The sequence below is a fragment of the Metapseudomonas otitidis genome, from assembly GCF_900111835.1.
GTDB lineage: Bacteria > Pseudomonadota > Gammaproteobacteria > Pseudomonadales > Pseudomonadaceae > Metapseudomonas > Metapseudomonas otitidis.
In genome coordinates this window covers 56,178-169,768 of the sequence record NZ_FOJP01000014.1, presented here as the reverse complement: position 1 = coordinate 169,768, position 113,591 = coordinate 56,178, and the positions used below count along the sequence as shown (strand labels likewise).

Sequence of the window (113,591 nt, the reverse complement as noted above, 5' to 3'; positions counted from 1 at the left end):
CAGATCGGCAGCGTGTAGGTCACCAGGAAGCGGGTCTGGTTCTCGTCGCGGAAGGCGGCGCCGGTGGGGAAGTCGTTGCGGTAGAAGGACTGCCGCACACGGAAGCCGACGTTGCGCAGCGGCCCCTCCTGGATCACGTAGCCGGCCTCCCACTGCAGCTCGCGCTCCTTGCGGTCATCGGCGCGCAGGGCCGCCAGCTCGATGTGGTCCCCGCGCACGTAGCGCAACCGCGCGGTCAGGCCCGGCACGCCGGACGCCGCGAAATCGTAGTCCCAGATCGCCTGCCACATGCGCTCCCGGGCGTTGAGGTAGTCCGAGCTCATGGTCATCTCGCTGATGCCCATCAGCTCGGTGCCGGAGAGGTAGGGCGTGGCGGTGTCGCCGGACTGGTGCGCATAGCCCAGGGTCCAGCGGTGCCCGCCCAGGCCGTAGGCGAACTGCAGGGAGAGGTGGCGGTTGTCCACCTTGCCGGCTTCGGCGCGGCCGTTGTCGTCGCTGAAGAAGGCGCGCACGTCGGTACTCAGGTTGCCGGGGCCCACGGGCAGCTTGTGCAGCAGGCCGAGGTAGGCCTGGTCGTAGAGGTCGGGGGCTTCCAGGTAATGAGCCTTGAGCGTGAGTGCCGGGCTGACGGCGTAGTCGGCCCCCAGCAGGTTCACGTGGGACGTGGTGGCGCGCCCGTTGAAGCGCCCGTTGGGCGAGGCGATGGACATGGCCTCGTAGTTGGTGGAGTTGCGCTTGGCGATGCGGTCCAGGTAGCCGGCATGCAGGGTCAGGCCCTCCACCTGGCCGGAGGTCAGGTATGCCCCGCGAAAGGTCTGCGGCAGCAGGCGCGAGGGGCTGGAGAGCGCCGAGGGCAGGGCCAGGTTGAGGTCACCGGCCTGCAGCAGGCTCTTGTCGACCTTCACCTTGCCGGTCAGCCCCAGGCGTGCGTACTCGTCGGCGGCGCGGCCGCTGCTGGGGGACACCGGCAGCAGCTCGGTGCCGCTGCGCGAGGGCGAGGAGTCGAGCTTGACCCCCAGCAGCCCGGTGGCATCCAGGCCGAAGCCCACCGGGCCAGGGGTGAAGCCGGACTGGAACTTGAGGATGAAGCCCTGGGCCCACTCGCGGGCTTCGGACTTGGCGCCATCGTCCTGGTAGTCACGGTCCAGGTAGTAGTTGCGCAGGGTCAGGCTGGCGTGGCTGTCGTCGACGAAGCCGTCCGCCAGGGCGGTTCCGGTGGCCAGGCTGAGCAGCAGCGGCGAAAGGTGGCAAAGCGGGTGCGGGCGCTGGGCGCGACCAGGGCGTGCAGGCATGTGCGGAGTCCTTTTGTTGTTCTTGTGGGCATGCGACGGCACAGGGCCGATCGCGACCGCAGGATGGAAGTGCCGACCCGGCTTATCAATTGGGAGTGGCCGTTAATCGAACATTAAAAACATTAACTTGTTTGCCTGATTCGTGGTGGCAGGACGCCAAGTCCTTGTCACAGAAGGAAGATCCGTTGCCAGTGGCAGGCGGAGGCTGGGGGCTGTTTTTTTAGTTTTGTTTGTTAATCTTCTGAAGCCGGACGACGGCCTGTCGTCCCTTCACAAGAACAATAAAAGCGAGGCCTTCCATGCACGCCACTACCGGCCGCTCGCGGCTGACCATCCTGCTGTGCTTCATCGTCGCCCTGATCGAGGGGCTTGACCTGCAATCCGCCGGCATCGCCGCTGCCGGCATCCGCGCCGCCTTCAACCTGGACCCGAAAATGATGGGCTGGATGTTCAGCGCCAGCATCATCGGCCTGCTGCCCGGGGCCTTCCTCGGTGGCTGCATCGCCGACCGCATCGGCCGCAAGAAGGTGCTGGTGGCGGCGGTGGTGCTGTTCGGCATCTTCTCCCTGTGGACCGCCTACGCCGGCAGCCTGACCGGACTCCTGGCGGCGCGCTTCCTGACCGGGCTGGGCCTGGGCGCGGCGCTGCCGAACCTGATCGCGCTGTGCGCCGAAGCCGTAGAGGAGCGCCAGCGCAGCACCGCCATCAGCATCATGTACTGCGGCGTGCCCCTGGGCGGGGCGGTTGCGGCCCTGGTGGGCATGCTGGCCGGCGAAGCCTGGCAGTGGGTGTTCATCGTCGGGGGCGTCGCGCCCCTGGTCATCGCCCCGCTGATGCTGCTGATGCTGCCCGAGTCCGCCGCCTTCCATCAGCAGCGCGACCAGGGCGGCGCGGTGCGTCCGTCCACCGTCGAAGCGCTCTGCGGCGACGGTCGCACGCGCATCACCCTGTCCCTCTGGGTCAGCTACTTCTTCACCCTCACGGTGATGTACATGCTGCTCAACTGGCTGCCTTCGCTGCTGCTGGAGCTTGGCTTCAGCAAGCCCCAGGCGGGCATGGTGCAGATGGTCTTCAACGTCGGCGGGGCCCTGGGCTCGTTGATGGGCGGCGTGCTGCTGGACCGCTTCCGCCGCACGCCGGTGGTGCTGTCCATCTACACCGGCCTGTTGCTGGCCCTGGCCGGCATCGGCTTCTCCGGCAGCGTCGCGAGCATGGCGGCGGCAGGCTTCGCCGCGGGTGTCTTCGTGATGGCTGCGCAGCTGGTGCTCTACGCCCTGGCGCCGGCCTACTACCCGACCCAGGTCCGGGCCACCGGGGTCGGGGCGGCGGTGGCCGTCGGCCGGCTGGGCTCGGTCAGCGGGCCCCTGGCCGCCGGGCAGATCCTCGCCGCCGGCGCCGGCACGGCCGGCGTACTGATGGCCGCAGCGCCCGGCCTGCTGGTGGCGGCGCTGGTGGTGGTGGCCCTTGGCAGCCGTGCCGGAAGGCCGCTGGCTTCGGCCTGAAGTCGTGTGTTCTGGGCTGGTTTGGTTACGCAGGCTAATCAGTAGCCGGGTGCCGACCCGCTCTGGTTCGCTGATCGCACAGTGCGAATTAATCGTTAATTGACATAACTAAATGGCCGGCATACCTTGAGGCCATTCCAAAACAAGAGCAGGTACGCGACATGAGCAACTACGAGAACCGCTGGCAGACCGTGAAAGTCGACGTGGAGGAGGGCATCGGCTGGGTGACCCTCAACCGCCCCGAGAAGCGCAACGCGATGAGCCCGACGCTGAACCGCGAGATGGTCGACGTGCTCGAAACCCTGGAGCAGGACCCGGACGTGGGCGTGCTGGTGCTGACCGGCGCGGGCGAGTCCTGGACGGCCGGCATGGACCTGAAGGAATACTTCCGCGAAGTGGACGCCGGCCCCGAGATCCTCCAGGAGAAGATCCGCCGCGAAGCCTCGCAATGGCAGTGGAAGCTGCTGCGCATGTACGCCAAGCCCACCATCGCCATGGTCAACGGCTGGTGCTTCGGCGGTGGCTTCAGCCCGCTGGTGGCCTGCGACCTGGCCATCTGCGCCGACGAGGCGACCTTCGGCCTGTCGGAGATCAACTGGGGCATCCCCCCGGGCAACCTGGTGAGCAAGGCCATGGCCGACACCGTGGGCCACCGCCAGTCGCTGTACTACATCATGACCGGCAAGACCTTCGATGGCCGCAAGGCCGCCGAGATGGGCCTGGTGAACGAGAGCGTGCCGCTGGCCCAGCTGCGCGAGACCACCATCGAGCTGGCACGCAACCTGCTGGACAAGAACCCGGTGGTGATGCGTGCCGCGAAGAATGGCTTCAAGCGTTGCCGCGAGCTGACCTGGGAGCAGAACGAGGACTACCTCTACGCCAAGCTCGACCAGTCCCGCCTGCTGGACAAGGAAGGCGGCCGCGAGCAGGGCATGAAGCAGTTCCTCGACGACAAGAGCATCAAGCCCGGCCTGCAAGCCTACAAGCGCTGACAGCGCGCGCTCCGGGGGCGTTCGCCTGGTTCGCCAGGCACCGTCCCCGCAGAACAATCACAACAGGAGCAGATCATGTTCGACGTGCCTTTGCTGATCGCCGGCCGTACCCGTCCTGCCGCCACCGGCGCGGTGTTCGAGCGCCACAGCCCCTTCACCGGTGAAGTCGTCAGCCGCGTGGCCGCCGCCACCCTGGAAGACGCCGATGCCGCCGTGGCCGCCGCCCAGGCCGCCTTCCCGGCCTGGGCCGCCCTCGGTCCCGCCGAGCGCCGGGCGCGCCTGCTGGAGGCGGCCCGCCTGCTGGAGGCCAGCCGCGAGCGCTTCATGGCGATGGCCGTGGAAACCGGCGCCACCGCCGACTGGTACGGCTTCAACGTGAAGCTGGCCGCCAACATGCTGCGCGATGCCGCCGGCATGACCACCCAGATCAAGGGCGAAGTGATCCCTTCCGATGTACCCGGCAGCTTCGCCATGGCCCTGCGTCAGCCCTGCGGCGTGGTGCTGGGCATCGCGCCCTGGAATGCACCGATCATCCTCGCCACCCGTGCCCTGGCCATGCCCCTGGCCTGTGGCAACACCGTGGTGCTCAAGGCCTCGGAGAACAGCCCAGCGGTGCACGCGCTGATCGGCGAGGTGCTGCAGCAGGCAGGCCTGGGCGATGGCGTGGTCAACGTCATCAGCAATACCCCGGCAGACGCTGCCGCCATCGTCGAGCGGCTGGTGGCCAACCCGGCGGTGCGCCGCGTCAACTTCACCGGCTCCACCCATGTCGGCCGCATCATCGGCCAGCTCGCCGCGCGCCACCTGAAACCGGCGGTGCTGGAGCTGGGCGGCAAGGCGCCGCTGCTGGTGCTGGACGACGCGGACCTGGACCAGGCCGTGGCCGCCTCGGCCTTCGGGGCCTACTTCAACCAGGGGCAGATCTGCATGTCCACCGAGCGGCTGGTGGTAGACGCGCGCATTGCCGACGACTTCGCCGCGCGCCTGGCGAGCAAGGTCGGCACCCTCAAGGCCGGCTTGCCCGGCGAGGCGGTACTCGGCTCGCTGATCGACGCCCAGGCGGGCGCACGCATCATGGCCCTGGTGCAGGACGCCCTCGACAAGGGCGCGGTCCTGCTGGCCGGTGGTGAATGCAGCGGCAGCGTGATGCAGCCGGTGCTGCTGGACCGGGTCACCCCGGCCATGCGCCTGTACCGCGAGGAATCCTTCGGCCCGGTGGCGGTGATCCTGCGCGGGCAGGGTGACGAGGAGCTGCTGCGCCTGGCCAATGACTCGGAGTTCGGCCTGTCGGCGGCGATCTTCAGCCGCGATGTGTCCCGTGCCCTGGCGCTGGCCCAGCGCGTGGAGTCGGGCATCTGCCACATCAACGGCCCGACCGTGCATGACGAGGCGCCCATGCCCTTCGGCGGGGTGAAGTCCAGCGGCTACGGCAGCTTCGGTTCCAGCGCGAGCATCGAGCAGTTCACCCAGTTGCGCTGGGTGACGGTGCAGAACGGCCCGCGCCACTACCCCATCTGAGCGGCACGAACTGAATACGCCGGGCCCTGCCCGGTATCGCACCGCGCCCGCCGTCCGGGCGCGGTCGGAGGTGATAACAGTGAACAATGAATCCTCCGTCCAGCCCGCCGCCCGCTACCGGCCGGTGTCCCTGGGCATGCCCGACGTGCGCATCGAGGCGCGCGCCGGCAACCTCTACCTCAACCCCCGTGAAGTACTGCAGCCGCTTCCCGGGCGCCTGCTGGACCGCCTGCTGCACTGGGCCGAAGTGCGTGGCGAGCAGACCTTCGTGGCCCGCCGCGACGCCCAGGGCGCCTGGCAGGCCATCAGCTACCGCGACATGCTCGGGCGCATCCGCCGCATCGCCGCGCACCTGCTGGACTACGGGCTGAGCCCGGCGCGGCCGCTGGTGATCCTCTCCGGCAACGACCTGGAGCACCTGCAGCTGGCCTTGGCGGCCTATTACATCGGCGTGCCGTACTGCCCGGTGTCGCCGGCCTATTCGCTGGTGGCCCGTGATTTCGCCAAGCTGCAGCACATCGTCGACCTGCTGCAGCCCGGCCTGGTGATGGCGGCGGACGGCGACGCCTTCGCCCGCGCCATCGAGGCGGTAGTACCGACCGAGGTGCCCCTGCTGCTGGTGCAGGGCGACGTGGCGGGGCGCCCGCAGCAGCGCTTCGATGCGTTGCTGGCCCCCCGCGACCCGGCGGCTGCCGACGCCGCCTTCGCCCGCACCGGGCCCGACACCATCGCCAAGTTCCTCTTCACCAGCGGCTCCACCAAGCTGCCCAAGGCCGTGGTCACCACCCAGCGCATGCTCTGCGCCAACCAGCAGATGCTGCAGCAGACCTTCCCGGTGTTCGGCGAGGCACCGCCGGTGCTGGTGGACTGGCTGCCGTGGAACCACACCTTCGGCGGCAGCCACAACGTCGGCATCGTCCTCTACAACGGCGGCAGCCTGTACCTGGACGACGGCCGCCCGACGCCCCAGCTGTTCGGCGAGACCCTGCGCAACCTGCGGGAAATCTCCCCCACCGCCTACCTCACCGTGCCCAAGGGCTGGGAAGAGCTGGTGGAGGCCCTGGAGCGGGACGCCGAGCTGCGCGAACGCTTCTTCGCCCGCATCACGCTGTTCTTCTTCGCTGGCGCCGGCCTCAGCCAGCCGGTGTGGAACCGCCTGGACCGCATCGCCGAGCAGCACTGCGGCGAGCGCATCCGCATGATGGCCGGCCTGGGCATGACCGAGACCGCCCCGTCCTGCACCTTCACCACCGGGCCGCTGTCCCTGGCCGGCTACGTCGGCCTGCCGGCGCCGGGCTGCGAAGTGAAGCTGGCGCCGGTGGACGGCAAGCTGGAGGCACGCTTCCGTGGCCCCCACGTGATGCCCGGCTACTGGCGCCAGGACGAACTGAACCAAGAGGCCTTCGACGAGGAAGGCTTCTACCGCTCCGGCGATGCCCTGCGCTTCGCCGACGCCGAGCGACCGGAGTGGGGGCTGATGTTCGATGGCCGCATCGCCGAGGACTTCAAGCTCAGTACCGGCGTTTTCGTCAGCGTCGGGCCGCTACGCACCCGCGTCATCCTACAGGGCGCGCCCTACGTGCAGGACGTGGTGGTCACCGGGCCGGACCGCCAGCGCATCGGCCTGCTGGTGTTCCCCAACCTGCCGGCCTGCCGCGAACTGGCCGGGCTCGGGCCCGAGGCCAGCGTCGAGGCGGTGCTGGCCGCGCCCGCGCTGAAAACCTGGCTGGCCGGCTTGCTGGCCACCCTCAACCGCGAGGCCACCGGCCTGGCGTCGCACATCGCCTGGGCCTGCCCGATGGTGGAGCCGCCGAGCCTGGATGCCGGGGAGATCACCGACAAGGGCTCGCTCAACCAGCGGGCCGTGCTCGGCCGCCGCGCCGAGCTGATCGACCGGCTCTACGACGATCCCGCGCGCCACTGCGTGCTGGCGGAGGCGGGCGCATGAAAGGCCAGTTCGAGCTGTTCCGCGAAGTGGCGCTGCTGGCCGGCGCCCGCACGCCCTGGGTCGACTACTGCGGCCCGCTGGCCCAGGTTTCGCCCATCGACCTCGGCATCCACGTCGCCCGTGCCGTGTTGGCGCGGGCCGGCGTGGCGGGCGGGCAGGTGGACAGCGTGCTGGCCGGCAGCATGGCCCAGGCCAGCTTCGACGCCTACATGCTGCCCCGGCACATCGGGCTCTATGCCGGCGTGCCGTTGGAGGTGCCGGCCTTGGCGGTGCAGCGGATCTGCGGGACCGGCCTGGAGCTGCTGCGCCAGGCCGGCAACCAGCTGGAGCGCGACAGCGCACGCCTGGCGCTGTGCGTGGCCACCGAGTCCATGTCGCGCAACCCGATTGCCAGCTACGAGCACCGGGGCGGCTTCCGCCTCGGCGCACCGGTGGGCTTCAGGGATTTCCTCTGGGAAGCGCTGCTGGACCCGGCCATCGGCCAGACCATGATCGACACCGCGCAGAACCTCGCCCAACGCTACGGCCTGCGCCGCGAAGAGGTGGACGCCTTCGCCCTCGGCAGCTTCCGCAAGGCCCTGGCGGCCCAGGCAAGCGGCTGGTTCGACGCCGAGATAGCCCCCGTCGAGCGTGCCCGTTTCGAGCTGCCGGGCTATCAACCCCGTGCTCTGGACCTGCCGCGCAAGGTCACCCGGCTCAGTCACGACAGCCACCCCCGCGAGACCAGCCTGGACGCCCTCGCGGCCCTTTCTCCGGTCAGCCCCGGATCGGTACAGACCGCCGGCAACAGCTGTGCCCTGGTGGACGGTGCCGCCGCCATGCTGGTGGGCGACGCCCGGGGTGCCAAGGCGCCATTGGCGTTGCTGCGGGCCAGCGCCGTGGTCGGGGTGCCGCCGGAGATCATGGGCATCGGCCCGGCGCCGGCCATCCGCCTGCTGCTGGAGGGGGCCGGCCTGACGCTGGACGCCATCGACAGCCTGGAGATCAATGAAGCCCAGGGCGCCCAGGTGCTGGCCGTGCAGCGCGAGCTGGAGCTGGACCCGGAGCGCCTCAACCGCCACGGCGGCGCCATCGCCCTGGGGCACCCCCTGGCCGCCACCGGCCTGCGCCTGGCCCACAGCGTCGCCCGCCAACTGGCCGTGCGCGGTACCCGCTACGGCATCGCCGCCGCCTGCATCGGCGGCGGACAGGGCATGGCCCTGCTGCTGGAAAACCCCGCCCCTCGCTGAAGGATTCGCCCATGACGCACTACCGTGCCCCGCTGGATGACATGCAATTCGTCATCGAACACTGGCTGGACGCCGAACAGGACTGGGCACGGCTGCCGGCCTTCGCCGAGCTGGACCATGCCCTGGCCGCCCAGGTGCTGGAGCAGGCCGCGCGCTTCGCCGAGGACCGCCTGGCACCGCTGAACACCCCCGGCGATCGTCAGGGATGCCGGCTGGAGAACGGCCGGGTGCTCACCCCGGACGGCTTCGCCGACGCCTACCGCGCCTTCGTCGAGGGCGGCTGGCCATCGCTCGCCTGCGACCCGGAATGGGGCGGGCAGGGCCTGCCGCAGCTGCTCAATGTCGGCCTGCTGGAGATGCTCTACGCCACCAACCATGCCTGGGCGATGTACCCGGGCATCGCCCACGGCGCCTACGAAGTGCTGCGGCGCTTCGCCAGCGCGGAACTCCAGGCTGCCTGGCTGCCGGCCCTGGTGAGCGGCCGTTGCGTGCCCACCATGTGCCTCACCGAGCCCCAGGCCGGCAGCGACGTGGGGCTGCTGCATTGCCGTGCCGAACCGGCGGAGGCGGGCAGCTACCGCCTGCATGGCAGCAAGCTGTTCATTTCCGGGGGCGATCACGACCTGGGCGACGCCATCCTCCACCTGGTGCTGGCGCGCCTGCCCGATGCGCCCGCCGGCACCCGTGGCATCTCGCTGTTCCTGGTGCCCCGGGAGCTGGACGGGCAGGCCAATGGCGTGTGCTGCGATGGCCTCGAACACAAGCTCGGCATCCGTGGCAGCGCCACCTGCAGCCTGCGTTTCGACGGTGCCAAGGGGTGGTTGCTGGGCGAGCCGAACCAGGGGCTGGCGGCGATGTTCGTGATGATGAATGGCGCGCGGCTGCACGTGGGCTTGCAGGGGCTCGGGCATGCCGAGTTCGCCCGCCAGCAGGCCGGCGCCTATGCCGCCGAACGCCGGCAGATGCGCGCGGTGCCGCGCCCGCCCGGAGCCAGCGGCGAGGCCGATCCCATTGCCGCACACCCGGCCATGCAGCGCATCCTCCGGACCCTGGAGGCGCACAGCCAGGGCATGCGCATGCTGGGCTACTGGGCGGCACACCTGCTGGACATCGCCGAGCAGGCGCCGGAGGCCTCCCGCCGAGCGGAGGCCCACGCCCTGGCATCCCTGCTGACGCCGGTGGTCAAGGCCTGGTTCACCGAGCAGGGCTTCCAGCTCGCCAGCCAGGCGCTGCAGGTGTTCGGCGGCTACGGCTACTGCACCGAATACCCCATCGAGCAGACCCTGCGGGACAGTCGCATCGCGCTGATCTACGAGGGCACCAACGAGATCCAGGCCAACGACCTGCTGCTGCGCAAGCTGCTGCCGGACGATGCGCCAGGCCTGGCCGCGCTGGTGACCTGTATCGACGCAGAGTGCCAGCGGGCCGAAGGCACCGCCCTGCACGATGAAGGGATGGCGGTGGCACAGCTGATGGCCGACTGGCAGGCCGCGCTGGCCACGTTGCGCGAGGTCCAGGCGAGCGAGCCGCAACGCCCCTACGAGGCCGCCACCGACCTGCTGCAGGTGACCGCCTTGCTGCTGCTGGGCCATGCCTGGCTGCGTGCCGCACGGGTCAGCCGCGAGCGCAGCCTCGGGACAGCGCGGGAAGCCACCGCGCGCTTCTTCTTCCGCCGCCTGTTCCCCGAGGCGCACTACCGGTTGCGCCTGGCCCTCGCTTGACCGCGCGCCCTGGCCTTCGGGCTGGGGCTTCGCTTCAGGCGGGCGATCATCGGCAACGTGTGCATGCCCCGGCGAGCAATGGCTCGCCTGCTGCGCGTTGAGAAAGTTCCTACCGTTCATCTCCTATTTTCTACCGATTGTCGGGTCTTTCGCCATCAAGGTGCTACCAGTTGGCAGAGGGCTTCCTACACTTTTTTTCAATCAGAACGCGGACTTGGCACCTGCTTTCCGATGCCTTGGAAAAGCGTCAAACAACCGTATGACGAGGGCCAGGAGGGATTGCTCGATTCTTGAAGTGAACTAAAACTCCAAAATGACAATTCGTACAGTTCGGCGCGTAAATCGACGTCGGACATTAACCGGTTGGCTAGGAGAAGAATCGTGGCGATCGACAAGCAAGACGAGGAGCAGGAGGAGGGTGGTGTTTCCCGGCGGCTGTTCCTGGGCATGGCGGGGGTGACCCTGGCAGCCTCGGTGCTGCCCAACGCGGCACAGGCCGCCAGCACCCCAGCGCCTGGCGCGAAGGCGGCAGCGCTGGGCAAGCGTGCCGGTAGCCCGAACGTGCTGTTCATCTTCACCGACCAGGAGCGCTTCTCCCGCACGCTGCATGAAGACCTGGCCCTCAGCGGCCATCAGCGCCTGATGGACAGCGGCACCACCTTCCACAACCACTACAGCTCGGCGGTGATGTGCACCAGCTCGCGCGCGGTGCTGATGACCGGCCTGCAGACCGCCGACAACGGCATGTTCGAGAACGTCGACATGCCCTACGTGAAGTCGCTCTCCACCGACATCCCGACCATCGGCCACATGCTGCGCAAGCACGGCTACTACACGGCCTACAAAGGCAAGTGGCACCTCAATTCCGCCTTCGACCCGGAGACCCCGGAGCGCCTGTTCACCCCCGAGATGGATGCCTACGGCTTCTCCGACTACGCCTGGCCCGGCGACGTGCTCACTCACACCCTGGGCGGCTACCAGAACGACCACATGATCGCCGGCAGCGCCATCTCCTGGCTGCGTGGCACCGGCAAGGCGCTGGCCGACGAGGGCAAGCCCTGGTCGCTGTTCGTCAGCCTGGTGAACCCCCACGACATCATGTACTTCAACACCGACCACGGCGCCGAGCAGGTGCAGGACAACGGCAAGCTGTTGATGCCGGCGGCCCGCGCCCCGAAGCACCCGGCATACGAGAAGCGCTGGTCCCTGCCGCTGGCCGCCACCCGCTACCAGAGCCTGACCGAGGCCGGCCGGCCCAAGGCCCATGGCGAGTTCGACCGCGCCTGGGGCTACACCCTGGGCCACATCCCCAACGAGGACGCCCGCTGGCGGCGCTTCAACGACTTCTACTACAACTCCCTGGTGTCGGTGGACAGCCAGCTCAACCGCCTGCTCGACGAGCTGGACCAGTTGGGCCTGGACCAGAACACCCTCGTCATCTTCACCTCCGACCACGGCGAAATGGGCGGCGCCCACGGCCTGCGTGGAAAGGGCCCGTTCGCCTACGAGGAGTCCGTCCACGTCCCGATGATCGTCCGCCACCCGGATGTGCGGGGCGGGCAGCGCTGCCTGTCGCTGACCAGCCACCTCGACCTGGTGCCTTCGGTGCTCTCACTGTGTGGGGTCGAGGCGGGCAAGGTGGCCGACGTCGCCGGTCGCGACCTGCCGGGGCGCGACATTTCCCGCGCGCTGAACAACGTCCAGGCGAGCGGGCTGCACACCGTGCGCGAACAGATCCTCTTCACCTACAGCGGCATCGCCACCAACGACAGCGAGCTGATCCGCATCGTCTCCGAGGGGCGCACACGGGGCGTGCCGCCCAACGTGGCGATGCAGGAGGCCGGCTACCGCCCCGACATGAAGAAGCGCGGCAGCCTGCGCACGGTGTTCGACGGGCGCCACAAGTTCACCCGCTACTTCGCGCCGGTGGAGCGCAACACGCCCACCACCCTGGAGGCCTTGCGGCGCTGGAACGAGCTGGAGCTGTTCGACCTCGCGGCCGACCCGCTGGAGAAGACCAACCTCGCCGCCTCGGCGGACAGCGCACTGCTGATGTCGCTCAACGCCAAGCTCAACACCGTGATGGCGGCCGAATTCGGCGCCGACGACGGCCGCGAGATGCCCGATTTCAAGGGCATCGACTGGGCCATCTCCAGCATCGACCTCTGACCGCCAGGAGCCTGCAGATGGACGCACGCCATGTTTTCGCCCTCGCCACCCTGCTGCTGGGTGGCGCGATCACCAGCGTTCCCACCCAGGCGGCCGACCGCGCCGATCCCGATGCCTGGGCGGTGAAGATCAACCCCTATCTCTGGGCCACCCGCATGCACGGCAGCACCCGGATCCGCGACCTGCCCGAGGCCCAGGTGGACATGAGCTTCTACGACATCCTCAACACCCTGGATGCCGGCTTCATGGGGGCCATGGAGTTCCAGAAGGGGCGCTGGGGCATCCTCGTCGACAGCCTGTACATGAAGACCTCCGACTCGGTAGGCGTCGCCTCACCCGGCGGGCGCGCCAGGGTGGATGCCGACATGACCACCAGCCAGCTGATGCTCTCTAGTGCGCTGGCCTACAGATGGCTAGACTCGCCAGTCGTTTCGGACGGCTTCGTCGGCATTCGCTACAACCGCATCAAGGCGTCCCTCGACCTGGATGCCTCGGTCTTCGGTGCCACGGCCGAGCTGGACCACACCCAGAGCGTCGACTGGGTCGAGCCCTTCATCGGTCTGCGCGGGCGCGTTCCGCTCACCCGCGAGGTGGCGGTGGTGGCCAGTGGCGATGTCGGCGGGTTCGGGCTCGGGTCGGACCTCACCACCCAGGCATCGCTGGGGCTGTCCTGGATGCTGAGCGACCAGTTCGAGGCGGAAATGGGGTTCCGCTACATGAAGGTCGACTACGACAAGGGCGATTTCGTCTACGACATGGAGAACGAGGGCCCCTACCTCGGGATGTCCTATCACTTCTAGGAGGCTTTGATGCATCAGGTGGCACGTGCCTGATCACCGCACCAAGGTGGGCGCCGAGCGCCGCCAGCGTACCCGTCGCAAGTTGGTCATCACGGCGTTCCGCCTGCTGGCGGAGCGGGGCATCGACGAGCCGATCATCGACCTGGTGATCCGCCAGGCGGAGCTGTCGAGAGGCACTTTCTACAACCACTTCCGCTCGGAGCGGGAGCTGTTCCTGGCGGTGGCGGCAGAGGTGAGCGTGGAGATCATCGGCTCGGTCGACCCGATCGTGCTCCGCCACGACAACCCGGCTGTGCGCGTGGCCTGTGGCGTGACCTTGTGCGTGAAGCTGGCGCGGCGCTACCCGGTCATTGCCGCGTTCCTCGCCAAGGGTGGTGCCCAGGCGGTGTTCGCCGGTGGCAGTGCCATGGCGGTGATCGGGCGCGAAGTGCTCAGCGGTCGCGAGCAGGGGTTGTTCACGGTGCAGGAGACGTCGCTGGCGATCGACCTGGTGCTCGGTCCGGTGCTCTGCACCTTTGGCACGTTGCTGCAGCGGGAGATCGACGAGGCCTACATCCGGGCGCTGGCCAGAAGCATTCTCCTGGCGCTGGGGTTGGAGCCGCAGCTGGCCGAACAGGCCAGTGGGATCGACTTCGGTGAGCCCGAGCCCGCAGCGGATTCGATTTTCCGGGAGCTGTAGCCGGTTCCCGGCTGTTCTTGACGCAGGTTTCAACGATTTGGGGCCCGGCCATGGCAAGGGTGCCGGCATCCGTACGCCCCGAGAACGATGATTTCACCCCTGGAGGAACACCCGCATGAACCCGATCCGCACGCTGCTCCCCGTTGTCCTCGCCGTGGGTGTCGCCCTCGGTGGCTGCACCAGCAAGACCGTGAGCCAGGACCAGTATTCCGGCTTCCTCTCCAGCTACGAAGGCCTTGAACCGACCCGCTCCGCCTCCGGTGTGCCGGTGATGCGCTGGGTGGACCCCGGCTTCGACCTGTCCCGCTACGACAGCCTGGTGCTGCAACCGCTGGGCTTCTACCCGCAACCCAAGCCCGATGCCCGCATCGACCAGGCCACCCTGGATGCCGTGCTGGCCCGTGCCAACCAGCAGATGGCCGCCGTCCTGGGGCAGCGCCTGCGCCTGGTCCGCCCCGAGCAGGCTGGCCCGCGCACTCTGGTGTTCCGTGGCGCCATCACCGGCGTCGCCGCCGCGAACCAGGGCCTGCGACCCTACGAGGTGCTGCCGATCGCCCTGGTGCTGGGCGGCGCCATGGCCGCCACCGGCGAGCGCGACCAGAACACCGAGCTTTACCTGGAAGGTGAGCTGGTGGAGAACACCACCGGCAAGTCGGTGCTGCGGGTGGTGCGCAAGGGCTTCGGCAAGACCCTGAGCAACGACCGGCAGAAGGTCACCGCCGCCGATCTGGCCCCGGTGGTCGACCAGCTCACCCGCGACGCCCTGCAGTTCCAGACGGCCAAGGCCGCGCCGTAAGGCTGTATGCCTGCCGGTTTCCCAGCGGGGCCGGCAGGCTGCTCGATACCTCAATCCGCGACGCCGGCCGCTGCCTCCAGGCGCGCCAGCAGCCAGTCGCAGAAGCTGCGGGTGAGGGCATCGCCCTCGCTGTCGCGGTGCACCAGCCAGCTCCAGTTCGGGCCGCGGACCTCACGCGCCGACAGCGCCACCAGCAGGCCCTGTTCGCGCACCCGGGCCGACAGCAGCCGGCTCACCAGGGCAATGCCCAGGCCCTGGCTGGCCGCGTCCAGCAGCAGGCCAGGGTCGGAGAAGTTCAGGCCCTGGCTCTGTTGCCCCACATCCTCACCGCCTTGTACCTGCCAGTGACTCCAATCCATTTCCCGTTCGCCGTGCAGGGTGGTGCGTGCTGCACTGGGCGTGGCCAGCAGCTCCGGGTGGCAGGCCGGCTGCAAGCGGTCTTCCAGCAGTACGCGGAAGCTGCACTCGGCCTGGGCGCTGAGGTCGTCGCGCACGGCGATGTCGATGGTCTGGGTGGCCATGTTCGGGGTTTCGTCGGTGGTCAGCAGCCAGAGGTCCACCTCGGGGTGGTGCCGGTGGAAGTCCGCCAGGTTCGGTACCAGCCAATGGCGGGCGAAGGCCGGCGTGGTGTTCACCACCAGCTGGTTGGGCTTGCGGTACTGGTCCAGTCGGCGGATGCCCACGGCCAGTTGCTGAAGCATCGACTGGGTGGTGCTGAGCAGGTCCAGGCCGGCGTCGGTGAGGGCCACGCTGCGCCCGTTGCGGAAGAACAGCGGCTGCTCCAGGTAGCTTTCCAGGCTGCGGATCTGCTGGCTGATGGCCGACTGGGTCAGGTGCAACTCATCCGCCGCCTTGTGGAAGCTGCCCAGCCGTGCGGCGGCTTCGAAACCCCGCAGGGCGTTCAGGGGAGGCCAGTGCTTGAGCATGATTGATAAGCCTGTCTAATCAGAAATACGGAAAAAGCATCGTTTGTTGGCCCGAATCATCGGGCCTAGCATGCAGCCCATCACCGCGGCCACGGTTTTCAGTGATAACAAATCTTTAACTGAAGGCACTTTGTATGCAAATCGACGATGCACGTGACGGCTGGTTCATGCCGGCGGAATGGGCGCCCCACGCCGCCACCTGGATGGCGTTTCCCCACAACCAGGCGCTCTGGGAGCACGGCTGGGGCGTGACCCTGGCGGACGTCCAGGGCGACTTCGCCCGGGTGGCCAACGCCATTGCCCGCTTCGAACCGGTGAAGCTGGTGGTGGACCCGTCCGCCGTGGAGCGGGCGCGGGCCTTGTGCGGGCCGAATGTGGAGCTGGTGGTGATGGCCATCGACGACAGCTGGTGCCGCGATTCCGGCCCGAGCTTCGTGCTGCACCCGCGCCTGGGCGCCGCCGGCGTCAGCTGGCGCTTCAATGCCTGGGGCGGCAAGTCGGCCCACGGCCTGGACGCCACCCTGGGGGCGCGCATCCTGGCGGACCTGGGCCTGTACTGCCTCCATGCGCCGCTGGTGAACGAAGGCGGTGCGATCCATGTGGACGGGCAGGGCACGCTGATCACCACCGAGTCGGTGCTGCTCAACGCCAACCGCAACCCCGGCGTGAGCAAGGCCGAGATGGAGGCGCTGTTCGCCCGCCTGCTGGGGGTGCGCAAGACCATCTGGCTGCCGGGCGACCCGGACCACGTCACCGGCGACATGACCGACGGCCACGTGGACGGCGTCTGTGCCTTCGCCAGGCCCGGCGCGCTGCTGGTGGACGCCACCCGCGACAGCGGCTCGGTGTACGCCGACGTGGTGCGGGAGAACCGCCGTGCACTGGAGCTGGCCACCGATGCCCGGGGCCGTCGTTTCGAGATGCTGGAGCTTTTCGAGGCCACCGACGCGGTGGACACCGAGGCCGAGGTGTTCTGCGCCTCCTACACCAACTTCTACATCGCCAACGGCGCCATCATCATGCCGGCCTACGGCATTGCTGCGGACGACGAAGCGGCTGCCACGCTGCGCCTGGCGTTCCCCGGCCGCGAAGTGGTGCCGGTGCGCATCAACCACCTGGCCCATGGCGGCGGCGGGGTGCACTGCATCACCCAGCAGCAGCCGGCCTGGCCGCTGGAGGGTTGAGCCGATGAGCCTTCTCACCGTCGCCACCACCCAGTTCGCCTGCAGCTGGGACCTGGCGCGCAACCTGGACCGGGCCGAAGCGCTGGTGCGCGAAGCGGCCGCCCAGGGTGCCCGGCTGATCCTGCTGCAGGAGCTGTTCGCCACCCCGTACTTCTGCATCGAGCAGGACCACCGCCACCTGGCCCTGGCCCAGGAATACGGACGCAGCCCGATCCTCGCGCGCTTCGCCGATCTTGCCCGGGAGCTGGGCGTGGTGCTGCCGCTGAGCTGGTTCGAGCGGGCCGGCAACGCCTACTTCAACGCCCTCAGCGTGGCCGATGCCGACGGCCGCCTGCTGGGCGTCTACCGCAAGACCCATATCCCCAACGCCATCGGCTACCAGGAGAAGGAGTACTTCAGCCCCGGCGACACCGGCTTCCGCGTCTGGGATACCGCCCATGGGCGCATCGGCACCGGCATCTGCTGGGACCAGTGGTTCCCCGAGACCGCGCGCTGCCTGGCGCTGATGGGCGCCGAGGTGCTGCTGTTCCCCACGGCCATCGGCTCCGAGCCGGAGGCGGCCGGGCTGGACTCCCGCGACCACTGGCAGCTGACCCAGCGTGGCCACGCGGCCGCCAACATCCTCCCGGTGATCGCCGCCAACCGCGTCGGCGAGGAAGTGGCCGGCAGCGACGCCGACCTGCGCATGCGGTTCTACGGCTCGTCCTTCATCACCGACCACAAGGGCCGCCTGCTGGCCGAGGCGGACCGTGAATCCGAAGGCGTGTGGGTGCAGGCGCTGGACCTCCCGGCCATGGCCGAGGAGCGCCTCACCTGGGGCGTCTACCGCGACCGCCGGCCGGAGATGTACCGTCCGCTGCTGGGCCTGGACGGGCGTCACACCCACTGCCACTGGCACCCCACGGAGGCCGGCCGATGAACATGGGCAGATCCCTGCTGGTCCTGGCCATCGGGCTCGGCCTGGGCAGCGCGCACGCCGAGGAGAAGCTGCTGCGCCTCTACAACTGGGCGGACTACTTCGCCCCCGACACCCTGGAGGCCTTCACCCGCGAGACCGGCATCCGCGTCATCTACGACGTGATGGACAGCAGCGAGACGCTGGAAGCCAAGATGATGTCCGGCCACAGCGGCTACGACCTGATCTTCCCCGGCGACACCGTGGCCGAGCGGCTGATGCGTGCCGGTGCGCTGCAGCCGCTGGACCCGGCCAGGCTGGAGCACCTGGACGAGATCGAGCCCGGCCTGAAGACGTTGCAGACCCGCTACCCATACTCGCGCCACGCCACCGTGCCCTACACCTGGGGCACCATCGGCCTCACCTACAACCAGGCGCAGATCGACGCGCGCCTGCCCGGTGCACCGGTCAACAGCCTGGACATGCTGTTCAAGCCCGAGCTGGCCGCGCGCTTCGCCGATTGCGGCATCTCCCTCATCGACTCCCCCGACGAGGTGCTGGCGGTGGTGCTCAACTACCTGGGGCATGACCCGCGCAGCGCCCGGCCGGAGGACCTGGCCGAGGCCGTGGCGCTGCTCAAGGGCATCAAGCCCTACATCCGCAAGTTCCAGTCGCAGCCGGTCACCCAGCTGGTCAACGGTGACATCTGCCTGTCCCTCGGCTACAGCGGCGACATGACCCAGGCCCAGCGCAGCGCCGACGAAGCCGGCAAGGCCGTGCGCTTCCAGTACCGGGTGCCCCGCGAAGGCACCACGGTGTGGATGGACACCATGGCCATTCCCGCCGACGCCGTGCACCCGGAGTACGCCTACGCGCTGATCAACTTCCTCATGCGTCCCGAGCGCATGGCGGCCATCAGCAACGCCACCGGCTACCCGACCTCCAGCGCGGCGGCGCGGCCCCTGGTGGCCGAGGACATGCGCAACAACCCGGACATCTACGTCGACGCGGCCACCTACGAGCGGCTGATTCCCGGCAAGGACATCCCCCAGCGGGACATGCGCGCGCGGATGCGTGCCTGGACCACCTTCAAGACCGCCCGGTCCCAGTGACCGCCTGTTGAACGGAGCACGTGCAATGACGACACGACGCGATTTCATGAAACACATGATGGTGGCCAGCGGGCTCGGTGCCGCGGCCACCCTGGGCCTGGGGTTCGGTGCGGCGCGGGTGCCGGCGGCGCTGGCCGCCAGCTGGTACATGCCCGGCGAGCACCACCGCCAGGAGCGGGTGATCATCGCCTACGCCGCATCCTCCGCCATCTGGGAGGACTGGGCCGGCGCGGTGAACGCCACCCTGGGCAAGCTGGCCCGCACCATTGCCAAGTACCAGCCGGTCACCGTGTTGCACCGCCCCGGCGGCCTGGGGCTGGTGGACTTCAACTTCAACGGCTGGGGGCGCAAGCAGGCGGCCGGCAACGACACCCGCGTCGCCGACCTCCTCAGCGAGGAGATGGAAGCCAACTACCTGCGCAGCGCGCTGGTGGGCGAGGGCGGCGGTATCGAAGTGGACGGCGCCGGCACGGCGATCCTCACCGAGAGCTGCTGGATCAACGGCAACCGCAACCCGGGGCTGGGCAAGGCACAGATCGAGGCGGAGCTGAAGGCCAACCTCGGGCTGCGCAAGATCATCTGGCTGCCCGGCATCAAGGACAAGGACATCACCGACGCCCACGTGGACTTCTACGCGCGCTTCGTGGAGCCGGGCGTGGTCATCGCCAACCTGGACAACGACCCCAAGTCCTACGACTACGCGGTGACCCGCCGCCACCTGGAGATCCTCAAGGCGGCCACCGACGCCGATGGCCGTCGCCTGGTGGTGCACACGCTGCCGCCGCCGCTGAAGGTGCGCAGCAATGTGTACACCCAGGGCAACCCGGACTTCGCCCCCGGCTACATCAACTTCCTGCTGCTCAACGGCGCGGTGATCGCCCCGCAGTTCGGCGATGCGGCGGCGGACGCCTACTGCAAGTCGCTGCTGACCCGGCTCTACCCGGGGCGGGTGGTGGAGCAGTTGAACATCGACCCGATCGCTGCCGGGGGCGGCGGCATCCACTGCGTGACCAAGCACCTGCCGCAGGTCTGAGGGCAGGTGCAACCCGGCGTGATGGCCGGGTGCTACCCACAGAAACGGTGGATGACTCTGTGGATAAGCGGTTGACCGACGACCTCGGCGCCCGGCGGGCGGGGCCTGTGCCGGGCTGGTGGTTTTCTGAACGGTGGATGTGCACAACGTTGCGGGGCGGGGAGCCCGTGCGCGCCGGGTTGCACCGGCGCGCACGGTGTTTCAGCGCCTGCGCCGCCGTGGGCGCAGGCGGCGCCAGCCGATCACCACGCCGCTGAGGCAGATCGCCAGGCCGCCGAGGCTGACGCCGATCACCAGCGCCTCGCGCAGCAGGGGCCGCTCCAGCAGCGGGGGCCAATCCCAGCTGTGCAGCAGGTTGAACAGCCAGCGGCCGGCCCGGCGGTTGCCGTCCAGCACGTCCAGCACCGCGCCGGTGTGCGGGTCCAGGTGGACCCAGCTGTGGCCGTCGTCCTCGAACCGGAGCCGCAGCATCGGCAGGCGGCGGGGCTGGCCGCCGTACATGCTGGCGTCGCCCCGGGCGTAGTAGTACGCGTCGTAGTGCTGCAGCCATTCGGCGTGGGCCACCGGGATCGGCGCAGCCGCTTCCAGGGTCGCCTGGGGCAGCCGCTCCAGCGCTGGGCCGGTGCCATCCAGCGGCAGCACGCGGCTGTTGCCCTGGGCATCCAGCGCGCTGAGGTAGGCATGCCCGCCGAGCATCCGCCATTCCAGCTCCACCGGCGCGAGGCCCGATTGCTCCAGGCGTTGCACGGCGTCCGCCAGGTCGCCTTGCAGTGCCGCCGCGCTGAGTGGGGCGCCCTGGAAGGCTGCCGGCGTCAAGGTCGAGCGGCCTTCGGTAAGGTGCCAGGGGCGCATGGACATCAGCCCGCTGAAGATCCACAGCACCAGCAGGGTGCCGAACAGCAGCCCGCTGATGTGGTGCCAGCGGCCGAACCCCGAGGGGTAGGGCGAGCGCGAGCCGCTGCGGTAGGGCTTGGAGAAGCGCCAGCGCAGCAGCCCGACCACCATGCCCAGCAGGGCCATCAGCGTGGCGGCGAGGGCGAGGTAGATGACGATGTTCGACCAGGCGCCATCCAGCCATCCACCGCGCAGCGGATACAGCCAGTGCAGCCAGGCCCCGAGCAGGTTCCAGGCGCGCTCGTGGGCGCTGGCGTCGCGCACCACTTCACCGGTGCGCGAGGACAGGTAAAGCTGGGTGCCGGCGGCATCGCGCAGCTGCACGCGGTGCAGGGGCCGGTCCGCGTCGAGGGCGCGGCTGTGGCTCCAGAGGTCTTCCTCGACCAGGCCGAGGTGGTCCGCCTCGGCGCCGCCGAAATGCCGGGCGATGCCCAGCGCTTCGGCGGAACCGACCCCGTCCAGCACCTGGCCGCTGCGGGCGTCCACCGCGCGGTTGCCGCTGGCGTAGCCGAGCAGGTAGCGCGGCTGGCCCGCCACCTGGGCCAGGCGCAGGCTGCGCGGCGGCTCGCCGCCGGCCGCCTGCAGGGCCTGGGCCGGCGACACGCAGCCGGTACAGGCCAGCGGCGCCTGGTGCTGCAGGCGCTCGGCTTGGGTCAGCTTGGGGTAGCCGACGTAGAGCATGACGATGCCGGAGACGAACCACAGCGCCATGAACAGGCACAGCGCGATGCCCAGCCAGCGGTGCCAGAGGTAGAGGTGGCGTTTCATCACGGCCGCCTCAGAAACGCAGGTCCAGCGCTACTTCGAGGCTGCGCGGCTCACCCAGGTAGTACTGCGCGTTGCTCTGGTGGATGAAGCGTGCGTAGACCTCGTCGGTCAGGTTGCGCAGCCGCGCGCTGACCTTGGTGTTGGCGTCCAGCTGGTGCTCCACGAAGGCGCCGTAGAGCGTGTAGGAGGGCACCCACTGGGTGTTGGCGTTGTTGGCGTACACCGCCGACACGTAGCGCGCGTCCACGCCGGTGCGCCAGCCCTGCACCGGCTCCCAGGTGAGCCAGAGGTTGGCCAGGCGGTCGGGGATGTTCACCGGGGTCTTGCCCTTGCGCGAGACGTTGACGCCGCCGACGGTCTCGTTGAAGTCGTCGAAGCGGGCGTCCACCCAGGCGACGTTGCCTTCCAGGGTCCACTGCGGGGTGAAGCGGTAGGAGGCCGCCAGTTCCACGCCGTCGGAGGTCTGCTGGCCGGCCTGGACGGTGCCGTTGGGGTTGTTGACGTCGCTGATGGGGAAGTCCTTGCGGACGATCCGGTAGGCGGCGACGGTGGCGCTGCCACGGCCTTCGTCGAAGTCCAGCTTGCTGCCCACTTCCAGCTGCTTGCCGGTGCTCAGGTCGTAGTCGCGCACCTGGGTGAAGGAGGCGCCGGTGAGGGTGCCGCCCGGCGGCTCGGCCGAGGTGCTGTATTGCACATAGAGGTTGGCGTCGGAGGTGAACTGCCAGACCAGCCCGGCACGCCCGGTGATGGCGTCCCAGCGGCGCTCGAAGGAGGACGGCGCGTTGGCGCTGACGGCACCGTGGTTGGTGGCGTCCAGCTCGATGTGGTCGTAGCGCAGGGCGGTGATCAGCGAGAGGCTGTCGGTCAGCTGCTGGCGGTTTTCGGCGAAGCCGGAAGTGGTGCGTACCTCGTTGCTGCGGGCCTTGACCAGCCCGCTGGCCATGCCGGGGATGTCGTCGAAGCTGCCGGGGTCGGGGTTGCCCGGGGTGACGATGTCGACGGTGCCGCTGCTGGAACGCGGGTAGACGCTCTGCTGGTTGACGCTGTAGTCGAGGCCGAAGGCCCAGTCGCTGACGCGATCGAACAGCTCGCCCTTGTGCAGCAGCTCCAGGCGGTTGCCGTTGAGCTCCTGGTCGTGACGCTGCAGGTAGGCGCTGCTGCGGGCGATGTTGCCGGCGGCGTTGTACTTGTAGACCTCGAGGTTGCGGTAATCGCGCTGGCCTTCGTAGTGGTAGAAGGTGTTGCGCAGGCTGGTGGCGTCATCCACCTGGTAGTCGGTGATGGAGCGCAGCCAGCGGGTACGTTGCTCGTAGCGGCCGTCGTCGACGTTGTAGTTGCTGAAGCGGTCGTGGCGGTCGATCTTCAGCTCGCCGGTGCGGTTGGCGTTGAGCGTCGGTGCGCCCCAGTAGGGGCTGTCTTCCTTCTCTTCCAGGTACTCCACCGCCAGGGTGTGGGAGAGGCGGTCGGTGAGGTCGCTGAGCAGGGAGAAGGCGACGTTGCTGGCGCCGCGCTCCTGGCGGTCGATGTAGCCGTTGCTGTCGTTGCGGCTGAAGTCCAGGCGCGCGTAATGACGCGGGCCGGGGCCGTCGTTGAGGGCACGGTTGATGCCGATGGAGGTTTCCCGGTCATCGAAGCGGGCGTAGCGGATGCGCGCTTCGCCGCTGTCCTCGCGGCTGGCCAGGCGGGTGATGTAGTTGAGGCTGCCGCCCACCGAGCCGCTGCCGTGGAGGAAGGAGGAAGGGCCGCCGACCAGCTCGACGCGGTCGTAGATCCAGGCGTCCACCGGGCGGTTGGCGGCGCTGTACTGCAGGCTGATGCCGTTGAACAGCTGGTTGACCTGGGCGCCGTTGAAGCCGCGGTAGGCGACGTAGCCACCCCAGCCGGGTGGGGCGGAGGCGTTGACGCCGGGCAGGGCGTTGGCCACGTCGAGGAAGTTGCGCGCGCCGATGCGGTCGATCTTCTCGCGGTCGGCCACGGCCACCGAGGCGGGGTTCTCCCGCAGGCTCAGGCCCAGGCGCGAGGTGCCGGGGGACTGGCTGTCCAGGTCCAGGCCGGGTTGCTTCTCACGGTCGGCGTTGACGGTGCTGGTGGGCAGTTCGAGGGCGTCGTGCTTGTTTTCAGTGGCGTAGGCGAGGTTGCAGGCGCAGATCGCCAGCGCCAGGCAGGTGTACTTCGGAGTCATGGAGGCTCTTTCCTTGCAAGCGTGCAGCAGCGAGCCGGCGCGTCAGGCGCCGGGGCGGTTCAGGCGGGCAGGAAAGGGGCGGGGGAGGCGCGGGGGTTGAGCGAGGGCCAGCGTTCGCGGGGCGGCGGCTGGGGGTGCTGGTTGGCGTCGAGGGGCACCACGCGCGGGGCGATGCCCAGGTCGAGCTGCCAGGCGTCGCTGTTCAGCGCAACGGCGGCAGCGTAGGAGGAGCACAGCGGGCAGGTGAACTGCATCTGTGCGTGGTCGCTGCCGTTGTCGCCGAGGCTGTCGGACGCATCGTGGCCGAGGCTGCAGTAGCCGCCATCGAGACCGCTGAGCTCCAGGCCGGTCATCTGGCCGTGGTGCAACCCGCAGGCGAACAGGCTGAAAAGGACGCTCGCGTAGAGCAGCCAGGCGGTCAGTGTCCGGGTCGAGGGGGCGGGTTTCATGGGCGGCGACTTTATCAGTCGGCGGTACTGGCGCGATACGGACGTGTCCGAAATTTCCTTGCCAAATGAAGGAGTTGGGCCTCTGGCGCGGCCTTGGAAACGGGGCTGCGACCATTGGGCGCAGCCCCGTGGCACGCGCGGCTACTGCCCGCCGCTGCTGCCGCCACTGGCGCCGCCGCTGGAGCCCCCGGTGGCACCGCCGCTCGCGCCCCCTGTGGAGGAGCCGCCCGTGGAGCCACCGGAGCCGGTGCCCGTCCCGGAGCCCATGCCCGAGCCGCCGTTACCCATGCCGTCGCTGCCCATGCCGCCCGACCCGCTGCCGCCCGGGGTGGTTGGGCTGCCCGAGGTGCCGGTGCCGTTCGACGAGCCATTGCTGCCAGGGCCGGTGTTGTTGCCCGGCAACGCGCCCGGCGAACTGGGCGAGGCGGGGGAATCGGGGCTGGTGACGCCGGGTTGGGTGGGGCCGGTGCTGCCGTCGTTGGCAGCGAGCGCCGGCAAGGCACTGGCACCGAGCATGGCGCCGAGCAGCAGGGTGTAGAGGGGGCGTTTCATATTCATGGTCGTCTCCTGGGTTGCGTTGACTGACACAGGGTTCGGCCTGTGCCGGCCCCGCAAGGTTCGGGTCAGGGGGACCAGTGGTCGCCCAGCGCGGCGCAGGCGAAACGCAGCCTTGAACGAGGCCCCGCGTGGCGCATAAGGTGTCCGTCTCGATGGAACCGGCTCCCGACGGAGCCCCGCACAGGGATAGCCCATGAGCACTGCACCGGACCGCGTCCCGGACACCGAACGCTCCCAGGCAGTCGTCCGCCTGGTGATGGCGGTGGCCGCCAGCCTCTACATCAGCTTCATGTTGTTCACCGGCCTGGCGACGCCGGCGCAGACGGTGCCCATCCTCATCTACTTCGGCTGCTTCTTCTTCGCCAGCCTGGTGCTGCTGGCGTGCATCGTGCGCTGGCCCGGGCATTACCCGGCGCGGCGGCTGTTCAGCATGCTGCATGACTATTCGGCGCTGACCTTCGGCCTGGTGGTGGGCGGTCCGCCCCTGCTGCCGGTGTATGGCGTGCTGCTGTGGGTCACGGTGGGCAACGGCCTGCGCTATGGCTCGCGCTACCTGACCATCGCCACCGGCCTGGCGCTGTGCTGCCTGGCCATCGTCACCCTGACGTCATCGTACTGGCGGGAGCAGCCCTACCTGGTGCTCACCCTGGTGGTGACCACCCTGATCGTGCCGGCCTACGTCAACGTGCTGCTGGCCCAGGCCAAGCGCGCCAGCGAGGCGGAGCGTGCCGCCAACCTGGCCAAGTCGCGCTTCCTCGCCCAGGCCAGCCATGACCTGCGCCAGCCGATCCACTCCATCAGCCTGTTCACCGCCTGCCTGCGCGATGCCGAGCTGGGCCAGGACGAGCGCCGCCTGGTGGACAGCATCGACAAGTCGCTGCACAGCGTGGCCCAGCTGTTCCGTTCGATCCTCGACATGTACAGCCTGGACGGCGGCAAGGTGGCGCCGCGCCTGCAGCCGGTGTCGGTGTCCGAGCTGCTGGGCGAGCTGGTGGAGCAGAACGCCCAGGCGGCGCGCTGGGCCGGGGTGGACATCCGCTTGCGGGTGCCGGGCGACGTGCATGTCTCCTGCGACCCGAACCTGCTGGCGACCATGGTGCAGAACCTCATCTCCAACGCCCTCAAGTACGCGCCGGGCAAGCCCATGCTGGTGGCCTGCCGGCGGCGCAACGGCGGCTGGTCCATCGAGGTGCACGACCGGGGCAAGGGCATCGCCCCGCAGCATCTGGAGAACGTCTTCGACGAGTTCTACCGGGTGCGCCAGGCCCGTGACCACGACATCGAGGGCGTCGGCCTGGGGCTTGCCATCGTGCGTCGGCTCAGTGGCCTGATGGGCCTGGAGATCCGCATCGCCTCACGGCTCGGGCGCGGCACCAGCGTGGCCATCGAGGGCTTGCAGGCGGTCCAGGCGCCGCAGCGCCAGCCGTCGACCGTGAGCAGCCTGCCGCTGCGCCTGCTGGACGGGCTGCGGGTGCTGCTGCTGGAGGACGACCGCAACGTCCTGCATGCCACCGCCAGCCTGCTGGAGCGCTGGGGCTGCCGGGTGGAGGCCAGCGCGGCCCTGCCGAAGGCACCGGAGGCGTGCGACCTGGTGATCACCGACTTCGACCTGGGCACCGAGGCCTCCGGTGCGGACTGCATCGCCCGCCTGCGGGACCAGGCCGGCTGGCCGGTGCCGGCGGTGGTGATCACCGGGCACGACGTGCGCCGCGTGCAGGATGCGCTGGACGACCCCGACGTGCCGGTGCTGTCCAAGCCGGTGCACCCGGCGGAGCTGCGTTCGGTGCTGATGGCACTGAAGGTGGGGCTGGCGCGGGAGCACGCCGAGGCCTGAGCGGCCTCAGAGCCCCGTCTTGGCGGCCCAGGCCGCAGCAGCGGCGCGGCTGCTGACCCCCAGCACGCGCAACAGCGAGGAGACGTGGATGCGCACGGTGAAGGGCGAGATGTCCAGCTCCCGGGCGATCTCCTTGTTGGACAGGCCATTGGCGATCAGCCGCAGCACGTCCTGCTGGCGCGGGGTGAGCTGGGTGTAGAGCGGGTCGACGTCGAGCCCGCCGTCGAGGCCGGCCTGGCTGTGGTCGTAGCGCACCACGAACTCGCCGGCGAGGATCGCCGCCAGGGCCGCGCCCATCTCGTCCGGCGCCACGGCCTTGCCGATGAAGCCATCGGCCCCGGCGGCCATGACCTCGTCGACGGTCTTCTGGTTGTCCACCATCGACACCACCGCCAGGGAACTGCGCTTGAAGGCCTGGCGCAGCTCGCCGATGGCCGCCATGGACTGGCCGGGGAACAGCAGGTCGAGGATGAACAGGGCAGGGGGCGGGCCTTGGTGTGCCAGGGCCAGCACCTCGTCCATGGTGCCGGCTTCTTCGATCACGGCGTGGGGCAGGACGCGCTGCACGATGCGGCGCAGGCCCTCGCGGAATACGGGGTGGTCATCGGCGACGATGACCCGTTGCTGGGGTGTTTCTGCGGGCATCCGTACGTTCTTGTTCTGGCGGAATGAGGCGTCCAGATGTCATGGGACAGGGCTCCGGGCGCGGCTCAGGGTAGAGCCAAACGCACCTTGGCGCCAACCGCCTGACGCGCCGACCTGATCATCGGCGATGCTGGCGCCTGGCCCTCACGGGAGGGTCGAACGCCCAGGTGGCGGGGCCTGCGGAGGTTTTGTGCGGGCCGTCATCGCCGCGTGATCACGCGGCCGTTATGCTGCGCGACCGATCACCGCAGGACGCCCCGGATGAGCGAGCCGACCCTCACCCCCTATCGCATCAGCGAACAGGACTACCTGCGCAGCAGCCGCCTCGGCGGACGCCTGCGTACCCGCCACCGCAACCTGTTGCTGGCGGGGCTGTTCGTGCTGGTCGCCATGGCCTTGTACTCGCTGAAGATCGGGGACAAGGCGACGGCCTATCCCCTGGTGGGCGGTATCGGTGGCGGGGTGCTGGCCGCCCTGGTGATACGCCTGGTGGTGCGACCGGTCCTGGTTTGCCGGCAGTACCGCCGCTATGCGCTGATGCAGCAGGAGCAGAAGGTCGGCTTCGCGCCCGAGGGCCTGCACTTCCAGTCGGCCGTTGGCCAGGCGGTCGTCAATTGGGGCAACTTCCATGGCTGGCGGGAGAACGACGAGTTCCTGGTGCTGTTCATCGCACCCCGGGTCTTCTACGTGTTGCCCAAGCGGATCGCCGAGGCCGGCTTTCCCCTGGAGGCGCTGCGCACCACCCTGGCGCGGGAAGTCGGCCCGTCCTACTGAGATGTGTTCGGAATGGGGCCTGTGCACGGCCTCGTCCTGCCACTTCAATTAGAGTGGCGGCCCCTCGATGCCACCACGGAAGGTCCATGAGCACGCCACGCATTCGCCTCTTCGCGAGCAACGTCCATTTCGTCGACACCGACTTCGAACGCCTGCAACCCCTGGCTCCCGTCAACAGCACGCTGGGCAAGCTCATCCTCGCCGTGATCCTGGGCATGCTCGGCCTGTTCGTGCTGGGTTTCTGGAGCGATCAGGAGTGGCTGGTGGCCCTGGGGCTGCTGGGTGCCGTGGTGGTGCCGCTCGTCATGCTGGGAGTGAGCAGCTGGCTGCACCCACCGGCGCGCGAGGAGGCCTATTTCGACGCCGAGGGCCTGTTGCTGAAGCTGGTGCCGGCACGCGAGTCGGAGCCGGGGCGGGAGGTGCACATCCCCTTCGCGGCCCTGCAGGACCTGGTGATGGAGTCCAAGGTCAACCGCGAGGGCAGCCGCATCCACCAGTGGCGGCAGTACCGCATCCGCACCCATCAGGAGGGGGAGCGCCCCCACGTGCTGATCAACACCTTCCGCCCGCTGCACCTGGTGCTCCAGGACCTGGAGCGGATCAGCCAATTGCCCGGTGCGGCCGAGTTGCCGATACGCCTCGAACTGCCCCGGGAGCAGCACGATGCGCTGATGCAGGCGGAGCGCTGAGGGTCAGCCGGCGGCGTCGGCCTGCCGCTCGGCGCGTTCGCTGACGAAGGCCTGGAACGCCTGCAGCGGCAGCGGGCGGCTGAACAGGTAGCCCTGGTATTGCAGGCAACCGCTGTCGGCGAGGAAACGCTGCTGCGCCTGGGTCTCCACGCCCTCGGCGATCACGCTCATGCCCATGCTCTGGCCCAGGGCGATGACGGTGCGCACGATGGTTTCGCTGCTGCTGTCGGTGAGCACGTCGCAGACGAAGGAACGGTCGATCTTCAGCTTGTCCAGGGGCAGGCGCTTGAGGTGGCTGAGGGACGAGAAGCCGGTGCCGAAGTCGTCGAGGGAGAAGCGCACGCCGTGTTCCACCAGGGCGGCCATCTTCCGCGACAGGTCCTCCATGTCCTGCACGATCAGGGTCTCGGTCAGCTCCAGTTCCAGGTTGCGCGCCTCGATGCCCGACCGCTGGATCAGCCCCAGCACGTCGTTGACGAAGGTGGCCTGGCGGAACTGGTTCTGGCTGATGTTCACCGCCAGGTGCAGCTCGCGGAACAGCGGGATGGCCTTCCACGCGGCCAGCTGGGCGCAGGTCTCGTGCAGCACCCACTGGCCGATGGGGATGATCAGCCCGGTCTTCTCGGCGTGGTCGATGAACTCGGCGGGCGCCAGCAGGCCGCGCTGGGGGTGTTGCCAGCGGATCAGCACTTCGGCGCCGAGCACGCGCCCCTGGATGTCCAGCTGCGGCTGGTAGTGCAGCACGAACTGCTGCTCCCGCAGGGCCGTGCGCAGGTCGCGGTCCAGCTCGGAGCGCTCGGCGGCATCGGTCTGCAGGATGTGCAGCAGCAGGAACAGCATCACCGCCGCGGCGATGCTCTGCACCCAGGAGCCGATCACCCGCAGCTCGTCCGGCAGGCCGTAGCCGAGGCCAGGGCTCCAGGAGGTGGAGGCCATGACGGTGAACAGCGCCAGGCAGAACAGCGAGACGCCGTAGCGCAGCCACATCGGCTCGTCGCGGAAGGCCATCAACGCGGCCACCGACACCGGCAGCAAATAGAGGTGGGATGCCCGAGGTGCTGCCGGGCTGGGCTCGTCCAGCAGCAGGGTGGAGATGCTGATGACCACCACCAGCACGGCGAACAGCAGGAGGTTGGCGCTGCGCGCGCGGTTGCGCAGGGTCAGGGCCAGTACGCCGATGCCGCAGAGCACCAGCAGCAGGTCCATCGCCACGATCAGCCAGGCATCCCGCGCGGCGAACACGGCGCCCCAGAGCACCCCGATCACCAGCATCACCAGGCTGGCCAGCATGCGCATGCGTCGCTCGCGGCGCTGGCCGATCAAGGCCAGGTCGTGGGCGAGCCACAGCTGCTTCAGGCGTTTGAAAAAGGGCTGGGAGGCGGGCATCAGGGGCTGAATACCTGGAGGGTCGGTATTCATTCTTGAGGAGGTTTGGCGGTTTGCAACCTGGCGACCAGCGAAACGGCAGCCGGTGTCGTGGATGGATAAGGGAAACAGGAGGTTCCGGCGTGCCGGTGCCAGGTGGCGGGCACGAAAAAATGGCCCGCCAGGGCGGGCCCGAGGTCCAGCGAGGAGGGGGCGTCAGAGCAGCGAGAGCGGGTAGCTCACGATCAGGCGGTTCTCGTCGAAGCTGTTGGTGTTGCCCCAGTCGCGGCGCTGGCTGGAGTTGCGCCATTTGACCGAGAGGCTCTTGAAGGTGCCCGACTGGATGACGTACGCCAGCTCGCTCTCGCGGCCCCATTCCTTGCCATCGGTCACGCCACCGACATGGGCGTCGCTGCCGTGGATGTAGCGGTTCATCAGGGTCAGGCCGGGCGCGCCGAGGGCGGCGAAGTTGAAGTCGTGGCGCAGCTGCCAGGAGCGCTCCTTGGCGTTGTCGTAGCTGGAGTTGTAGCTGTCGTTGGCCAGGGTGCCGCCGCTGGTGCCGTTGACGCGCATCCAGGCGTCGTCGCCGCTGACCTTCTGCAGGCCCAGGTAGAAGGTGCTGCTGCCGTACTTGGCGGAGAGCAGGGCGGACCAGGTGCGGTTGTCGAGGTCGCCGGCCCGGGCGGAGCCGTCTTCCCGGCCGGTGAAGTAACCGAGGTTGGCGCCCAGGGTCCAGTCGCCCAGGGGCTGGCTGTGCACCACCTGCAGGTAGTTCTGGCGGTAGATGTCCTGCAGCTCGGCGTACCAGAGCCCGACCAGGGTGCGGTTCTCGTTGAAGCTGTATTCGCCGCCGGCGAAGTTGAAGCGGTCGGAGGTGAAGGCCGCCTTACCCATCAGGGACAGGTCTTCCATGCTGGCGTCGTTGCGCGGGCTGTTGCCGCGGAACTGGCCGCCGTAGAGGGTCAGGCCGGCGATCTCCCTGGAGGTCACCTGGGCGCCCCGGAAGGTCTGCGGCAGCGAGCGGCCATCGTCGGAACGCAGGATCGGCAGCACCGGCATCCACTCGCCCACCTTCAGCTCGGTGTCGGAGACCTTCATCTTGCCGGCCACCGCCAGGCGGCCGAAGTCGTCGGCCGGGCGGCCGTCGTCGTGCACCGGCAGCAACTGGGTGCCGCGGGTGCCCTTGCCGCCGTCGAGCTTGAGGGCGTAGAGCCCGAGCACGTCGACCCCGAAGCCGACGGTGCCCTGGGTGAAGCCGGACTTGGCGTCGAGGATGAAGCTCTGGGTCCATTCCTCGGCCTGGTCCTGGGTGCTGGTGCCGACGAAGTTGCGGTTCATGTAGAAGTTGCGCAGGTTCAGCGTGGCGCTGCTGCCGTCGATGAATCCGGGGCTTTCGGCAGCCTGGGCGGCCTGGCTGGCGAGGGCGATGGCGCTGGCCAGGAGGGTGGTGTGCAGGGCGTGGCGATGAGTGAGGGGCATGGTGGCCTCTGTCTTGTTGTTGTCGGGGCGCAGGAGGCCCTTCGCGGCGTTGGCGAATGGGCGGTGGGCGTGGAGCGGGTGATCAGGCCGGGCGCGGGCTGTGCGGTGCCGGGCAGGCGGCAGCGGGCTGGCGATCAGGGACGCGAAGGCGTGGGAGGAAGCAGGTGGGGTGCATCGGGATGACCTTTCTTGTCGTTATTGGGGTCGCCGGCGTCAGGGCGCCGGGCCTGGGCCGATAGTGGTTGCAGGCTGGGCGCTGTTCAATTCGTCCAAGGCGCTTGTGTTCGATCAGCGAACGAAAACTAACTGGTTCGTACATTTGTGCGCGAAACGACGGATGCGTTCCAGGTTTCGGCCTGGGGGCTGTGTCTTCTAGAATCGCCGCACCCTCATCCAGGACCCACGCCATGGCCGGTAGCCAGATCGAACGCGCCTTCAGCCTCCTCGAACGCCTGACCTCCGACCCCCAGGGGTTGGCGCTGCAGGCCCTCTCCGATGAGCTGCAGATCCCCAAGAGCGCGACCCACCGCATGCTGGCCGAGCTGATCCGCCTCGGCTACGTGCGGCAGAACCCCGACAACAGCCGTTACCAGCTGTCCACGCGGCTGGTGGCCATGGCCTTCCGCCACCTGGCCAGCAGCGGTGCGGACATCGTCCAGCCGATCCTCGACCGCCTGGCCCAGGAGAGCGCCGAACTGGTGCGCCTGGGCGTGACCGAGGGGGGGCGGCTGACCTGGATCGCCAAGTCCCAGGGGGCTCGCTCCGGCCTGCGCTACGACCCGGACATGGGCCGGGACGCGCCGTTGTTCTACACCGCCTCGGGGCACGCCTGGCTGGCGGCCCTGAGCGATGCCGAGGCACTGGCCCTGGTGGAGCGCCAGGGCATCGCCGACCCGGCCGGCTTCGGCCCCAACGCGCCGCACTCGAACATCGAGCTGCTGGAGCGCCTGCGCCGCGCCCGTGAGCGCGGCTACGCCTGGGTGGTGGAAAGCTCCGCCGTGGGCATGTCGGCGATGGCCGCCGTGGTGCGTCACCCGGCCACTGGCCAGGTCATCGGTGTGCTCAGCGTGGCCGGCCCCAGCGCCCGCCTGCCGGAGGCGCGCATGCACGAACTGGCCCCGTGCCTGCTGGCTGCGGCCGCTGAACTGGGCGACGCGAGCCAGGCCTCCGAACTCTTCCCGTGATCCGCTGGGCCTCGCCACGGGCCGTGAAGATCGCCTATTGCGTAAAAATGGAACTCTGTTCTAAATAACGCGAAGCCGATTTCAGAACCCCCTTGCTGTGAGGTCCCCGTGTCCGTCCCGTCCTTCGCCAACCGGCTGCCTGGCCGGTTTTTTCATGCCTTCCCGATGATGCCGACTAGGCAGGAGGCCCGCCGTGGCTGACCGTGCGCTGTCGCTCGCCGCCTTGACGGTGCTGGAGCTGGCACCCCCGGACATGGTCGAGGTGGCCGCCCGCACCGGCTACAGCCATGTGGGCTTGCGGCTGATCCCGGCGACGCCGGAGGAGCACCACTTCCCCGTGGTGGCCGATGCCGATCTGCGTCGGCGCACCCGCCAGCGCCTGGGCGATACCGGGGTGCAGGTGCTGGACATCGAGATCCTGCGGCTGAAGCCGGAGACCTGTGTGGCGGACTTCGCCGCCGTGCTGGAAGCCGGGGCCGAGTTCGGCGCCAGCGAGGTGCTGGTGGCCGGCAACGACCCGGATGAAACCCGGCTGGCCGACCGCTTCGCCGAACTGTGCGAGCGTGCGGCGCCCCTGGGGCTGCACGTCAGCCTGGAATTCATGCCCTGGACCGACGCCCGCGACCTCGGCCAGGCGGCCCGGGTCGTCGAACGCGCGGGCCAGCCCAACGGCGCGGTGCTGGTGGATGCCTTCCACTTCGACCGCTCGGCCTCGCGCCTGGCGGACCTGCGGGCCCTGCCACCGCAGCGCCTGCGCTACGCCCAGTTGTGCGACGTGGCCGGGCCGCGCCCGGACGACATGCAGGAAATCCTCCGCCAGGCCCGCAACGAGCGGCGCTTCCCGGGGGAGGGGGACTGCGACCTGGCGGGGTTGCTGCGGGCGTTGCCGGCAGGCATCCCCCTGAGCCTGGAGATCCCCACCCGGCAGTTGCTGGAGCAGGGCGTGAGCGCCGAGGCGCGGGCGCGCCAGGCGCGCGAGCGAACCCTGGCGCTGTTGGCCGGTCTCTGATCCATCGGCCTTTGCGCCGGTTCTCGAGGTGTCATGAGCGATCCGATTTCAACCGCTGTCAGCCAGCCCTTGCGCGGTGTGGCGCTGGTCCTGCTGGCGACCTTCCTGTTCGCCGGGCACGACGCACTGTCCAAGCACCTGGGGGGCCTGTACCCGGTGGTGATGGTGGTGTGGGCGCGCTACCTGGTGCACAGCCTGCTGATGGCCGGGCTGTTCCTGCCCCGCGCCGGCCTGCGCGGGCTGCGCACCCAACGACCGGTGCTGCAGGTGCTGCGGGCGCTGAGCCTGCTGAGCACCAGCCTGCTGTTCACCACCGGCCTGCAGTTCGTGCCGCTGGCCGAGGCCACGGCGGTGAACTTCCTGGCGCCGATCCTGGTGACGGCGCTCTCGGCACCGCTGCTGAAGGAGCGGGTCAGTGCCGGCCAGTGGCTGGCGGTGGCGATGGGCTTCGTCGGCGTGGTGGTGATCGTGCACCCGGGCGGGGCGCTGTTCACCCCGGCGATCCTCTTCCCGCTGGGCTCGGCCCTGGGCTTCTGCGCCTATCAGCTGCTGACGCGCATCCTCTCGGCCCACGACAGCCCCACCACCAGCAACTTCCTCGCGGGGGTGTGCAACACCCTGGTGATGAGTCTGCTGGTGCCGTTCTTCTGGCAGTTGCCGAGCCTGTTCGACGGCTTGCTGCTGGTGGCCCTGGGCACCCTGGGCATGGCGGCGCACCTGTTCCTGACCCAGGCCTTCCGCCATGCGCCGGCAGCCTTGCTGGCGCCCTTCGGCTACTGCCAGATCGTCTTCGCCGGGCTGCTGGGCTACCTGCTGTACGCCCACGCGCCGGACCTGACCACCCTGGTGGGCATCGGCATCGTCTGCCTCAGTGGACTGGGGGCGGCCTGGCTGCAACGCAGCCGTGGCTGAAGGTGGGGAGTGGAGCGTGCACAGCCTCGGGAAGGCCTGTGCGTGATGGGGAAGCGGGGGCCGAAGCCCCCGCCGGTCAGTGTCCCGGGTCCTCCTCGTCCCGTTGCCTGCGCGGGCCGCGCAGGTGGTCGAAATAGAAGAGTACGAGGCCGAAGGCGACGATGATCGCCGAGACGGCCAGTCCGAGTTGAGCGTTCTGCATCATGGATTCCGTTTCCAATGGGTGCGGTGGGCTCAGGGCTGGTGGCGAGGGTGCGCCATTCGCCTGAGAAAGGCCAGCATGAGGCCGCTCAGGAGCAGCATCCCGAGCAGCAGGAGCGGGTAGGCGACCCACCAGGGCGCACCGGCGGTCATCATGCTGAATTCCGACATACCGCCGATGCTGGCCACCAGGTTGAGCGGCAGGAACACCACGTTGATCAGTGTCAGCTTGCGCAGCATGTCGTTGATGCCGTGGTTGGCCAGGCTGCCCCGTGCGTCCATCAGCGCGGCGAACACCGTGGAGTAGATCCGCGCCTGCTTGTAGCACTGCTCGTTCTCGATGATCAGGTCGTCCAGGGTCGCCAGGGCGGCCGCATCCAGCTGGTACTCGGCGGCGTGGTTGCGCAGGCGCACCAGCACGGTGGCGTTGCTCTGGATGGCGTTGAGGTAGTGGATGAGGCTTTCGCTGAGGTTGACCATCTGCATCAGGTGGCTGTTGTCCAGCGAGCGGTTGAAGCGGGCCTGCAGCTCGCGGGCCACCAGCTTGATGACCCGCAGGTGGCCGAGGTAGTGGTGGACGCTGCTGAACAGCATGTCCAGCAGCACGTCGCGTGGGGTGGCGAGGGCGCCGCGCTGGCCGACCCCCTGCAGCAGCGAATCGCCGGCGGCGATCACCAGCAGCCGCGTCGGCTCCAGCAGCATGCCGAAGGCGCTCACTTCGAAGACCATGCCGTCCTGCCCGGTGCAGCGCTCCGGGCGCTTCCAGATCAGGAACAGCCGCTCGCCGTGGAATTCGATGCGTGATACCTCGTCGGGATCCAGGGCCGAGTCCAGCGCGTGCTGGTCCAGCTGCCAGGTGCGGCACAGGTGCTCGCGTTCGCCGGCATCGGGGTCGACGCACAGCAGCACGCTGGCGTCCGCTTCGGAGGTGCGCTGCAGGCGGCCGTCGCCCAGGCGGTAGGCGTCGAGCATGGGCTCACCAGGCCTGGCCGCGACGGCGGAGATCGAGGCGGCGGATGAACTCCTCCAGCACCAGGGCGTAGAGGTCGTCCTGCAGGTAGGCGTCCTCGATGCCCGCATCCAGGTTGGGGTTGTCGTTCACCTCGATCACCACCACGCGGTCGCCGGCCTGCTTCAGGTCCACCCCGTAGAGGCCATCGCCGATCAGCCCGGCGGCCTGCAGGGCCAGGTCCACCACGGCGCGTGGCGCCTCGTGCACCGGCAGGGTGCGGCACTCGCCGTTGATGTCGGCGCCCTTGGCCTTGTGGTTGTAGATCTGCCAGTGGCCCTTGGACATGAAGTACTGGCAGGCATACAGCGGCTTGCGGTTGAGGACGCCGATGCGCCAGTCGTACTCGGTGTAGCAGTACTCCTGGGCGAGCAGCAGCACCGAGTGCTCGAACAGCTCGCCGGCCGCGCGGCGCAGCTCGGCGGCGGAGGTCACCTTGATCACCCCGCGGGAGAAGCAGCCGTCGGGGATCTTCAGCACCAGGGGGAAGCCCAGGCGCTCGCCGACCTGCTCGATCTCGCCGAGCCGTTCGCGGTAGAGGATCTCGGTGGCGGGCATGCCCAGCCCGTGGCTGGTCAGCAGGTCGGCCAGGTAGACCTTGTTGGTGCAGCGCAGGATGGAGCTGGGGTCGTCCATCACCACCAGCCCTTCGCTCTCGGCCTTGCGGGCGAAGCGGTAGGTGTGGCTGTCGACGCTGGTGGTCTCGCGGATCAGCAGGGCGTCGTACTCGGCGAGCCGTGCATAGTCCTTGCGGCCGATCAGGTCCACGGCGATGCCCAGGCGCTCGCCCACCTCGACGAAGCGCTGCAGGGCCCGTGGGTTGGACGGCGGCAGCGCTTCGCCCGGGTCATGCAGGATGGCCAGGTCGTAGCGGGCCTGGCGCGGTGCGCGGGGCTGGCGCCAGACCTTACGGCTGAAGCGGTCCAGGGCGTCGGCGAAGAGGTCCTGCTGGTCGTCCCGCAGGCGGTGCAGGGCACCCGGTCGCACACCGGTCACCTGCCAGCGCTCGCCCTTGCGGAAGTCCACCAGCAGGATCGGGCAGGGGAAGGCCTCGAACAGCTGGCGGGCAATGTCCTGGAGACTTTCAAGTTCGGTATGGCCGAAATAAAGACTCAAGGTGAACCCTTCGGTATTGCCGCAGGGTTGTTGTTCGAGTGCATCGTCCAGTGAAGTTTCAAGTTCATCCAGCGCCAGCCCGTAGATGGACTTGCGGGTCAGTTCATTGATGGTCTTCACCGACGGGATGACTTTATGTCCGCGTGCCTCGGCCAACAGCGAACAGTAATAACCGTGGCCCAGGTACTTGTAGTTGCGACACAGGTTGATGACCTGCGCACGCGGCCTGGAAGGCCCGCCGGGCGACTGTTCCAGGTAGTCGCGAGCACTGATCAGGTAATCCGTGGGGAAGTAGGCCGACCAGTCTTCGGTCCGCTCGACAATGATCAGGGGGTGGTTGGAAAGTTCTTCCGTTTGAATCGGCGTCAATTTGAAAGTTGCTGCCGTTCGTGTTCTGTCCAATACTTCCTGCCACCGGTTCTGCACCGCATTCATGGGATTTATCGATCCGTTCGGGAACACAGGCTTTCTATTAAGCACGCGCTTTTGGAAATGTCCCGGACCGTTACGCACTCTTTACGGAGTTCCCATGAAACTTGATTTTCGCGTTGCTCGGGCGGCCGACCTGCCCGAACTGGTGGCCCTGGAAAACCGCACTTTCAGCCACGACCGGCTCAGCCCCCGCAGCCTGGCCTGGATGGTCAACCGCGCCCATGCCGCCTTCACCGTGGCGGAGCATGAGGGGGCGGTGGTGGGCTATGCCCTGGTGCTGTTCCACCGGGGCACCTCCCTGGCCCGGTTGTATTCCCTGGCCATTGCCGGGCACCTGCAGGGCCGGGGCATCGGCCGGCAGCTGCTGGAGCAGGCCGAACGCTGCGCCCACGCGCACGACTGTGCCTACCTGCGGCTGGAGGTGCGGGTCGACAACCCGGCGGCCATCGCCCTCTACGAGCGTGCCGGCTATCGGCGCTTCGCGGTGATCGACGACTACTACGAGGACCACGCCGGCGCGCTGCGCTACGAGAAGCGCATCCGCCAGCCGCGCCAGGCCGGCACCCGCCGCGTGCCCTATTACCCGCAAAGCACCGACTTCACCTGCGGCCCGGCCTGCCTGCTGATGGCCATGGCGGCGCTGTACCCGCAGCGGGCCATGGAGCGCCGCGAGGAAGTGCAGCTGTGGCGCGAGGCGACCACGGTGTTCATGACCGCCGGCCACGGTGGCTGCAGCCCCCAGGGCCTGGCCCTGGCGGCCTGGCGACGGGGCTTTCGGGTGCGCCTGCAGGTGAGCCGGCGCGGGCCGCTGTTCCTCGAAGGCGTGCGCAGCGAGGACAAGCGCGCGGTGATGCGCCTGGTGCACGAGGTGTTTCTCGATGCCCTGGCCGGTACCGACGTTGAGCAGGTGGAGGCGCCCTGGGCGGAGCTGGACGGCGGCCTGCAGGCCGGCGGTGTGTTGCTGGTGTTGATCAGCAGCTACCGGCTGACCCGTTCCAAGTCACCGCACTGGGTGGTGGTCACCGGGTGCGACGAGGATTTCGTCTACCTCCACGACCCCGACGTCGACCACAGCCGGCAGCCCCTGGATTGCCAGCACCTGCCGGTGAGCCGGGAGGCGTTTGCCCGCATGAGCGCCTTCGGCCGCCACAAGCTGCGGGCTTCGGTGACGCTGTTCCGCCGCGAGGGCTCAGTCGCCGCAGAAGCGCAGCCGGGTGACGCGGTAGTCGATCATGCTGCTGTGGGCCTGCATGGTCTGCAGCCACTGCTCGGCCACGTCGCGACGGGTGAAGGCGCCCATGGAGGCGACCCGCTTCCAGGTGCGCTCCTCCCGCAGGCGTGACTCCAGGACGAAGACCGCCTCCAGGCCGTGGTCCTGGTACCAGGGCAGCGCCGCTTCGCGGTCATCGGGCCGCTGCTGCAGCTGCCGGACCTGGGCTTCGAGGGCTTCCAGCCGGCGTTGCGCCTCCACCAGGGCGGCCTGGGCCTGGTCGCGCTCCTGGCGGAGGAACTCGGTGAGGCAGCTGCTGGCGTGGTCGTCCCGCGCCTGGCGCTCGCGCTGTTCAGCCTGGCGCTGGCGCCAGGCACGCTGGCGTTCGGCGTTGCTCTGGGCCTGGCCGTTGCAGGGGCGCCCGCGCTTGCGCGGCGGAGGGGCGGTTGGGCTCATGGGGATGTCCGGGTGGCCTTGAAGGCTGATTCAGGAGGCTGATTATCGTTACGTAACAGAAACCTGCAAGCCCTTGAGAACAAGGCCTATAGAAGCATTGGCGTTATTTGGCGTTACGTAACGAAATAAAAGCGCCACCCGCCCGGGCGGGTGGCGGAGTGGGCTCACTGCCAGCCGTAGCGGCGGGCGAACCACCCTTTCATGGCCTGTACCACGGCGGCATAACCCAGCAGCAGCGCCAGCAGGAAGGGGAAGTACGACAGCGGCAGGGGCTGCAGCTTGAAGTGCGCCGCCAGGGGCGAGAACGGCAGCAGCAAGCCGATGCTGGCGATCACCAGGGTCATCAGCAGCAGCGGCCAGCCGGCACGGCTATGCAGGAAAGGCAGGCGACGTGTGCGGATCAGGTGCACCACCAGGGTCTGCGACAGCAGCCCTTCGACGAACCAGCCGGTCTGGAACAGGGTCTGGTGCGCCGGTGTGCTGGCGGCGAAGACGAACCACATCAGGGCGTAGGTGAGGATGTCGAAGATGGAGCTGAGCGGCCCGAAGAACACCATGAAGCGACCGATCTCGTCGGCCCGCCACTGCTGCGGCCTGGCCAGTTGCTCGTCGTCGACGTTGTCGAAGGGAATGGCGGTCTGCGACAGGTCGTAGAGCAGGTTCTGCACCAGCAGGTGCAGGGGCAGCATCGGCAGGAAGGGCAGGAAGGCGCTGGCCACCAGTACGCTGAACACGTTCCCGAAGTTCGAGCTGGCGGTCATCTTGATGTACTTGAGCATGTTGGAGAAGGTGCGCCGGCCTTCGCGAACCCCGGCTTCCAGCACCATCAGGCTCTTCTCCAGGAGGATGATGTCGGCCGCCTCCTTGGCGATGTCCACGGCGGTGTCCACCGAGATGCCGATGTCCGCCGCGCGCAGGGCCGGCGCGTCGTTGATGCCGTCACCGAGGAAGCCCACCACGTGCCCGCGCTCGCGCAGCAGGCGCACCACCCGGGCCTTCTGCGCGGGCGTCAGGCGGGCGAACAGCGAGCAGGCGGCGGCCCGTTCGCCCAGCTCGCGGTCATCCAGGGCGTCCACCTCGCTGCCCAGCAGCAGGCCCTCCACCGGCAGCCCCACTTCACGCAGCACGCGCTGGCTCACGCGCTCGTTGTCGCCGGTCAGCACCTTCACCGACACGCCATGCTCGCGCAGCGCCTGCAGGGCTTCGCGGCTGGTCTCCTTGGGGGGATCGAGGAAGGCGATGTAGCCGGTGAGCAGCAGGTCCTGCTCGTCCTCCACGCGGTAGTCGCGGCGCTCCCCGGGGAACTGCCGCACCGCCACCGCCACCACCCGAAGCCCCTCGTCGTTGAGGCGGGCGGCGTGCTCGCGGATGTCGGCACGCAGGGCGTCGTGCAAGGGGAATTCCTCGCCGTCCAGGCGCACCCGGTCGCACACCGCCAGCACCTCGTCCAGCGCGCCCTTGCACACCAGCCGGTGGCCGTCGCCGTGTTCTGCCACCACCACCGACATGCGCCGCCGCTCGAAATCGAAGGGCAGTTCGTCGACCTTGCTGAACGCCTCGGCCAGCTGCGCCCGGCGCAGGGCATCGCCGTGCTCCAGCACCGCCACGTCCAGCAGGTTGCGCAGGCCGGTCTGGTGGTAGCTGTTCAGCCAGGCGTCGTCCAGCACCGCGTCGCAGGGGCGGCCCCGCACATCGGTGTGGCGTTCGAGCACGATGCGGTCCTGGGTGAGGGTGCCGGTCTTGTCGGTGCACAGCACGTCCATGGCCCCAAAGTTCTGGATGGCGTCGAGGCGCTTGACGATCACCTTCTTGCGCGAGAGCGCCAGGGCGCCCTTGGCCAGGGTCGAGGTGACGATCATCGGCAGCATTTCGGGCGTCAGGCCCACGGCGATGGAGAGGGCGAACAGCGAGGCCTGCAGCCAGTCGCCCTTGGTGAAACCATTGACCAGCAGCACCACCGGGGCCATCACCAGCATGAAGCGGATCAGCAGCCAGCTGACCTTGTTGACCCCCTGCTGGAAGGCGCTGGGCTCGCGGTCGGGCTCCAGCACATGGGCGGCGAGGTTGCCGAAGTAGGTGTTCGGCCCGGTGCCCAGCACCAGCGCGCGGGCGCTGCCGCTGACCACGTTGGTGCCCATGAAGCACAGGGTTTCGCGCTCCAGGGGCGTGCCCGGGGTCGGGCCCTGGGGCGTGGCGAACTTCTCCACCGGCAGCGCTTCGCCGGTGATGGCGGACTGGTTGAGGAAGAGGTTGCGCGCCTCCAGCACCCGCAGGTCCGCCGGGATCATGTCGCCGGCCGCCAGCAGCACCACGTCGCCCGGCACCAGGTCGCGGAACGGCACTTCCACTGCACCGCGCCGGTCGGGTGACGGCGCACCGGGGCGCAGCACGCTGGCGGTGTTGTCCACCAGCGCCCGCAGGCTTTCCGCCGCGCGGTTGGAGCGGGTCTCCTGGACGAAACGGAGCAGCGTCGAGACCAGCACCATGCAGCCGATCACCAGCGCCGCCTGGAGGTCTTCGGTGACCCAGGAGAGCACCGCCAGGGCGGTCAGCAGCAGGTTGAACGGGTTGCAGTAGCAGAGCCAGAGGTGGTGCAGGGGCGACAGCGGCTTCTCCTGTTCCACCAGGTTGGTGCCGACCCGTTCGCGCACCCGCTGCACCTGGGCCGGGTCGAGGCCGCCGGGCTGGCTGTCCAGTTGCCGGAACAGCTGCTCGGGCGGGCAACTGGCGAACGCCTCCAGTTGCTGGACGAATGCCGGCGGCAGGGTGGCGGCGGTGCGCCGGCCGCGCAGCGCGTCGAGCAGGGCGCGGCGGCGGAAATGGCGGCCGAGGCCGTGGTCGAACAGGGCCAGCAGGCGCCGGCCCAGGGCGGACATCAACATGGTGGTTTCCTCGTCACTCGTGGAGCGATGGCTGTTCGAGGGGCCGGGCGAGCGGCCCGGTGCCGATGGGTTATGCGTCCGCCGCCAGGTCGTGAAGCCGCCAGCGCACCGAGCTGACGCCTTTCTCCAGGCTCACCCGGCTGACCAGGCGCTCCAGCTGGGTGGTGGTGCCGGGCTTGCCGAGCAGTTCGGCGCGCACCTCCAGGCGCCCGGGCGTGGCCTGGTCCTGGCTGTGCAGTGATTGCAGGCGCAGGCTGCCGCCCTCCAGGTCATGCAGCATCAGGCTGCGCACCTGGATCTCGTCCTCGGCGCGGCAGACGATGTCGACGCTGTAGCGCTGCTCGACCTCGCTGCCGGGCAGGGTGTCCAGATGGTTCAGGCGCTGAGCGATGTCACGCAGCAGGATGTTGGCGCAGAGCACCGCCAGGGTGCCGAGGGCGGCTTCCAGCAGCAGGCCCATGCTGCACAGCACGCCGATGGCGGCGGTGCACCAGAGCGTTGCGGCCGTGTTCAGGCCGCGCACGTTGAGGCCGTCGCGCATGATCACGCCGCCCCCCAGGAAGCCGATGCCGGAGACCACGTAGGCGGCGATGCGCGAGGCATCGCCCGCCATGCCCGGTACGCCCTGGCTCATCAGCACGAACAGGCAGGCTCCGGTGCTCACCAGGGCATTGGTGCGCAGGCCGGTGAGGCGCTGGCGCAGTTGACGCTCGGCGCCGATCAGGGCGCCGAGTACGAGTGCCGCGGCGACCCGCAGCAGGAAGACTTTCCAATCCATGTTCCACCTCGTGTCCGGCCAGGGGCCGGGGTGTGTGCCGGGTGACCGGCGCTGAAGGGGCGTGGATTGCACAGGCAGGCGTCGCCGTCGCGCAGGCAGCGCGTCGGTGAACGTCAAGGAAGGGGCGTCGGGCCACCGTCCGCTGAAGGCAGCGAGACGACGGCGGAGGGAACCGCTGGACGTGCTCGCTGTTCAGCCCTGTCGCAATCGACCGGGGCAACTGTCCAAGGGGTTCTCCTGTTTAGGGTGGGAAGGCGGGCGGAATCTACGCCCGGCCCACAAGGGGGTCAATCGCCTCCTGCGTTTCATTCAGTCAGCGTTCAGGCGTCGGTCCTGTAGGCCTCTGCGAAACGTTGTCGCAGGACATCCCAAAGAACTACAGACGCGTAGGAATGGCCATCTATAGTCTGGGGAAAATAATCAGGGTGCCCTTTGGAGGCCGTCATGGGTGTCTTCAGTCGCTTCACTGCCAACGGCTCGTCCCGCGCGGCTGCGCGCCACCTGAGCTGTTCGTCTGCCGAATTGTCCCGGGAGCTGGCCGCGCTGTCGCTGCGGCCCACTTTCATCACCGGGTATGTATCCCCGCACCTGGACATCGACCGGGTGGCCCGCCAGGTCAGCGAGCGCTTCCCCGGCGTGGCGCTGAGCCTTAGCAGCAGCGCCGGCGAGTTGTGCGAAGGCGGCGGGCGGCTCTATTGCGATGCTTCCGGGCAGTGGGACCGGGTGGTGCTGGCCCTGTTCGATGGCTCGGTGATCGCCTCGGCCGAGGTGGTCAGCGTGCCGCTGGAAAGCCAGGACATCCGCCAGGGGGATACCCGCATGGCGCTGCGCGAGCGCATCGCGCGGCTCACCCAGTCACTGAAGAACCTGCGGGTGACCACGCCCATCGAGGCCCACGACACCCTGGCCTACGTGCTGTTCGATGGCCTGTCGGCCTCGGAATCCTTCTTCATGGAGGCGCTCTACGAATGCGGGCGCTTCCCCTGCCTGTTCGTGGGCGGCTCGGCCGGGGGCAAGGGGGATTTCCGCCAGACCTTCCTCCACGACGGTCGCCAGCGCTACGAGAACCACGCCCTGGTGGTGTTCCTCAAGAGCGCGCCGGGCATCCGCTTCGGGGTGTTCAAGAGCCAGAACTTCGAGCCCACCAGCGTCAGCTTCAGCGTGCTGACCGCGTCCCTGGAGGAACGCAGCATCCGCCAGGTGGTGGACGCCAAGGGGCGCATCGTCAGCATGGTCACGGCACTGTGCGAGGCACTGGGCTGCCGCCCGGATGAACTGGAGCGGCGCCTGGCGGAATACTCCTTCGCCATTCGCGTCGGCGAACAGCTGTTCGTGCGCTCCATCGCCCAGATCGACCTGCAGCGCGAGGTGGTGCACCTGTTCTGCGACGTGGCGCCGGGGGAAGAGCTGGTGATGGTCAAGCGCACCTCGCTGGTGGAGGCGACCCGCCGCGACTTCGCCCAGTTCCTCCGTGGCAAGGGCGGCACGCCGCTGCTCGGGCTGCTCAACGACTGCATCCTCCGGCGCCTGAACAACGGTGACGAGCTGGGCCGCATGAGCGGGGTGTTCGGCGAGGTGCCGGTGGTGGGGTTCTCCACCTTCGGCGAGATCCTCGGGCTCAACCTCAACCAGACCCTGACGGCGGTGTTCTTCTTCCAGGTGGCGCCCGGCGAGGCCTTCACCGACGAGTACATGGACCGCTTCCCCATCCACTACGGCGAGTTCAAGGCCTTCTTCCTGCGCCGCCAGGTGAAGAAGCTGGCCGGGCTCAGCCAGGTGGTGGTCAGCCAGATCGAGGCGTTCAAGCGCCACGACTACAGCAGCAGCGTCGACAGCGAGGGCCTGGACGAGCACATCCGCCCGGTGTTCCAGGGCCTGGCCGACCTGGGCCGCGTGCTGCAGGCCGCGGAGAGCAGCCAGCGGGAGATCGGTGAACAGCTGCGCCTGCATGCCGACGACCTGCACCAGAGCATGGACGTGCTGACCGAGAACATCGCCCGCCAGGGCGAAGTCACCGGCCAGGCCGAGCAGACCGTGCGCAGCCTCACCGAGCAGGGCTCCACGGTGGTGCGCAGCGCCGACGAACTGGCGCGCTCCAGCCTGCGCATCCAGTCCATCGTCCAGGTCATCCAGCAGATCGCCGGGCAGACCAACCTGCTGGCGCTCAACGCCGCCATCGAAGCGGCACGGGCCGGGGAAATGGGACGCGGGTTCGCGGTGGTGGCGGACGAGGTGCGCAACCTGGCGCAGATCACCCACAAGAACGCCGCCGAGATCGGCACCGACGTCGACCAGCTGTCCCAGGCCATCACCGTGGTGGCCGGGCACATCCAGCAGCAGGCGGACGAAGTGGCATCACTGGGCGGGATGATCGGCACGCTGCGCGAGTCGGCGCTGCTGACCGAGGAAACCTCCAGCCGCACGCGGGAGCTGGCGGACACCCTGAGCGGGTTGACGGGGCGGGTGAACGGCTAGGGAAGCGGCGCCCATGGACAGGCGCCGCGAAGGGCATTACCGGGTTACTTGCTCATCCACTCGATGACGGCCTTGTAGTCCTCGGCCGAGCAGTCCATGCACAGGCCGCGCGGCGGCATGGCGTTGAAGCCTTCGGTGACGTGCTTGACCAGGGTGTCGTTGCCCTGGGCCAGGCGCGGGGCCCAGGCGGCGTGGTCGCCTTTCTTCGGCGCCTGGGGCAGCTGGCCGTTGTGGCACATGCCGCAGGCGCGGTTGAACACGGCTTCCGGGTCCTGGGCGGCTTGGGCGGTCTGGATGGCGCCCAGGGACAGCAGGCCGAAAGCGAGCAGGATGGCTTTCATCGGGGATTCCTCATCGTGGGTGTTGTTATCGGATCACGGTGGCGTCTGCCGGGCGCTATCTTGCCGGGCCCGACAGCCTGAAAAAAAGACCCTCCCGTGCGGGAGGGTCGTCATCGACGGTGTCGATTCGAGGGGGGCCCCGAACCCAACCGTGGAAGCCCTGCCAAGGACAACTCCAGGTTCGGGGCCCCGCCATCCTAGTGGGGGCGTGAAAACCCCCTCAACTGCGACGGCCTGCCGCAGCCGGGTACCCGGCAGGCGCCGTTACACGCCGGACAGGTGCCTGCGGCAGGCTGTCGCAGGTTCAATCGTGGATCCTCAGCCAGCGGCGGAAGCTGCCGATGCCGCCACGGCCCAGGGGCGACCAGGCGAAGTCGAAGCGTGCCGGCGGCAGCACCTGGATATCGGCGTCGCTGCCGACGGCGTTGCCTTCCTTCCATTCCACGGTGGTCATGGGGAAGGCGCTGCACGCCAGGAGGATGCCCTGGGCCTCGCTGGGGTCGCTGTTGATCCAGCGTGCCGCTGCTGCAGAGAGCAGGCTCTCCACATGGGCGGCCTTCACCTGGGGGGCGTACCCGGACTGCAGCAGCCAGCGGCAGAAGCTGATGTGGAAGGTCCAGTCCTGCGCTGGCTGGTGGCGGTAGGCCCAGACCATGAAGGCGCGAAACAGCCCCACGCCCTCCGGCGGATCGAGCTTGAGCAGCACCGGGCAGAGGTCGAACAGCATGTGCCAGTACGGCAGCAGCCGCGTGTCCAGCGCAATGAACGACCGCGCATTGCTGGGGTAGTCGGGAAAGGGTTGCTCGCCACCCGCGCGGCGGGTGGAGAGGGTGGACCTGAGTTTGGGTGAACGCATCGCTCACGCTCCTTGTCATCGCGGGCCTCTTGGCCCGTCTAACCCTGGGTTCGGCCGGTGTTGCAGGCCGGCCGGTGACGGACGATCAGGCGATGGCCGGCGGCGCCCGGGAGCGGGAGGAGGGGAAGTGCAGGGCGGCAAGCGCCGCCAGGGGCTGGCCCGAGCACACCGGTGTACCGGGGTGGGCGCAGGGCAGCGGCTGCCAGAGCGGGCCGGTGGCCGCCGGGGAGTTGAGCAGCAGCGAGCAGTAGCCGCAGGCGTCCAGCACCGTCAGCGCGGGGGCTTCGGGCGCCTTGGGTTGCAACGGAAGGGGCGCCGGCCCCGGGCTGGCCTGGACGCCGCCGGCGTGGCAGGCCAGCGCCTGCAGCCAGCTCCAGTCCTGCACGGGGGCCTGCAGGCGGGCCACCAGCGGCCCCAGCACGATGAGTGCCAGGGCCAGCAGCCCGAGGTGCGCGCCCAGCCGGCGCAGGCGCGCGTTCATCGACGCTCACCTGGGCAGGACGAAGGGACCGGGCGCATGGGCATCCGCCTCAGAAGTCCAGGGTCAGGCCGGCATAGAGCGCGCGGCCGTCGCCGGGGGCGTGCAGGTCCTGCTGCACACCGGCGGTGGAGTCGTACCAGACGTACTCGTAGTAGCGGTTGTCGACGTTCTTCAGCTGCATGTCCACGCTCACGGACTCCGTCAGGCGGTAGGTGGCGCCCAGGTTGAGCAGCACGAAGCCGCCGTACTCACCGGTGCTGTTGGTGCGCTCCAGGTAGTAGTCGCTCTGGCCGTTGAGCCAGGCGCTCAGCTGCAGGCGCTCGGTGGCCTGGTACTCGGCGCCCAGGGCGTAGAGGTGATGGGGTACGTGGTCCATTTCCCGGCCCTTGCTGGCGGGAAGGTTCGGGTTGGGCTCGAGGATCTCGGAGAACTGCCGCGAGTAGGACAGCCACACGCGGGTGCGCTCGTCCGGGGTCAGGTTCAGCTGCAGGTCATAGCCCCGGCGCAGGGTTTCGCCGACGTTCTCCGAATCGCCGACGGCGTCGTTGAGCTTGCGCTGCACCTCGTCGGTGGCGTGCTGCTCCCAGTAGGCGATGCGGCCGTCGAGCCACTGCACCGGGCTGAACTTCAGGCCCGTCTCCCAGCCTTCGTTGATGGACGGTTTGAGGTCGTCGCTCTGGCTGGCCAGGCGGTAGGCGCCGGAGCCGACGCCGACCTGGAAGGTGCGGCCCCAGTTGGCGTACAGGCTGGCCTCGCGCCAGGGGCTGTAGACGATGCTGAACTTGGGCTGGCGGATGCTGCCGTAGTCGTTCACCTCGGCACGCTCGCCGGTCAGGCCGTTCTTGTAGTCGCCGTAGAGGCGGTCGACGCGGTAGGCCGGGACCAGGCGCAAGGACTCCACCGGCTCGATCACCGTCTGCACGTAGGCGCCATAGATGTTCAGGTCGAAGCGCTGGTCGCGGGTCTGGGCCAGGCGGGTGCGCTGGCTGGTGCGGTAGCGCAGGCTCTCGTTCTCCTGCCGTTGCACCTCGGCGCCGCCCTCCAGGGCGAAGTCGTGCAGGCCGCTGACCACGGGGCGCCAGGTGAGGCTGCTGAGGGCGCCGTACTGGGTTTCGTCGGCCACCCGTTCCTGCTGGCTCACGGTGCGCCAGTAGCGGGTCCAGCGCTGGTCCTTGAAGGTGTTGACGTAGCTCTTGGCGGACCAGGCCAGGTCATCGGCCAGGTCGGCGTCCAGGTGCAGGCTGAGCTGGTTCATCTCGCGGTTGCCCTGGTCCGTGGCATTGCTGGCGTAGGACTGGCGCGGGTCGTCATGGGCATCCGCGTGGCTCAGGTAGCCCGCTTCCAGGGCGTCGGCGCTGTAGTGGCGAGCGATCAGGCCGGCACGCCAGCCGGCGTCGGCGGTGTAGAACCACTTGCCGGCGAAGCTCTGGCGCTCGGTGTCGGCATGGTCGCGGTAGCCGCCGCTCTTCTGGTAGGCGACGAAGTAGTTCTGCGACCAGTTGCCCGACTCGATGCCCTTGACCGCCTGCAGCTCCTGGGTGTCGAAGCTGCCGGTGCGCAGGCGCAGGTGGCCGTCGTTGCCGCCGATGCGGGTGTGGATGCCGGCGTTGCCGGCGATGTTGTGCAGGCCGTAGCGCGGGTCGTTGGTGCCCCGCACCACCTCGATGTCCTCGATGTCGAGGGGGTAGACCATGTCGATGAACGGCATGTTGCCGTCGTTGGTGTTGCTGGGGATGCCGTCGATCAGCAGCTTCACGGCGTTGACTTCGCCTTCGCCGTTGAAGCCCCGGAACGACAGCTTGCCGGAGGTGGTGCCCTGGTTGAACTGGGTGAGCATCACCCCCGGGGCGCGGTTGAACAGCTCCCAGCTGTACTGCACGGGTTGCTGCTGCAGCACATCACTGCCGATCACATCCACCGAACTGAGGATGTCGCGGCTGGACAGCGGGCCGCTCTCCTGGCCGGACACCTCCACGGTGCCGAGGGTCAGGGTGCTGTCGGCGTGGGCCGACAGGCAGAGCGCGGCCAGGGACAGGCCGGAACAGGAAACGAAACCCCGAAGGGTGCATGGGCGGAACGTCGACGACATGGGTTCGATCAGCCTTGCAAAGGGCGCACTGAGCGCCGGTCTTCAATGTCGGAGCGCGGGCATCCCAGCCCTGGGCCGCCTCATCGGGCGGGCGGCAGGGCTCCGGTTGGAATTGGGATGGTTCAGCCGGCAGCGGCGTCGGCACGGTCCAGGGGACGCAGCAGCCGGACCACCCGGTCCAGCAGCCACACGGCCACCAGCGAGGCCCCCACCAGCGGGAAGGCCACGGCCAGTACCAGCATCACGCCGATGGCCGCCTTCCAGCGCGGCAGGTCATGGCGCAGCGGCGGCACACCGAGGCGGCCGGCCGGGCGACGCTTCCACCAGAGCACCAGGCCGCTGACCGAGCTGAACAGGATCAGCAGGCACACGGCCGCCATCAGCAGCTGGTTGGGCAGGCCGAACAGCTTGCCTTCGTGGAGCATCACCCCGGTCTCGACGGTGCGCGCCACCGGGCCATAGTCGGCCCAGCGCACGTCCGCCAGCACCTTGCCGCTGTACTGGTCCAGGTGCAGGGTGGCGTCGTTGCGCGGGTCGTCGGCGAACACCGAGACGCTGAACACGCCCTCGGCGCCCTTGGGGAAGCTGATGCTGTAGCCCGGCGTCACCTGGCGTTCGCGGGCGGTGTCCACCACCTGCTGCAGGGGGATGCGCGACGCACTGGCCGGCGCCTGCTCGCCACCGTGGGCGTGGTGCGCGGCATGCGGGTCGGAGGCGGGCAGGGGCGTGGTCTCCACCGCCCAGGGCACGGTCTGGCGATGGACCTCGTTGAGGCTGGCTGCCGCCTGGCCGGACTTCGGCACGTCGTCCCACATGGCTGCCGGGAAGTGGTTCCAGGCGCCGGCGAACTGGGCACCCCAGAAGCCGGTCCAGGTCATCCCGGTCATCAGCATGAACAGCAGCAACAGCGAGCCCCAGAACCCGGTCACGCCGTGCAGGTCCCGCCACAGCAGGCGTCCGCGTGCCGACAGGCGCGGCCACAGCACACCGGCACCGCCGCTGCCCCGTGGCCACCAGAGGTAGAGCCCGGAGACCACCAGCACGATGCCCCAGCCAGCGGCCAGCTCGATCAGGCGATCACCCAGCGGGCCGATCAGCAGGTCGCCGTGCAGCTTGCGCGCGGCGGCCTGGAGGTTCCACAGCGCATCCTGGGTGCCCAGTATCCGGCCGCTGTACGGGTCGATGAAGAGGTTCAGCTCGCGGCCCTGCTCGGTGATCACGAACTGCCCGCTCCAGCCTTCCGCCACCGGCGGCAGGTACTTGCTGACCACCGCTTCTGGATGGGCGGCCTGCGCCCGCTGCAGCAGGGTATCGGCGCTGAGCGGCTGGCCGGCTGCCGGTACGCACAGCAGGTCGGCGTACATCGCCTGGTCCAGTTGCGGCTTGAACAGGTAGATCAGCCCGGTGACGGACAGCAGGATCATGAACGGGATGACGAACAGGCCGGCATAGAAATGCCAGCGCCAGGCCAGGGTGTAGAACGCCGGGCGGGCAGCGGTCGCCGACTGGGCCGGCGCAGGGGTACGGGTGGTCATCTTCGGGCCTCCAGGCCACGACTTGCCGGACAGGCCGGCACAAACGGTTCGCAGGGTCAGGCAACGGCCAGTGAGGCCGATGGGTCAGGCGAACAGCGGGGAGGCGCGGGGGTTGGCGAGCACCCAGGCTCGCCGAGGAGGATGGCGGTGGACCGGCTCGGGCACCGGCCAGTGGCGGCTGGGCCCCAGCAGGGCGAGCAGGCCGAAGAACGCCGCGAGGAGGAGGGCACCGAAGCTGGAGCTCAGTGCACAACCCGAACCGGAGACCAGGTTGCCGCCGACCACGCCCATGTCGCCGAGGCTCTTGCTGCTGCCGCTGGCATCGTCCAGGGAGCAGAACTGCCCGTCGAGGCCGCTCAGGGTGAGGCCGGCCATCTGCCCGTGACCCACCGCGCAGGCGAGCGCGCCGAACAGGATGCTGAAATACAGCATCCAGGCGATCAGCGAGCGGTGTCGGCGGGCCATGTTCATCAGCGGGCTTCGGGCTGGTTGGGTCGGGCTGGGGGGCAATGCTAGCAGAGTGTCGCCGTTGTGAAACAGCGAGCCCTGCATGAAAGCGAATCGGTCAAAAAGCCCCGTACACAGGCCGCCAAGCCGTGCACGGGGAAGCTTCCACACTAGTTGGCCGGGCGAATGACCACGCCCGAGCCCAGGTCCGCGCCGGTGATGGAGTCACGGCTCGGGTCCGAGGCGGTGCGCTCGCGCATCTGCTCCAGCGTGGCCCGCTGGCTGTCGGGCAGGTTCACGCTCGGCAGGCCATCGCCACCGTCCACGGCCGGCTCCGGCGCCTCGACGAAGGTCCATTCGTCTCCGCGGTTCCACGGCCCCCGGCAGTCGCCTTCGCCCTGGGACAGGTTGAAGTACACGCTGGTGAAGGCTGGCATGCCCGGCAGCTTGCCCTGGGGGAAGTTCGGCTGGATCGAATGCAGCGCCTTCTCGAAGGACTTCTGGTGGGCCAGCTCGCGGGTCATGAGAAAGCCAAGGGCTTCCTTGATGCCGGGATCGTCGGTGACGTTGATCAGCCGCTCGTAGATGATCTTGGCCCGCGCCTCGGCCGCGATGTTGGAGCGGAAGTCGGCCGTCGGCTCGCCGATGGAGTCGATGTAGGCCGCCGACCAGGGCACACCGGCCGAGTTGGTCAGCGCCGGCCCGCCGCCATACAGCAGGCTGGTGACGTGGGAGTCGTTGCCGGCGCCGGTCAGGGAGCGGTACAGGTCGGCTTCTGCCTCGATGCCTTCGGCCAGGTCGCCCTTGGCGCCCTTGTTGAGCATTCCAACGATGGAACCGATCACCTCCAGGTGGCTCAGCTCCTCGGTGGCGATGTCCAGCAGCAGGTCCTTGCGGCCGGCGTCGTCCTCGTTCAGGGCCTGGGTGAAGTAGCGCATGGCCGCGGCGAGTTCGCCCTGGGGACCGCCGAACTGTTCCAGCAGCAGATTCGCCAGTCCGGGATTGGGGGCCGAAACCCGAACGGTGTATTGCAACCGCTTGTTGTGAACGAACATGAAAGTTCTCCTCGAGTTGATCGTGACCTGATAGCGCGACGGGCCATGGGCCACTCACTAGGGAAGAACCGGATGTTGCCGGGGATGTTCAACGAAAGTTTCGAACGGTCGACTTGGAAAGTTGCATTTGCGGACGGAACGCCGCCCTCATTTTTCAAGGGCGGCGACGCCGACACGTTGCATCACGCGCGGTTCAGGTGGAACGACTGCGGGCGCATGGGAAGCAGGGGTTTCTTCTGCGGCGCGATATTCAGCACGGTGATACCGACCTCTTCCAGCCAGGCCGCCATGGCCGCGCTGGACCTTGAAGGACGGGGCGCTCCAGGAAATTCGAGATCCTGGATGGCAAATGCCAGCGCCTTCAGGGTGGGCGTGGAGCGGGACTTCATCAGCAGCGTACGGCGCTCGCCGTGCATCAGGTAGGTGACCAGCCAGTTCATGGCAACTCCTTCTGTCAATGATCCGAAGCGGAACTTAGCAAGACGCAGCGGTATTTCAATACTGGCCAGCTGATGCGTAGGGAAGTTGCGCGAAGCAGCAATTCGAAGACTGGGAAAGTTGTCTGTTGAAAGTCTGGTTAGTTGGGCTTGGTTATAGCCGTCTGGCTTCGTTTTTGTTGTACGGAAGTTCTCGTTTCATTGGCTGTGTATAACGCGTTGCACCATTCGGCCTTTCACCTGAACTTGTTCTGCCGTGTTCACACGAAACCAGAACAGATTCCGGAGAGCAGGCCATGCACAACCAAACGGAAACCCCCAGCAACGACACCCACCGGCCGGAGGACGAGACCGCCACCTGGCCCATCCAGCAGGACCCGGAACCCGAGGCCCTGCCGGACGATCCCGACATCCAGGGCGACGACGCCTCCACCACCCCGCAATGAGCCGATGCCCCGCTGCGGCGGGGCACTGCACAGGAGCACCGAGATGATCGAGCGCCACACGCTAACGCCCCACACCGTCCCCGTCCCCGGGCATGTCATGGCACCCGGCCTGGAGGCCAAGCGATGAAGCGCGGACTGCCGGGCTGCTGCGGCCATTCCAGCGGGGCGGAGCAGCCCTTGGTGAAGACCCTCAGCTTCGCCGTGCTGCACTTCAGCATCGCCTTCTGCGTGGCCTACGCCTTGACCGGGAGCGCGCTGCAGGGCGGGCTGATCGCCCTGATCGAACCCGCCTGCAACACCGTGGCGTTCTACTTCCACGAGCGCTTCTGGCGCTGGCGGGGCGCCCGCTCCGACCGGGAACAGGGCTACGGCCACGGCAACCTGGCTGGCGTCATCAAGTCACCCCAGGCCATGGAGCGCCGCGAGCCTTGAGCCGAGGGGCTCAACCCTCGGGGTGTTCGCCAGGCCCTGCCAGGCTGGCCCAGGCCTTCCTGCTGTGCAGACCCGTGATCACGCACAGTTCGGGCAGCAGCAGGTAGGCATAGGCCAGGGGTGGGCAGTCCAGCGCCAGGCCCGCCAGCAGCACCGGCAGGCCGACCAGCCACAGGGCAGCGGCCTCCAGCCGGCCGACCTCGGCGAAGCGCCCGGCCGCCTGGTACTGGGCGCGCTGGAGGTTGCCCAGCACCCGCAGCGGCAGGGACAGCGCGAGCAGCAGCAGGCCGGCCGTCCACCAGGGGCCCGATTGCCCGTAGAGCTGGCCGAGGGCCTGCGTTGCCAGCAGCAGGCCCACCGATGCCACGGCAGCGACGGGCAGCGCCCGCCGCTGCACTTCATCGCGAATCGCCACCGGGTCACCCGCAGCCAGGCGCAGGGCGAGAAAGCGCAGCAGGGCGTTGAGCGGCGACAGCACCAGCATCCCCAGGGTGAGCACGGTGGAGAACCCATCCAGTCGCCCGGCGGACTCCGGCCAGGGGCGGTCCATGGCCACCAGCGTCACCGCCGCCAGGCCGAAGGCCTGGATCGCCAGCACCCGCTGGCTTTCCCAGCCGCTGTGCAGCAGCGCCTGCCGGCACCAGGCCCACCGAGGGCGCCACGGTTGGCCCGGGGAGGCGCGGGCCAGGTGGCGCAACAGCCAGGCGCAGGTGCCGAGGTTCAGCAACAGGCCGGCGATGAAGCAGCCCGAGAGGCCCGCACCCAACCCCAGGACCAGCGCCAGGTCCAGCACCAGCCGTGCCAGCAGCTCGACGCCCTTGATGCGCAGCGCCTGGCGGCCCTCGCCACGGGCGTGGAGCAACAGGCCGGCGCAGCCGTTGAGCAGGCGCAGGGGCGTGGCGAGGAAGAACCAGGGCAGCGCCGCCATCACCTCGGGCAACTGCGCCGCCTTGCTGTGCAGCAGCATCGGCAACAACCCCAGGCCGGCCAGGGCGCCGAGCAGGCCCAGGGGCACCCCCAGCGCTCCTGCCAGCACCAGGGCCGGACGCAGTCCTTCCCCGTGCCGGCCCGCGCGCTGGGCCTGGCTGGCCATCACCGACAGCGCGGTGCCCAGGGCCATGGTGACCACCAGTTCCAGCAGTGCCAGGCGGGTGAGCAGTGCATACAGGCCGGCCTGGCCGTCGTCGCCGGCCCGGGCCAGCACCGCCAGGTCGATCTGCGGCCCCAGCTGGCCGGCGGCAAAGGCCAGCAGCAGGGCCAGGTAGCCGTGCCAGAACCGGCTGATCAACGGGGCAGGTCGGTCCATCCGGGGAACCCGTCGGAGAGGTCGCCGGTGGCGCTGGTGAAGTAGCCGAAGGCGGCAGCGGGTGCGGGCAGGGGCTCCTCCAGCTCGAAGCGCTCGACCTGGCGGCCGGCCTCCAGGCTGCTGGCCTTCCAGCCGCATACCAGGTCGGGCAGGGCGGCGCTGCCGAGCACGATGCCGCGCTGGCGGGAGCGGTCACCGGTGGCCCAGCGGGCGGCGGAGGCGGCCATCAGGCTGTAGCGCAACTCATCGTCCACGGCATCGCGGAATGCCGACTGCTGCAGCCACACGTCCACCCACAGGTACCAGGCCCAGTTGAACGAGCAGCCCTGTTCCACCGCCCAGGCCATGAACGGGCGGAAGATCGCCAGGCCATCGGGGCCGGAGAGCGCCAGCAGGCCGGGGCAGATGTCGAACAGGCTGTGCCAGTAGACCCGCAAGCTGGTGTCGATGCGCACGAAGGCGCGGGAGTCGCGGGGGTAGTCGCCCTGGCGGGCCGGTTGGTAGAGGGCCGCCAGCAACTGGCTGTCGGTGCGCGGCTGGTCAGCCATGGCGGCGCACCTCCGGTCGGGCGAACAGCGTGCGCAGGCAGGCCAGGTCGCTGTCGATCTCGCGCTGCACGAAGGCGTCGTCACGCTCGTAGGTGAGGGTGGCGCCGGGGCTGTCGAAGCGCTCGCGCCAGGTTTCGATGAAGGCCAGGGTTTCGTCCGACAGCGGGCGGTCGTGGGTGTCCAGCACCAGGTGCGGCTGGAGGATCGACAGGTTGTAGCCGGCGACGTGGAAGTGCCGGGAGGCGTCGATCACCGGCAGCCAGGCCTCCAGGGGCACGCCGCAGTTGAGGTGGGCGCACACCGCGTTGGAGATGTCGAACAGCACCCCCGCACCGGTCTCCCGGCACAGCCGCTCGAAGAAGGCCGGCGCGTCGTGGCCGCCTTCGAGGATGGACGGGTAGTTCTCCAGCAGCAGCTGGCAGCCCAGGCGCTGCTGCCAGGCGTCCACGGCGTCGCGCACGCGGGCGTAGTCGGCCTGGTAGTCGATCTCGGCCAGGTGGTAGAGCTGGCGCCCCTCGTGGCTGAAGCGGGCGACATGATCGGAGACGTACAGCGGCTTGACCCGGTCGATCAGCGTGCGTAGGCGCTGGGCCATGTCGTCCAGGCTGGCGGCGTCGGCCTCGATGAACCGCGAGAACATGATGTGGAACCCCATCGGCGCGTCGAAGGCCCCGGCCAGGGTGTCCGCGTCGAGGGTGAGGAAGTTGTCGATCAGCAGTTCCACATAATCGATCCGCCCTTCGGCCAGCAGGCGATGGACCAGGGGCGTGGTTTCCCCGAGGGTGAAGTTGAATCCCAGGCGCATGGTTCCTCCTTGTCGGGAACCCACGCCGGCGCCAGGCGCCGGCGTGGGTGGGGCTCAGTTCACCCCGAGCGGGGCGCAGCAGGCACCACAGCAGGCACCGGCACGACCGGCGACGGTGAGGGTTTTCTTGCTGGCGATCTTGATGTTCATGGGGTTTCTCCTTGTGGATCAGCAATGAAAGGAACGTCGTTCGACGGCAACGCCGTCAGGGTTGTGAGGTGGAACGGTGGGCGGTTTCTCGGTGCGCAGCCTCCTGGGTGTGGGTGGGTTGGAACCGGTAGCCCGCCGGCCAGGGGTCGGCGTAGCGGGGGTCATGGGGCAGGCTCAGGTCGGTGAGGCTGCCGAGGAAGGCTTCGAGGTCGTCCAGCTCGGCCTCGCTGAGGTCGATGCGGGCGATCAGCCCGCTCTTGTGCGGGTTGCGCCGGCCATCGCCCTTCAGCGGCCCCTCGGGGATGTCGCGGCCGCCGGCCGAGTAGATGCGCAGCACCTCGCGCAGGGTGGCGGCGCTGCCGTCGTGGAAGTAGGGCGCGGTCAGTGCCACGTTGCGCAGGCTGGGGGCGCGGAAGGCGCCCATGTCCTGGGCCTGGGCGGTCAGCTCGAACACGCCCCGGTTGGGGAAGGGGTAGGTGCCCTGGTCGTCCAGGTTGTAGAGCCCGGTGTTGTGGAAGGGCGTTTCCACCTCGCGGGTGCGGGCATGCACCACCTGGTCGTTGAAGTTGAAGCTGCCGTGGCAGTGGTGGCATTCGGCGCGTTCGCCGAAGAACAGCTCCATGCCGCGCTTTTCCGCGGCTGTGAGTTGCAGGCGGCCTTGCAGATAGCGGTCGTAACGGCTGTCCACCGCCAGCAGGGTGCGCTCGAAGGCGGCGATGGCGCGGATCACCGAGGCCATGCTGATGGGCTCGGGGCTATCGGGGAACGCCTGGGCGAACAGCGGCGGGTACAGCGGCTCGTCCCGCAGGCGCTGGAGGATGGTGGCGCGGTTGCTGTCGTTCACCCCCATCTCCACCGGGTCGTCGCCGAACAGCGGGCCTTCCATCTGCCGCTCCAGGGACACCACGGCCGGGTTGGCCCAGTTGTAGGTGGCGTTCCAGGCCACGTTGGCCAGGCCCGGTGCGTTGCGGTGGGTGAGGGCGCCGGCGCTGCCGGTGGAGCGCGGTGTGCGGTCGCTGAAGGCCTTGGCCTGCAGGTGGCAGCCGGCGCAGGCGAGGGTGCCGTTGCCGGAGAGGCGCGGGTCGTAGAACAGCCGGCGGCCCAGCTCCACCTTGGCGGCGCTCATGGGGTTGTCCGCCGGTACGCGGGGCGCGGGTACGTGGCTGGGCAGTGGCCAGGCCCAGTCCTGCGCCAGGGCGCTGCCGACCAGCCCGAGGCCGGCCAGCAGTGCGGCGAGTCGGCCGATGCGCCGCGTCATGGCCGGGGTACGACGCGGAAGGCCGGAACCTGGCCATCCGGCGTCGGCTGGCCGCTGGCCAGGTCCAGGCCAAGGCGGGCGAACACCGCCGGGCATTCGGGGTCGTCCGGGCCGCTCATGCAGCCCACCGCGCCGCCCTGGTCACGGCCGAGCTGGCTGCCGGCCAGCAGGCTGGACAGGTCCAGCGCCACAGCATCGCGCCGGGGGTCGAAATCGCGCAGGGAGACGGGCACCCGGTTGGCCCGCAGGCAGGCCACCGTTTCGCCGGTGAGCGGGTTGCCGCTGCAGCCGGTGGAGCCCAGGTGCAGGTACCAGCTGGGCGCGCGGGCGCCATCGGCCTTGGCCACGCCGCCTTCGGGGTTGACCTCGACCTTGGCGAACTTGCGCCCGGCCTGCCAGCTCCAGCCCATGGCGGCGATGTCCAGGGGCGGGCCCTGGAGTTCGGTGCTGGTGTGGTTGAGGGCCTCGGGCACGCCGAGGCTGAAGCGCAGGCCGACGTAGTCACCGGCCGGCGCCTGGCCGCGCACCTGGGTGCGGGTGGCCGGGGTGCCGCCCTGGCAGGTGCCGGTGGCGTCCTCGAAGTCCAGCAGGACGACCTGGCCGTCCTGCCAGTCGTCGTGGTCGAGCACCAGGGGCACGGCCTGGCCGTCGCCGCGGACCAGCGCCACGTCCTGCAGGTAGAACCGTGCATCGCGCAGGGTCGAGGGGCGGGCATCGGCGCCCAGCGGGCCCAGGGGCGCACCGCAGCGGGCGGGGTGTCCGTTGGCCAGCAGGGCGAAGTCGATCACCACCGGCTGCGGGCCGCTGGGTGCCTGGGCGGCGCATGCCGAGAGCAGGGCCGTGCCGAGCAGAAGGGGGAGGCGATGGGCGTGCATGGGCGGCCTCTCAGAAGCGCGAGCTGAGGGTGAGGTTGACGCTGCGGCCTTCCTCGTAGCTGAAGGTGTTGGCCTGGGTCTGCTGGTAGGTGGCGTAGGCCTGGTCGAACAGGTTGGTCACCCCCAGGTCGACGCGGTACGGGTCGCGCTCCCAGGTCAGGCCGATGTCGTGCAGGGCGTAGCCGTCGCGGCGGCGCAGCAGGGTGTCGTCGTAGTCCTGGGCCTTGACGAACTGCCCGCGGTAGTTGACCGACCACTGCTCGTCGAGGCGATAGCCCAGGGTCAGGGCCAGCTTGTCCGGCGGGGCGTAGAGGTCGGCGCCGGTCTGGGCGTTGCGCGAGCGCAGCTGGGAATACCCCAGGCCGACGCTCAGGCGGTCCAGCTCGTAGGCCGCTTCGATCTCGCCACCCCGGCGCTCGGCCCGGGCCACGTTGCGCCGCTGGAACACCTGGCCGACGCCGGCGAAGGGCGCCTGGCGCACGTAGGTGCCGACCACCTGGGAGTCGATCAGGTCGTAGACGTCTTCGTCGAAGCCGGTGGCCTTGAGGCGGAACTGGTCGCCGGCGGCCAGCAGGTCGCTGAAGTCCAGGGTGAAGCCGGCTTCCCAGGTCTTGCTGGTCTCCGGTTCCAGGCCCGGGTTGGGGCGGAAGTTGAACAGCGCCCGGCGGGTGTCCAGGTTGCCGTACATCTCGGTCATGGTCGGCGCGCGGAAGGCTTCGCCGTAGCTGACGAACAGCCCCAGGGGGTCGATGGGCTGGTACTTCAGGGCGATCTTCGGCGAGAGGCGGCTGTGGCGGGCGTCGCCCTGGCCGGGGGAGGACAGCTTGTAGTCGTCGTGGCGCAACGCGGCGATCAGGGTCCAGCGGTCGAAGGTCTGCTCGCTCTGGATGAAGCCGCCAAGGGCGCGCAGCTCGCCGTCGGGCAGCACCGAATTGCCCTGGCCGTTGGAGGTGTTCTCGGCGGTGTCCTTGTAGTAGTCCACGCCGTAGGTGAGGCGCTGCCGGTAGTGCTCGCCCACCTCGAAGGTGCTGGTGTTCTGCAGGCTGCCGCCGTCGGTGCGGGTCATGGCCGAGGTGTCGGCCTGGGGCGGTGTCGAGCGGCTGTGGCCGGCGAGGCTGAAGCGGGTGCGGTAGAGGCTCAGCTTGCCGTCCAGCCAGCTGCGGTCGGTATCGTGGAACGACCAGTTGCCGGTGTACTGCTCCTGCCGGCGGCGGGTGTCCTGGTCGAAGGGGAACACCAGGTTGCCGCCGGGGTTGGTGGGGCCGGTGAAGTCGTCGTCGAAGGTCTGGCGGCTCAGCTCCACCCGGTTCAGTTCGCCCAGGTTGAGGCCGGCCTTGAGCAGGCTGGCGCCCAGGTCGCCGTCGTTGGGGTACTCCGAATCAGCGCCGCCCTTGCCGGTGTGAATGGCGCCGTAGTTGCGGTAGGTGGCACTGGCCAGCACGTCGGCCTGGTCGTTCAGTGCTGCGGCGGTGAGGTTGGTGGAGAAGGCCTCGTTGCCGCTTCGGTAACCCACCTTGGCCTGGCCGCCGTAGCCGCGCTCAGGGTCGACGTAGTCCTCCGCTGCCAGGGTCTCGAAGGCCATCACGCCGCCCAGGCCGCCGCTGCCATAGGCCGCCGACATGGGGCCGCGCACCACGTCCACCTGGCGGATGAAGTCGGGGTCGAGCAGCAGCGGGCTGTTCACCCCGCCCTCGTTGTTACGCCGCGCACCGTCCACCGTGAGGATGATGCGTGGCCCCTGCAGGCCACGGATGGCGGGGATCTGTGCCGCAGGGCGGGGGCCGCCGCCGAAGTTCACGTTGGGCAGGCTGCGCAGCACGCTGGACAGGCTGTCGGCCTGGGCATCGTCGAGGGCCTTGCGGTCCACCGTGGACACCGAGGCCGGCAGGTCGAAGCTGCTGTTGGCGCTGCGGGTGGCGGTGACGGTGGTGCTGTCCAGCACCAGGGTCTTGCCGTCTTCCTGGGCCTGGGCGGCGGCGCAGAGCAGGAGCAGCAGCGGCCAGGCCGTGGCGGGCGAGGGGAGGAAGGCGGAGCGCCAGAACGAAGGGGATGGCATCACGGCCATGGGCGTCGGTCCCTGTTGTTGTCGAGTGGTTCCGGGAACGACTTGAGCCGCATGGTGCCGAGCTGTCCGATCCCTGGATGACTACCGGGCGCCTCATGGCGCCCGCATGCACTTGGCAGGCCTCTGGGGCGCTGCGGGACGGATGCTAGCAAGGGCCCCCGATGCGGCCCGACTGCGACGAGCTGCCACACCCCGGGCACCCGGTGGCCTGCGGGTGGCGCCTGGCTGGCAGGGGAAAGTCGACTGTGGCGGACTGTCGCAGGCAGGGAGGCGTACGGGGCGCTCGCGGGGGCGCAAAAATTTGCCTTTGCCGCCCGCAGGCCCGCCAGTAAGATGGCCGCCGATGGTTTCCGGGCAACCGCCCGGAGCAACAGGGAACATGGTGCGGCGCAACGCCCAGGCCATGGCTGCCCCCGCAACTGTAAGCAGCGAGCGAAACCCGAAGCACCACTGGCCCCGGCCGGGAAGGTGGGTGAAGCATTGACCTGCGAGCCAGGAGACCTGCCATCCGTAACGGGCACGAGGCCCGACCCCTAGAACTGGTCACCGCGCGGTGGGCGCGGCAAGGAACCGCACATGCATATCGAACCCGGCGTCGTCGAAGGCGCCAAGCTCCTGCTCAGCTATGGCACCGCCGTCACCGCCTTCGGCCTGACCGCCAAGATGGCCTACGACAGCATCCGCACCAACGGCGGCATCAGCGCCCTGGCCCTGCGCAGCCTGATCGCCACCGCCCTGGTGTTCTGCTTCTTCGAGGTGTTCCCGCATCACGCGGTGGGGGTCTCCGAGGTCCACCTGATCCTCGGCTCGACCCTGCTGCTGATGTTCGGCGCGGGCGCGGCCGCCATCGGCCTGGCCGCCGGGCTGCTGGTCCAGGGCCTGTTCTTCGCCCCCTTCGACCTGCCGCAGTACGGCATGAACGTCACCACCCTGCTGGTGCCGCTGTGGGGCATCAGCCTGCTGGCCAACCGCATCATCCCGGCCCGCACCGCCTACGTGGAAACCCGCTACAGCCAGGCCCTGGCGCTGTCCACCGCCTACCAGGGCGGCATCGTCGCCTGGGTGGCCTTCTGGGCCTTCTACGGCCACGGTTTCACCGCCGAGACCCTGGCTTCGGTGAGCACCTTCGGCCTGGCCTACATGAGCGTGATCCTGGTGGAGCCGCTGATCGACCTGGGCGTACTGGCCCTGGCCAAGACCCTGTCGCGCTACAGCCAGGGCCCGCTGTTCAACGTCCGCCTGCACCACGCCGCGGCCTGATCCGACACACCTGCCGCCCGGCTGCAATGGCCGGGCGGCCTCGTCATTACCCTTCGAATCCGTCCTGTTTCCGTCGCTCAAGTTTCACATGGCTGTGAAAGTGACGACTTTCCGACGCCTCGCAACATCCAAGTTCGCCAGTAAACGGCGGCACATGACAACTTCCCCGGATTAATCCCGTCGCTCACAACTTGGCCAACTTCCAAGTTTCGTCCGGCTCAATACGAAATTTTCCCTCGAACTGCTGAAAGCCCCGCCGCGCGTGGGCTTGGCGCACTCCTTGACAAAAGTCCGGCGCCATTGAATCGACCGCGCAAAGCACGGCAGTTAGCGCGCTACTTGCCGGCTAAGTTCATTCGAAAAATGGAGATTGGCAGTCCGGAAATGTAGGTTCTCTGCAAAAAATACGGCTGTTAGCATGAAAACTGCACGACGCGGATAAGTCTCGACGAGTTTCGAAGTTGGTGAAGATGCTGGATGACTTGGCTTTATTCGTGCAGATCGTACGGGCAGGGAGCTTCGCAAAAGCAAGCAGGGTACTAGGGATACCTGCCAATACCCTCAGCCGCCGCCTGATGAGCCTGGAACGCAGTCTCGGCACGGCCCTTTTTCTCCGCTCCACCCGGTTGCTGCGCTGCACGGCCGATGGGGAGCGGCTCTACCAGAAATGCAAGACGAGCATCGACCACCTGGGCAACGCCCTGGCCACCTTGCGTGACGACGCCCAGGGCATTGTCGGCCAGGTGCGCATCCAGGTGCCCACGGGCTTTTTCGAATGCCAGGAGAACGGCTTCTTCAGCCAGCTCCTGCGCCAGCACCCGGGGCTGGAACTGGACGTGGTGGTGGCGGACCACGAGCCGGACCTGGTGCTGGACGGGCTGGACCTGCTGTTCTTCCTCGGTGAGCTGAAGAACGACGCCTACGTGGTACGCAAGCTGTTCGACCTGGAGCTGGGTCTCTACGCCAGCCCCGGCTACCTGGCCATGCACGGCGTGCCGGAGCGGGTGGAGGACCTGGCCGAACATGCCTGCCTGCACCTGAAGAACGTCCAAAGCTGCGAGTTGCATTCGAGCTGCGGCCGCCGGACCTATCGCCTGCGCCCTAACGGGCGGCTGGCGACCACGTCCAGCTCGGCCCTGCTCAACGCTGCGATCAACGATTCGGGCATCGCCCTGCTGTCCACCCTGGCCGCGGAATGGCGCAAGGAGCAGTTGGTGCGCATCCTGCCCGACTACGCCGTACGCGGGCGGGCGCTGCATGCCGCCTATTCCAGCCACCGCACGCTCTCGGCCTGCGGGCGTGCGGTGCTCGACTTCGCCGTGGCGACGGCCCAGCAGGCCTGCGACCTGGTGCAGACCGGGCATGCCTGATGGGGACCGGCACCGCCGGGGGGAGAGTAGGGAATGCGCGATCCGGACAACGAGCAGCTGTACCAGGCACACCAGGGCCGGACCTTCATGCGCCCGCGCTTTCCGCCCCGCCTGGAGCAGCAGTACCGCGAATCGCTGACGCGGGATTTCCTGCCGTTCCAGAAGGCTTCGGCCTTGGTGGTGCTGCTGGTGTGGGCGCTGTTCATGGGGCTGGACCTGCTGCACTTCGACCTGCAGGCCGGCCTCGATGGTTGGCTGGTACTGCTGGCGGGGGTGCGGGTCGGCATCCTGCTGCTGCTCACCGGCCTGGTGCTGCAGATGCTGCTGCGCGGCATCGAGGCCTACTCGGTGCGCTTCGCCTCGTGGGTGCTGCTATTGGTGCTGGCCGGTGGCATGGCCTCGATCTTCATCTACCGCATCAAGGGCCTGTACTTCTCCGACGGCATCTTCGCCTTGCTCGGCGTGGCGGCCTTCTTCCCCCTGGGCATCAGCTTCCGCCGCAGCCTGCTGGTGGCCCTGGCGCTGTTCGCTCTCTGGCTGCTGGTGGGCTACCCGGTGTACGCCGCAGAGGCACCCGAGCAGTACGGCTCGGTGTCCCTGGTGTTCCTGCTGTCGATCCTCGCCTGTGCCACGGGGGGCTACATCCGCGATCAGGTCAAGCGCGAGCAGTTCCTCCTGCGCGAGCTGCTCAAGTGGCAGTCCAGCCATGACCCGCTGACCGGCCTGCACAACCGCCGTGCCTTCGACCAGCACGTGCAGACCGTGCTGGGCCTGGCCGCGCGGGAGGGCGCGAGCCTGGCCCAGCTGATCATCGATCTCGACTACTTCAAGCAGTACAACGACTACTACGGCCACCAGGCCGGAGACGCCGCCCTGTGCGCGGTGGCCAGGGTGCTGGAGGCCTTCGCCCGCCGCCCGCTGGACATCGCCGCGCGACTGGGTGGCGAGGAGTTCACCCTAGTGCTCTACGACGTGGAAGAGGCCCATCTGGAAACGGTGGCGCTGCGGATCGTCCAGCAGGTGCGGGCCCTGGAAGTCCCCCATGCGCGATCGGCAGCCGCCCCGGTGCTGACCGTGAGCGTCGGTGCCTGCCTGTTCCACCTGCCCGTCAGCGAGGCGCTGATGTACCGCCGCTCCGACGAGCTGCTCTACGAGGCCAAGCGCCTGGGCCGCAACCGCAGCTGCGTGGCCGTGGAGGGTTCGCCGGTGGCGCGTCAGGAGGCGGCCAGCAGCGCCCTCAGGTAGCCGGCGAAGCCCTCCGGCGCGCGCCCCAGCAGCCGGGCACTGGTGTACACCCGGGGCCGCGCGCTCCAGGCGATGCGCGCGCCGATCCGGGCGAAGGCCTGCACCAGGTGCACGTCCTCATGGGCCGGCAGGGGCGCAAAGCCACCGGCGCGCAGGTAGGCGCGGGCGCAGAAGCCGAGGTTGGCGCCGTGCACGTGGCGGTGGTCGTCGGCGTCGCAGTAGTGCTGCTCATAGCGGTCCCGGACGTGCTCCGGCAGGTCGTCCCAGTCGGTGACCTGCACGGTGCCGCAGACCAGTTCCGCCCCCATTTCGAGCTGGTCCACCAGCCAGTTGGCATCCACCACGCTGTCGGCGTCGGTGCAGGCGATCCAGCGGGCGCCGGCTTCCAGCAGCGTCCTCGCCCCTTCGCCTCGCGCACGGCCCACGTTGCGCGCCTGCAGCGCCCGCGTCTCCACCCCGTAGGCATGAGCGATGGCGGCGCTGCCGTCGCTGCAGCTGTCCAGCACCACCAGCACGCGCACCGGCTCGCCGCCCAGCCCTGGGTGCGTGGCTGCGCGGAGTACGGAGTCGAGGCAGGCACCCAGGTGGGCTTCTTCGTCATGCACGGGGATCACCACGCCGATCATGCCGGCCCCTCGCGCAGGCCTTCACGCTGGGCCACCGTGGTGGCGTCGCGGCTCCACACCTCCAGCAGCAGGTCGGGCTCCTCGTGATAGAGCAGCCGGGGCATGTCCAGCGCGCCTCGCAGGTAGCCGTGGACGTCGTCGCCGGTCAGCGGGCAGCCCTCGATGGCGGGGCGCCAGTGGCAGGCCAGCAGCGTGCCCTGCTCGGTCAGCGATGCGCGCGCCTGCTTCACCAGCCGCTGCAGGTCCGTCGGGTCCAGGTAGTAGCCCAGCTCGCTGAACAGGATCAGGTCGAAGCGCCCCCGTGGCCATTGCTGGGGCAGGCGCGCCTGCACGAAACGCACGTTGGGCTTGCGCGCCACCCGCCGCCGGGCCAGCTCCACGGCCCGTTCCGAGGTGTCGCAGGCCAGCAGCTCGTGGCAGCGGTCGGCCAGGCGCAGGCTCAGCTCGCCGTTGCCGCAGCCGGGTTCGAAGACCCGCTCGTAGAAGCCGCGCGGCAGCGCCGCCAGCACCAGGTTGCGCTTGCGCCGCTCGTACCAGCGGCGGCGGAAGGCCCAGGGGTCGGCGCTGCGCCGGTACAGCGCCTCGAAATAGGCATCACCCACGCTCATATGAACACCAGTTCGAAGGGTTGCAGCAGGCGCGCCAGGGCCGCGTCGTCGAGGATCGGCCCGTGGCCGTCCGGCGAGGCGTCCAGCTGGCTGGCGAAGGCCGCTACCGCCCGCTGCTTGCGCGCCCGTTGGTAGGGGGCGAGGGGCAGCCGACGGGCCCGCTCCCAGGGCAGGCGCGGGTCCTCCGGCGTGGCCCAGTGCCAGGCCCACACCGGGTACTCGCAGACGTGGCAGCCCACCGCCTGGGCAGCGGCCAGGGTGGCCCGGCCACAGGCCTCGTGGTCCGGATGGCCGTCCCCGCGCCAGGTGGTGAACACCACGTCGTCTGCCCGCAGGCGCTGGCCGAGCCAGTCGGCCAGCGCCTGTTCACCGGCAGTGATCCCGCCGTCCGGCAGGCCGGCCCGCCAGCAGGGAATGTCCCGGTCCGGCACCAGGCGCTGCAGTGCCTCGCGGCTTTCCTCCGGGCGTACCCGGGCCAGGTGGCTGGGCGGCCAGGCACGGGAACCCGGGTGACTGGCCTCGCCATCGGTCACGGCGATCACCTGGCACGCGCGCCCCAGCTGCGCCAGCTGCTGAATCAGCCCGCCGCAGCCAAGCACCTCGTCATCCGGATGGGGCGCGACGATCACCGCGCGTTGCCCGGGGCGTACCATTTCCGCTGCGTCGAGGGTGGGCACCTGCGCCAGGTGCGACGAGGCCTGCCAGGCCGCCAGCGGCGTGCCGAAGCCCCAGGCGGCGTCGGCCCTCATGGCAGCCAGCCTCCGGCCGGCGCCTGGGCGGCCAGTTGGCCCAATGCCGCCAGGTCCCGTTCGGCGTGGCTCTGCCGCAGGTACACCGGCAGGTCGGCGAGCAGCCTCGCCAGGTGCGGGTCCAGGCAATAGGGCGCCGCGCCCAGTGCGTGGCCGACATGCAGCAGGGTGGCTTCGGCGGCCACCTCGACCACCGCACGCAGGCGCCGGGCAATGTGCTCGGCGTCCTCCAGGGGGTGGGCGTCGATCCATTCCGCCGCATCGGCCAGGGCGCAGCCGGCGGCGTACAGCTGCGCGTCAACCGCACCCAGGTGGGCGAGGGCGTGGGGTTCGCCCTGCTCGGCGCAGCGTCGGCGCAGGGCTTCGGCCAGCGCCTGGGTGGCGCCGAACCAGCAGGCGGCAATGCCGGCGCCGCCGTGCCAGAAGCCCGGCCGGTGCAGGTAGCCGTCCGCCGGGCCGACGCAGTGCCCCCGGGCCTGGTCGAAGAGCACGCTGTGGCTGCCGGTGGTGCCCATGCCGCAGGCGTGCCAGACCCCGTCCTCGAAGGCCACGCCCGGCTGGTCCAGGGCCACGGCCACCAGTTGCTGGCTGCCGTCCTCGGCCCAGGCGGTGAGCAGCGCATGGCTAAGCACCCGCGCGCCGGAACACCAGGCCTTGCGGCCATCCAGGCGCACATCCTGGGACGTGGTGCGGCCGTTGAGGTGGACCCGGGCGTCCGGCGGTTCGGCGGCCCAGGTGCCCCAGGTGCTGTCCGGCGGCGGTGCGTCCGCCCCCAGTTCGTGGAGGATGGCCAGGGCATCGGTGTGCCCCTCGTAGAGCTTGCACAGCCCCAGGTCCCGCGCGGCGACGCGGGCCAGGGCGCGCCAGCGGTCCAGGGTGGCGCCGTCACCGGGTTGCGGCAGGCAGTCCAGCCCGGCGACCACCAGCTCCCGCAGCGCCTGCCCGAGGGCGGCGGTGTCGTCCACCGGCAGGGGTTCCAGTGCAAGGCGCAGGCGGTCGAGAAAGAAGCCGCCCGCCATCAGTCGGCCTCCTTGCGCAGCTCGAACAGCACCAGGGCGCGGCCGGTCACCACGAATTCCTCGCCGAACTCGTGCCGGGCCAGGCCCCGCTCATCCGGGCGGGCGGTGTCCGCCAGGCACACCCAGGCCACGCCCTGGGCCACTTCCGGAAGCTGGAAGGCCACGCCCTCGTGGTGCGCGTTGAGCAGGATCAGCAGCGTGGCGTCGGCACCGCTGCGGCGGATGCCAGTGGGCTGCGCGCGGCCGTCCAGCAGCACGCCCAGGCTGCGGGTGTGGCCGTCGTCCCATTGCTCGGGGGTCATCTCCTCGCCGTCGGGGGCGAGCCAGGTGACGTCGCGCACCCCCAGCTCCTCGTTGTAGTCGCCCACCAGGAAGCGGCCCCGGCGGAGGATCGGGTAGGCGCGGCGCAGGCTGATCAGGCGCCGGGTGAAGTCCAGCAGGCCCCGGCCTTCGTCGTCCATCTCCCAGTCCACCCAGCCGATCTCGTTGTCCTGGCAGTAGGCGTTGTTGTTGCCGTGCTGGGTGCGGCCGAACTCGTCGCCGGCCACCAGCATCGGCGTGCCCTGGGAGAACAGCAGCGTGGCCATCAGGTTGCGCATCTGGCGCAGGCGCAGCTCGCGGATATCCGGGTCGTCCGTGGGGCCTTCGGCACCGTGGTTCCAGGACAGGTTGTTGTCGCTGCCGTCGCGGTTGTCCTCGTCGTTGGCCTCGTTGTGCTTGTGGTCGTAGCTGACCACGTCGCGCAGGGTGAAACCGTCGTGGGCGGTGATGAAGTTGACCGAGGCGAAGGGCCGCCGGCCGCGCTGGTTGAACAGGTCGCCGGAGGCGGTGAGCCGCCGGGCCAGGTGCGCCACCTGGCCGGGGTCGCCGCGCCAGAAGGCGCGCACGGTGTCGCGGAAGCGGTCGTTCCACTCCACCCAGCCCGGCGGGAAGCCGCCCACCTGGTAGCCGCCGGGGCCGCAATCCCAGGGTTCGGCGATGAGCTTGACCTTGCTCAGCACCGGGTCCTGGCGGCAGGCGACGAGGAAGCCGTGGCGCTCGTCGAAGCCGTGGGGGTGGCGGCCGAGGATGGTGGCGAGGTCGAAGCGGAAGCCGTCCACGCGCATCTCCGTCGCCCAGTAGCGCAGGGAGTCGGTGACCATCTGCAGCACGCAGGGATGGCTCAGGTCGAGGGTGTTGCCGGTGCCGGAGTCGTTGATGTAGTAGCGCCGCTCATCGGGCATGAGGCGGTAATAGGTGGCGTTGTCGATGCCGCGCATGGACAGGGTCGGGCCCAGCTCGTTGCCCTCGGCGGTGTGGTTGTAGACCACGTCGAGGATCAGCTCCAGCCCGGCGTCGTGCAGGTGCGCCACCAGCTCCTTGAATTCGTTGACGTGGCCGCTGGCGAGGTACGCCGGGTGCGGCGCGAAGAAGGCCAGGGTGTTGTAGCCCCAGTAGTTGTTCATGCCCTTTTCCAGCAGGTGCTGGTCGTTGACGAAGGCATGGATGGGCAGCAGCTCGATGCTGCTCACGCCCAGGGAGCGCACGTGCTGCAGCAGGTCGGCGTTCATCAGCCCGGCGAAGGTGCCGCGCAGGTGCTCCGGCACCGAGGGGTGGCGCATGCTGATGCCGCGCAGGTGGGTCTCGTAGATCACCGTGGAGTCCCAGGGCACCCGCACCGGCTTCTGCTCGGGCCAGGTGAAGGCCGGGTCCAGCACCTTGGACTTGGGCACGAAGGGCGCGCTGTCGCGCTCGTCGAAGGAGAGGTCGGCGTCCGGGTGGCCGATGGTGTAGCCGAACAGCGACTCCGACCAGCGCAGCCGCCCCACCAGCTGGCGGGCGTAGGGGTCCACCAGCAGCTTGTTGGGGTTGAAGCGGTGGCCGGCGTCGGGTTCGTAGGGGCCGTGCACGCGGTAGCCATAGATCAGCCCCGGGTGGGCGTCGGGCAGGTAGCCGTGCCAGATCTCGTCGGTGTACTCGGGCAGTTCGATGCGCTCCAGTTCCCGCTCACCCTTGCTGTCGAAGAGGCACAGCTCGACCTTGGTGGCGTGGGCGGAGAACAGCGCGAAATTCACGCCCAGGCCGTCCCAGGTGGCGCCGAGTGGAAAGGGGTGGCCTTCGGTGATCCGTGAGCGTTGCCTGCTCATGTGGTGGCTCCTGTACGGCCTGGGGTCAGGCTTTGGGTGTCTTGGGGGTGCGTGGGGCGCGGGGTTTCTTCAGCAGGGCGGGCTTTTCCTCGGCCTCGCTGGCGGCGGGCTTGGCCGCCCGAGGGCGGCGGGTGGGGGTGACCGGGCCGGAGGAGGTGTCCACCGCCCGGGGCTTGCTGGCCGGTCGCGAGGTGGGTTCCGGCGGGGTGTCGCGGGGCTTCTCGCGCTGGGCCAGCTTGCGTGCCATCTCCCAGTGGCGAGCGTCCTGGCCGTGGGGACGGCCCTCGGATTCCCAGATCTGGTAGGCGAGTTCGCGGACGCGCTGATCGTCGGTTTTCATGGCATGACTCCTGTGGCATGGGGGCGGAAACACAGCAGGTTGACGGGGAAGTCGGCGAGCGCCCGGGACAGGGCCAGGCCTTCGGGGCCCACCTGGGGCGGCTCGCGGCTGAACACACCGGCGAGGGCGCCGGTGGCCGGGTCGAAGGGCAGCTCCACGCGGGTGTCGCCCCAGCGCAGGGGCGGCACCTGGGGCACCTCGGTGCCTTCCAGCAAGGCATCCACCAGGCGCGGGGCGATCACCACCAGGTACTCGCCGTCGCGCTGGCGGGCGAAGGCGATCACCCGCTCGGCGTGTTCGCCGTGCACCGGCAGCGGCTGGTAGTCGCCCCGGGCGAACAGCCCGGCGCGGGCGTAGCGCACCGACAGCACGCTGCCGATCAGCCACTGCTTGATGCGCCCGTCGCGCCAGCCCAGCAGCAGGTCGGCCTGGTCGCGCAGGGTGCCCAGGGCGTCGATGCGCGCGGCGTAATCCACCGGCCGGCGGTTGTCCGGGTCCACCAGGCTGAAGTCCCAGAACTCGGTGCCCTGGTAGAGGTCCGGCACCCCCGGCGTGGTCATGCGCAGCAGGCATTGCACCAGCCCGTTGAGGGCGCCGCCGGGGGCGATGGCCATGGCCGCGTCGGCAATGTCGCGACGCAGCTGGGCGGCGGCATCGCTGCCCAGCAGGCTGTCGAGGAAGGCGCGGCAGGCGCCCTCGTAGTCGCCGTTGGGGGCACCCCAGCTGGTCTGCAGCTTGGCTTCGCGCAGGGCCTTTTCCTGCCAGCGCAGCAGGCGCTCGCGGTAGGCGGCGAGGCCGGCGTGGTCGTCGGCTGCCAGGTCCAGCGGCCAACTGCCTAGCAGGCACTGGTAGAGCACCAGCTCGTCGCCGGGGCTGATGGCCAGCGGGCCGGTGGCTTCGCGCAGGGGCGCGGCCAGGCGCCGCCACTGTTCGCAGCACTCGGCGAACCAGGCAGCGCGCTCGCTGAGCACCGCCAGGCGCGCACGGCTGTCCTCGCCGCGCTTGTGGTCATGGGTGGCGGTGGTCAGCAGGTTGTCCGGGAAGCTCTGCGCGCGGGCCTGGCAGGCCGCGTGGAAGGCCTCCAGCGGGGCGCTGAAGCGTTGCGGGTCGAAGCCCACGTCGTTGCGCGAGAGCAGCACCGCCGAGCGGTAGCAGGCGGTGTCCTCCACGGCCTTGGCCGCCGCCGGGGCGGTGAGCTGCTGGAAGCGCGCCACCACCTGCCGGCGCAGCCGGCGCTGGGCCAGGGGCACGGCCCGCAGCGGTTCGCCGCCGAGCCAGCGCTCCAGGTGGTCGAGCAGCGGGCGGTCGGCGTCGCCCAGTTCGGCGCAGGCCGCGTCGAAGGCCTGGCGGAACAGCCGCTGGTCCTGGGCGGAGCGGCCGCAGGCGTTGACGTAGGTGCGGTAGACGCTGAACTGGCCGATCAGCGCGTGCAGCGCCCGGCGGATGCCGCCGAGGGTCAGGTCGCGGGTCGCCAGGTCGCTGCGCGCCACCTGCAGCAGGGCCTGGGCGAGGTTCTCCAGGTCGCCGGCGAGGTTGCTGCCGAGGATCAGTTCGCGGGCCTCGCGGACCTCGTCGAGGAAGCGCGGCGAACGCCCGCTGGTCTCGCTCCACAGGCCGCACAGCTGCAACTCGCCGAGGGGCGAGTGCTGCAGCAGCGACACCTGGTTCATGAATTCGTAGCCGGTGGTGCCGTCCACCTGCCAGTCGCCGGGCAGCGCCTCGTCGGGGCCGAGGATCTTCTCCACGTAGAGGGGGAAGGGCTGCTCCGCCAGGCCGGCCGGGCGTTGTGCCGCCAGCCGCTGCACCCGGCGGCGCAGGCGGCGGCAGTAGCCGCGCGGGTCGGCCAGGCCGTCGACGTGGTCCAGGCGCAGCCCGTCCACCAGGCCGCGCTGGATCAGCTCGAAGACCTTGGCATGCACCGCTTCGAACACCTCCGGGCGTTCCACCCGCAGGCCGCCCAGCTCGTTGATGTCGAAGAAGCGCCGCCAGTTGATGTCGTCGGCGGCGGTGCGCCAGCTGGCCAGGCGGTAGTGCTGGCGCTCCAGCAGGGCGTGAAGGCGTTCGAAGCCCGCCGGGTCATCGCCCCGGAACGCCGCCAGGGCGTTCGCCAGTGCCTCGCCGGTCGGCGCGGCGCGGCCCAGGGCCTGGCGCAGCTCACGGGCGCGCTGCCAGGCGTCGACGGAGCCTTCGAGGGCGTCGAAGCTGGCGGCCAGGGCCTGCAATGCCGGGTCGTCGGCGCGCCGCAGCACCTCGCCGTAGGTGGCCGGCCAGAGCGGGAAGCGGTGGTCGAAATGCTGGGCGTAGAGCGCGCCGCTGCTGCCGTCGTAATGCAGGCGCACCTCGCCGGCGGCGAGGACTTCCGCGTAGTCGCTGCGCAGGAAGGGGATCAGCAGCTGCCCGCGCAGCAGCGGGTCGTGGGATTGCCACTGGATGTCGAAGAACTGCGCGTAGGGGCTGGCGCGGCCCCATTCGAGCACGTCCAGCCACCATGGGTTGTCGCCGCCGCCCACGGCCATGTGGTTGGGCACCAGGTCGAGGATGAGCCCCATGTGGTGTTCGCGCAGGGCGGCCACCAGGCGCTCCAGGGCCGGCTCGCCGCCCAGCTCGGGGTTGACCCGGGTGGGGTCGACCACGTCGTAGCCGTGGGTGGAGCCGGCCCGGGCCTGGAGCACGGGCGACAGGTACAGGTGGCTCACGCCGAGACGGGCGAAGTAGGGCACCTGGGCGCGGGCGTCGTCGAGGGTGAAGCCGGCGTGCAGTTGCAGGCGCAGCGTGGCACGCAGTTCAGTCATGGGGGTGTTCCTGTTGCCGGCGGGTGTGGTCGAGGCGCTGCAGGCGGGCGCTCACCTCGGGGCGTTCGAGCAGGCTGGCGGCGGCTTCCGGCCAGCGCCGACGCCAGTTGGGGTGCAGGTCGCCGGGGCCGGGGAGGTTGGGTTGCTCTTCGCTGCCGACGGCGTCCTCCAGGGGCAGCAGCACCAGGGGGGCGGGGGTCCTGCCGATGAAGGCGATGGCCGCATCGAGGTCGTCTTCGGGGGCCTGGCCGTGGCGCTGGCCGCTGGCGTGCAGGGCGCTTTCCAGGGCCTGGCGTTCCCGCTGGCGGTGCTCACGGTCGGCCTCGGCCTGCTCGGGCCGGGTCTGGCCGGCGGCCTCGCGCCAGTGGATGTCGCGCCCGGCGAGCCAGCCACGCAGGGTCGGCAGGTCGTGGGTGGTGGTGGTGGCCAGGGCATCCGCCGGCCAGGCGTCGGGCGGCGTGAAGCGACCGTCGGCCTGTTCGAACAGCAGCACGCGCATGCCGAGGATCAGCCGCCGGCCAAGGGCTTCGCGCAGCCCCTCGGGCACGGTGCCGAGGTCTTCACCGACGATCAGCGCGCGGTGGCGTGTGGCTTCCAGGCAGAGCAGGCGCAGCAGGTCTTCGCGGGGGTAGTTGAGGTAGGCGCCATGCCGGGGATCGGCGCCTTCCGGCAGGACCCAGAGGCGCTGCAGGCCCATCACGTGGTCGATGCGCAGGCCGCCGGCGTGGGCGAGGTTGGCCCGCAGCATCTCGATGAAGGCGCGGAAGCCCTGTTGGCGCAGGCCCTCGGGGGAGAAGGCGGAGATGCCCCAGGCCTGGCCGCTGCGGTTGAGGATGTCCGGCGGGGCGCCCACCGTCAGCGACGGCAGCAGTTCGGCCTGACGCGCCCAGGCCTGGCTGCCGGCACCGTCGGCGCCCACGGCCAGGTCGGCGATCAGCCCGACGGCCATGCCGGCACCGCGCGCGGCACTCTGGGCGCGGTCCAGCCCGCGCGCCACCAGCCACTGGGCGAAGGCGTGGAAGCGCACCTCGTCGGCATGCTCTTCGGCGAAACGCAGCACCGCCGGGCTGGCGGGGTCGCGGTAGGGCTCCGGCCAGGTGCGCCAGTCGGTGGGCAGGCCGCTGCGGCTCATGAAACCGTGCAGGGCTTCGAAGCGGCAGTGCTGCAACAGGGCGTCGCCGGCGTGCTGGCAGAAGCTGTCGAAGTCGACGCTGTGCAGGTTCTCCCCGGCGGCGAAGCCCTGGTAGAGCTGGCGCAGCAGCTGCAGGCGCGCGGCGGAGGCGGCCGGCCAGTCCACCAGCGGCAGGGACTCCAGGCGTTGCAGCTCGGGGCCGAGGCCGGTGGCGAGGACCGCCTCGCGCCAGGCGCGGTCGCCGAGGATGCTGGCCGGCGCGGCGTGCAGCACGTTGAACAGCAGGCGGCTGGAGGGCGAATAGGGGCTGTAGCGCTGCAGGTCGGCGCTGAACATGGCGTGCACCGGGCTCAGGGCGATGGCGTCGGCGCCCTGGGCGGCGGCGCTGCGCACCAGCTCTTCCAGGGCCTGGGTGTCCCCCAGGCCGCCGTCGCCGGGGCGGCGCAGGCCGTACAGCTGGGCCGCCAGGCCCCAGATGTGGCGGCGGCGGTGGTCGCTGAGCTGGGCGACGCTGGGGCAGGCCGGCGGGGCGACGGCGAGGGTCACCGCCTGGTCGCCCAGGTGCAGCTGGTGGTAGCCCCAGGCGGTGAGGGCGGGCAGGCGTGCCTGGTCGTCCAGGTGGCCATCCACCACGCCGCCGTCCTCCAACTGGACGCGGAAAGCGGCGCCGGGCCGGGCATGGGCGGCGAGTGCCAGGGGCTGGCCCTGGTCCAGGGTCAGCAGCCGGGGCAGGGTGGCGGCCTCATGCCGGGCCTGCAGGTGCGCCAGGCTGCCGGCGATCTGCTGCTCGCTCTGGGCCGGGTAGCCGAGGGCCTCCAGCAGCGCGCGCAGGCTGTCGGGAGCGACCTGTTGCGGGCGACCGTCGGCGTCGGTCCAGTGGACGCTGAACCCTGCCGCCGTGGCCAGGGCTTCCAGCTGGGCGTCGCTCATCGCGGGTCCTCCAGGGTGACCACCACGCTGTGGGGCGGCAGCACGCCCTGGCGGTAGTCGGCGTCGTCGATGCCGTCGGCGTGCAGGGTGCGGGCCTCGGGGTGGGGCAGCGGGGTGCGCACGGTGACCGCCGAGAGGTTCAGGTCGATGCGCAGGTGGCTGCCGTCGCCCAGCCGCCAGCCGGCGGAGACGGCCTTGTCCTCCAGCACCCGCGCGCCGATGGCCTGGCTGCCTGGCAGGCGCGGCACCAGGTGGGCATGGCGCACCTGCAGCAGGCGCTGGTAGAGCCGGCGCCAGGCCTCGGCATCGGCTTCGGTTGCAGCAGCGCTGTCGGGCATGGAGCGGCTGAAGGTGGAGAAGTCGTTGGGGTCGGGGATGGCGTCCCGCTGCTCGGGCCGGGTGAAGGCGCTGAAGGCGGCGAACTCGGCGCGGCGGCCTTCGCGCACGGCCTGGCCGAGGGCTTCGTTGTGGGAGGTGAAGTACAGGAAGGGCTGCTCGGAGCCCCATTCCTCGCCCATGAACAGCAGCGGCACCATGGGGCTGAGCAGCAGCAGGGCGACGCTGGCCCGCAGTGCGGCGGGTTCCGCCAGGCTGGCCAGGCGCTCGCCCAGGGCGCGGTTGCCCACCTGGTCGTGGTTCTGCAGGAACAGCACGAAGGCGGTGGGCGGCAGGTGCGCGCTGGGTTCGCCGCGCTGGGCGCCGCGCGGGCTGGTCTCGCCCTGGTAGACGAAGCCCTCGCCCAGGCAGCGGGCCAGGTGGCTGGTGGGTTCGCGAGCGAAGTCGGCGTAGTAGCCCTCGTCCTCGCCGGTGAGCAGCACGTGCAGCACGTTGTGGCCGTCGTCGTTCCACTGGGCGTCGAAGCCCTGTTCCAGCAGGCTGGCGGCGTTGTCTTCGTTCTCCAGCACCAGGTGCACGTGGCGCCCGGCGGTGGCGCGGCGCACGCGGTCGGCCAGCTCGACGAGGAAGTCCCGGTCGGGGATGGCGTGCACCGCGTCCAGGCGCAGGCCGTCCATGCGGTAGTCCAGCAGCCACATCAGCGCGTTCTCGCAGAAGAAGTCGCGCACCTGCACGCGGCGGAAGTCGATGGCCGGTCCCCAGGGGGTGTGGCGGTCGTCGCGGAAGAAGGCGCCGGCGTAGCGGCCGAGGTAGTTGCCGTCCGGGCCGAAGTGGTTGTAGACCACGTCCACCAGCACCATCAGGCCCAGCTCGTGGGCACGGTCCACCAGGGCGCGCAGCTCGTCGGGGGTGCCGTAGGAGGATTCCGGGGCGAACGGCAGCACGCCGTCGTAGCCCCAGTTGCGCGCGCCGGGGAATTCGGCCAGGGGCATCAGTTCGATGGCGGTCACCCCCAGTTCGGCGAGGCCGGGCAGCAGGGCGGTGACCTGACTGAAACCGCCGAGCAGGCCGACGTGCAGTTCGTAGATCACCGCTTCGTGCCAGGGGCGCCCGTTCCACTCGGTGCAGCGCCAGGCGTAGCGGGACGGGTCCTGCACTTCGCTGTCGCCGTGCACGTCGTCCAGCTGGCGGCGCGAGGCCGGGTCGGGCACCTCCAGTTCGCCGTCGATGCGGAAGCGGTAGGCGGTGCCGCCCCCCACCGGCAGCTGCACGCTGTACCAGCCGTCGGCGTGGGGTGCCATGGGGTGGGTCTCGCCCGAGGCGAGGCGCAGTTCCACCTGGCGGGCGTCCGGTGCCCAGAGCGCGAAACGGGTGCTGCCGTCGTCCTGGAGCCAGGCGCCGTGGCTGCGGGTGACCGGGTACATCAGCGCGCCCCTCCGCTGGCGAGGGTGACGCGCTGGCCGATCAGCCGCTGGTAGAGCTGGTCGTAGGGCAGCACCGACTCGCGCCAGAACAGCGGCGCGGCCATGGCCTGGCAGCGCATGGCGTCCAGCAGCTCGGGGTGGCGGTAGACGTTCAGCGCGCGCTGCACGGCGTCCCAGTAGCTGGCAGCATCGGGCTCGCGGAACAGGAAGCCGGTGACGCCGTCCTCGATGGTGTCCGCCAGGCCGCCGGTGCAGCGGGCGATGGGCAGGGAGCCGAAGCGCTGGGCGTACATCTGGCTCAGGCCGCAGGGCTCGAAGCGCGACGGCATGAGCAGGAAATCGCTGGCGGCGAACAGGCGGCGGGCGTCGGTCTCGTTGAAGCCGACACGCACGCCGATGCGCCCGGCATGACGCTGCGCCAGGGCCTCCATGGCCAGCTCCAGCTCGGGCTCGCCACGGCCGATCACCGCCAGGCGGCCGCCCTGGGCGACGATGCGGTCGGCGATCTCCAGGGTCAGGTCGATGCCTTTCTGCTGCACCAGGCGCGAGACCACGGCGAACAGCGGGGCGGGTTCGCTGTCCAGGCCGTAGAGCTGCTCCACGTAGCGGCGGTTGGCCTGCTTGCCCTGCCAGGCGCGGGGGGCGAAGCCTTCCACCAGGTGGGTGTCGCTGCGCGGGTCCCAGCTCTCGTCGATGCCGTTGGTGATGCCGCTCAGGCGGCCTTCGGCGACGCGCTGGCGCAGCATGCCTTCCAGGCCGCAGCCGAAGGCCTCGGTGGTGATCTCGCGGGCGTAGTTGTCGCTCACCGTGGTGGTGTGCCGGGCGTGGGCGATGCCGGCCTTGAGGAACGACAGCTTGCCGTAGAACTCCATGCTCTCGGGGCGGAAGGCCTGCTCCGGCAGGCCCAGCTCGGGGGCGCTGTGGGGGTCGCAGAGGCCCTGGTAGGCCAGGTTGTGGATGGTGAACACGCTGGGGGTGGCCTGGCCGCGCCAGGCCAGGTAGGCCGGTGCCAGGCCGCTGGGCCAGTCGTTGGCGTGCACCAGTTCGGGCACCCAGCTGAGGCCGGCCTGGCCGCCGGCGAGGTCGGCGGCGGCCAGGCCCAGGCGGGCGAAGCGGATGTGGTTGTCGGCCCAGTCGCGGCCATGGGCGTCGCCATAGGGGGTGCCTTCGCGCTCGTACAGCTCGGGGCAGATCAGCACGTAGACGATCAGCCCGTCCGGCAGGTCCATGCGCCCGACCCGGCAGGGCGGCAGGGCGGCGTGCCCCGGCAGGCGGCCGATGACCCGGATCGGGTGGCCGCTGTGCAGCACCGAGCGGTAGCCGGGGATCAGCACGCGGATGTCGTGGCGGGAGGCGAGGGCTCGGGGCAGGGCAGCGGAAACGTCCCCCAGGCCACCGACCTTGACCAGGTCGGCGAACTCCGAGGTGACGAAGAGGATTCGTTTTTTCTGGCTATTGGTTCCAAGGCTTTCCACGTGCAACTGGGGCCGACTGGCGAGGGTGGACCCCAGGCCTTCGAGTTGAAGGCTCACTACCGCATTTCCCATACCATCCTCCGCTTTCGAATATCCCTGAACGGGGCGGCGGAGCGCCGGGGCGCAAGCCATCTATCACTGCTGGCGGTCCGGGCCGCCGGCCGCTTGGAAGATGAGTTGAAGGTCCCGACGCAGACGTCCGCTCCCCACATGAATCGAGACCGGAGGCCCGGCGGGATAGTTTCGACTTTATTTCCCGGCGGCCTCCGCCGGACGGCCGCGCTGCGGGGGGAACTCGGCCCCGGGGCCGGCCTTCATAGCTAGCAACAGCGAACGGAGGAAAGGGCCATGCAGCATGTCGAGCAGGTGGTGAGCTTCCTGGAGCGGTATCAGTTGACCCTGGTGACCGCCGAGTCCTGCACGGCGGGGCTGATGACGTCGATCCTCGCGGACGTGCCCGGATGCGGGCAGGTGCTGGACGCGGGCTACGTGGTGTACTCCCCCGAGGCCAAGCAGCGCTGCCTGGGGGTGTCGCCGGACACCATGGAGCGCTTCGGCCTGACCAGCGAGGAAGTCGCCCGGGAAATGGCCCTGGGGGCGCTGGAGGCCGCCGACCGTGCCGGTGTGGCCCTGGCCAACACCGGGCTGGCCGAAGGCGCCGGCGAGGCGGATGGGCTGGTGTGCTTCGCCTGCGCCATGTACCTGGACGGCGAGCCCTGGGTGGTGAGCGAGCAGCGCCATTTCGACGGGGAGCGCAACAGGGTGCGCGAGCAGGCGGCCCGCCATGGCCTGCTGCAGCTGCCCTATTACTACGAGCGCCTGCACCAGGCCCTGGCGGTGCGCCAGCCGGTGGATCAGACCGGCGGCTGACGCTCGGGCCCGGCGATGGGGCCGTCGCCAACTGCCGGGGCCTGGGGCGGCTGCAGCGAGCGCAGTTCGGCCCGCATGCGCGGCAGGCTGTCGGGGTAGTTGCGGTTGACGAAGCTGATGAGGTTCTCCCGCAGGTAGCAGCGCAGGTCCCAGTTGCGCGAGGAGTCGGCGGAGCTGACCAGCACCCGCAGCTGCATGGCACGGTCGGTGGCGTCCACCACCTGCAGCACGCTGACGCGGCCGTCCCAGAGCTTGGGCTGCTCGCCGCAGAGCCGGTCCAGCTCGCGCCGCAGGGGCTCCAGGGGCAGGGCGTAGTCGACCCAGATGACCACCGCGCCGGTGATCGAGGCGCCGACCCGGGTCCAGTTCTGGAAGGGGTTCTCGATGAACCACTGCAGCGGCACCACCAGGCGGCGGTCGTCCCAGATGCGCACCACGACATAGGTGCCGGTGATCTCCTCAATGCGCCCCCATTCGCCCTGGACGATCACCACGTCGTCCAGGCGGATCGGCTGGGTCAGGGCGATCTGCAGGCCGGCGATGAGGTTGCCCAGCACCGGCTTGGCGGCGAAACCCACCGCCAGCCCGGCGACCCCTGCCGAGGCCAGCAGGCTGGTGCCCAGCTGCCGGGCGGTGGGGAAGGTCATCAGCATGCAGGCCACGCCGAACAGCACCACGAAGAAGCTCAGGGTGCGCACCAGCACGCGGGTCTGGGTCTGGATGCGGCGGGCTTGCAGGTTGTCGGCGATGTCCACCGGGTTGCGCAGCAGGATCACCTGCTGCACCGCGTCCACCGCGCGCAGGCCGAGCCAGGTGAAGGTGCCGATCAGCACCAGGGAGGTGAGGCGGCGCAGCGGCTCGATGAACAGCAGGTCGTCCGGCGCGGAGCTGAGCACCGTCTGCACCCCCAGCAGCGGCAGCAGCAGGTACAGCGGGCGGCGCACCCGCTGCAGCAGCTCGCGCAGGAACAGCACGGGGCGGGTCAGGCGCTCGAACACCCGCAGGACGGCGCGGGACACCAGCGACAGGACGAGGAAGACCGCGAGGACGGTGAGCAGCAGGCGCAACTCGGGCCAGGGCATGTGGGACAGCCAGGCTTCGGGCATGGGGCACTCCTGGAAGGGCGGGTTTTCGATGGCCGGGGCGCTCGGCGAGGCAGCGACGCGTCGGGCCAACGGTTGGGGACTCCCTGTTAGTGACCCGGTGAGGGGGAGGGGGTTCGGGTGAATCGCCCTGGCCGTTCGTCGTCCTTACACAACCTTTACCCGGGCGCTGCGATCCGTTTTTCGCCGTTGCGGTCTGAACAGGCATCCCGGCACCTGTCCCGCCGGGCAGGAGGAAAACCATGTTTCGTCGTTTGCCCCAGGTGGCCCTGTTGGTGGGAGCCGCCGCACTGGCCGGCCAGGCGTCCGCCCATGGGCATGATGCCGGCCCGGCGATCGTCGGCGCCGTCGTGGGGGCCGTGGTCGGCGGAGCCATCGTCGCGTCCCGTCCGGCGCCGGTCTATGTGGAACAACCCGCTCCGGTGTATGTGCAGCCGGCCCCCGTCTACGTGGCACCGCCGCCACCGCCGCCGGTCTACGTCTACCCGGCACAACCGGTGTATTACCAGAGCGTGCCGGTGTACGCCCCGCCGCCGCGCTACTACGGGCCCCGCTACTACGGCCCGCCCCATCGCTGGGGTGGCCCGCACTGGTAACCCATGCCAACGAGCCCCACTCCGGTGGGGCTCGTTGCGTCTGGCGACCGTTCGGCGGCTGGGGCGAACGCGCAGCGGCATGGGGCTTCCAAGCTCCATCGCCACCCGAGGGAACACCCATGGAACGCCCGATCGCCGCAGCGGATGCCTACCGGTTCGGAACCACCTGTGAACGCGCCGTACGCCCCGGCACCCGCCCGGAAGGCTCGGGCAGCCTGGCCCGTCGCGACGAACCCGCACCGGGCAGCCTGCTCATGGAGCGCAACGCCGTCACTGTCGAGCGACGGGGCGAGCCGGGTGGTTCACGGGGCTGAGGCTCACCCGGGCTGCCGACTGCGAGGGGGAATCGGTTAGCATCGCGGCCTTTGCCCGGCCACGTGCGCCGGGCCCCGACAGGCTGCAGGCACATGAACAGAGACGACATCCCTTCCTTCGGCATCGGCACCCAGCTGTCCATGCTCGGGCGCGACCCTTCCGAGCAGTACGGCTTCGTCAACGGCCCGCTGTACCGGGGCTCCACGGTCATCTACAAGACCCTCGACGACATCGAGCAGCGCCGCGCGCGCTTCTCCTACGGCACCGCCGGCACGCCCACCCTCGCCAACCTGGAAGATGCCTGGACCCAACTGGCCGGCGCCGCCGGCACGGTGCTCTCGCCCTCGGGCCTGGGCGCGGTGTCCCTGGCGCTGTTCAGCACCACCCGCGCGGGTGACCACATCCTGGTGCCGGACAGCGTCTACCGGCCGACCCGGCATTTCTGCAACCACATGCTGGCCCGCTACGGCGTCACCACCACCTACTACGACCCGATGATCGGCGCCGGCATCGAGGCGCTGATGCGCCCCGAGACCACCACGCTGTTCCTCGAAGCGCCGGGCTCGCAGACCTTCGAAGTGCCGGACCTGCCGGCCCTGGTGGAGGTGGCGCGGCGGCGCGGGGTGCGCACCCTCCTCGACAACACCTGGGCGACACCGTTGTTCCTGCGGGCCCATGACCTGGGCATCGACCTGACGGTGGAGGCGGGCACCAAGTACCTGGGTGGGCATTCGGACCTGCTGCTGGGCCTGGTGACGGCCAATGCCGAATGCTGGCCGGCCCTGCGTGCCACCTACGACAGCCTGTCCATGCTGCCGGGGGCCGAGGATTGCGTACTGGCGCTGCGCGGCCTGCGCACGCTGAAGCTGCGGCTGGAAGAGGCCCAGCGCCGGGGCCTGGAAATGGCCCACTGGCTCAAGGCCCGGCCGGAGGTGAAGCGCGTGCTGCACCCGGCCTTCGAGGACTGCCCCGGGCATGCGCACTGGAAGCGTGACTTCACGGGGGCTTCGGGGCTGTTCTCCATCGTCCTGGAGGATCGCTACAGCCGCGAGGGCCTGGCGGCCATGCTGGACCACCTGCGGGTGTTCAGCATGGGCTTCTCCTGGGGCGGCTACGAGAGCCTGGTGATCCCCTTCGACTGCCGCAGCTACCGCACCGCCACGGCCTGGACGGAGCCGGGCTTCTGCCTGCGCCTGCAGATCGGCCTGGAGGACATGGACGACCTCAAGGCCGACCTGGCCGAGGGCTTCGCCCGGCTGGCGGCCTGCTGAGGCGGTTCAGTCCAGCACGTCGTGCAGGACGTCCTGGATGAGCCCGGTGGCCACGGCCACCAGCAGCAGGTCGGTCCCGGCCTGCACCCAGTCGTAGCCGGGATAGGACGGCAGCCGCTGCAGCAGGCGGCCGTCCAGCTTGCGGGCGATGCCGGGCGGCAGCGGCTTGCCCCGCGCGAGGTTCTTGCGGATGCCCGGGGGCAGCGAGGCGCCGGGGCTCCAGTAGTCGCGGTTGTCCTGCAGGACGATGCGGATGCCGCCGAGGTCGATGCTCGGCCCCGCCGACTGGGTGGCCGCATTGCCGTGGCCGCCGTGCCCATTGCCGTTGCCATGACCGTTGTTGCCCTTGCCGTTGCCATTGCCGGGCGACGCCAGGGCGGAGGCGCTCGCGCCCGCCAGCAACAGGGCGCAGGCGAGCAGCAGCGGGCGGTGGTTCGGGGTGTGCATGATCAGGACTCCGTGGAGTGGGGGCGGGCAGAGGGCCGCGGAACCGGCCCCAGCAGGCAGGGCCCACGGGCCACCATGGCGGTGGCCTGGGCCGTGGACACCGGTGGGCTGAAGTAATACCCCTGGCCTTGCCGGCAGCCGACGCTCTGCAGCCACTCCAGCTGCCGCTGCGTCTCGATGCCTTCGGCAACGGTGGGGATGCCGAGTTCCTGGCTGAGGCCGAGCATGGCCCGCAGAATGCTTTCGTCCTTGCTGCCGTTGTCCAGCGCGGCGACGAACTGGCGGTCGATCTTGAGCTTGTCGAAGTTGTAGCGGCTGATGTGGGCGAGGGACGAGTAGCCGGTGCCGAAGTCGTCCAGCGACACGCGGATGCCCATGGCCTGCAGCGCCTGGATGTTGGCGTTGGCCCGCTCGACGTGGTCGATCACGGCGGTCTCGGTCACCTCCAGCTCCAGCCGCCGGGGCGGGAAGCCCACCTTGTTGAGGATGCGCGAGACATGGAACGGCAGGCTTTCGTCGGCCAGGTCGATGGCGCTGAGGTTGAACGAGAGGAACACGCCGGTGGGCCACTGGCGGGCTTCCTCGCAGGCGCGCTGGAGCAGTTCGCGGGTGATGCGGGTGATGTAGCCGAGGCGCTCGGCTGCGGGGATGAACTGCGCCGGCCCCAGGCTGCCGGCCTCGGGGTGGTCCAGCCGGGCGAGGGCTTCGAAACCGAGGATCTCGCCGCTTTCCAGGGCGACGATGGGCTGGTAGTCCACCCGCAGGTAGCCGGCCTTCATGCCGTCGTCGAGCAGCTTCACCAGGCGCGTCTGCTGCTCCAGCTCGGTGTCGTTGCCGGGCTCGTAGAACACCACCATGTTGCGCCCCTCGCGCTTGCCTGACTGCACGCAGAAGGCGGCGCGGGCCATGAGGTCGTCCAGTCGCCGACCATCGTCCGGGTAACGGGCGACGCCTAGGGTGGCGCTGACTTCGATACGTGCGTCCTCATGCTGTACCGGCTGGCGGATCAGCTCCAGCAGGGCCTCCAGCAGGGCGCTGGCGGCGGTGTGGCTCTTCTGGGAATGCAGCACCAGGGTGAATTCGTCGGCACCGCTGCGGCCGATCAGGTCGCCCTCGGGCAGCGCCGTGGCCAGCCGGCGGGCCAGCACCTGCAACAGGTGGTCGCCGGCCTCGTGGCTGTGCAGGTCGTTGACCAGGCGGAAGCCGTCCAGGTCCACCAGCACGAAGTAGAACGGCGAGTCAGAAACCCCCAGGCAGGGTTCCAGGTGGCTGCGCAGCCCCCGGCGGTTGGGCAGGCCGGTGAGCATGTCGTGTTCGGCCAGGCGGGTGACCTTGAGTTCCGCGCTGCGCCGGGCCTGGGCCTCCCAGCGCATCTCCATCAGCCGGCGCACACCGAAGATGAAACCGCACCAGCCCACCAGGCTGAGCATCAGCAGGATCTCGTCCAGTTCCCAGTGCTCGTGGCGCACGGCCGCCCGTTGCAGGAGGTCGCCCACATCGAAGTGGACCAGCAAGGCGAGGCTGACCAGGGCGAACAGCAGGATCAGGACGATGTCACGCTTCATCCGGCCAGTGCGTGGGCGGGCAGGGCGTTCGTGGGTATCGGGCATGCGGGATCGGCACTCCGGAGCCCCGGCGCAGGGCTGTCGCCGGGGATACGGAAAATATAGACGTGCCTGGTGCGGGTGGGGGCCCGCCGAATCTGCCGGGGCCGGGCGCATGGCCGGGTGATGGCGCCAGCACCATCACCCGGCTGCGTTCGCTCAGCCGAGCTCGCGCACCGCGCGCCAGGCTTCGTCGATGGCGGCGTGGGCGTAGGCGCTCCAGGCCGCGTCGGAGTTGGCGATGGTGACGTTGCCCAGCTTGCGGCGGGCGAGGTTCATCAGCTTCTCGCTCTCGTCTTCGTCGTCGAACAGGCTGTTGGAGAAGTAGGCGTAGCCGTGGGACCAGCGGTTGACGGTGATGGCGAGGATGTCCTTCTCGTGGTCGAAGCCGGCCGGGCCGAGCATGGCCTGGAGCTGCTCGCGGATCATCGTTTCCATCTGCTCGAAGCTCATGGCGTAGAGCTTGCCGCGGCCGACCCGGGCCTGGGTGCGGGCGTCCATGCCCATGCCGGGGCTGGTGGGCACGTAGACCATGTGCAGGCCGATGGGCTGGGCCGGGTCGCGGGGGTGGCGGTAGCCGCCGATGTCCACCGGATAGTCGAGCTTGACGCGGCTGTAGGGCTGGCTGGGGGCGTAGATCTCGTGGACGCCGAGCTTGGCGAAGCTGTGCCAGTTGCGGATCACCACCTTGGTGTACACCAGCGGGAACTTGACGTTCTGCGCCAGGGCGTGGGCCTGCGGGGCGGGCAGGTCGCGGAGCAGGTAGGGAATCATCATGTTGTAGCAGGCCAGCACGCAGTGCCGGGCGCGCACGCGGTGCAACTGGCCGCCCCGGCTGTAGCCCACGTCCACGGCGCCGGCGCGGTTGCGCACGCTGACGGCGGTGCTGTTCAGGCGCAGGCGCACGGCGTTGGAGGGCAGGTCGAGGCGGGCGTAGTCGAAGTCGGCGAGGACGATGTCGTCCATGCCCTTGCCGGCGGCCACGCCCGGGATCAGGCTGCGCACCAGCAGGCGCGCCACCGAGGCGTTGCCGTCGGGGAAGTGGTAGATGTACGGCTCTTCCATCTCGGCCTTGGCTTCCTCGCTGATGGGCGAGAGGTCCATCGCGGCGAAGCCGGGGAAGCCGACGGCGTAGGCATCGGCGGCGGCGACGGCGTCGATGCTGAGGGCGGAGAAGTCGTTGGTGCGGCTGAGGAAGTAGCGGGTGGCGGCTTCGCTCAGGCCGACGTCCTTGCGCAGGAAGTCCTGGTAGCTGGTCTTGGCCAGGTGGGCTTCCTTCTCCTCGCGGCTCTTGCCGGCCAGGTAGTCACGGGGTGCTTCGTGCAGGGCGATGAGGGCCTCGCGGTCGGCTTCGGGCAGCGGGAAGTCGTTGATGAAGGCGCGCCAGCTGCGGGCGTTGAGTTTTTCCGGGGCGATGTCGTCGGCCACCATCGGTGTCGGGTCGCCGGTCACCAGCTTGTCTTCACCGAAGCCGGCCTTGTCGAAGAACACCCCGCGGGACAGCCCGAGGCCGGGGTAGAAGTCGCGGTCGAAGGCGGTCTCGAAACGGTCGATGTCCACCCCCAGCTGCTTGAGCAGGTCGTTCACCTGGCTGCTGTAGAGGTGCTTGGGCGACTGGAAGGCTTCGCTGCCGCCGTAGCCGAGGATCATCCGGCCGCCGGCCTGGAATTCGTTGCGCTTGGCGTGGCCGCCGAAGTCGTCGTGGTTCTCGACGATGAGGATGCGCGCGTCGGGGTTCTGCTGCCGGTAGAACCAGGCCGCCGAGAGGCCGCTGATGCCGCCACCGACCACCACCAGGTCGTACTGCTCTTCGATGGGCAGGCCGTCGGTGTCGAACACCTTCTTCTCCCAGCCCATCTGGTGGGCCACGTCGAAGGAGCCGGGGTGGCTGCCGCGCAGGCCGGTGAGGGCAGGGGGGTAGTAGCGCCCGGAGGGGGCTGCGCGCAGCAGCTGCAGCGGGGTGAGGCCGAGGCCGACGGTCAGGGCGGCACCGTTGAGGAAGTCGCGGCGGGTGATGCTCATGGTGTACCTGCAAGGCGTTTGTTGTGGGTGCGGGCGCCCGGATCGTTGCCGGGCCCCCGTGGGCTTACCAGCCCAATTGCTTATTGAAGCCGAGGGCGTCGTAGTAGTCGCCCTGGTAGACGATCTTGCCGTCCTTGATACGGACGAAGCTGACCCCTTCGAACTTCAGGGGCTTGCCGGTGGCCGGGGTCTCGGCGCTCCAGGCGCCGCTGTTGGTGCCGGCGAACTCCCACTGGAAGGCGATGCCGTCGGGCCCGACGATGGGTGCGCTGGTCATCTTCCAGGTCAGGTCCGGCACGGCGCCGATGAACACCTTGATGACGTTGTCGCGGGCCGCTGCCTTGCCGTTCTGCGGCGTGCCGACGGTGGCGTCGAAGTACACCGCGTCATCGGCGAGGAAGGTGGCGGCCTTGTCGGCGTCGTGGGCGTTCCAGGCGGCCATGTAGCCTTCGACGACAGACTTGGCGTCGCTGGCGGCCTGGGCGAGACCGGCGGCGGTGCAGAGCAGGATGAAGCTGAAACTACGCAGGGTGGTTCGCATTTCGGGTTCTCCTGGGGGTGGGGTGCAGCAGTGGTGAAGCAAAGCCAGTGGAGAGGAGCCCGTAGCCCGGGCTTCAGCCCGGGAGCAGGTCCCACAAGAGCGGGCGAATGAATTCGCCCCTACAGGGGGTGCATGAAGCGCTGAGCGTCGAGCGCGCAGGCCGGGCTAGGCGAGAAGCGCGGAGAAAGCGGAATGTACTGCAGTACATGAGCATTTCGACGTGCTTCTCAACAACGCCCGGGCCAGCGAGCGGCGCTCAGGGTCAGTGTTTGAACATGACGTGGCGGATGGCGGTGTAATCCTCGAGTCCGTACATCGACATGTCCTTCCCATAGCCCGACAGCTTCACGCCGCCGTGAGGCATTTCGCTGACCAGCATGAAGTGGGTGTTGACCCAGGTGCAGCCGTACTGCAGGCGGGCGGCGAGGCGGTGGGCGCGGCCGACGTCGGCGGTCCACACGGAGGAGGCCAGGCCGTAGTCGGAGTCGTTGGCCCAGGCCAGCGCCTGGGCTTCGTCGTCGAAGGCGGTGACGGAAACCACCGGGCCGAAGATCTCGCGGCGCACCACTTCGTCGCCCTGGCGGGCATCGGCCAGCACGGTGGGCTCGAAGAAGAAGCCGGGACGGTCGGCACGCTTGCCGCCGGTGACCACGCGGATGTGGCGCTGCTGGCGGGCGCGCTCGACGAAGCCTTCGACGCGGGCCAGGTGCTGTTCGGTGATCAGCGGGCCGAGTTCGGTCTGCGGGTCGTCCTGCTCGCCGTAGCGGATGCTGGCGACGGCGGCACCGAGCTTCTCGACGAACTTTTCGTAGATGCCTTTCTGGGCGTAGATGCGGCAGGCGGCGGTGCAGTCCTGGCCGGCGTTGTAGAAGCCGAAGGTGCGGATGCCTTCCACGGCGGCGTCGATGTCGGCGTCGTCGAAGATGATCACCGGGGCCTTGCCGCCCAGCTCCATGTGCATGCGCTTAACGGTGTCGGCGGTGCCGGCGATGATGCGGCTGCCGGTGGCGACCGAGCCGGTGAGGGAGACCATGCGCACCTTGGGGTGGGTGGTCAGCGGCTCGCCGACGCTGGGGCCACGGCCCACCACCAGGTTGACCACGCCGGCTGGGAAGATCGAGGCGATCAGCTCGCCCAGGCGCAGGGCGGTCAGCGGGGTCTGCTCGGAGGGCTTGAGGACCACGGTGTTGCCGGCGGCCAGGGCCGGGCCGAGTTTCCAGGCGGCCATCATCAGCGGGTAGTTCCAGGGGGCGATGGAGGCGACCACGCCCACCGGGTCGCGGCGGATCATCGAGGTGTGGCCCGGCAGGTATTCACCGGCGGCGGAGCCCTGCAGGCAGCGGCTGGCACCGGCGAAGAAGCGGAACACGTCGGCCACGGCCGGCAGTTCGTCGTTCAGCGCGGCGCTGAAGGGCTTGCCGCAGTTCTGCGATTCCAGGCGAGCCAGTTCTTCGGCGTGGGCGTCGATGGCATCGGCGAGCTTGAGCAGCAGCAGGGAGCGGTCCTTCGGTGCGGTCTGCGACCAGCCGTCGAAGGCGGCATCGGCGGCGCGCACGGCGGCGTCGACCTGGGCCGGGGTGGCTTCGGCGATTTCCACCAGGGTGCTGCCCAGGGAGGGGTTCAGGACGGCGAGCTTCTCGCCTTCGCCAGCGACCAGTTGGCCATTGATCAGGAGCTTGGTTTGCATCGTTGAAGTCCTCTTGTTCTTGAACGGGGAACGTCGTCGTTCGGCTGGGGTTCGGGCCTGGGGGCGAGCGGCTATTTGCCGCTGCCGGCCACGCCTTCGCCCCCTTTGGTCAGGTAGTAGGCGCCGAGGATCGGCAGCATGGTCACCAGCATCACCAGCATGGCCACCACGTTGGTCACCGGGACGTCACGCGGGCGACTGAGCTGGTTGAGCAGCCAGATCGGCAGGGTGCGCTCGTGGCCGGCGGTGAAGGTGGTGACGATGATCTCGTCGAAGGAGAGGGCGAAGGCGAGCATGCCGCCGGCCAGCAGGGCCGAGCCGAGGTTCGGCAGGATCACGTAGCGGAAGGTCTGCCAGCCGTCGGCGCCCAGGTCCATGGAGGCCTCGATGAGGCTGTTGGAGGTGCGGCGGAAGCGGGCGATGACGTTGTTGTAGACGATCACCACGCAGAAGGTGGCGTGGCCGATGACGATGGTCATCAGGCCGGGTTCGATGCCCAGGGCCTTGAACGCCGCCAGCAGTGCGATGCCGGTGATGATGCCGGGCAGGGCGATGGGCAGGATCAGCATCAGCGAGATGCCTTCCTTGCCGAAGAACTCCCGGCGGTACAGCGCGGCCGCGGCCAGGGTGCCGAGCACCATGGCGATGAGCGTGGCGATGCTGGCGACCTTGAGCGACAGGACGATGGATTCGATCACGTCCTGGCGCTCGAAGGCGACGCTGAACCAGTGCAGGGTGAAGCCCTGGGGCGGGAAGCTGAACGCGGCGTCTTCGGTGTTGAAGGCGTACAGGAAGATGATGAGGATCGGGAAGTGCAGGAACACCAGCCCGCCCCAGGCGGCAGCCTTGAGGCTCCAGGAAGCGTTGTCAGAGTGCATCGAAGGCCCCCAGGCGTTTGACGATGGACAGGTACACGGCGATCAGCACGATGGGCACCAGGGTGAACGCGGCGGCCATGGGCATGTTGCCGATGGCACCCTGCTGGGCGTAGACCATGCTGCCGATGAAGTAGCCGGGCGGGCCCACCAGCTGCGGCACGATGAAGTCGCCCAGGGTGAGGCTGAAGGTGAAGATCGAGCCGGCGGCGATGCCGGGCACCGACAGCGGCAGGATCACCTGCATGAAGGTCTGCCGCGGGTGCGCGCCGAGGTCGGCCGAGGCTTGCAGCAGCGACGGCGGCAGGCGCTCCAGGGAGGCCTGGATCGGCAGGATCATGAACGGCAGCCAGATGTAGACGAACACCAGGAAGCGACCGAAGTTGGAGGTGGACAGGGTGTTGCCGCCCACGCCGGGGGTCGCCAGCAGCAGGTTCAGCAGTGGCTCCAGGCCCAGGTGCTGGACGAACCACATGGCGACGCCGCCCTTGGCCAGCAGCAGGGTCCAGGCGTAGGCCTTGACGATGTAGCTGGCCCACATCGGCATCATCACGGCGATGTAGAAGAACGCCTTGGTCTTGCCGGTGGTGTAGCGCGCCATGTAGTAGGCGATGGGGAAGGCCAGGGCGGCACTGGCCACCGAGACCGCCACGGCCATCACCAGGGTGCGCTGGATGATGTCGAAGTTGGCGGCCTGGAACAGGGCCTGGAAGTTCGCCAGGGTCAGGTCGGTGGAGACCGCCATGGTGAAGTCATCGAAGGTGTAGAAGCCCTGCCACAGCAGCGTCAGCAGCGAGCCGAGGTAGACCGCGCCGAACCACAGCAGCGGCGGCACCAGCAGCAGCGAGAGGTACAGCGTCGGCTTGCGGTAGAGCAGGTTGGACAGGCGCCGCATCGGCCCCTTGGGGGCCTGCGCGCGGGCGGCGTTGAGTGTCAGTTCCATCTCAGGCGCCCTCGTTCAGCAGCACCATCGCCTCGCGGGCCCAGCGCAGGGTGACGCGCTGGCCGCTCTGGTGGGCGAGGTCGATGGCTTGCCATTGGTCGTTGGCCTGGCTGACGCAGAGGTTCTGGCCGTTGTCCAGGCGGATCTCGTAGCGGGTGGCGGCGCCCTGGTACTGGATGTCGTGCAGCAGGCCGCTCAGTTCCACCTCGCCGCTGGCGCAGGCGCCCTGGGCGAAGCGGATGTGCTCGGGGCGGATGGAGAAGGGTTGCGGGTTGCCGGTGAGCTGGCGGGCCAGGTCGTCGCGCAGGACGTTGGAGGTGCCGACGAACTCGGCGACGAAGGGGGTGGCCGGCTTCATGTAGAGGTTGCGCGGGGTGTCCACCTGCTCGATGCGGCCCTTGTTGAACACGGCCACGCGGTCGGACATGGACAGCGCTTCGCTCTGGTCGTGGGTGACGAAGATGAAGGTGATGCCCAGCTGGCGCTGGAGCTTCTTCAGCTCGCTCTGCATCTGCTCGCGCAGCTTGAGGTCGAGGGCGCCGAGGGGTTCGTCCAGCAGCAGCACGCGGGGGCGGTTGACCAGGGCACGGGCCAGGGCCACGCGCTGGCGCTGGCCGCCGGACAGTTGCACCGGCTTGCGGCCGCCGTAGCCGCCCAGGGCCACCATGCCCAGGGCCTCTTCGGCACGGGCCAGGCGCTCGGACTTGGCCACGCCCTTGACCTTGAGGCCGTAGGCGACGTTCTCCAGCACGCTCATGTGCGGGAACAGGGCGTAGTCCTGGAAGACGGTGTTGACGTCCCGCAGGTAGGGCGGCAGGCCGGCGGCCTCCTCGCCGTGGATGCGGATGGAACCCGCGCTGGGCTGCTCGAAACCGGCGATCAGGCGCAGGCAGGTGGTCTTGCCCGAGCCGGAGGGGCCGAGCATGGAAAAGAACTCCCCGTCCTGGATATCGATGGAAACCCGGTCGACAGCCTTGACCTCGCCAAACTGGCGGGAGACCTGGGTGAATTGAACGGCGGGAGTGGTCATGGTGCGTGCTCCGGTAAAGCGAAAAGGGTGCAGGTGTGGCGTAAGAGCCCCTCGCCGGCGGCGAGGGGAGGGTGCGGGGCACCGGGCTGGGCCGAGCGAGCGGTCCGAGGGCTAGGCGCCCCGCAGCGAGACGCGAGACATACCGTGTGGTAGGCGAGCGTCGAGCGAGGACGCAACGACGCCCTCGGGTCGCGCAGCCGGGTCAGCGGCCGCCCATGATCGCGATGTAGTCCTGGGTCCAGCGACTATAGGGGACGAACTTGCCGCCCTCGGCCTGCGGGGTCTTCCAGAAGGCGATCTTGTCGAACTGGTCGTAGCCGTTGGTGCTGCAGCCTTCGGCACCCAGCAGGGCGCTGGCCTTGCAGCCTTCGGGTGCGGCGGGTACGGAGCCGAACCAGGCGGCGACGTCGCCCTGGACCTTGGGCTCCAGGGACCAGTTCATCCACTTGTAGGCGCAGTTCGGGTGCTGGGCCTCGGCGTGCAGCATGGTGGTGTCGGCCCAGCCGGTGACGCCTTCCTTGGGGAACACGGTGGCGATGGGCTGGCCTTCGGTCTTCAGGGCGTTGGCCTGGTACGGCCAGGCGCTGGAGGCGACCACGCCTTCGTTCTTGAAGTCGCTCATCTGCACGGTGGTGTCGTGCCAGTAGCGGTGGATCAGGTTGTGCTGCTTGCGCAGCAGGTCGAGCACGGCGGCGTACTGCTTCTCGTCGAGCTGGTAGGGGTCGGTGATGCCCAGGGCGGGCTGGGTGGCCTTGAGGTAGAGGGCGGCGTCGGCGATGTAGATCGGGCCGTCATAGGCCTGTACGCGGCCCTTGTTGGGCTTGCCGTCGGGCAGGTTCTGCGCTTCGAACACCACGGACCAGCTGTCCGGGGCCTTGGTGAAGGCCTGGGCGTTGTACATCAGCAGGTTGGGGCCCCACTGGTAGGGGGTGCCGTAGGTCTTGCCAGCGACGGTGTACCAGGGCGCGTCCTTCAGGCGCGGGTCGATGTTCTTCCAGTTGGGGATCAGGTTGGGGTCGATGGGCTGCACGCGCTTGCCGTAGATCAGGCGCAGCGAGGCGTCACCGGAGGCGGTGACCAGGTCGTAGCCGCCCTTGGCCATGAGGCTGACCATCTCGTCGGAGGTGGCGGCGGTCTTCACGTTGACCTGGCAGCCGGTGTCCTTCTCGAACTGGCTGACCCAGTCGTAGTTCTTGTCGGACTGGCCGCGTTCGATGTAGCCGGGCCAGGCGACGATGTCGAGGCGGCCTTCGCCGGCTCCCACGGCGGTGATGGCGTCGGCGGCCTGGAGGCTGGCACTGGCGAGCAGGCCGGTGGTGATGGCGCTGAGCAGGGTGATCTGGCGCATTGGTGTCTCCCTCGTTGTTGTCTCTTTTGGTAGGGCAGCTTCAATGGGGTGCAGCGTCCCGCGTGCGGCCGGGATGAGCGGTCCGCCGGGGTGTCTTGTTGTGCGCCGGCAGCGTGCCGCCGGCGGTCGTTCAGTCCTGTAGCTGGCCGTGGCAGGCCATGATGTGGCGCACCACGCTGTAGTCCTGCAGCGAGTCGCTGGACAGGTCCTTGCCGTAGCCGGAGCGCTTAAGCCCGCCGTGGGGCATCTCGCTGGCCAGCATGAAATGGGTGTTGATCCAGGTGCAGCCGTACTGCAGCCGGTTGGCGATCTGGAAGGCGCGGTCGAGGTTCTGCGTCCATACCGAGGAGGCCAGGCCGTATTCGGAGTCGTTGGCCCAGTCCACGGCCTGTTCCAGGTGCTCGAAACGGGTGACGGTGACCACCGGGCCGAAGACTTCGCGCTGGACGATCTCGTCCTGCTGCTTGCAGCCGGCCAGCAGGGTGGGCTGGTAGTAGAAGCCGGGGCCGGAGTGCACGGCGGCGCCGGTGACGCGCTCGATGTGGGGCTGGCCGAGGGCGCGTTCGACGAAGCTGGCGACGCGGTCGCGCTGGCGGGCGCTGATCAGCGGGCTGATCTCGTTGTCGGCGTCGCGCTTGCGGGCGAAGCGGATGCTCGCCACGGCGTCGCCCAGTTCGGCCACCAGTCGGTCGTGGATGCCGGCCTGGGCGTAGATGCGGCAGGCGGCGGTGCAGTCCTGCCCGGCGTTGTAGTAGCCGTGGGTGCGTACGCCCTGGACCACGGCGGCCAGGTCGGCGTCGTTGCAGACGATGACCGGGGCCTTGCCGCCCAGCTCCAGGTGGGTGCGCTTGAGGGTGCGGGAGGCGGCCTGGAGGATCTTCTGCCCGGTGACGATGTCGCCGGTAAGGGAAACCATGCGCACCTTGGGGTGGCTGACCAGGTGGCTGCCGACGCTCTCGCCGCCGCCGCAGACGATGTTGAGCACGCCGGCCGGCAGCAGGTCCACCAGCAGCGGGGCCAGGGCCAGAACGCTCAGCGGGGTGTGCTCGGAGGGCTTGAACACCAGGGTGTTGCCGGCGGCCAGGGCGGGGGCGATCTTCCACGCGGCCATCATCAGCGGGTAGTTCCAGGGCGCGATGGAGGCGACTACGCCCACCGGGTCGCGGCGCACCATGCTGGTGTGCCCGGCGACGTATTCACCGGTGAGCTGGCCCTGCTGGCAGCGCACGGCGCCGGCGAAGAAACGGAACACGTCGGCGGTGGCCGGCAGGTCGTCCTGGCGGGCCAGGTGCAGGGGCTTGCCGCAGTTCAGCGATTCCAGCTGGGCCAGTTGCTCGGCCTTGTGCTCGATGGCATCGGCGATGGCCAGGAGGGCACGGGCACGGTGGGCGGGGGTGGTGCGGGACCAGGCGGGGAAGGCGCGGTGGGCGGCGGCGATGGCCTGTTCGACCTGGTCCTGGGAGGCATCGGCGATGCTCACCAGGGTTTCGCCGGTGGCGGGGTTGATGATGGCTTCGGCCATGCCTTCGCCGGTGACCAGCTGGCCATCGATCAGAAGCGCGGTGTGCAAGGTCGGGCCGGTCATCTTCGTGGTTCTTCTTTTATCGGTCTTGTTATCGGGCATGCGGGGCTCCGTGGACGGGCCGGGCGCTGACCTTCTGGTATAGCGACAGAGACTAGAGCTCGGGCCTGGGGTCGACAAATTCTAAATAACGAAAGGCGCGTTCGATTAAATCGAAGGTCGCTTGGTGTTCGGATGCTCCCGGGCGACGGTGAGGAAGGGGTCCACCATCGGCGGTCGGGTGGTGCCCCGGCGCCAGGCCAGGCCCACGTCCAGGGGCTCGCTGAGGTCCACCAGGGGGCGGGCTTCGATGATGTCGCCCTCCAGGGACCAGGGGCGGTAGGTCATGTCCGGCTGGATCGACAGGCCGAGCCCGGCGGCCACCAGGCTGCGCACGGCCTCCACCGAGGCGGTGCGCAGGGTGACCTGGGGCGTGAGCCCGGCGCGGGACCAGATGCGCTGGGTGTGCAGGCCCATTTCGTCGGCGTTGAGCTGGATCAGCGGCTGCCCGGCGACGTCTGCCAGGCTGATGCTGTCGCGCTCCAGCAGCGGGTGCTGGGCCGGCAGCCAGAGGCGATGCGGGGAATGGGTCAGCACCTCGGTCTGCAGGGCGTGGCGGTCTTCCAGGTTGGAGAGGATGAGCACGCCGACGTCGATCTCGCCGCTCACCAGCAGGTGTTCGATGTAGGGGCGTTCGTCCTCCACCACGCGGGTCTGCACGTTGGGGTAGGCCCGCTGGAAGCGGTTGATCAGGTCCGCCAGGTAGTAGCCGGCCACCAGGCTGGTGACGCCGATGGTGAGGCGCCCGGACACCTGGTCGGTGCTCTGCTGCAGGCTGCGCTTGGCGTTCTCCACCGTCGCCAGGATCAGGTGCGCCTGGCGCAGGAACTGGTGGCCCTGGTGGGTGAGGGTCATGCCTTTGGCATGGCGGTCGAACAGCCGCACGCCGATCTCGTCCTCCAACTGCTGGATGGCCAGGGTCAGGGTGGACTGGGAAATGAACACCGCCTGGGCTGCAGCGGAAATCGAGCCGCTTTCGGCCACGGCAATGAAATGACGGATCTGGCGGAGGGTCATCATGGGAGAGGGTCGGCCATGGAATGGGGTGTTTTAGGAAAAGGAAGCGGCGTTTTTAAGAAAATGCATGGTTGCATTCTTTTAAATAGAACGAAATATAGCGCACCCAGCCATTCGCTCGGATCAGCGGGCCTCACCCAGGGTGCGACATTCGCGCACGTCCCCATGGTGATCCGTGGGGACGTCCCCGTCGGGGTGAGCATGCCGCCGAACCTCAACGAGTGAACGCGCTTGAATTTTAGGGTTGATCGATCCGCTTTCTTTGCATTACTTTTTAAAAAGTTATCGCGATACGATAATTTATTAAACCGAAACACAACTGAACCCAGGACGGTTTCCCTATGCAACACCTTCCCTTGCTGTCTTCCTTCAAGCGCCTCAAGTGGGCCGGGCTGGCCACTGCCGGCCTGGCCTGCGTCATGGCCCTGACCGACATCATCATGAACACCGTCATGTGGTACACCGGCGTGGCCAGCACAGGCTACCTGGAGTTCTGGGGCGACAAGATCCCGCTGCTGCTGGCGGAGGACTACCAACTCCCTACGCTGAATTGGGTCCTGCTGGTGGCGCTGGACTATGTGCCGGTGCTGATCTCCAGCCTGGGCTTGCTGCTGACCGGGCTGTTCTTCCTGCGGCTGTCGCGCCGCGAGCTGTGGTCCACCCGTAATGCGCGCCTGCTGATGACCATCGGCGGGCTGTCGATCCTCGGTCTTGTGCTGCAACCAGTTCTCTACACCCTGACCGGTCTAGTACTATCGCTCGGCCTTCCCCCGGGGGAGGGTCTCCTGGCGGTTTCCCTCGGTCTAAATACCGAATCCATGTCCGAACTCCTCAAGGCGGTCTTCGTCTGCTCGTTCGGTTTCATGATGAATGAAGCCCGCTCGCTCAACGAGGAAGTCAAGGCGTTCGTATAACGGCACCATGAGCATCATCATCAGGCTGGACGTGGTCCTGGCGCAGAACAAGGTTCGCTCCAAGGAACTCGCTGAAATCATCGGCATCACCGAGCAGAACCTTTCCCTTCTGAAGAACGGCAAGGTGAAGGGCATTCGCCTGGAAACCCTCGACCGCATCTGCCGGACCCTCAACTGCCAGCCTGGCGACATCCTCGAGTACCAGCCGGACGACTGATCCGGCCCCACCCCAACCCCGGTGAATCCCCTTGAAACGACTCCTGTCCCTGGCAGGCGCGGCGGCTGCGCTCGTCCTGCTTTCGGCCTGCGGCCCCTCCGGCCGCTACCAATACGACCTCCCCAAGGATGGCTACGCCCAGGCCTGCGTCGCCCAGTGCCGCATGCAGAAACAGCAATGCGGCTACCTGGACGACAGCAAGCGGCGCCTGCAGGAAGCCCGCATGGACGCCTACCACTACTGCGTGGCGGGCAAGGACAAGCGCCAGGCCCGCAAGGACTGCGCTTACCCCGGCACCTACGGTGGCTATGGCAGCTACGGCGGCGGCTACAGCGCCTTCAGCTCTTGCGCCGACGACTACGACCAGTGCTTCACCAGCTGCGGCGGCACCATCCGCTGGATACCGGCGCCGACGCAGTAGGCCGCGCCCTCAAGGGCCGGTGCGTTGCCAGGCGCAGATGTCCAGGGTGGCGCCGCGCTTGAGCAACGGGCCGGCCTCGCGGGTTTCCACCAGGCGCGACTGCCCGCGCCAGCACAACAGCGTGCGCCGCCCGCCGTAGGCCAGGTCCGCGAGGATCTGCCCCCAGTGGCGGTACTGCACGTCGTGACCCTCGCCGGGGTACAGGCGGGTGGCCACGACGTTGGCGTAGTGGCTGCGCCAGAACGCGGCGTGTGCCGGCACCACCGTGGTGTCGGCCTCGCCGTGGTAGATGAACACCGGCGCGGCCACCGCCGAGACGTCCGCTACCGGCTGGCTGCAGTAGAGCTTCAGCTCGTGCACCAGGGGTTGCAGGTCGAAACCGGTCGAGCCCTTGCCATAGAAGAAGCGCGCGCCTTCGTCGGCGGCCTCGTCGATGAAGCCCGGCACCCGGTTCACTGCGGTGTTCGGCCCCAGGTCCCACCACACCGAGGGCACGTCGTAACGGGCGGCCAGGTAGTTGTCGATGATCTGCTTGTCACTGAGCGCGCAGGACGGGGAGGGCGCCGCCACCCCCGCGTTCTGCGAGATGGCCGCCGCCAGGTGCACCGAGCGCAGGCGTGTCGGCAGGCGCGAGGCGATGGCCGCGCTGTAGGGCCCACCGCCGGAAATCGCCACCAGGGAGAAGCGCTGCACGCCCAGGTGGGCCAGCAGCGCCTCCACCTCAGCGGCGTAGCTGGCGTAGTCGCCACTGGGGTCGAAGGCGGTTTCGCCGAAGCCGTTGCGCTCCAGGGCGATGAAGCGCAGCCCCAGGGATTGCCGCAGGCTGCGCAGGAAGTCGGTCAGCGCCAGTGCCCGACCACTGGTGCCGTGCCCGCTGACCAGTACCACCGGGATGCCGTTGCGCGGGCCTTCGTCCAGGTAATGCAGGGTCTTGCCGTTGCCATCCACCCAGCGCTGCATCGCCGGGCCCATGTAGTCGAAGTCGTTCTGCACCTTCACATCCGCCAGCGCCGTGCCCAGGCTCAGGGCAAGGGCCAGCAGCCATCCGAAGCAACCCTTCATGGGTGTTCTCCTGTTCGTCGTGGTTTCGTCCGATCCACCGCATCCCGACTGCCAGGCCACCTGGGAAACGGAGCGGCACCAGTGTAGGAAGACCCCGGGCATCCGTTTTGACGTGGAGCGACGCTTTCTCGGACGGTGACGACTCCGCGCGGCGTGCCTGTGCCGGCATTCGACCTGCAAACACCCGACCAGCGTCTACGCTGTCGAAAAGCAACCGCCGGGGCGTCAAGACGTCTTGCCCCGGCTGTTCGGGACAGACGCCGGGAACGAAGGATGATCAGAAGGCAGGCCGTGATCGTGGTGGCATGGATGCTGGTGGTGCTGGGTGCCGGGCTGCTCGCCAGCCTGCTGGTCAGCCAGCACCAGGCCAATCGCAACCAGAGCTTCATCCACCAGATGCTGCTCAACGACGGCAAGCTGATCGAGCACGAGCTGATCGGCCGGCTGGACATCTACACCTACCGCCTGCGCAGCATCCGCGGCGCGATCTACATGCTGCAGTTGCCCAACGTCACCCGTGATCTGCTGGCGCGCTTCGGCCGTGTCCGCGACATCGAGAAGGAGTTTCCCGGAGCCCGGGGCTTCGGCTTCATACGCCGCGTCGCGCCCGAGGATGAAGCTGCGTTTCTCCGTCGGACCCGGGCGGACGGCATGCCGGACTTCAGCATTCGCCAATTCGCCACCCACGCCGGCGAGCGCTACGTGATCGAGTTCGTAGACCCTGCACAGCGCAACCAGGCCGCTTTCGGCCTCGACATCGCCTCCGAGACCCGCCGTCGCCTCGCCGCCGTCACGGCGATGAATACCGGCCAGCCGACCCTTACCGCGCCCATCACCCTGGTGCAGGAGTCGGTCGAGCCCTCGCGCGCCTTTCTCCTGCTGTTGCCGGTCTACGCCACGCCGGATACGCCGCCCACCGTCGAAGAGCGCCAGCGCAACACCCTGGGCTGGGCCTATGCGCCCCTGTCCATGCAGGAAGTGATGCGCTCGATGACCTTCCCGGCCAGCGACCTGCACCTGACCCTCTACGACGTTGTGGACAGCAACACCAACCACCTCATCTACGACTCCTTGCCCGACCATGTGGACGACGGGGTTGCCAGCGCCAGCTTCCAGCGCGAGGTCTACGGGCGCACCTGGCGCTTCGAGATCAGCCCCCACGCCAACTACATCCAGCGCCTGGAGTTGCCCAGCCCGGAGCGCGTGTTCGGCATCGGCACCCTGGCCAGCCTGTTGCTCACCGGCATGACCGGTGCCCTGCTGGTGTCGCGGCAGCGGCAGAGGACCATCTCCGCGCAACAGGCGCGCCTGGCCACCATCATCGAGAACTCCCGGGACGCCATCATCGGCGAGGCCCTGGATGGCACCATCGTCACCTGGAACCCCGCCGCCGAGCAGATGTTCGGCTACCGCGCCGATGAGGTCATCGGCCGCCCCCTGGCGCCGCTGCTGGTGCCCCCCGAACGCTTCTGGGAGGACGAAGAGCTGCTCGAACGGGTCTCGCGGGGCGAGCTGGGTTCGACCCTGGAGACCCAGCGTCGGCACAAGCAGGGCCACCTGATCGACGTGGCCATCACCTGCAGCCTGATCCGCGAGCCGGACGGCAAGATCCTCGCCGCCGCCAAGCTGATGCACGACATCAGCGACCGCCTGCGCGCCGAGAACTACCTGCGCGAATTCAACGCCAAGCTCGAACTGGAGGTGAGCCAGCGCACCGCCGAGCTGTCACGGCTTGCCGGCCTGCTGCAGGGCGTGCTCAACGCCTCCTCGGAGGTGTCCATCATCGCCACCGGCACCCACGGCCAGGTGGCGATCTTCAACCGGGGCGCCGAGCGCCTGCTGGGCTACCGGGCCGACGACGCGGTGGGCCTGCTGTCGATCCTCTCGCTCCACGAGCAGGGCGAGATCAACCGGCGCGGCGAAGAACTCAGCGCCGAAGCCGGGCGCAGGGTTCAGGGGCTGGAGGTGCTGTGCCTGAAAGCCGACAGCCAGGGCGCGGAAACCCGTGAGTGGACCTACATCCGCCAGGATGGCAGCGCGGTGCCGGTGTCCATGGTGATGACCGCCATCCGCACCACCGGCGGCGAAGCCATCGGCTACCTGAGCATCGCCCAGGACATCACCGAGCGGCGGCGATCCAGCGAGGAGCTGCGTGCCGCCACGGTGGCAGCCGAACGCGCCAACGCGGCCAAGAGCCTGTTCCTGGCCAACATGAGCCACGAGATCCGCACCCCGATGAACGCCGTGATCGGCGTCGCCCACCTACTGCAGAACACCCCGCTCAACGAGGAGCAGCGCAACCTGCTGGGCAAGCTGGAGATCGCCGGGCGTTCGCTGCTGGGGATCATCAACGACATCCTCGACATCGCCAAGATCGAGGCCGGCGAGATGCGCCTGGAGAGCCGCCCCTTCAGCCTCCGCCAGGTGCTGCAGGAGCTGGGCGAGCTGTTCTCGCCCCAGGCCGAGGCCAAGGGCCTGGGCTTCGCCCTGGAGGGCCTCGACGAACTGCCGGCGCAAGTGCTGGGGGACTCCCTGCGGATCAACCAGATCCTCATGAACCTGGTGGGCAACGCGCTGAAGTTCACCGCCACCGGGCAGATCACCGTTCGTGTCGCCTGCCGGGAGGTCGATGCCGAGCAGGTCCGGGTGACCCTCACGGTCGTCGACACCGGCTGCGGCATCGCCGCCGACGTGGTGGACCAGCTGTTCTCGCCCTTCACCCAGGCCGATGCCTCCACCACCCGTCGCTTCGGCGGCACCGGGCTGGGGTTGTCGGTGGTGCGTGGCCTGGCCGAGCAGATGGGCGGCAGCGCCGGGGTGCGCAGCGTACTGGGGCAGGGCAGCGAGTTCTGGGTGGAGATTCCACTGGAAATCGCCCAGACCGATCTGGACTCCACCGCCACCGCACGCAGCCTGGAAGTGGTGGTGGTGGACGACAGCGCAGCCGACCGTCAGCAACTGGCGCGCCATTGCCGTGGGCTCGGCTGGCGGGTGCGCATGCTGGACAGCGGCGAAGCCCTGCTGGACCTGCTGCGCGAGCGGGTGCAGCACGGCTTGCAGCTGCCCGACGTGCTGCTGGTGGACTGGCAGATGCCAGGGCTCGACGGCGTGGCCGTGCTGGAAGAGAGCGCACGTATTCTCGCCCCGACCCGCCTGCCCAGCAGCCTGCTGGTCTCGGCCCATGAGCTCGACGGCTATGTGCGGGCGAGTGGCGGATTGGTGGACCAGGCGCTGCGCAAGCCGGTGGACAGTTCCAGCCTGTTCAATGCCGTCAACTCGGCAGTGGTCCGCCATGTCGGCAACACCGAGAAGGTGATGCTCGGCACCGACCTGGATACCCGCTCCACCCGCTGGCTGGAAGGCACCCGCCTGCTGCTGGTGGACGACAGCGAGATCAACCTCGAAGTGGCCAGCCTGCTGCTTGGCCAGCAGGGCGCCGAGGTGGACACCGCCATGAACGGGCGCGAGGCGGTGCAACGTCTCGAACAGGCACCGGATCACTACGACGCGGTGCTGATGGACGTGCAGATGCCGGAAATGGACGGCTATGAAGCCACCCGCACCCTGCGTGGGAAGCTCGGCCTGACCCGCCTGCCGGTGATCGCCCTGACCGCCGGTGCCCTGGCCGAGGAGCGCCGCCAGGCCGAGGCGGCCGGCATGAACGAGTTCCTTTCCAAGCCCCTGGAGCCGACCTCGCTGATCCGCACCCTGCGTCGGCTGATCGAGCAGTTCCGCCTGGAACCGCTGCCCGTGCGCAACCTCTCCGCCCGCCTGGAGCAGAAAGACGAGCAGGCCTGGCCGGTAATCCCCGGCATCGACGCCCGGGAGGCGGCGAACCGGCTGGGAAATGACATCGACCTCTTCCTCGGGTCGCTGAACAAGCTGTTCAACGAATTTGCCGACCTCGAGGACACCCAACTCGCCCAGCAACTGCTCAGCCGTGATGCGGCGACCCTGGCCGGCAAGCTGCACAAGCTGCGAGGCTCCGCCGGCCTGCTGGGGGCCATGGCGCTGCACCGGGCCTGCGGCGATGGCGAGTCGAGCATCCGCAGGCCGGCCGGCAGCGCCGAGCAGCGCCTGGCCCTGCAGCAGGTGTCCGAAGCCCTGGTGGCCCTGCGCGCGGCCGCCGCACCTTATCTGGAGACACAGCTGAGTACCCCGGCCTCCGGACCGCAGGACGCCGGCGAGGCCGAGCAGGCCCTGGAGAGGTTGATCACCCAACTGCAAGGCCGTGACATGGCGGCCATCGACACCTTTCCCGACGCCGTGGCGGCCCTGCTGGCAAAAGGCGGCCAGGCATTGGCGGACGCGGCCTGGAAGGCGGTGGACGACCTGCAATTCGACCAGGCACTGGACGTCCTGGCGGCCCATGGACTGATTGACGACGAGGGAAGCGAGCATGCATGACGCCATCATCCTGCTGGTGGATGACGACACCCTGGCCATCCGCGCCCTGAGCAAGGCCCTGAACGGCCTGGGCCAGATCCGCTTCGCCACCTCCGGGGAGGAGGGGCTGCGCATTGCCCGGGAGAGCTTCCCGGACCTGGTCATCCTCGACTCGGAGATGCCCGGCATGAGCGGCTTCCAGGTCTGCGAGGCGCTGAAGAAGGACCCGGTGCTGGAGGCCATCCCGGTGATCTTCATCACCAGCCACACTGAAGGCGACATGGAGGAGGCCGGCCTGGCCCTGGGCGCGGTGGACTTCGTCGCCAAGCCCATCCGCCCGGCCATCGTCGCCGCCCGGGTGCGCACCCACCTCCGGCTCAAGCAGGCCCTCGACCGCCTCAACGTGCTGGCCCAGACCGACGGCCTCACCGGGCTGTCCAACCGCCGCACCCTCGATGCCGCCCTGGAGCGCGAGTGCGTCCGCGCCAGCCGCAGCGGCAGCGCGGTGTCCCTGGTGTTGCTCGATATCGACTTCTTCAAGCGCTACAACGACACCTACGGCCACATCCAGGGCGACCAGTGCCTGGTGCTGGTGTCGGCGGCCCTGCGTCGCTGTGCCAAGCGCGCAATCGATGTGGTGGCTCGCTACGGCGGCGAGGAGTTCGCCCTGCTGTTGCCGGACACCGGGCCGGATGGGGCCTGGGAGGTTGCCGAGCACATCCACCATGAGGTGGCTCGGCTGGGCATTCCCCATGCCGAAAGCGACAAGGGCCAGGTTTCTGTCTCCATCGGCGTCGCCAGTTTCGTGCCAGCAGAACCGACGTCGCACCCGCACCTGTCTCCGGCCGACCTGCTCAAGGCGGCGGATGCGGCCCTCTACGAGGCCAAGACGGCTGGGCGCTCCTGCAGCCGCCAGCGTGACGTGCCCGGCGAGCCCGCAACCGGATAATGCCGTTCATTCCGCTCGTGCCGCGCTTCGCCGGGTCGCCCTCGACAGGGCGCCCGGCCCTGGTCCAGGCTGCTTCCCCCAGTTCCTACAGGGTTCCTTCATGCGCTCGATCCTGCTTGCCGCTGTCCTGCTGTTGCCCGTCGCCACGTTCGCGGCGGAGCCGGCGCTCTACCTCACCGACTTCGTCGCGCAAGACCCAGGCGATGCCCAGCAGCGCGAGCGAGCAACCCAGTTGGGCGCCGCGTTGCAGCAGGCCCTTGGCGCACGGCAGGTGCAGGTGTCGCGTCTGGATGAGCGCCAGCCCCTGCCGCAGAGTGGCTGGCTGATCCAGGGCCAGGTCGCCAGCCAGGGTGGCCGGCGCCTGGTGCGCACGGCGGTGGGGTTCGGCGCGGGTGCCAGCAGTGTCGAGGCCCAGGTGTGGATCAGCGACCTGGCTGCCGGCGAACTGCGCCAGCTGGCCGCCCAGGACCGTTCCGGGCGCCTGCCGGGTGCACTGGTGTCACGTAATCCTCAAGTGGCAGCAGCCAAGTTCCTGCTGGAGCGCCGGGCACTGGACCGCAACCTGGACGAGGTCGCCGCCGAACTGGCCGACGAGATCGTCCGGGACCTGGCCACGGCGCGCTGATCAGCCCAGCCCGGTGAGGGGAATGCGGCGAATCCGCCCGTCCAGCGGGGCGGTGCCCGCACCCGGCGTCGGCAACGGTCGACCGCTGAGCCCCATGCCTTCGCTGACCAGCACCGCATCGGGCAGCAGGCAGAGGTTAGACGGCGTATCCAGCCCTTCGGCCAGCACCGCGACCGTGCCACGGCCCAGGTCGCAGTGCAGCAGGCGCCCGCTGAAGCGCTCGAACCCGCCGTGCCAGGCGGCGCCGGCCCAATCCGGGGTCAGCGGTTGCAGCAGTCGCTGGCACAGCTCCAGGACCAGCAGGTTGCCGTCCTTCGTCAGTGCCAGGCCGGTAGGCAGCTGCAAGCCGAACACCACCGTCTCGATGCGGCCGTCTTCGGGCCAGACGCGGATCACCTGCCCGGCGTGGTCGGCGAACTCCACGCCGCGCAGCGCCGGGTCGCGGCGCAACTCACCGGAGAACAGCGTCACCAGTAGCGCACCGGTGGCCGGCTCGTGCACCAGGGTCACCGGCACCGCCTCCTGGCCCTGGGCAAGGTCCGGCAACTGGACCAGCACCCGCTCGTCATAGCCCTCGACGAACTCCACCACCTGATTGGTATCCGGTTTGACCGACAGCCAGCTGCGGCGCCCCGGGTGGTAGCACAGGGCGTTGAGGTTGCCCCGGCTGCGGAACAGCGTTGCCGGCGGCGACTGGCCGAGGTCGAGGATGCGCGAGCCGTCCACGTAGTCGGTGAGGCTGGCCAGGCAGCGCCCACCGGCGCAGCACACGTCGGACAGCCCCATGATCTCGTCCCGCAGCATGCGCACCTGCATGTTCATGGAGCGGAAGCCCTCGGCGATCACCTCCGGCGCCTGGTAGTGGCCGGAGAGGCCCGGCGCCGGGCGCAACCGGCTGATGCGCCCGCTGAGGGGCTGGTCGGCATGCCCGGAGCCGGCCTCCACCAGCAGCAGGCTGCCGTCGGGCTCCAGGCACAGGCCCCGGGGGTTGAGCAGGCCTTCCGCGATCACCGTGCCGCTGCGCACGGCGTCGCGTGGGTTGAAGGGGATATGGATGGTCATGGCTGCTGCTCCTCAGGCTGCCGGGGGTTGCCAGGGGCTGCTGGTGAGGTAGGCCTTGAGCAGCGCCCGCTGGCACGGCGACATGGAACGCACCACCGGCATGTACAGCGTGGTGCCTTTGTAGGCGTCGTCGGTGCGCGCGAGGATCGCCTGGCGCGCATTCCAGATCGCGTCCTGCTGGTTCAGCGGGATGAAGCGGGACATGGCCGGGAAGGCCAGGTAGTGGAAGCGCAGCACAGCCGGGTAGACCTGGTCCCAGGTGACGGTGCTGCCGGCGGGAATGCCGAAGGTGCTTTGGGAATAGAAGCGGAAGTTGGTGAATCCGCTTGAGGTGCCGAGGCTGTAGGTCAGAGAGGTGTAGCCGGCGTTCCCCGAGGTGTCCTTCTTGCGTGAGAGGGCCACCACCACCTCGGTCTGCCCGGGCTCGATCTTCACCGGCGTTTCGGGGTACTGCAACAGGTCCCAGTTCGAGGGATCGGCGAGGATGCCAGCCGGCCCTGCGCTCAAGCTGATCGAATTGGCCAGCGGCAGCGGCCCGCCGAGGTAGCGCACCTGCAGGGTGAGATTCAGGCCGCCAGGGTAGTCGTCCATGTACAGGTTGCGCTGGTCGCTGTAGATGCGTAGCGGGGTTTCGGTGACGGTCAACTGGGTGCCCGCGACCATGTTCGGCGCGTGCATGCCCAGGGCGGTGACGCGGGCCAGCTCGCAGGCTGGCTGGGTGAGGGGGATGTCCACCAGGCCGCCGTAGACGTAGTACTGCTGCAGCAGCGCGGAGTCGGCGGGGAGGGTGGCCAGTGGCTGCCCCCCGGCGGTGATGGTGACCGGACCATAGTCGATGTTGGGCCCGATGGGGCTGGTGATGTCGGTGCGGTCTGCGCGGAAGGTGGCCTTGGGAATCAGGTTGACCATGTCCAGGCTCAGCCAGCCGCAATGGCCTGGCGCGCTGGCGGGCACCACCTGGGCATAGCCCGCCGCGCCGGTGTCGGCGTTGAACAGCGAGCGGCCGGCCGGGCAGATCTGCGGTTCACCGGCGAACGCCGGGGCCAGCGTGCCGATGACCCGGCCGATGCTCGGGTTGGGCGTGTAGCGGCCGGCTGCATAGTCCGCGTCCAGTTGGGTGCTGGTCATGCCCGGGCACATTTCGAACATCACGAAGCGCAGCACCAGGCCGGTAGCGCCGGGGGCTTCGATCAGGCTCTTGAGGGCCGCGCTGTTCTGGTTCCAGCTGACGATGGCGCTCAGCGGGAAGGTGACCTGGAAGGTGCCGCTGATGACGCAGGAGCCCGGCGCATCCTCGATACGTTTCAGAATCCGCTTGGCCAGGTCGAAGCTGCTGGCCACCACATTGGCATGGATCACCAGTTGCGGGTCGGTGGTACCGCCGATCTGCAGGCCGCCGATGTAGATCTGGGTGGAGATCGAGCCGGTTGGATCCAGGTCCACCATCATCGGGCCGGATACCGGAGCCTGGCCGGTCACCGGGTCCACCGAGCCGAGCAGGTACACCGGCTGGCCCACCAGGTCACCGGTGGTGCTGATGGCGCCGGGGGTGCCCTGGGAGCTGATCAGCACGTTCTGCATGTCCACCACATGCTGGCCGTAATGGTTCCAGCCCCCGGCGGTGTAGTAGTTCCCGCTGGGGGCATTCATCAGGTTGTTCAGTTCGTCGTCGCTGTAGCCCTGGGCCTGGGTGGCTACCTGGGAGTTGGGGATGTCGAACAGGTCGAGGGTCTGCGAGTCGTCGGTGCCCATGGGAATGGTCGGCGAGTTGTTGGGCAGGCTCACGTCGGTGCGGATGCCGCCCCAGAAGTTCAGTCGGGGTCCGTTCAGGATGCTCATGGGGTCATTCCTCGTCCTTGTTGAGAGCGGCCGAGGCGGGCGCCTTGGCGAATTTGAACAGGTAGGAGTAGTCGGACTTGTAGGGGCTGTTCTTCGCCGTGGCCATGGAGTGGCAGTTCATGCAGCTGCTATTGGGCTGGATGTAGCTCTCCATGGTGACGTTGGCGGACAGCGCCGGGGTCGGCTGGCCCAATGGGTTGCCCGGGTTGTCCGGCATCAGCGGGCGCTGGGTGGTGACCAGCTGGTAGTAGCGCAGCACGCTCTGCTGCACGTTCTGCTGGTACTGGGCGTTGACCGCCGCCGTGTCGCTGGCGATGGGGGTGACGCGGGTCAGCGGGTCGGGGGTCTGGAAGGTGGTGCCGGGCTTGGGAACGCAGATCAGGTCACTGCCCTGCTGCTGCCAGGTGCAGGGCGACTGGTTGACGCTGCTCGCCGGGGCGCTGGCGTCGTAGTAGCTGTAGGGGCTGGCGCTGCCGCTGCCACCGGGGACGTTGTCCACCTGCTCGAAGGTGGACCAGACCCACTGCGGGTAGCCCGGTGCCTTGACGATGATGTGCAGCCCCACCAGGCCCAGGGTGGCTTCCACTGTGGTGCCGGTGGCGACGCCCTGGCTGTTGAACTGCGCCACCTGGGCACGGGTGGTGAAGTAGCGCGCGGCATTGTCCTGGGGCGTCAGCACCCGCCAGGCGGCCTTGATCTCGGTGGCCTGGGCGGGGAAGGCGATGTTGCGCGCCTGGCTCACCACGTTCAGGTCATAGAAATGGTTCTGCACGATGTAGTCGTACGAGACCTCGTTGGCAGCGATGTCGTAGTAGGTGGGGTTGCCACGCTGGTCGATCAGCCAGCCGCCCACGGCCTGGTCCACCGCCTGCACCACGGAGGTGTTCTTCAGCGCGGCGATGTTGATGAGGCCCAGGCTGCGGGCGCTCATCGGGCTGTTCCAGGGGCCGGGGTTCTGGCCGTTGGGCAGGAAGATCTCGTTCACGTCCTTGTAGCTCTGCCAGACGGTGGGCCCGGGGGCGCCCAGGGGCTGGCTGCAGTCCGGCTGGCCGCGCTGGCCGGCCTGCACCGGCCAGTTGAGGGCGATGAAGAGCTGCCAGCTGTAGCGGTCGAAATCGGCCTGGGCGGCAGTGGGGGCCGGCGCGCTGGTGGGCGGCTGGCAGGCGGGGGTGGTGCCGGTGACGGCGGCCTGGGGCTGCTCACGGGCCTGGCAGGCGAGGGCACTGGCCAGCAGCAGGGCGGAGCCGGCGTAGCGGAAGGTCGGGTTCATGAGGGCGCTCCTTGCCGATCAGGGCTGCATGGATTTCAGCTGGTTCCACTGCGCCTTGGCCCCGTTGGCCTGGGGCGCCGGCGGGTTGAACAGCTGGCAGGGCTCGGGGTTGACCGGGCACTTCTTGGCCACCTGGTCCCAGGTCTTGGCCGGGTCGGGCTTCTCGATGCGGAAGTTCACGTAGTTCTGGCTGACGATGGGTGCGTTGGCGACGCTGGCGTCCCCGGAGAAGTAGAACGATTGCGGGTGGCGGAACAGCGGCTGGCCCGGTGCTGCGCGGGTGGCGTCCTTGTAGAAGGCGTAGCCGAACAGGATCGGCCCCTGGGGCGACTGCACGTCCAGCGCATAGGCCTGCACGCTGCCTCCCAGGTTCTGGCTGCGGGTCGGGCTGTAGGGCAGGTGCTGGACGAAGTCCTGCCGCGCCGGGTGGTTCATCGGCGAGAAGGAGCAGCACTCGGGCATGGTCTTGGGCCGGTCCTCGTAGGTGAGGAAGTAGGCCTTGTTGCCCAGGGAAACGAAGGAGCAGGTGTAGTTGTTGTCCTTGATCGGGAAGATCGGCAGGCAGTACTTCTCGTAGTGCTCCATCATCGCGCCGTAACCGTCGCCATCGGCGGGGATGTAGGTGGTGTCGTAGTAGCTGGTGCCCTTGGAGACGGTGTAGTCGGCCGGCTTCAGGGTGCTGGGCGGGTTGCTGTAGGGCGGCGGGTTCTTCTCGTAGTTCTGGGTGACGCGGAACATGGTCCAGTCACTGACCCAGGTGGCGGGGAAGAACGGGTCGCTGGGCTCGCCGGGCTTGCGCTCGGCGATGCAGTTGCCGTTGCTGGCGTCGCAGCCGAGGCTGTTGTGCACGCCGTTGGTGAAGAACACGTCGCCTTCGTCATCGGCGGCGAGGGCGGGTTGGCCGAGCAGTGCGAGGGGCAGCAGCCAGGCGAGCAGTCGGGTTTTCTTCATGGGGACTCTCCTTCGTAACGGCAGGGCGGGCGAGCGGTGCCGGCCCGCCTGCGGGTTCCAGGTCAACGACGGTTCAGGTCAGGGGCCGGGGCGGGTAGTTGAGCTTCACCAGCTCGTTGGCCCAGCGTTCCAGCACCGCGCGCCGGCTCTGCGGCAGGTCGCGGGTGATGGGCATGGCAAGGGTGCTTTCCTCCTGGTAGGGCTTGCTGACCAGGCGGATCAACTGGTCAATGGCGCCCTCGATGCGCTGCAGGGAGTTCAGCGGCATGTACTTGTCCATGATCGGGTAGAGGTAATAGAACGGCTCGAAGATGCGCGGGTAGATGAAGCCTTCCCAGATCAGCACCCGTGCGTCCGTCTGCTTGCACACCTGGTTCCAGGCCGTGACGAACTCGTCCATCAGCCCGGGCTCGTCCGGCAGCACCCGCAAGGGCGCGAGGAAGTCGGTGTAGGCCTCCATGTAATCGAAGCTGAAGGGCACCGCAGGCGCCGCACCGGGGCCGTCCTGGACGAAGAAGCGCAGGGTCGGGAAGCCGGCGGCGATGGCCTTGACCGTCACCTGGGCGATGCCGTTGGCGTCGGTGGTGATCTGGGTGAGGCTGTAGTCCACCCTGGCGCCGTTATCCAGCACGCCGGAACGCGGGATGGACGGGATGAACTGCAGACAGGGTGCCAGGCTGAGACCGGCCGGGGTTTTCAGGTAGGTCTGGTAGCGGATGGGTACGAAATCATCCTCCGGGGCATCTTCAGTGGCACGCAGGCTGCGCCCACTGCCCTCGTTGATCACGGCCCCCGGTGCCTGGGTACCGAGAAACTGCGGCATACCCGGTTTGTTGTCCTTGCGGTGGGTGGGGTGGTCCTTGATCAGGGTGAAGTCGATGTCGTTGCTGAACGCCAGGTAGTAGTTGCTGGTGGTCAGCATGAAGGGGTTGTTGTACTCCGCCACCCACAGGGTGGTTCCGGCTGGGGCGGGCAGGCCGTCGTACTGCACCATGATCTGCAGGGTGCGGGTGTCCCCAACGTCGATGAAGGTGCCACTCTCGACCACCTCGGCGGTCCACATCTGCTGCTGGGCGGCGAGCATCGGGCTGCTGCCCTGGGTCTGCAGGGCCAGGGTGCCGACCTCGGTCTTGGACACGGCATCCGTCACCGGCAGGTCCACCAGGCCTGCACGCTTGTCGAAGGCGGCCTGGGCGTACTGGGCGAAAGTCAGGTCGGCCAGGTGCTGGAACTCGCCGTTCTGCTGGATGCCGACCTGGAAATCACCCAGTTGCAGCTTCTCGCACTCCGGTACCGTGTTTTGGCTGTTCGGCAGAGGGGCGAAGGGGAAACCGGTGCCCAGGTCCAGTGACAGCAGGTCGCCCTGGGCCTGGGCGGAGATCACCCCCAACTGGATCGTTGCCTTCGGGTTCCCGCCCGGGATCGGGAATTTCCCGACCGGCTCCAGCCGGCGACCGGCCGGGGCGGTGGGGTACTCATCGGCGAACCACAGGCCCAGCACGCCCGCCGTGCGGCTGTAGGCGGGGTTGAGGACGATGTCGGCCACGTTGTCGAGGCCGGCCTGGTAGATGCCATGAAGCGCCTCAAGGGCTTTAAGGCTGTTACTGCGCGTGTTGACCGGCGGGTAGTCGTTGAAGATGCCGTTACGGTCGTAGTAGGTCAGGTAGGTGGTGAAGCGGAACATCAGCCCCTGGGCGTTCTGCGCCTCCATCTGTTGCTGCAGGGCCTTGAGCAGGGCCGAGTCGCCCAGTTGCCATTGCAGGTTCTCGCGGGGGAAGCAGGTCTGCCAGGCGGTGGTGACGGTGTTCAGGCCCTGCACGGCCCCCCAGTTGAAGTTGAGGAAACGGTCGAGCATGCGGTAGGCGCGGGTGGCCGTCAGTCCGCAGGTGGCGTCGCCCAGCACCAGGCGGTCGAAGTACAGCGCGGTGAAGGTGTTCTGCCAGGGGCTGATGTCGACGAAGCGCGCCGGGGTGGGCTTGTCGCTGCCGAAGGGGTTGCCCAGCAACTGGAAGCCCTTGCCTACGATGGGGTCCTGCTCGATGTAGCTGTTGGCCTGCAGTTCGCCGCCGATGATCAGCGAGCGGATGTCGTTGTAGTCCACGGTGCCGCAGGCGTTGTCGCCGAACAGGTCCCATTCCGCCGGCATCATCGGGTAGCCGTTGGGGCTCCCGTTGCCCGGCACCTGCAGCACGTAGTCCGGGACCTGGTCATAGGGCAGCGCACTGATGATCCAGGGCAGGAGTTTCGTGCGGGCGTTCTCGGGATGGATCCCGTAGTGCGACAGGAACGGCCAGTTCAGGTCCATCTTCACGGCGTCGTAGAGCGGGAGGACGTCGTTGTTGTTGGCCGTGGGCGGGTTCCAGAAGAAATGCCCGTTCATGTAGAGCCGTGGGAAGTTCAAGACGCTCATGGTTCGTCCTCCTTAACGTTTCCACTGGGCGCGCTTGAGCGACCAGACGTAGTCCAGCTGGTTGTAGCCGGCGAAGGCGCTCTCCGGCAGCGGCTCCACGGGGTAGGCGATGCCGTCCTGGGACGGCAGGGCGAAGTTGAAGTAGCCCTTCTTCGCCGAATAGGCCGCCGTGCCATGGCAGGCCAGGCACGAGGATTGGCTCTGGAAGGCCGACTCCAGCTGCGAGTTGGCCAGCAGCTTGGGCTCGCCGCCGGCGATGTACTGCACGCCGATCAGCTCGTACTGGCCCAGCGCGGCGTACTGCGGCTGGAACTGGGCGTTGGCGGCCTGGGCCGCCGGGGTCGGGCCGGTGCTGTTGGTCATCGGCTTGGGCGGGATGTCGTTGGTGACGGTGTACTTGCTGTTGTTGCGGTTCTCGAAGGTGGTCCAGACCCAGTCGGGGGTGAGCTTGTTGATCACGTGCATGCCGCTGAGGGCGGCGTAGCCCACCTCGTACTGGCTGCCGTTCTTCAGGTAGTAGGCCTGGGCGATGTAGTAACCGTCGTTCTCCAGGGTCTTGCGGAAGTTGGCGTCGGTACCGATCCAGATCCACGCCGTCTTCACCTCCCAGGCGTTGGCGGGGAAGGCCAGGTTGGCGGTCAGCGCGGCCTGGCCATCGACGTTGTAGACCTGCTTGTCGACGATGTAGTCGAAGGTGCCCTGGCCCATCAGCAGCTGGAAGCGCACCGGCTTGCCTTTCTGCGCCGCCGGCACCTGGCCGCCCATTTCCAGCACCAGGCCGTCCACCTGCTGGATGCTGTCGAGGTTGTGGAAGGTGGCCTTGGTGTCCAGGCCCAGTTGCTCGGCCTGTTTCAGCACCGTGGTGGGGGTGGGTTCGCGCTCGTTGTAGGGCAGCGGCTTGCCACCGTTGGGCAGGAACACCTGGTCGGTGGGCTTGAGGCCCTCCCAGACACGGCTGGTGCTGCCCTTGACTTCGGGCTGGTTGAGGCAGACGAACCAGTTCCAGGCGGTGACTTCCGGTGCGCCGGTGAACTGCGTTCGCAGGGCATCGGGATGGCCGCCGTAGTCGAAGAAACCGGTGCAGTCGAAGGTGGGTTGGCTCTGGGCCTGGGCCGAACCGGCCAGGATGCTCAGGACTGCAAGGGAGAGGGCTCGTTGCATGGGGTCTCCTTGGCCGAAGCCTTGTCGAGAGAGCGATGCCCCAGGAAGTACTGCAGGAGCAGGTGTTTTACCGAGGTGACCGGCAGGCGGTCCGGTAAGGGGAGGTCGCAATCGGTGATCAGCAGCGGCCCATCCTGGTCGCTGGCGGGAAGACGGCCGTGGCTCCCGCGCACCAGGCGGGTGTCCAGGGGGATCAGGTCCATGTAGTAGCGGAAGCCGAGCAGCTTCTGCGCCAGGCGCCGCGCCACCCGCAGGCGCGGGAAGGCGATGGCGGGGTCGACGAACAGTTCCAGCGGGTCGTAGCCGGGCTTGCGGTGGATGTCCACGGTGCGGGCGAAGTCCGGCGCGAGGCGGTCGTCGAACCAGTAGTAGTAATCGAACCAGTAGCCGGGCGCGGCCATGGCCACCAGGTCGCCGGCACGGGGATGGTCCAGCTGCCAGGCGCGCTGCTCGTCACGGTCCAGCACCCGCTCGATGCCCGGCTGGCGCGCCAGCAGCGCCTTGACCCGGCGCAGCTCGCGGGGCTCGCGCACGTAGACGTGGGCCACCTGGTGGTCGGCCACGGCAAAGGCCGCGCTGGCGCCGGGGTCGAGCAGCTCCCAGCTCAGCGAGCGGCGCACCTGCAGCCAGCCTTCGGCACGCAGCAGGCGGTTGATGGAGATGGATTGCTGCACCGGCTCGATGCCGTACTCGGACACCAGCATCACCGCGGCGTCCTGGGTGCGGGCGAAGTCCAGCAGGCGGCCCACCTCGGCGTCGATGGCGCGCACCTGGGCACCGATCTCCGGGTGGCGTGGGCCGAGGCGCTGCAGGTCGTAGTCCAGGTGGGGCAGGTAGACCAGTTGCAGGTGCGGCCGGTTGAGGTCGAACTCGGCCATGGCGCAGTCGACGATCCAGCGGCTGGAGCCGATGCCGGCCATCGGACCCCAGAAGCTGGGGAAGGGGAAGGTGCCGATGCGCTGCTCGATCTCCGCGTGCAGCGAGGCGGGGGACGAGTAGAGGCCGAACACCTTGCGCCCGTCGGCGGGGTAGTGGGGGCGCGGGGTGATGGAGGCGCTCACGTCGGCGTACATGTTGTACCACCAGAACAGCTGGCTGCAGCGGAACTCCGGCCACTGGCGGGCGATGGCCTGCCAGATCTTCTCGCCCTGGACCAGGGCGTTGGGCTGCAGCCAGAAGCGCACCTCGGCCTGGTCGCGGAAGTACCAGCCATTGCCGACGATGCCGTGCCCCGACGGCGGCAGGCCGGTGAGCATGGAGGCCTGCACGCTGGTGGTGACAGCCGGGAACACCGGCTGCAAACCGGCCATGCGCCCGCGCTTGAGCAGGGCGTTGATGTGCGGGGTGTTATCGCCGAGCAGGGACGGGGTCAGCCCGAC

The 113,591-nt window shown here is 69.0% G+C and carries 96 protein-coding genes and 1 riboswitch (2 of these 97 cut by a window edge); of the genes, 37 read left to right on the top strand and 59 right to left on the bottom strand.

The window, feature by feature from the left end; genetic code table 11:
- A protein-coding gene (locus tag BM198_RS19280; protein ID WP_074971769.1) for an OprD family porin crosses the window boundary here: on the bottom strand, positions 1–1,292 show its 5' portion. The gene continues 4 nt to the left of window position 1, outside the view; the window shows 1,292 of its 1,296 coding nt (coding positions 1–1,292); it begins with the start codon at positions 1,290–1,292; its stop codon lies off the left edge, out of view.
- Positions 1,293–1,591: 299 nt separating this feature from the next.
- Between BM198_RS19280 and mhpT the strand changes: the two genes are divergently transcribed.
- The 10 genes from mhpT to BM198_RS19230 all read left to right on the top strand — a co-directional run bounded on the left by mhpT (position 1,592) and on the right by BM198_RS19230 (position 14,646).
- Positions 1,592–2,794 (top strand): 3-(3-hydroxy-phenyl)propionate transporter MhpT, encoded by a 1,203-nt coding sequence (gene mhpT / locus BM198_RS19275; protein ID WP_074971768.1) that lies wholly within the window; start codon positions 1,592–1,594, stop codon positions 2,792–2,794.
- A gap of 161 nt (positions 2,795–2,955) precedes the next feature.
- Complete coding sequence (locus BM198_RS19270; RefSeq protein ID WP_074971767.1) at positions 2,956–3,786, top strand: p-hydroxycinnamoyl CoA hydratase/lyase; 831 nt, start codon at positions 2,956–2,958, stop codon at positions 3,784–3,786.
- 75 nt (positions 3,787–3,861) lie between these two features.
- Positions 3,862–5,304: an aldehyde dehydrogenase gene (locus BM198_RS19265; RefSeq protein ID WP_074971766.1), complete on the top strand. Its 1,443-nt coding sequence runs from the start codon at positions 3,862–3,864 to the stop codon at positions 5,302–5,304.
- A 136-nt stretch (positions 5,305–5,440) separates the two neighbouring features.
- Positions 5,441–7,252: a feruloyl-CoA synthase gene (locus BM198_RS19260; protein ID WP_208610376.1), complete on the top strand. Its 1,812-nt coding sequence runs from the start codon at positions 5,441–5,443 to the stop codon at positions 7,250–7,252.
- Positions 7,249–8,481, top strand: a complete 1,233-nt coding sequence (locus tag BM198_RS19255; protein ID WP_074971764.1) for a thiolase family protein — start codon at positions 7,249–7,251, stop codon at positions 8,479–8,481. Before BM198_RS19260 ends, BM198_RS19255 begins: the two co-directional genes overlap by 4 nt.
- An 11-nt stretch (positions 8,482–8,492) precedes the next feature.
- Complete coding sequence (locus tag BM198_RS19250; RefSeq protein ID WP_074971763.1) at positions 8,493–10,202, top strand: acyl-CoA dehydrogenase; 1,710 nt, start codon at positions 8,493–8,495, stop codon at positions 10,200–10,202.
- A 381-nt stretch (positions 10,203–10,583) separates the two neighbouring features.
- Entirely contained in the window at positions 10,584–12,371 is a 1,788-nt protein-coding gene (locus tag BM198_RS19245) for a sulfatase family protein (RefSeq protein WP_208610375.1), read from the top strand.
- A gap of 17 nt (positions 12,372–12,388) precedes the next feature.
- Positions 12,389–13,171: a porin family protein gene (locus BM198_RS19240; protein ID WP_074971762.1), complete on the top strand. Its 783-nt coding sequence runs from the start codon at positions 12,389–12,391 to the stop codon at positions 13,169–13,171.
- 25 nt (positions 13,172–13,196) lie between these two features.
- Positions 13,197–13,850, top strand: a complete 654-nt coding sequence (locus tag BM198_RS19235; RefSeq protein ID WP_074971761.1) for a TetR/AcrR family transcriptional regulator — start codon at positions 13,197–13,199, stop codon at positions 13,848–13,850.
- A gap of 115 nt (positions 13,851–13,965) precedes the next feature.
- A complete protein-coding gene (locus BM198_RS19230; protein WP_074971760.1) occupies positions 13,966–14,646 on the top strand; it encodes a DUF3313 domain-containing protein in 681 nt (226 codons plus the stop codon).
- A gap of 50 nt (positions 14,647–14,696) precedes the next feature.
- On the opposite strand, the gene BM198_RS19225 is transcribed toward BM198_RS19230, so the two are convergent.
- Positions 14,697–15,572 carry a LysR substrate-binding domain-containing protein gene (locus BM198_RS19225; protein ID WP_074971759.1) on the bottom strand — a complete coding sequence of 292 codons (876 nt, stop codon included), beginning with the start codon at positions 15,570–15,572 and terminating at the stop codon, positions 14,697–14,699.
- 134 nt (positions 15,573–15,706) lie between these two features.
- On the opposite strand from BM198_RS19225, the gene BM198_RS19220 reads away from it, so the two are divergent.
- From BM198_RS19220 to BM198_RS19205, 4 genes are read left to right on the top strand one after another with little or no spacing between them, the layout of a single operon-like run.
- Positions 15,707–16,756: an agmatine deiminase family protein gene (locus BM198_RS19220; RefSeq protein ID WP_074971758.1), complete on the top strand. Its 1,050-nt coding sequence runs from the start codon at positions 15,707–15,709 to the stop codon at positions 16,754–16,756.
- 4 nt (positions 16,757–16,760) lie between these two features.
- Positions 16,761–17,675, top strand: a complete 915-nt coding sequence (aguB, locus tag BM198_RS19215; protein ID WP_074971757.1) for an N-carbamoylputrescine amidase — start codon at positions 16,761–16,763, stop codon at positions 17,673–17,675.
- Positions 17,672–18,763, top strand: coding sequence for an extracellular solute-binding protein (locus BM198_RS19210; RefSeq protein ID WP_074971756.1), 1,092 nt, complete (start codon positions 17,672–17,674; stop codon positions 18,761–18,763). The genes aguB and BM198_RS19210 overlap by 4 nt, the downstream gene beginning before the upstream one ends.
- Before the next feature lie 25 nt (positions 18,764–18,788).
- Positions 18,789–19,796: an agmatine deiminase family protein gene (locus BM198_RS19205; protein ID WP_074971755.1), complete on the top strand. Its 1,008-nt coding sequence runs from the start codon at positions 18,789–18,791 to the stop codon at positions 19,794–19,796.
- A 201-nt stretch (positions 19,797–19,997) separates the two neighbouring features.
- Here BM198_RS19205 and BM198_RS19200 read toward each other — a convergent pair whose 3' ends face one another.
- From BM198_RS19200 to BM198_RS19185, 4 genes are all read right to left on the bottom strand, one after another.
- Positions 19,998–21,458: a PepSY-associated TM helix domain-containing protein gene (locus BM198_RS19200; RefSeq protein ID WP_074971754.1), complete on the bottom strand. Its 1,461-nt coding sequence runs from the start codon at positions 21,456–21,458 to the stop codon at positions 19,998–20,000.
- A gap of 10 nt (positions 21,459–21,468) precedes the next feature.
- The gene (locus BM198_RS19195; protein ID WP_074971753.1) at positions 21,469–23,640 is read right to left on the bottom strand and encodes a TonB-dependent receptor; all 2,172 of its coding nucleotides are present in this window, start codon (positions 23,638–23,640) and stop codon (positions 21,469–21,471) included.
- Positions 23,641–23,699: 59 nt separating this feature from the next.
- The gene (locus BM198_RS19190) at positions 23,700–24,089 is read right to left on the bottom strand and encodes a DUF2946 domain-containing protein (protein WP_074971752.1); all 390 of its coding nucleotides are present in this window, start codon (positions 24,087–24,089) and stop codon (positions 23,700–23,702) included.
- Between the two features lie 141 nt (positions 24,090–24,230).
- Positions 24,231–24,647: a hypothetical protein gene (locus BM198_RS19185; protein WP_074971751.1), complete on the bottom strand. Its 417-nt coding sequence runs from the start codon at positions 24,645–24,647 to the stop codon at positions 24,231–24,233.
- Positions 24,648–24,840: 193 nt separating this feature from the next.
- Between BM198_RS19185 and BM198_RS19180 the strand changes: the two genes are divergently transcribed.
- Positions 24,841–26,481, top strand: coding sequence for an ATP-binding response regulator (locus BM198_RS19180; protein WP_074971750.1), 1,641 nt, complete (start codon positions 24,841–24,843; stop codon positions 26,479–26,481).
- 6 nt (positions 26,482–26,487) lie between these two features.
- Here BM198_RS19180 and BM198_RS19175 read toward each other — a convergent pair whose 3' ends face one another.
- Complete coding sequence (locus BM198_RS19175; protein WP_074971749.1) at positions 26,488–27,126, bottom strand: LuxR C-terminal-related transcriptional regulator; 639 nt, start codon at positions 27,124–27,126, stop codon at positions 26,488–26,490.
- A 261-nt stretch (positions 27,127–27,387) separates the two neighbouring features.
- On the opposite strand from BM198_RS19175, the gene BM198_RS19170 reads away from it, so the two are divergent.
- The gene (locus BM198_RS19170; protein ID WP_074971748.1) at positions 27,388–27,900 is read left to right on the top strand and encodes a YcxB family protein; all 513 of its coding nucleotides are present in this window, start codon (positions 27,388–27,390) and stop codon (positions 27,898–27,900) included.
- 86 nt (positions 27,901–27,986) lie between these two features.
- Complete coding sequence (locus BM198_RS29745) at positions 27,987–28,589, top strand: hypothetical protein (protein WP_074971747.1); 603 nt, start codon at positions 27,987–27,989, stop codon at positions 28,587–28,589.
- Between the two features lie 3 nt (positions 28,590–28,592).
- Here the strand turns inward: BM198_RS29745 and BM198_RS19160 are convergent, their stop codons facing one another.
- Positions 28,593–29,975: a putative bifunctional diguanylate cyclase/phosphodiesterase gene (locus BM198_RS19160; RefSeq protein ID WP_074971746.1), complete on the bottom strand. Its 1,383-nt coding sequence runs from the start codon at positions 29,973–29,975 to the stop codon at positions 28,593–28,595.
- A gap of 195 nt (positions 29,976–30,170) precedes the next feature.
- Positions 30,171–31,433 (bottom strand): OprD family porin, encoded by a 1,263-nt coding sequence (locus tag BM198_RS19155; RefSeq protein WP_083422418.1) that lies wholly within the window; start codon positions 31,431–31,433, stop codon positions 30,171–30,173.
- A 407-nt stretch (positions 31,434–31,840) separates the two neighbouring features.
- Here BM198_RS19155 and BM198_RS19150 point away from each other — a divergent pair, with 407 nt between their 5' ends.
- The 3 genes from BM198_RS19150 to BM198_RS19140 all read left to right on the top strand — a co-directional run bounded on the left by BM198_RS19150 (position 31,841) and on the right by BM198_RS19140 (position 34,538).
- A complete protein-coding gene (locus tag BM198_RS19150) occupies positions 31,841–32,617 on the top strand; it encodes an IclR family transcriptional regulator (protein WP_074971745.1) in 777 nt (258 codons plus the stop codon).
- Positions 32,618–32,810: 193 nt separating this feature from the next.
- Entirely contained in the window at positions 32,811–33,626 is an 816-nt protein-coding gene (locus BM198_RS19145; protein WP_074971744.1) for a sugar phosphate isomerase/epimerase family protein, read from the top strand.
- A 33-nt stretch (positions 33,627–33,659) separates the two neighbouring features.
- The gene (locus BM198_RS19140) at positions 33,660–34,538 is read left to right on the top strand and encodes a DMT family transporter (RefSeq protein WP_044402620.1); all 879 of its coding nucleotides are present in this window, start codon (positions 33,660–33,662) and stop codon (positions 34,536–34,538) included.
- Positions 34,539–34,614: 76 nt separating this feature from the next.
- Here BM198_RS19140 and BM198_RS30680 read toward each other — a convergent pair whose 3' ends face one another.
- The 3 genes from BM198_RS30680 to BM198_RS19130 are packed head-to-tail and all read right to left on the bottom strand — an operon-like array spanning position 34,615 to position 37,299.
- Complete coding sequence (locus BM198_RS30680; RefSeq protein ID WP_279626043.1) at positions 34,615–34,740, bottom strand: hypothetical protein; 126 nt, start codon at positions 34,738–34,740, stop codon at positions 34,615–34,617.
- A gap of 32 nt (positions 34,741–34,772) precedes the next feature.
- Positions 34,773–35,711 (bottom strand): magnesium transporter CorA family protein, encoded by a 939-nt coding sequence (locus tag BM198_RS19135; protein WP_044402622.1) that lies wholly within the window; start codon positions 35,709–35,711, stop codon positions 34,773–34,775.
- Positions 35,712–35,715: 4 nt separating this feature from the next.
- Positions 35,716–37,299, bottom strand: a complete 1,584-nt coding sequence (locus tag BM198_RS19130; RefSeq protein ID WP_074971743.1) for a RimK family protein — start codon at positions 37,297–37,299, stop codon at positions 35,716–35,718.
- Between the two features lie 94 nt (positions 37,300–37,393).
- Between BM198_RS19130 and rimI the strand changes: the two genes are divergently transcribed.
- Entirely contained in the window at positions 37,394–38,638 is a 1,245-nt protein-coding gene (gene rimI / locus BM198_RS19125) for a ribosomal protein S18-alanine N-acetyltransferase (RefSeq protein ID WP_083422417.1), read from the top strand.
- A 488-nt stretch (positions 38,639–39,126) separates the two neighbouring features.
- Here the strand turns inward: rimI and mgtA are convergent, their stop codons facing one another.
- Together mgtA and BM198_RS19110 are read right to left on the bottom strand one after the other, a co-directional pair.
- Positions 39,127–41,844, bottom strand: a complete 2,718-nt coding sequence (gene mgtA / locus BM198_RS19115; RefSeq protein ID WP_074971741.1) for a magnesium-translocating P-type ATPase — start codon at positions 41,842–41,844, stop codon at positions 39,127–39,129.
- Between the two features lie 70 nt (positions 41,845–41,914).
- Complete coding sequence (locus tag BM198_RS19110) at positions 41,915–42,622, bottom strand: MgtC/SapB family protein (protein ID WP_044402634.1); 708 nt, start codon at positions 42,620–42,622, stop codon at positions 41,915–41,917.
- Between the two features lie 444 nt (positions 42,623–43,066).
- Between BM198_RS19110 and BM198_RS19105 the strand changes: the two genes are divergently transcribed.
- Positions 43,067–45,097: a methyl-accepting chemotaxis protein gene (locus BM198_RS19105; RefSeq protein ID WP_074971740.1), complete on the top strand. Its 2,031-nt coding sequence runs from the start codon at positions 43,067–43,069 to the stop codon at positions 45,095–45,097.
- Positions 45,098–45,141: 44 nt separating this feature from the next.
- Here the strand turns inward: BM198_RS19105 and BM198_RS19100 are convergent, their stop codons facing one another.
- From BM198_RS19100 to BM198_RS19065, 8 genes are all read right to left on the bottom strand, one after another.
- The gene (locus BM198_RS19100; protein ID WP_044402639.1) at positions 45,142–45,438 is read right to left on the bottom strand and encodes a c-type cytochrome; all 297 of its coding nucleotides are present in this window, start codon (positions 45,436–45,438) and stop codon (positions 45,142–45,144) included.
- A gap of 304 nt (positions 45,439–45,742) precedes the next feature.
- A complete protein-coding gene (locus BM198_RS19095) occupies positions 45,743–46,294 on the bottom strand; it encodes a putative natural product biosynthesis protein (protein WP_069564242.1) in 552 nt (183 codons plus the stop codon).
- Positions 46,295–46,379: 85 nt separating this feature from the next.
- Positions 46,380–46,775: a DUF2946 family protein gene (locus tag BM198_RS19090; RefSeq protein ID WP_074971739.1), complete on the bottom strand. Its 396-nt coding sequence runs from the start codon at positions 46,773–46,775 to the stop codon at positions 46,380–46,382.
- 49 nt (positions 46,776–46,824) lie between these two features.
- Positions 46,825–48,864 (bottom strand): TonB-dependent receptor, encoded by a 2,040-nt coding sequence (locus tag BM198_RS19085; RefSeq protein WP_074971738.1) that lies wholly within the window; start codon positions 48,862–48,864, stop codon positions 46,825–46,827.
- Positions 48,865–48,986: 122 nt separating this feature from the next.
- Complete coding sequence (locus BM198_RS19080; RefSeq protein ID WP_074971737.1) at positions 48,987–50,399, bottom strand: PepSY-associated TM helix domain-containing protein; 1,413 nt, start codon at positions 50,397–50,399, stop codon at positions 48,987–48,989.
- Between the two features lie 84 nt (positions 50,400–50,483).
- A complete protein-coding gene (locus BM198_RS19075; protein ID WP_074971736.1) occupies positions 50,484–50,870 on the bottom strand; it encodes a DUF2946 domain-containing protein in 387 nt (128 codons plus the stop codon).
- 146 nt (positions 50,871–51,016) lie between these two features.
- Positions 51,017–51,901 carry a manganese catalase family protein gene (locus BM198_RS19070; RefSeq protein WP_074971735.1) on the bottom strand — a complete coding sequence of 295 codons (885 nt, stop codon included), beginning with the start codon at positions 51,899–51,901 and terminating at the stop codon, positions 51,017–51,019.
- A 182-nt stretch (positions 51,902–52,083) separates the two neighbouring features.
- The gene (locus BM198_RS19065) at positions 52,084–52,341 is read right to left on the bottom strand and encodes a hypothetical protein (protein WP_074971734.1); all 258 of its coding nucleotides are present in this window, start codon (positions 52,339–52,341) and stop codon (positions 52,084–52,086) included.
- 293 nt (positions 52,342–52,634) lie between these two features.
- Between BM198_RS19065 and BM198_RS30200 the strand changes: the two genes are divergently transcribed.
- Together BM198_RS30200 and BM198_RS19060 are read left to right on the top strand one after the other, a co-directional pair.
- A complete protein-coding gene (locus BM198_RS30200) occupies positions 52,635–52,784 on the top strand; it encodes a hypothetical protein (RefSeq protein ID WP_167368479.1) in 150 nt (49 codons plus the stop codon).
- A 123-nt stretch (positions 52,785–52,907) separates the two neighbouring features.
- Positions 52,908–53,216, top strand: coding sequence for a DUF2061 domain-containing protein (locus BM198_RS19060; protein WP_074971733.1), 309 nt, complete (start codon positions 52,908–52,910; stop codon positions 53,214–53,216).
- Between the two features lie 10 nt (positions 53,217–53,226).
- Here the strand turns inward: BM198_RS19060 and mbnM are convergent, their stop codons facing one another.
- From mbnM to BM198_RS19025, 7 genes are read right to left on the bottom strand one after another with little or no spacing between them, the layout of a single operon-like run.
- A complete protein-coding gene (mbnM, locus tag BM198_RS19055; RefSeq protein WP_139233662.1) occupies positions 53,227–54,522 on the bottom strand; it encodes a hypothetical protein in 1,296 nt (431 codons plus the stop codon).
- Complete coding sequence (gene mbnC / locus BM198_RS19050) at positions 54,501–55,070, bottom strand: methanobactin biosynthesis protein MbnC (protein WP_083422416.1); 570 nt, start codon at positions 55,068–55,070, stop codon at positions 54,501–54,503. Before mbnC ends, mbnM begins: the two co-directional genes overlap by 22 nt.
- Positions 55,063–55,875, bottom strand: coding sequence for a methanobactin biosynthesis protein MbnB (gene mbnB / locus BM198_RS19045; protein WP_074971731.1), 813 nt, complete (start codon positions 55,873–55,875; stop codon positions 55,063–55,065). The genes mbnC and mbnB overlap by 8 nt, the downstream gene beginning before the upstream one ends.
- Before the next feature lie 54 nt (positions 55,876–55,929).
- Entirely contained in the window at positions 55,930–56,025 is a 96-nt protein-coding gene (gene mbnA / locus BM198_RS19040) for a methanobactin (RefSeq protein ID WP_074971730.1), read from the bottom strand.
- 55 nt (positions 56,026–56,080) lie between these two features.
- Entirely contained in the window at positions 56,081–57,283 is a 1,203-nt protein-coding gene (locus BM198_RS19035) for a methanobactin export MATE transporter MbnM (protein WP_083422415.1), read from the bottom strand.
- Positions 57,280–58,158 (bottom strand): MbnP family copper-binding protein, encoded by an 879-nt coding sequence (locus BM198_RS19030; protein WP_074971729.1) that lies wholly within the window; start codon positions 58,156–58,158, stop codon positions 57,280–57,282. Before BM198_RS19030 ends, BM198_RS19035 begins: the two co-directional genes overlap by 4 nt.
- A 10-nt stretch (positions 58,159–58,168) precedes the next feature.
- Entirely contained in the window at positions 58,169–60,223 is a 2,055-nt protein-coding gene (locus BM198_RS19025; protein WP_083422414.1) for a TonB-dependent hemoglobin/transferrin/lactoferrin family receptor, read from the bottom strand.
- A gap of 327 nt (positions 60,224–60,550) precedes the next feature.
- Positions 60,551–60,746: riboswitch (cobalamin riboswitch) on the top strand.
- Between the two features lie 53 nt (positions 60,747–60,799).
- Here BM198_RS19025 and BM198_RS19020 point away from each other — a divergent pair.
- From BM198_RS19020 to BM198_RS19010, 3 genes are all read left to right on the top strand, one after another.
- Positions 60,800–61,483 carry an energy-coupling factor ABC transporter permease gene (locus tag BM198_RS19020; RefSeq protein WP_044402672.1) on the top strand — a complete coding sequence of 228 codons (684 nt, stop codon included), beginning with the start codon at positions 60,800–60,802 and terminating at the stop codon, positions 61,481–61,483.
- A gap of 470 nt (positions 61,484–61,953) precedes the next feature.
- Entirely contained in the window at positions 61,954–62,853 is a 900-nt protein-coding gene (locus BM198_RS19015) for a LysR family transcriptional regulator (protein ID WP_139233661.1), read from the top strand.
- A 33-nt stretch (positions 62,854–62,886) separates the two neighbouring features.
- The gene (locus BM198_RS19010) at positions 62,887–64,098 is read left to right on the top strand and encodes a GGDEF domain-containing protein (RefSeq protein ID WP_074971727.1); all 1,212 of its coding nucleotides are present in this window, start codon (positions 62,887–62,889) and stop codon (positions 64,096–64,098) included.
- On the opposite strand, the gene BM198_RS19005 is transcribed toward BM198_RS19010, so the two are convergent.
- From BM198_RS19005 to glgA, 10 genes are read right to left on the bottom strand one after another with little or no spacing between them, the layout of a single operon-like run.
- The gene (locus BM198_RS19005; RefSeq protein WP_074971726.1) at positions 64,068–64,724 is read right to left on the bottom strand and encodes a glycosyltransferase family 2 protein; all 657 of its coding nucleotides are present in this window, start codon (positions 64,722–64,724) and stop codon (positions 64,068–64,070) included. The two genes, BM198_RS19010 and BM198_RS19005, sit on opposite strands and share 31 nt — an antisense overlap.
- A complete protein-coding gene (locus BM198_RS19000; RefSeq protein ID WP_074971725.1) occupies positions 64,721–65,332 on the bottom strand; it encodes a class I SAM-dependent methyltransferase in 612 nt (203 codons plus the stop codon). Before BM198_RS19000 ends, BM198_RS19005 begins: the two co-directional genes overlap by 4 nt.
- Complete coding sequence (locus BM198_RS29740) at positions 65,329–66,081, bottom strand: PIG-L deacetylase family protein (RefSeq protein ID WP_074971724.1); 753 nt, start codon at positions 66,079–66,081, stop codon at positions 65,329–65,331. The genes BM198_RS19000 and BM198_RS29740 overlap by 4 nt, the downstream gene beginning before the upstream one ends.
- A complete protein-coding gene (locus tag BM198_RS29735; RefSeq protein ID WP_074971723.1) occupies positions 66,078–67,100 on the bottom strand; it encodes an acyl-CoA dehydrogenase family protein in 1,023 nt (340 codons plus the stop codon). The genes BM198_RS29740 and BM198_RS29735 overlap by 4 nt, the downstream gene beginning before the upstream one ends.
- The gene (glgX, locus tag BM198_RS18985; RefSeq protein ID WP_074971722.1) at positions 67,100–69,226 is read right to left on the bottom strand and encodes a glycogen debranching protein GlgX; all 2,127 of its coding nucleotides are present in this window, start codon (positions 69,224–69,226) and stop codon (positions 67,100–67,102) included. The genes BM198_RS29735 and glgX overlap by 1 nt, the downstream gene beginning before the upstream one ends.
- Positions 69,227–69,251: 25 nt before the next feature.
- On the bottom strand, positions 69,252–69,566 hold the full coding sequence (locus BM198_RS18980) for a DUF2934 domain-containing protein (RefSeq protein WP_074971721.1): 315 nt from the start codon (positions 69,564–69,566) through the stop codon (positions 69,252–69,254).
- Positions 69,563–72,358, bottom strand: a complete 2,796-nt coding sequence (locus BM198_RS18975) for a malto-oligosyltrehalose synthase (RefSeq protein WP_074971720.1) — start codon at positions 72,356–72,358, stop codon at positions 69,563–69,565. Before BM198_RS18975 ends, BM198_RS18980 begins: the two co-directional genes overlap by 4 nt.
- On the bottom strand, positions 72,351–74,420 hold the full coding sequence (gene malQ / locus BM198_RS18970) for a 4-alpha-glucanotransferase (RefSeq protein ID WP_074971719.1): 2,070 nt from the start codon (positions 74,418–74,420) through the stop codon (positions 72,351–72,353). The genes BM198_RS18975 and malQ overlap by 8 nt, the downstream gene beginning before the upstream one ends.
- Positions 74,417–76,180 (bottom strand): malto-oligosyltrehalose trehalohydrolase, encoded by a 1,764-nt coding sequence (treZ, locus tag BM198_RS18965; RefSeq protein ID WP_074971718.1) that lies wholly within the window; start codon positions 76,178–76,180, stop codon positions 74,417–74,419. Before treZ ends, malQ begins: the two co-directional genes overlap by 4 nt.
- The gene (gene glgA, locus BM198_RS18960) at positions 76,180–77,727 is read right to left on the bottom strand and encodes a glycogen synthase GlgA (RefSeq protein WP_074971717.1); all 1,548 of its coding nucleotides are present in this window, start codon (positions 77,725–77,727) and stop codon (positions 76,180–76,182) included. Before glgA ends, treZ begins: the two co-directional genes overlap by 1 nt.
- Positions 77,728–78,003: 276 nt before the next feature.
- Between glgA and BM198_RS18955 the strand changes: the two genes are divergently transcribed.
- The gene (locus BM198_RS18955) at positions 78,004–78,525 is read left to right on the top strand and encodes a CinA family protein (protein ID WP_074971716.1); all 522 of its coding nucleotides are present in this window, start codon (positions 78,004–78,006) and stop codon (positions 78,523–78,525) included.
- Here BM198_RS18955 and BM198_RS18950 read toward each other — a convergent pair.
- Positions 78,510–79,631 carry a mechanosensitive ion channel family protein gene (locus BM198_RS18950; RefSeq protein ID WP_074971715.1) on the bottom strand — a complete coding sequence of 374 codons (1,122 nt, stop codon included), beginning with the start codon at positions 79,629–79,631 and terminating at the stop codon, positions 78,510–78,512. The genes BM198_RS18955 and BM198_RS18950 overlap by 16 nt on opposite strands.
- Before the next feature lie 239 nt (positions 79,632–79,870).
- On the opposite strand from BM198_RS18950, the gene BM198_RS18945 reads away from it, so the two are divergent.
- From BM198_RS18945 to metC, 3 genes are all read left to right on the top strand, one after another.
- Entirely contained in the window at positions 79,871–80,224 is a 354-nt protein-coding gene (locus tag BM198_RS18945; RefSeq protein WP_074971714.1) for a hypothetical protein, read from the top strand.
- Positions 80,225–80,343: 119 nt separating this feature from the next.
- Entirely contained in the window at positions 80,344–80,538 is a 195-nt protein-coding gene (locus tag BM198_RS18940) for a hypothetical protein (protein ID WP_074971713.1), read from the top strand.
- A 93-nt stretch (positions 80,539–80,631) separates the two neighbouring features.
- Positions 80,632–81,810: a cystathionine beta-lyase gene (gene metC / locus BM198_RS18935; protein ID WP_074971712.1), complete on the top strand. Its 1,179-nt coding sequence runs from the start codon at positions 80,632–80,634 to the stop codon at positions 81,808–81,810.
- Between the two features lie 6 nt (positions 81,811–81,816).
- On the opposite strand, the gene BM198_RS18930 is transcribed toward metC, so the two are convergent.
- From BM198_RS18930 to BM198_RS18880, 11 genes are all read right to left on the bottom strand, one after another.
- The gene (locus tag BM198_RS18930) at positions 81,817–82,257 is read right to left on the bottom strand and encodes an anti-virulence regulator CigR family protein (RefSeq protein ID WP_074971711.1); all 441 of its coding nucleotides are present in this window, start codon (positions 82,255–82,257) and stop codon (positions 81,817–81,819) included.
- A 2-nt stretch (positions 82,258–82,259) separates the two neighbouring features.
- A complete protein-coding gene (locus BM198_RS18925) occupies positions 82,260–83,867 on the bottom strand; it encodes a putative bifunctional diguanylate cyclase/phosphodiesterase (protein WP_167368478.1) in 1,608 nt (535 codons plus the stop codon).
- Between the two features lie 153 nt (positions 83,868–84,020).
- Complete coding sequence (locus BM198_RS18920) at positions 84,021–85,883, bottom strand: NAD(P)-binding protein (RefSeq protein WP_074971709.1); 1,863 nt, start codon at positions 85,881–85,883, stop codon at positions 84,021–84,023.
- A gap of 64 nt (positions 85,884–85,947) precedes the next feature.
- A complete protein-coding gene (locus BM198_RS18915) occupies positions 85,948–86,424 on the bottom strand; it encodes an ester cyclase (protein ID WP_074971708.1) in 477 nt (158 codons plus the stop codon).
- A gap of 262 nt (positions 86,425–86,686) precedes the next feature.
- Positions 86,687–88,111 (bottom strand): gamma-aminobutyraldehyde dehydrogenase, encoded by a 1,425-nt coding sequence (locus tag BM198_RS18910; RefSeq protein ID WP_074971707.1) that lies wholly within the window; start codon positions 88,109–88,111, stop codon positions 86,687–86,689.
- Positions 88,112–88,182: 71 nt separating this feature from the next.
- Positions 88,183–88,989 carry an ABC transporter permease gene (locus tag BM198_RS18905; protein ID WP_074971706.1) on the bottom strand — a complete coding sequence of 269 codons (807 nt, stop codon included), beginning with the start codon at positions 88,987–88,989 and terminating at the stop codon, positions 88,183–88,185.
- Complete coding sequence (locus BM198_RS18900) at positions 88,979–89,929, bottom strand: ABC transporter permease (RefSeq protein WP_044402738.1); 951 nt, start codon at positions 89,927–89,929, stop codon at positions 88,979–88,981. Before BM198_RS18900 ends, BM198_RS18905 begins: the two co-directional genes overlap by 11 nt.
- A gap of 1 nt (position 89,930) precedes the next feature.
- Positions 89,931–90,959 carry an ABC transporter ATP-binding protein gene (locus BM198_RS18895; protein ID WP_044402741.1) on the bottom strand — a complete coding sequence of 343 codons (1,029 nt, stop codon included), beginning with the start codon at positions 90,957–90,959 and terminating at the stop codon, positions 89,931–89,933.
- A 202-nt stretch (positions 90,960–91,161) separates the two neighbouring features.
- Positions 91,162–92,307, bottom strand: coding sequence for a putative ABC transporter substrate-binding protein YdcS (gene ydcS / locus BM198_RS18890; protein WP_074971705.1), 1,146 nt, complete (start codon positions 92,305–92,307; stop codon positions 91,162–91,164).
- 130 nt (positions 92,308–92,437) lie between these two features.
- Complete coding sequence (locus tag BM198_RS18885; protein ID WP_044402747.1) at positions 92,438–93,892, bottom strand: gamma-aminobutyraldehyde dehydrogenase; 1,455 nt, start codon at positions 93,890–93,892, stop codon at positions 92,438–92,440.
- A 144-nt stretch (positions 93,893–94,036) separates the two neighbouring features.
- A complete protein-coding gene (locus tag BM198_RS18880) occupies positions 94,037–94,948 on the bottom strand; it encodes a LysR family transcriptional regulator (protein ID WP_044402750.1) in 912 nt (303 codons plus the stop codon).
- 338 nt (positions 94,949–95,286) lie between these two features.
- Here BM198_RS18880 and BM198_RS18875 point away from each other — a divergent pair, with 338 nt between their 5' ends.
- The 3 genes from BM198_RS18875 to BM198_RS18865 are packed head-to-tail and all read left to right on the top strand — an operon-like array spanning position 95,287 to position 96,497.
- Positions 95,287–95,859, top strand: a complete 573-nt coding sequence (locus tag BM198_RS18875) for a hypothetical protein (protein WP_074971704.1) — start codon at positions 95,287–95,289, stop codon at positions 95,857–95,859.
- Between the two features lie 7 nt (positions 95,860–95,866).
- On the top strand, positions 95,867–96,076 hold the full coding sequence (locus tag BM198_RS18870; RefSeq protein WP_044402756.1) for a helix-turn-helix domain-containing protein: 210 nt from the start codon (positions 95,867–95,869) through the stop codon (positions 96,074–96,076).
- Between the two features lie 31 nt (positions 96,077–96,107).
- Positions 96,108–96,497 carry a hypothetical protein gene (locus BM198_RS18865; RefSeq protein ID WP_074971703.1) on the top strand — a complete coding sequence of 130 codons (390 nt, stop codon included), beginning with the start codon at positions 96,108–96,110 and terminating at the stop codon, positions 96,495–96,497.
- Between the two features lie 9 nt (positions 96,498–96,506).
- Here the strand turns inward: BM198_RS18865 and BM198_RS18860 are convergent, their stop codons facing one another.
- On the bottom strand, positions 96,507–97,559 hold the full coding sequence (locus BM198_RS18860) for an alpha/beta fold hydrolase (RefSeq protein WP_074971702.1): 1,053 nt from the start codon (positions 97,557–97,559) through the stop codon (positions 96,507–96,509).
- Between the two features lie 273 nt (positions 97,560–97,832).
- Here BM198_RS18860 and BM198_RS18855 point away from each other — a divergent pair, with 273 nt between their 5' ends.
- The 3 genes from BM198_RS18855 to BM198_RS18845 all read left to right on the top strand — a co-directional run bounded on the left by BM198_RS18855 (position 97,833) and on the right by BM198_RS18845 (position 103,519).
- Positions 97,833–101,966, top strand: coding sequence for a CHASE domain-containing hybrid sensor histidine kinase/response regulator (locus BM198_RS18855; protein WP_244165715.1), 4,134 nt, complete (start codon positions 97,833–97,835; stop codon positions 101,964–101,966).
- Positions 101,959–102,894 (top strand): diguanylate cyclase, encoded by a 936-nt coding sequence (locus BM198_RS18850; RefSeq protein ID WP_074971701.1) that lies wholly within the window; start codon positions 101,959–101,961, stop codon positions 102,892–102,894. Before BM198_RS18855 ends, BM198_RS18850 begins: the two co-directional genes overlap by 8 nt.
- Before the next feature lie 100 nt (positions 102,895–102,994).
- Positions 102,995–103,519, top strand: coding sequence for a DUF4410 domain-containing protein (locus tag BM198_RS18845; protein ID WP_074971700.1), 525 nt, complete (start codon positions 102,995–102,997; stop codon positions 103,517–103,519).
- Here BM198_RS18845 and BM198_RS18840 read toward each other — a convergent pair whose 3' ends face one another.
- The 7 genes from BM198_RS18840 to BM198_RS18810 all read right to left on the bottom strand — a co-directional run.
- Positions 103,520–104,581: a hypothetical protein gene (locus BM198_RS18840; RefSeq protein WP_074971699.1), complete on the bottom strand. Its 1,062-nt coding sequence runs from the start codon at positions 104,579–104,581 to the stop codon at positions 103,520–103,522.
- Positions 104,582–104,593: 12 nt separating this feature from the next.
- Positions 104,594–106,420 carry a hypothetical protein gene (locus BM198_RS18835; protein WP_074971698.1) on the bottom strand — a complete coding sequence of 609 codons (1,827 nt, stop codon included), beginning with the start codon at positions 106,418–106,420 and terminating at the stop codon, positions 104,594–104,596.
- A 4-nt stretch (positions 106,421–106,424) separates the two neighbouring features.
- Positions 106,425–107,690, bottom strand: coding sequence for a hypothetical protein (locus BM198_RS18830; protein ID WP_074971697.1), 1,266 nt, complete (start codon positions 107,688–107,690; stop codon positions 106,425–106,427).
- Between the two features lie 18 nt (positions 107,691–107,708).
- A complete protein-coding gene (locus tag BM198_RS18825; protein ID WP_074971696.1) occupies positions 107,709–108,641 on the bottom strand; it encodes a hypothetical protein in 933 nt (310 codons plus the stop codon).
- Positions 108,642–108,714: 73 nt separating this feature from the next.
- Entirely contained in the window at positions 108,715–111,051 is a 2,337-nt protein-coding gene (locus BM198_RS18820; RefSeq protein WP_074971695.1) for a hypothetical protein, read from the bottom strand.
- Positions 111,052–111,063: 12 nt separating this feature from the next.
- Positions 111,064–112,212: a hypothetical protein gene (locus tag BM198_RS18815; protein ID WP_074971694.1), complete on the bottom strand. Its 1,149-nt coding sequence runs from the start codon at positions 112,210–112,212 to the stop codon at positions 111,064–111,066.
- Positions 112,182–113,591, bottom strand: the 3' portion of a protein-coding gene (locus tag BM198_RS18810) for an alkaline phosphatase family protein (RefSeq protein ID WP_074971693.1). Its footprint extends 36 nt past the window's final position; the window shows 1,410 of its 1,446 coding nt (coding positions 37–1,446); the start codon falls outside the window, past its right edge; its stop codon occupies positions 112,182–112,184. Before BM198_RS18810 ends, BM198_RS18815 begins: the two co-directional genes overlap by 31 nt.

Bases quoted from the DNA above. Each gene is read 5' to 3' on its own strand.
- treZ (WP_074971718.1), bottom strand. From the start codon at position 76,180: ATGTACCCGGTCACCCGCAGCCACGGCGCCTGGCTCCAGGACGACGGC.
- BM198_RS18840 (WP_074971699.1), bottom strand. From the start codon at position 104,581: ATGACCATCCATATCCCCTTCAACCCACGCGACGCCGTGCGCAGCGGC.
- BM198_RS18820 (WP_074971695.1), bottom strand. From the start codon at position 111,051: ATGAGCGTCTTGAACTTCCCACGGCTCTACATGAACGGGCATTTCTTC.
- BM198_RS18950 (WP_074971715.1), bottom strand. From the start codon at position 79,631: ATGCCCGAAGCCTGGCTGTCCCACATGCCCTGGCCCGAGTTGCGCCTG.
- BM198_RS19030 (WP_074971729.1), bottom strand. From the start codon at position 58,158: ATGCACGCCCATCGCCTCCCCCTTCTGCTCGGCACGGCCCTGCTCTCG.
- BM198_RS29745 (WP_074971747.1), top strand. From the start codon at position 27,987: ATGAGCACGCCACGCATTCGCCTCTTCGCGAGCAACGTCCATTTCGTC.
- BM198_RS19255 (WP_074971764.1), top strand. From the start codon at position 7,249: ATGAAAGGCCAGTTCGAGCTGTTCCGCGAAGTGGCGCTGCTGGCCGGC.
- BM198_RS18940 (WP_074971713.1), top strand. From the start codon at position 80,344: ATGGAACGCCCGATCGCCGCAGCGGATGCCTACCGGTTCGGAACCACC.
- BM198_RS19105 (WP_074971740.1), top strand. From the start codon at position 43,067: ATGGGTGTCTTCAGTCGCTTCACTGCCAACGGCTCGTCCCGCGCGGCT.
- BM198_RS19205 (WP_074971755.1), top strand. From the start codon at position 18,789: ATGACGACACGACGCGATTTCATGAAACACATGATGGTGGCCAGCGGG.
- BM198_RS19005 (WP_074971726.1), bottom strand. From the start codon at position 64,724: ATGATCGGCGTGGTGATCCCCGTGCATGACGAAGAAGCCCACCTGGGT.
- BM198_RS18880 (WP_044402750.1), bottom strand. From the start codon at position 94,948: ATGATGACCCTCCGCCAGATCCGTCATTTCATTGCCGTGGCCGAAAGC.
- BM198_RS19130 (WP_074971743.1), bottom strand. From the start codon at position 37,299: ATGAATGCGGTGCAGAACCGGTGGCAGGAAGTATTGGACAGAACACGA.
- BM198_RS19095 (WP_069564242.1), bottom strand. From the start codon at position 46,294: ATGCGTTCACCCAAACTCAGGTCCACCCTCTCCACCCGCCGCGCGGGT.
- BM198_RS18910 (WP_074971707.1), bottom strand. From the start codon at position 88,111: ATGCAAACCAAGCTCCTGATCAATGGCCAACTGGTCGCTGGCGAAGGC.
- BM198_RS18905 (WP_074971706.1), bottom strand. From the start codon at position 88,989: ATGCACTCTGACAACGCTTCCTGGAGCCTCAAGGCTGCCGCCTGGGGC.
- BM198_RS19110 (WP_044402634.1), bottom strand. From the start codon at position 42,622: ATGGATTGGAAAGTCTTCCTGCTGCGGGTCGCCGCGGCACTCGTACTC.
- BM198_RS19230 (WP_074971760.1), top strand. From the start codon at position 13,966: ATGAACCCGATCCGCACGCTGCTCCCCGTTGTCCTCGCCGTGGGTGTC.
- rimI (WP_083422417.1), top strand. From the start codon at position 37,394: ATGAAACTTGATTTTCGCGTTGCTCGGGCGGCCGACCTGCCCGAACTG.
- metC (WP_074971712.1), top strand. From the start codon at position 80,632: ATGAACAGAGACGACATCCCTTCCTTCGGCATCGGCACCCAGCTGTCC.
- BM198_RS18825 (WP_074971696.1), bottom strand. From the start codon at position 108,641: ATGAAGAAAACCCGACTGCTCGCCTGGCTGCTGCCCCTCGCACTGCTC.
- BM198_RS19020 (WP_044402672.1), top strand. From the start codon at position 60,800: ATGCATATCGAACCCGGCGTCGTCGAAGGCGCCAAGCTCCTGCTCAGC.
- BM198_RS19015 (WP_139233661.1), top strand. From the start codon at position 61,954: ATGCTGGATGACTTGGCTTTATTCGTGCAGATCGTACGGGCAGGGAGC.
- BM198_RS29740 (WP_074971724.1), bottom strand. From the start codon at position 66,081: ATGAGGGCCGACGCCGCCTGGGGCTTCGGCACGCCGCTGGCGGCCTGG.
- BM198_RS19140 (WP_044402620.1), top strand. From the start codon at position 33,660: ATGAGCGATCCGATTTCAACCGCTGTCAGCCAGCCCTTGCGCGGTGTG.
- BM198_RS19195 (WP_074971753.1), bottom strand. From the start codon at position 23,640: ATGACTCCGAAGTACACCTGCCTGGCGCTGGCGATCTGCGCCTGCAAC.
- BM198_RS18920 (WP_074971709.1), bottom strand. From the start codon at position 85,883: ATGAGCATCACCCGCCGCGACTTCCTCAACGGTGCCGCCCTGACCGTC.
- BM198_RS19270 (WP_074971767.1), top strand. From the start codon at position 2,956: ATGAGCAACTACGAGAACCGCTGGCAGACCGTGAAAGTCGACGTGGAG.
- BM198_RS19100 (WP_044402639.1), bottom strand. From the start codon at position 45,438: ATGAAAGCCATCCTGCTCGCTTTCGGCCTGCTGTCCCTGGGCGCCATC.
- BM198_RS19250 (WP_074971763.1), top strand. From the start codon at position 8,493: ATGACGCACTACCGTGCCCCGCTGGATGACATGCAATTCGTCATCGAA.
- BM198_RS18830 (WP_074971697.1), bottom strand. From the start codon at position 107,690: ATGAACCCGACCTTCCGCTACGCCGGCTCCGCCCTGCTGCTGGCCAGT.
- BM198_RS30680 (WP_279626043.1), bottom strand. From the start codon at position 34,740: ATGCAGAACGCTCAACTCGGACTGGCCGTCTCGGCGATCATCGTCGCC.
- BM198_RS19185 (WP_074971751.1), bottom strand. From the start codon at position 24,647: ATGAATATGAAACGCCCCCTCTACACCCTGCTGCTCGGCGCCATGCTC.
- BM198_RS18955 (WP_074971716.1), top strand. From the start codon at position 78,004: ATGCAGCATGTCGAGCAGGTGGTGAGCTTCCTGGAGCGGTATCAGTTG.
- mbnB (WP_074971731.1), bottom strand. From the start codon at position 55,875: ATGCGCCTGGGATTCAACTTCACCCTCGGGGAAACCACGCCCCTGGTC.
- BM198_RS19220 (WP_074971758.1), top strand. From the start codon at position 15,707: ATGCAAATCGACGATGCACGTGACGGCTGGTTCATGCCGGCGGAATGG.
- BM198_RS19180 (WP_074971750.1), top strand. From the start codon at position 24,841: ATGAGCACTGCACCGGACCGCGTCCCGGACACCGAACGCTCCCAGGCA.
- glgX (WP_074971722.1), bottom strand. From the start codon at position 69,226: ATGAGCAGGCAACGCTCACGGATCACCGAAGGCCACCCCTTTCCACTC.
- BM198_RS18980 (WP_074971721.1), bottom strand. From the start codon at position 69,566: ATGAAAACCGACGATCAGCGCGTCCGCGAACTCGCCTACCAGATCTGG.
- BM198_RS19060 (WP_074971733.1), top strand. From the start codon at position 52,908: ATGAAGCGCGGACTGCCGGGCTGCTGCGGCCATTCCAGCGGGGCGGAG.
- BM198_RS19200 (WP_074971754.1), bottom strand. From the start codon at position 21,458: ATGAAACGCCACCTCTACCTCTGGCACCGCTGGCTGGGCATCGCGCTG.
- BM198_RS18925 (WP_167368478.1), bottom strand. From the start codon at position 83,867: ATGCCCGATACCCACGAACGCCCTGCCCGCCCACGCACTGGCCGGATG.
- BM198_RS19135 (WP_044402622.1), bottom strand. From the start codon at position 35,711: ATGCTCGACGCCTACCGCCTGGGCGACGGCCGCCTGCAGCGCACCTCC.
- BM198_RS18895 (WP_044402741.1), bottom strand. From the start codon at position 90,959: ATGACCACTCCCGCCGTTCAATTCACCCAGGTCTCCCGCCAGTTTGGC.
- BM198_RS19075 (WP_074971736.1), bottom strand. From the start codon at position 50,870: ATGAACATGGCCCGCCGACACCGCTCGCTGATCGCCTGGATGCTGTAT.
- BM198_RS19000 (WP_074971725.1), bottom strand. From the start codon at position 65,332: ATGAGCGTGGGTGATGCCTATTTCGAGGCGCTGTACCGGCGCAGCGCC.
- BM198_RS19035 (WP_083422415.1), bottom strand. From the start codon at position 57,283: ATGACGCGGCGCATCGGCCGACTCGCCGCACTGCTGGCCGGCCTCGGG.
- BM198_RS19170 (WP_074971748.1), top strand. From the start codon at position 27,388: ATGAGCGAGCCGACCCTCACCCCCTATCGCATCAGCGAACAGGACTAC.
- BM198_RS18855 (WP_244165715.1), top strand. From the start codon at position 97,833: ATGATCAGAAGGCAGGCCGTGATCGTGGTGGCATGGATGCTGGTGGTG.
- BM198_RS18815 (WP_074971694.1), bottom strand. From the start codon at position 112,212: ATGCAACGAGCCCTCTCCCTTGCAGTCCTGAGCATCCTGGCCGGTTCG.
- BM198_RS19240 (WP_074971762.1), top strand. From the start codon at position 12,389: ATGGACGCACGCCATGTTTTCGCCCTCGCCACCCTGCTGCTGGGTGGC.
- BM198_RS29735 (WP_074971723.1), bottom strand. From the start codon at position 67,100: ATGGCGGGCGGCTTCTTTCTCGACCGCCTGCGCCTTGCACTGGAACCC.
- malQ (WP_074971719.1), bottom strand. From the start codon at position 74,420: ATGAGCGACGCCCAGCTGGAAGCCCTGGCCACGGCGGCAGGGTTCAGC.
- BM198_RS30200 (WP_167368479.1), top strand. From the start codon at position 52,635: ATGCACAACCAAACGGAAACCCCCAGCAACGACACCCACCGGCCGGAG.
- BM198_RS19065 (WP_074971734.1), bottom strand. From the start codon at position 52,341: ATGAACTGGCTGGTCACCTACCTGATGCACGGCGAGCGCCGTACGCTG.
- BM198_RS19080 (WP_074971737.1), bottom strand. From the start codon at position 50,399: ATGACCACCCGTACCCCTGCGCCGGCCCAGTCGGCGACCGCTGCCCGC.
- BM198_RS18870 (WP_044402756.1), top strand. From the start codon at position 95,867: ATGAGCATCATCATCAGGCTGGACGTGGTCCTGGCGCAGAACAAGGTT.
- BM198_RS19265 (WP_074971766.1), top strand. From the start codon at position 3,862: ATGTTCGACGTGCCTTTGCTGATCGCCGGCCGTACCCGTCCTGCCGCC.
- mbnC (WP_083422416.1), bottom strand. From the start codon at position 55,070: ATGGCTGACCAGCCGCGCACCGACAGCCAGTTGCTGGCGGCCCTCTAC.
- BM198_RS19090 (WP_074971739.1), bottom strand. From the start codon at position 46,775: ATGAACGCGCGCCTGCGCCGGCTGGGCGCGCACCTCGGGCTGCTGGCC.
- BM198_RS18860 (WP_074971702.1), bottom strand. From the start codon at position 97,559: ATGAAGGGTTGCTTCGGATGGCTGCTGGCCCTTGCCCTGAGCCTGGGC.
- BM198_RS19260 (WP_208610376.1), top strand. From the start codon at position 5,441: ATGCCCGACGTGCGCATCGAGGCGCGCGCCGGCAACCTCTACCTCAAC.
- BM198_RS18975 (WP_074971720.1), bottom strand. From the start codon at position 72,358: ATGACTGAACTGCGTGCCACGCTGCGCCTGCAACTGCACGCCGGCTTC.
- mhpT (WP_074971768.1), top strand. From the start codon at position 1,592: ATGCACGCCACTACCGGCCGCTCGCGGCTGACCATCCTGCTGTGCTTC.
- mbnA (WP_074971730.1), bottom strand. From the start codon at position 56,025: ATGAACATCAAGATCGCCAGCAAGAAAACCCTCACCGTCGCCGGTCGT.
- BM198_RS18930 (WP_074971711.1), bottom strand. From the start codon at position 82,257: ATGCACACCCCGAACCACCGCCCGCTGCTGCTCGCCTGCGCCCTGTTG.
- BM198_RS19010 (WP_074971727.1), top strand. From the start codon at position 62,887: ATGCGCGATCCGGACAACGAGCAGCTGTACCAGGCACACCAGGGCCGG.
- BM198_RS18850 (WP_074971701.1), top strand. From the start codon at position 101,959: ATGCATGACGCCATCATCCTGCTGGTGGATGACGACACCCTGGCCATC.
- BM198_RS19175 (WP_074971749.1), bottom strand. From the start codon at position 27,126: ATGCCCGCAGAAACACCCCAGCAACGGGTCATCGTCGCCGATGACCAC.
- BM198_RS19025 (WP_083422414.1), bottom strand. From the start codon at position 60,223: ATGGCCGTGATGCCATCCCCTTCGTTCTGGCGCTCCGCCTTCCTCCCC.
- BM198_RS19225 (WP_074971759.1), bottom strand. From the start codon at position 15,572: ATGCTCAAGCACTGGCCTCCCCTGAACGCCCTGCGGGGTTTCGAAGCC.
- BM198_RS19155 (WP_083422418.1), bottom strand. From the start codon at position 31,433: ATGCCCCTCACTCATCGCCACGCCCTGCACACCACCCTCCTGGCCAGC.
- mgtA (WP_074971741.1), bottom strand. From the start codon at position 41,844: ATGTTGATGTCCGCCCTGGGCCGGCGCCTGCTGGCCCTGTTCGACCAC.
- BM198_RS19070 (WP_074971735.1), bottom strand. From the start codon at position 51,901: ATGTTCGTTCACAACAAGCGGTTGCAATACACCGTTCGGGTTTCGGCC.
- BM198_RS18885 (WP_044402747.1), bottom strand. From the start codon at position 93,892: ATGACCGGCCCGACCTTGCACACCGCGCTTCTGATCGATGGCCAGCTG.
- BM198_RS19160 (WP_074971746.1), bottom strand. From the start codon at position 29,975: ATGCCCGCCTCCCAGCCCTTTTTCAAACGCCTGAAGCAGCTGTGGCTC.
- BM198_RS18875 (WP_074971704.1), top strand. From the start codon at position 95,287: ATGCAACACCTTCCCTTGCTGTCTTCCTTCAAGCGCCTCAAGTGGGCC.
- BM198_RS19190 (WP_074971752.1), bottom strand. From the start codon at position 24,089: ATGAAACCCGCCCCCTCGACCCGGACACTGACCGCCTGGCTGCTCTAC.
- BM198_RS19150 (WP_074971745.1), top strand. From the start codon at position 31,841: ATGGCCGGTAGCCAGATCGAACGCGCCTTCAGCCTCCTCGAACGCCTG.
- BM198_RS18835 (WP_074971698.1), bottom strand. From the start codon at position 106,420: ATGAGCATCCTGAACGGACCCCGACTGAACTTCTGGGGCGGCATCCGC.
- glgA (WP_074971717.1), bottom strand. From the start codon at position 77,727: ATGGGAAATGCGGTAGTGAGCCTTCAACTCGAAGGCCTGGGGTCCACC.
- BM198_RS18900 (WP_044402738.1), bottom strand. From the start codon at position 89,929: ATGGAACTGACACTCAACGCCGCCCGCGCGCAGGCCCCCAAGGGGCCG.
- ydcS (WP_074971705.1), bottom strand. From the start codon at position 92,307: ATGCGCCAGATCACCCTGCTCAGCGCCATCACCACCGGCCTGCTCGCC.
- mbnM (WP_139233662.1), bottom strand. From the start codon at position 54,522: ATGGACCGACCTGCCCCGTTGATCAGCCGGTTCTGGCACGGCTACCTG.
- BM198_RS18945 (WP_074971714.1), top strand. From the start codon at position 79,871: ATGTTTCGTCGTTTGCCCCAGGTGGCCCTGTTGGTGGGAGCCGCCGCA.
- BM198_RS19210 (WP_074971756.1), top strand. From the start codon at position 17,672: ATGAACATGGGCAGATCCCTGCTGGTCCTGGCCATCGGGCTCGGCCTG.
- BM198_RS19085 (WP_074971738.1), bottom strand. From the start codon at position 48,864: ATGTCGTCGACGTTCCGCCCATGCACCCTTCGGGGTTTCGTTTCCTGT.
- aguB (WP_074971757.1), top strand. From the start codon at position 16,761: ATGAGCCTTCTCACCGTCGCCACCACCCAGTTCGCCTGCAGCTGGGAC.
- BM198_RS18845 (WP_074971700.1), top strand. From the start codon at position 102,995: ATGCGCTCGATCCTGCTTGCCGCTGTCCTGCTGTTGCCCGTCGCCACG.
- BM198_RS18915 (WP_074971708.1), bottom strand. From the start codon at position 86,424: ATGCGAACCACCCTGCGTAGTTTCAGCTTCATCCTGCTCTGCACCGCC.